This is a genomic window from Streptomyces sp. NBC_01384 (assembly GCF_045040035.1).
Lineage (GTDB): Bacteria > Actinomycetota > Actinomycetes > Streptomycetales > Streptomycetaceae > Streptomyces.
In genome coordinates this window covers 7,855,707-7,971,049 of sequence record NZ_CP109559.1, presented here as the reverse complement: position 1 = coordinate 7,971,049, position 115,343 = coordinate 7,855,707, and the positions used below count along the sequence as shown (strand labels likewise).

Annotated in this window: 94 protein-coding genes and 11 pseudogenes (1 of these 105 only partly in view); 53 read left to right on the top strand and 52 right to left on the bottom strand. The window is 70.4% G+C overall.

Annotated features, from left to right (window positions below):
- Positions 1–54: 54 nt before the first annotated feature.
- On the bottom strand, positions 55–306 hold the full coding sequence (locus tag OG747_RS36185) for a helix-turn-helix domain-containing protein (RefSeq protein WP_405883553.1): 252 nt from the start codon (positions 304–306) through the stop codon (positions 55–57).
- A 234-nt stretch (positions 307–540) separates the two neighbouring features.
- On the opposite strand from OG747_RS36185, the gene OG747_RS36180 reads away from it, so the two are divergent.
- From OG747_RS36180 to OG747_RS36170, 3 genes are all read left to right on the top strand, one after another.
- Positions 541–888, top strand: coding sequence for a helix-turn-helix domain-containing protein (locus tag OG747_RS36180; protein ID WP_405883552.1), 348 nt, complete (start codon positions 541–543; stop codon positions 886–888).
- 167 nt (positions 889–1,055) lie between these two features.
- Positions 1,056–1,319, top strand: coding sequence for a hypothetical protein (locus OG747_RS36175; protein ID WP_405883551.1), 264 nt, complete (start codon positions 1,056–1,058; stop codon positions 1,317–1,319).
- Positions 1,309–2,592, top strand: a complete 1,284-nt coding sequence (locus tag OG747_RS36170) for a tyrosine-type recombinase/integrase (protein ID WP_405883550.1) — start codon at positions 1,309–1,311, stop codon at positions 2,590–2,592. Before OG747_RS36175 ends, OG747_RS36170 begins: the two co-directional genes overlap by 11 nt.
- A 148-nt stretch (positions 2,593–2,740) precedes the next feature.
- Here OG747_RS36170 and OG747_RS36165 read toward each other — a convergent pair whose 3' ends face one another.
- From OG747_RS36165 to OG747_RS36155, 3 genes are read right to left on the bottom strand one after another with little or no spacing between them, the layout of a single operon-like run.
- Positions 2,741–3,106, bottom strand: coding sequence for a helix-turn-helix domain-containing protein (locus tag OG747_RS36165; RefSeq protein ID WP_405883549.1), 366 nt, complete (start codon positions 3,104–3,106; stop codon positions 2,741–2,743).
- Positions 3,103–3,354, bottom strand: a complete 252-nt coding sequence (locus OG747_RS36160; protein ID WP_405883548.1) for a hypothetical protein — start codon at positions 3,352–3,354, stop codon at positions 3,103–3,105. Before OG747_RS36160 ends, OG747_RS36165 begins: the two co-directional genes overlap by 4 nt.
- A gap of 38 nt (positions 3,355–3,392) precedes the next feature.
- Positions 3,393–3,755 (bottom strand): hypothetical protein, encoded by a 363-nt coding sequence (locus OG747_RS36155; protein ID WP_405883547.1) that lies wholly within the window; start codon positions 3,753–3,755, stop codon positions 3,393–3,395.
- Positions 3,756–3,822: 67 nt separating this feature from the next.
- Between OG747_RS36155 and OG747_RS36150 the strand changes: the two genes are divergently transcribed.
- A complete protein-coding gene (locus tag OG747_RS36150; RefSeq protein ID WP_405883546.1) occupies positions 3,823–4,287 on the top strand; it encodes a hypothetical protein in 465 nt (154 codons plus the stop codon).
- A gap of 205 nt (positions 4,288–4,492) precedes the next feature.
- On the opposite strand, the gene OG747_RS36145 is transcribed toward OG747_RS36150, so the two are convergent.
- The 3 genes from OG747_RS36145 to OG747_RS36135 form a co-directional block, all read right to left on the bottom strand.
- On the bottom strand, positions 4,493–4,921 hold the full coding sequence (locus OG747_RS36145) for an ATP-binding protein (protein ID WP_405883545.1): 429 nt from the start codon (positions 4,919–4,921) through the stop codon (positions 4,493–4,495).
- 607 nt (positions 4,922–5,528) lie between these two features.
- The gene (locus OG747_RS36140; RefSeq protein ID WP_405883544.1) at positions 5,529–6,317 is read right to left on the bottom strand and encodes an anti-sigma factor family protein; all 789 of its coding nucleotides are present in this window, start codon (positions 6,315–6,317) and stop codon (positions 5,529–5,531) included.
- Between the two features lie 25 nt (positions 6,318–6,342).
- Positions 6,343–6,945, bottom strand: a complete 603-nt coding sequence (locus tag OG747_RS36135; RefSeq protein ID WP_405883543.1) for a sigma-70 family RNA polymerase sigma factor — start codon at positions 6,943–6,945, stop codon at positions 6,343–6,345.
- 1,044 nt (positions 6,946–7,989) lie between these two features.
- On the opposite strand from OG747_RS36135, the gene OG747_RS36130 reads away from it, so the two are divergent.
- The 6 genes from OG747_RS36130 to OG747_RS36105 all read left to right on the top strand — a co-directional run bounded on the left by OG747_RS36130 (position 7,990) and on the right by OG747_RS36105 (position 15,133).
- Positions 7,990–8,283 carry a cupredoxin domain-containing protein gene (locus OG747_RS36130; protein ID WP_405883542.1) on the top strand — a complete coding sequence of 98 codons (294 nt, stop codon included), beginning with the start codon at positions 7,990–7,992 and terminating at the stop codon, positions 8,281–8,283.
- Entirely contained in the window at positions 8,283–9,272 is a 990-nt protein-coding gene (locus OG747_RS36125) for a metallophosphoesterase family protein (RefSeq protein ID WP_405883541.1), read from the top strand. The genes OG747_RS36130 and OG747_RS36125 overlap by 1 nt, the downstream gene beginning before the upstream one ends.
- Entirely contained in the window at positions 9,269–9,724 is a 456-nt protein-coding gene (locus OG747_RS36120; protein ID WP_405883540.1) for a hypothetical protein, read from the top strand. Before OG747_RS36125 ends, OG747_RS36120 begins: the two co-directional genes overlap by 4 nt.
- A 452-nt stretch (positions 9,725–10,176) precedes the next feature.
- The gene (locus OG747_RS36115; RefSeq protein WP_405885880.1) at positions 10,177–11,175 is read left to right on the top strand and encodes a zinc-dependent alcohol dehydrogenase family protein; all 999 of its coding nucleotides are present in this window, start codon (positions 10,177–10,179) and stop codon (positions 11,173–11,175) included.
- A gap of 238 nt (positions 11,176–11,413) precedes the next feature.
- A complete protein-coding gene (locus tag OG747_RS36110; RefSeq protein WP_405883539.1) occupies positions 11,414–13,696 on the top strand; it encodes a SpoIIE family protein phosphatase in 2,283 nt (760 codons plus the stop codon).
- A 450-nt stretch (positions 13,697–14,146) separates the two neighbouring features.
- Positions 14,147–15,133, top strand: coding sequence for a TDT family transporter (locus OG747_RS36105; RefSeq protein ID WP_405883537.1), 987 nt, complete (start codon positions 14,147–14,149; stop codon positions 15,131–15,133).
- 386 nt (positions 15,134–15,519) lie between these two features.
- Here OG747_RS36105 and OG747_RS36100 read toward each other — a convergent pair whose 3' ends face one another.
- On the bottom strand, positions 15,520–15,654 hold the full coding sequence (locus OG747_RS36100) for a hypothetical protein (protein WP_405883536.1): 135 nt from the start codon (positions 15,652–15,654) through the stop codon (positions 15,520–15,522).
- Between the two features lie 58 nt (positions 15,655–15,712).
- On the opposite strand from OG747_RS36100, the gene OG747_RS36095 reads away from it, so the two are divergent.
- From OG747_RS36095 to OG747_RS36070, 6 genes and pseudogenes are all read left to right on the top strand, one after another.
- Entirely contained in the window at positions 15,713–16,312 is a 600-nt protein-coding gene (locus OG747_RS36095; RefSeq protein WP_405883535.1) for a TetR/AcrR family transcriptional regulator, read from the top strand.
- Between the two features lie 216 nt (positions 16,313–16,528).
- Positions 16,529–17,095, top strand: a complete 567-nt coding sequence (locus OG747_RS36090) for an IS110 family transposase (RefSeq protein ID WP_405883534.1) — start codon at positions 16,529–16,531, stop codon at positions 17,093–17,095.
- A 19-nt stretch (positions 17,096–17,114) separates the two neighbouring features.
- Positions 17,115–17,300 (top strand): hypothetical protein, encoded by a 186-nt coding sequence (locus OG747_RS36085; RefSeq protein ID WP_405883533.1) that lies wholly within the window; start codon positions 17,115–17,117, stop codon positions 17,298–17,300.
- A 195-nt stretch (positions 17,301–17,495) separates the two neighbouring features.
- A complete protein-coding gene (locus tag OG747_RS36080) occupies positions 17,496–18,482 on the top strand; it encodes a zinc-dependent alcohol dehydrogenase family protein (protein ID WP_405883532.1) in 987 nt (328 codons plus the stop codon).
- A gap of 120 nt (positions 18,483–18,602) precedes the next feature.
- Entirely contained in the window at positions 18,603–18,905 is a 303-nt protein-coding gene (locus OG747_RS36075) for a 4-oxalocrotonate tautomerase family protein (RefSeq protein WP_405883531.1), read from the top strand.
- Between the two features lie 160 nt (positions 18,906–19,065).
- Positions 19,066–19,359, top strand: a pseudogene (locus OG747_RS36070) (response regulator transcription factor); the annotation flags it as partial.
- Here the strand turns inward: OG747_RS36070 and OG747_RS36065 are convergent.
- The 5 genes from OG747_RS36065 to OG747_RS36045 form a co-directional block, all read right to left on the bottom strand.
- Positions 19,260–20,162, bottom strand: coding sequence for an LLM class flavin-dependent oxidoreductase (locus OG747_RS36065; RefSeq protein ID WP_405883530.1), 903 nt, complete (start codon positions 20,160–20,162; stop codon positions 19,260–19,262). The pseudogene OG747_RS36070 and the gene OG747_RS36065 sit on opposite strands and share 100 nt — an antisense overlap.
- Before the next feature lie 79 nt (positions 20,163–20,241).
- Positions 20,242–20,922 (bottom strand): hemerythrin domain-containing protein, encoded by a 681-nt coding sequence (locus tag OG747_RS36060; RefSeq protein ID WP_405883529.1) that lies wholly within the window; start codon positions 20,920–20,922, stop codon positions 20,242–20,244.
- 517 nt (positions 20,923–21,439) lie between these two features.
- A complete protein-coding gene (locus tag OG747_RS36055) occupies positions 21,440–21,907 on the bottom strand; it encodes a DUF1348 family protein (protein ID WP_405883528.1) in 468 nt (155 codons plus the stop codon).
- A 160-nt stretch (positions 21,908–22,067) separates the two neighbouring features.
- Positions 22,068–23,051 carry a zinc-dependent alcohol dehydrogenase family protein gene (locus OG747_RS36050; protein WP_405883526.1) on the bottom strand — a complete coding sequence of 328 codons (984 nt, stop codon included), beginning with the start codon at positions 23,049–23,051 and terminating at the stop codon, positions 22,068–22,070.
- Positions 23,052–23,152: 101 nt separating this feature from the next.
- Positions 23,153–23,719, bottom strand: coding sequence for a TetR/AcrR family transcriptional regulator (locus OG747_RS36045; protein WP_405883525.1), 567 nt, complete (start codon positions 23,717–23,719; stop codon positions 23,153–23,155).
- Positions 23,720–24,000: 281 nt separating this feature from the next.
- Between OG747_RS36045 and OG747_RS36040 the strand changes: the two genes are divergently transcribed.
- Together OG747_RS36040 and OG747_RS36035 are read left to right on the top strand one after the other, a co-directional pair.
- Positions 24,001–24,705, top strand: a complete 705-nt coding sequence (locus tag OG747_RS36040) for an alpha/beta fold hydrolase (RefSeq protein WP_405883524.1) — start codon at positions 24,001–24,003, stop codon at positions 24,703–24,705.
- Positions 24,702–25,673 (top strand): aldo/keto reductase, encoded by a 972-nt coding sequence (locus OG747_RS36035; protein WP_405883523.1) that lies wholly within the window; start codon positions 24,702–24,704, stop codon positions 25,671–25,673. Before OG747_RS36040 ends, OG747_RS36035 begins: the two co-directional genes overlap by 4 nt.
- A gap of 311 nt (positions 25,674–25,984) precedes the next feature.
- Here the strand turns inward: OG747_RS36035 and OG747_RS36030 are convergent, their stop codons facing one another.
- Positions 25,985–26,539 carry a TetR/AcrR family transcriptional regulator gene (locus OG747_RS36030; RefSeq protein ID WP_405883522.1) on the bottom strand — a complete coding sequence of 185 codons (555 nt, stop codon included), beginning with the start codon at positions 26,537–26,539 and terminating at the stop codon, positions 25,985–25,987.
- Between the two features lie 102 nt (positions 26,540–26,641).
- Between OG747_RS36030 and OG747_RS36025 the strand changes: the two genes are divergently transcribed.
- From OG747_RS36025 to OG747_RS36000, 6 genes and pseudogenes are all read left to right on the top strand, one after another.
- On the top strand, positions 26,642–27,205 hold the full coding sequence (locus OG747_RS36025) for a carboxymuconolactone decarboxylase family protein (RefSeq protein ID WP_405883521.1): 564 nt from the start codon (positions 26,642–26,644) through the stop codon (positions 27,203–27,205).
- Positions 27,202–27,420, top strand: a complete 219-nt coding sequence (locus OG747_RS36020; protein ID WP_405883520.1) for a hypothetical protein — start codon at positions 27,202–27,204, stop codon at positions 27,418–27,420. Before OG747_RS36025 ends, OG747_RS36020 begins: the two co-directional genes overlap by 4 nt.
- Positions 27,421–27,724: 304 nt before the next feature.
- Positions 27,725–28,534, top strand: coding sequence for an alpha/beta fold hydrolase (locus tag OG747_RS36015; RefSeq protein WP_405883519.1), 810 nt, complete (start codon positions 27,725–27,727; stop codon positions 28,532–28,534).
- Between the two features lie 130 nt (positions 28,535–28,664).
- Positions 28,665–29,621, top strand: coding sequence for an AraC family transcriptional regulator (locus OG747_RS36010; protein ID WP_405883518.1), 957 nt, complete (start codon positions 28,665–28,667; stop codon positions 29,619–29,621).
- A gap of 23 nt (positions 29,622–29,644) precedes the next feature.
- Positions 29,645–29,833, top strand: a pseudogene (locus tag OG747_RS36005) (NAD-binding protein); the annotation flags it as partial.
- A complete protein-coding gene (locus OG747_RS36000) occupies positions 29,810–30,046 on the top strand; it encodes a hypothetical protein (RefSeq protein WP_405885878.1) in 237 nt (78 codons plus the stop codon). The pseudogene OG747_RS36005 and the gene OG747_RS36000, both read left to right, overlap by 24 nt.
- Positions 30,047–30,297: 251 nt before the next feature.
- On the opposite strand, the pseudogene OG747_RS35995 reads toward OG747_RS36000, so the two are convergent.
- A pseudogene (locus OG747_RS35995) lies at positions 30,298–30,579 on the bottom strand (thiamine pyrophosphate-dependent enzyme); the annotation flags it as partial.
- Between the two features lie 289 nt (positions 30,580–30,868).
- Between OG747_RS35995 and OG747_RS35990 the strand changes: the two are divergent.
- Positions 30,869–31,753, top strand: coding sequence for a hypothetical protein (locus tag OG747_RS35990; protein WP_405883517.1), 885 nt, complete (start codon positions 30,869–30,871; stop codon positions 31,751–31,753).
- Between the two features lie 34 nt (positions 31,754–31,787).
- Here OG747_RS35990 and OG747_RS35985 read toward each other — a convergent pair whose 3' ends face one another.
- Complete coding sequence (locus OG747_RS35985; RefSeq protein ID WP_405885876.1) at positions 31,788–33,395, bottom strand: AMP-binding protein; 1,608 nt, start codon at positions 33,393–33,395, stop codon at positions 31,788–31,790.
- A gap of 104 nt (positions 33,396–33,499) precedes the next feature.
- Positions 33,500–35,179 (bottom strand): AMP-binding protein, encoded by a 1,680-nt coding sequence (locus OG747_RS35980; protein WP_405883516.1) that lies wholly within the window; start codon positions 35,177–35,179, stop codon positions 33,500–33,502.
- A gap of 101 nt (positions 35,180–35,280) precedes the next feature.
- Here OG747_RS35980 and OG747_RS35975 point away from each other — a divergent pair, with 101 nt between their 5' ends.
- The 3 genes from OG747_RS35975 to OG747_RS35965 all read left to right on the top strand — a co-directional run bounded on the left by OG747_RS35975 (position 35,281) and on the right by OG747_RS35965 (position 40,395).
- On the top strand, positions 35,281–36,120 hold the full coding sequence (locus OG747_RS35975) for a response regulator transcription factor (protein WP_405883515.1): 840 nt from the start codon (positions 35,281–35,283) through the stop codon (positions 36,118–36,120).
- A 351-nt stretch (positions 36,121–36,471) separates the two neighbouring features.
- On the top strand, positions 36,472–39,291 hold the full coding sequence (locus OG747_RS35970; protein ID WP_405883514.1) for an AAA family ATPase: 2,820 nt from the start codon (positions 36,472–36,474) through the stop codon (positions 39,289–39,291).
- Between the two features lie 312 nt (positions 39,292–39,603).
- Entirely contained in the window at positions 39,604–40,395 is a 792-nt protein-coding gene (locus tag OG747_RS35965; RefSeq protein WP_405883513.1) for a S1 family peptidase, read from the top strand.
- 374 nt (positions 40,396–40,769) lie between these two features.
- On the opposite strand, the gene OG747_RS35960 is transcribed toward OG747_RS35965, so the two are convergent.
- Positions 40,770–42,014 carry a winged helix DNA-binding domain-containing protein gene (locus OG747_RS35960; protein WP_405883512.1) on the bottom strand — a complete coding sequence of 415 codons (1,245 nt, stop codon included), beginning with the start codon at positions 42,012–42,014 and terminating at the stop codon, positions 40,770–40,772.
- Between the two features lie 179 nt (positions 42,015–42,193).
- Here OG747_RS35960 and OG747_RS35955 point away from each other — a divergent pair, with 179 nt between their 5' ends.
- Positions 42,194–43,354, top strand: a complete 1,161-nt coding sequence (locus tag OG747_RS35955) for a magnesium and cobalt transport protein CorA (RefSeq protein WP_405883511.1) — start codon at positions 42,194–42,196, stop codon at positions 43,352–43,354.
- Positions 43,355–43,690: 336 nt separating this feature from the next.
- On the opposite strand, the gene OG747_RS35950 is transcribed toward OG747_RS35955, so the two are convergent.
- From OG747_RS35950 to OG747_RS35920, 7 genes are all read right to left on the bottom strand, one after another.
- Entirely contained in the window at positions 43,691–44,968 is a 1,278-nt protein-coding gene (locus tag OG747_RS35950) for a cation:proton antiporter (RefSeq protein WP_405883510.1), read from the bottom strand.
- Positions 44,969–44,981: 13 nt separating this feature from the next.
- On the bottom strand, positions 44,982–46,382 hold the full coding sequence (locus OG747_RS35945; protein ID WP_405883508.1) for a cytochrome P450: 1,401 nt from the start codon (positions 46,380–46,382) through the stop codon (positions 44,982–44,984).
- On the bottom strand, positions 46,379–47,521 hold the full coding sequence (locus OG747_RS35940; protein WP_405883507.1) for an alpha-hydroxy acid oxidase: 1,143 nt from the start codon (positions 47,519–47,521) through the stop codon (positions 46,379–46,381). The genes OG747_RS35945 and OG747_RS35940 overlap by 4 nt, the downstream gene beginning before the upstream one ends.
- Before the next feature lie 5 nt (positions 47,522–47,526).
- Positions 47,527–49,116 (bottom strand): NAD(P)-binding domain-containing protein, encoded by a 1,590-nt coding sequence (locus tag OG747_RS35935; RefSeq protein ID WP_405883506.1) that lies wholly within the window; start codon positions 49,114–49,116, stop codon positions 47,527–47,529.
- Between the two features lie 493 nt (positions 49,117–49,609).
- Positions 49,610–50,239, bottom strand: a complete 630-nt coding sequence (locus tag OG747_RS35930) for a PhzF family phenazine biosynthesis protein (protein WP_405883505.1) — start codon at positions 50,237–50,239, stop codon at positions 49,610–49,612.
- 14 nt (positions 50,240–50,253) lie between these two features.
- Positions 50,254–50,820, bottom strand: a complete 567-nt coding sequence (locus OG747_RS35925) for a carboxymuconolactone decarboxylase family protein (protein ID WP_405883504.1) — start codon at positions 50,818–50,820, stop codon at positions 50,254–50,256.
- A 70-nt stretch (positions 50,821–50,890) separates the two neighbouring features.
- A complete protein-coding gene (locus OG747_RS35920) occupies positions 50,891–51,187 on the bottom strand; it encodes a winged helix-turn-helix transcriptional regulator (RefSeq protein ID WP_405883503.1) in 297 nt (98 codons plus the stop codon).
- Between the two features lie 253 nt (positions 51,188–51,440).
- On the opposite strand from OG747_RS35920, the gene OG747_RS35915 reads away from it, so the two are divergent.
- Together OG747_RS35915 and OG747_RS35910 are read left to right on the top strand one after the other, a co-directional pair.
- Complete coding sequence (locus tag OG747_RS35915) at positions 51,441–52,589, top strand: HAD-IA family hydrolase (protein ID WP_405885874.1); 1,149 nt, start codon at positions 51,441–51,443, stop codon at positions 52,587–52,589.
- 61 nt (positions 52,590–52,650) lie between these two features.
- Positions 52,651–52,962, top strand: coding sequence for an EthD family reductase (locus OG747_RS35910; protein ID WP_405883502.1), 312 nt, complete (start codon positions 52,651–52,653; stop codon positions 52,960–52,962).
- Here OG747_RS35910 and OG747_RS35905 read toward each other — a convergent pair.
- Positions 52,935–53,678 carry a hypothetical protein gene (locus tag OG747_RS35905; RefSeq protein WP_405883501.1) on the bottom strand — a complete coding sequence of 248 codons (744 nt, stop codon included), beginning with the start codon at positions 53,676–53,678 and terminating at the stop codon, positions 52,935–52,937. The two genes, OG747_RS35910 and OG747_RS35905, sit on opposite strands and share 28 nt — an antisense overlap.
- Before the next feature lie 35 nt (positions 53,679–53,713).
- On the opposite strand from OG747_RS35905, the gene OG747_RS35900 reads away from it, so the two are divergent.
- The gene (locus OG747_RS35900) at positions 53,714–54,199 is read left to right on the top strand and encodes a hypothetical protein (RefSeq protein ID WP_405883500.1); all 486 of its coding nucleotides are present in this window, start codon (positions 53,714–53,716) and stop codon (positions 54,197–54,199) included.
- On the opposite strand, the gene OG747_RS35895 is transcribed toward OG747_RS35900, so the two are convergent.
- The 6 genes and pseudogenes from OG747_RS35895 to OG747_RS35870 all read right to left on the bottom strand — a co-directional run.
- A complete protein-coding gene (locus tag OG747_RS35895; RefSeq protein WP_405883499.1) occupies positions 54,172–55,812 on the bottom strand; it encodes a glycosyl hydrolase family 28 protein in 1,641 nt (546 codons plus the stop codon). The two genes, OG747_RS35900 and OG747_RS35895, sit on opposite strands and share 28 nt — an antisense overlap.
- 53 nt (positions 55,813–55,865) lie before the next feature.
- Positions 55,866–58,493 (bottom strand): glycoside hydrolase family 97 catalytic domain-containing protein, encoded by a 2,628-nt coding sequence (locus OG747_RS35890; RefSeq protein WP_405883498.1) that lies wholly within the window; start codon positions 58,491–58,493, stop codon positions 55,866–55,868.
- 276 nt (positions 58,494–58,769) lie between these two features.
- A pseudogene (locus OG747_RS35885) lies at positions 58,770–59,156 on the bottom strand (RICIN domain-containing protein); the annotation flags it as partial.
- Between the two features lie 9 nt (positions 59,157–59,165).
- Positions 59,166–61,592, bottom strand: a pseudogene (locus tag OG747_RS35880) (ricin-type beta-trefoil lectin domain protein); the annotation flags it as partial.
- A 62-nt stretch (positions 61,593–61,654) separates the two neighbouring features.
- Positions 61,655–62,077, bottom strand: a complete 423-nt coding sequence (locus tag OG747_RS35875) for a hypothetical protein (protein ID WP_405886114.1) — start codon at positions 62,075–62,077, stop codon at positions 61,655–61,657.
- Positions 61,972–62,199: pseudogene (locus OG747_RS35870) on the bottom strand (oxidoreductase); the annotation flags it as partial. The gene OG747_RS35875 and the pseudogene OG747_RS35870, both read right to left, overlap by 106 nt.
- A gap of 37 nt (positions 62,200–62,236) precedes the next feature.
- On the opposite strand from OG747_RS35870, the pseudogene OG747_RS35865 reads away from it, so the two are divergent.
- Positions 62,237–62,350: pseudogene (locus OG747_RS35865) on the top strand (IS630 family transposase); the annotation flags it as partial.
- Between the two features lie 203 nt (positions 62,351–62,553).
- On the opposite strand, the gene OG747_RS35860 reads toward OG747_RS35865, so the two are convergent.
- A complete protein-coding gene (locus OG747_RS35860) occupies positions 62,554–63,144 on the bottom strand; it encodes a TetR/AcrR family transcriptional regulator (RefSeq protein ID WP_405883497.1) in 591 nt (196 codons plus the stop codon).
- A 156-nt stretch (positions 63,145–63,300) separates the two neighbouring features.
- Between OG747_RS35860 and OG747_RS35855 the strand changes: the two genes are divergently transcribed.
- From OG747_RS35855 to OG747_RS35845, 3 genes are all read left to right on the top strand, one after another.
- A complete protein-coding gene (locus OG747_RS35855; RefSeq protein WP_405883496.1) occupies positions 63,301–64,320 on the top strand; it encodes an aldo/keto reductase in 1,020 nt (339 codons plus the stop codon).
- 227 nt (positions 64,321–64,547) lie between these two features.
- On the top strand, positions 64,548–65,855 hold the full coding sequence (locus OG747_RS35850) for an MFS transporter (RefSeq protein WP_405883495.1): 1,308 nt from the start codon (positions 64,548–64,550) through the stop codon (positions 65,853–65,855).
- The gene (locus OG747_RS35845) at positions 65,852–66,037 is read left to right on the top strand and encodes a hypothetical protein (RefSeq protein WP_405883494.1); all 186 of its coding nucleotides are present in this window, start codon (positions 65,852–65,854) and stop codon (positions 66,035–66,037) included. The genes OG747_RS35850 and OG747_RS35845 overlap by 4 nt, the downstream gene beginning before the upstream one ends.
- A gap of 190 nt (positions 66,038–66,227) precedes the next feature.
- Here OG747_RS35845 and OG747_RS35840 read toward each other — a convergent pair.
- Positions 66,228–66,823: pseudogene (locus OG747_RS35840) on the bottom strand (amidohydrolase family protein); the annotation flags it as partial.
- A 352-nt stretch (positions 66,824–67,175) separates the two neighbouring features.
- Here OG747_RS35840 and OG747_RS35835 point away from each other — a divergent pair.
- Together OG747_RS35835 and OG747_RS35830 are read left to right on the top strand one after the other, a co-directional pair.
- On the top strand, positions 67,176–68,147 hold the full coding sequence (locus tag OG747_RS35835; protein WP_405883493.1) for an alpha/beta hydrolase: 972 nt from the start codon (positions 67,176–67,178) through the stop codon (positions 68,145–68,147).
- Between the two features lie 24 nt (positions 68,148–68,171).
- Positions 68,172–68,894, top strand: coding sequence for an alpha/beta fold hydrolase (locus tag OG747_RS35830; RefSeq protein ID WP_405883492.1), 723 nt, complete (start codon positions 68,172–68,174; stop codon positions 68,892–68,894).
- A gap of 134 nt (positions 68,895–69,028) precedes the next feature.
- Here OG747_RS35830 and OG747_RS35825 read toward each other — a convergent pair whose 3' ends face one another.
- On the bottom strand, positions 69,029–69,874 hold the full coding sequence (locus OG747_RS35825; protein WP_405885872.1) for an FAD-dependent oxidoreductase: 846 nt from the start codon (positions 69,872–69,874) through the stop codon (positions 69,029–69,031).
- A gap of 4 nt (positions 69,875–69,878) precedes the next feature.
- On the opposite strand from OG747_RS35825, the pseudogene OG747_RS35820 reads away from it, so the two are divergent.
- Positions 69,879–69,977: pseudogene (locus tag OG747_RS35820) on the top strand (DNA starvation/stationary phase protection protein); the annotation flags it as partial.
- Positions 69,978–69,998: 21 nt separating this feature from the next.
- Here the strand turns inward: OG747_RS35820 and OG747_RS35815 are convergent.
- Positions 69,999–71,462 carry an ATP-binding protein gene (locus OG747_RS35815; RefSeq protein ID WP_405883491.1) on the bottom strand — a complete coding sequence of 488 codons (1,464 nt, stop codon included), beginning with the start codon at positions 71,460–71,462 and terminating at the stop codon, positions 69,999–70,001.
- Complete coding sequence (locus tag OG747_RS35810) at positions 71,459–72,163, bottom strand: response regulator transcription factor (RefSeq protein WP_405883490.1); 705 nt, start codon at positions 72,161–72,163, stop codon at positions 71,459–71,461. The genes OG747_RS35815 and OG747_RS35810 overlap by 4 nt, the downstream gene beginning before the upstream one ends.
- A gap of 380 nt (positions 72,164–72,543) precedes the next feature.
- On the opposite strand from OG747_RS35810, the pseudogene OG747_RS35805 reads away from it, so the two are divergent.
- The 7 genes and pseudogenes from OG747_RS35805 to OG747_RS35775 all read left to right on the top strand — a co-directional run.
- Positions 72,544–72,908, top strand: a pseudogene (locus OG747_RS35805) (glycosylase); the annotation flags it as partial.
- Between the two features lie 479 nt (positions 72,909–73,387).
- Entirely contained in the window at positions 73,388–80,485 is a 7,098-nt protein-coding gene (locus OG747_RS35800; protein ID WP_405883489.1) for an SDR family NAD(P)-dependent oxidoreductase, read from the top strand.
- A gap of 5 nt (positions 80,486–80,490) precedes the next feature.
- Positions 80,491–85,032, top strand: coding sequence for a beta-ketoacyl synthase N-terminal-like domain-containing protein (locus OG747_RS35795; protein WP_405883488.1), 4,542 nt, complete (start codon positions 80,491–80,493; stop codon positions 85,030–85,032).
- Complete coding sequence (locus OG747_RS35790; protein WP_405883487.1) at positions 85,022–85,384, top strand: acyl carrier protein; 363 nt, start codon at positions 85,022–85,024, stop codon at positions 85,382–85,384. The genes OG747_RS35795 and OG747_RS35790 overlap by 11 nt, the downstream gene beginning before the upstream one ends.
- A gap of 2 nt (positions 85,385–85,386) precedes the next feature.
- Entirely contained in the window at positions 85,387–86,193 is an 807-nt protein-coding gene (locus tag OG747_RS35785; protein WP_405883486.1) for an alpha/beta fold hydrolase, read from the top strand.
- Positions 86,194–87,399 carry a glycosyltransferase gene (locus OG747_RS35780; protein WP_405883485.1) on the top strand — a complete coding sequence of 402 codons (1,206 nt, stop codon included), beginning with the start codon at positions 86,194–86,196 and terminating at the stop codon, positions 87,397–87,399.
- Positions 87,396–89,345: an ABC transporter ATP-binding protein gene (locus tag OG747_RS35775; protein WP_405883484.1), complete on the top strand. Its 1,950-nt coding sequence runs from the start codon at positions 87,396–87,398 to the stop codon at positions 89,343–89,345. The genes OG747_RS35780 and OG747_RS35775 overlap by 4 nt, the downstream gene beginning before the upstream one ends.
- 12 nt (positions 89,346–89,357) lie before the next feature.
- On the opposite strand, the gene OG747_RS35770 is transcribed toward OG747_RS35775, so the two are convergent.
- The 3 genes and pseudogenes from OG747_RS35770 to OG747_RS35760 form a co-directional block, all read right to left on the bottom strand.
- Positions 89,358–91,121, bottom strand: a complete 1,764-nt coding sequence (locus OG747_RS35770; protein ID WP_405883483.1) for a hypothetical protein — start codon at positions 91,119–91,121, stop codon at positions 89,358–89,360.
- Positions 91,122–91,557: 436 nt separating this feature from the next.
- Positions 91,558–92,256, bottom strand: a pseudogene (locus OG747_RS35765) (DUF2278 family protein); the annotation flags it as partial.
- 299 nt (positions 92,257–92,555) lie between these two features.
- Positions 92,556–92,930: a DUF2278 family protein gene (locus OG747_RS35760; RefSeq protein WP_405883482.1), complete on the bottom strand. Its 375-nt coding sequence runs from the start codon at positions 92,928–92,930 to the stop codon at positions 92,556–92,558.
- A 124-nt stretch (positions 92,931–93,054) separates the two neighbouring features.
- Here OG747_RS35760 and OG747_RS35755 point away from each other — a divergent pair, with 124 nt between their 5' ends.
- Positions 93,055–93,495 carry an SRPBCC family protein gene (locus tag OG747_RS35755; protein ID WP_405883481.1) on the top strand — a complete coding sequence of 147 codons (441 nt, stop codon included), beginning with the start codon at positions 93,055–93,057 and terminating at the stop codon, positions 93,493–93,495.
- A gap of 644 nt (positions 93,496–94,139) precedes the next feature.
- Here the strand turns inward: OG747_RS35755 and OG747_RS35750 are convergent.
- The 5 genes from OG747_RS35750 to OG747_RS35730 form a co-directional block, all read right to left on the bottom strand.
- Positions 94,140–95,291, bottom strand: coding sequence for an XdhC family protein (locus OG747_RS35750; RefSeq protein ID WP_405883480.1), 1,152 nt, complete (start codon positions 95,289–95,291; stop codon positions 94,140–94,142).
- A 64-nt stretch (positions 95,292–95,355) separates the two neighbouring features.
- On the bottom strand, positions 95,356–96,813 hold the full coding sequence (locus OG747_RS35745; protein ID WP_405883479.1) for an NCS2 family permease: 1,458 nt from the start codon (positions 96,811–96,813) through the stop codon (positions 95,356–95,358).
- Positions 96,814–96,975: 162 nt separating this feature from the next.
- Positions 96,976–99,360 carry a xanthine dehydrogenase family protein molybdopterin-binding subunit gene (locus OG747_RS35740; RefSeq protein ID WP_405883478.1) on the bottom strand — a complete coding sequence of 795 codons (2,385 nt, stop codon included), beginning with the start codon at positions 99,358–99,360 and terminating at the stop codon, positions 96,976–96,978.
- A gap of 1 nt (position 99,361) precedes the next feature.
- Positions 99,362–99,952 (bottom strand): (2Fe-2S)-binding protein, encoded by a 591-nt coding sequence (locus tag OG747_RS35735; RefSeq protein ID WP_405883477.1) that lies wholly within the window; start codon positions 99,950–99,952, stop codon positions 99,362–99,364.
- A complete protein-coding gene (locus OG747_RS35730) occupies positions 99,952–100,842 on the bottom strand; it encodes an FAD binding domain-containing protein (protein ID WP_405883476.1) in 891 nt (296 codons plus the stop codon). Before OG747_RS35730 ends, OG747_RS35735 begins: the two co-directional genes overlap by 1 nt.
- A gap of 362 nt (positions 100,843–101,204) precedes the next feature.
- Here OG747_RS35730 and OG747_RS35725 point away from each other — a divergent pair, with 362 nt between their 5' ends.
- Both OG747_RS35725 and OG747_RS35720 read left to right on the top strand, forming a co-directional pair.
- Complete coding sequence (locus OG747_RS35725) at positions 101,205–102,932, top strand: PucR family transcriptional regulator (RefSeq protein WP_405883474.1); 1,728 nt, start codon at positions 101,205–101,207, stop codon at positions 102,930–102,932.
- 149 nt (positions 102,933–103,081) lie between these two features.
- Positions 103,082–103,855 carry a hypothetical protein gene (locus OG747_RS35720; RefSeq protein WP_405883473.1) on the top strand — a complete coding sequence of 258 codons (774 nt, stop codon included), beginning with the start codon at positions 103,082–103,084 and terminating at the stop codon, positions 103,853–103,855.
- A 16-nt stretch (positions 103,856–103,871) separates the two neighbouring features.
- Here OG747_RS35720 and OG747_RS35715 read toward each other — a convergent pair whose 3' ends face one another.
- Together OG747_RS35715 and OG747_RS35710 are read right to left on the bottom strand one after the other, a co-directional pair.
- A complete protein-coding gene (locus OG747_RS35715; protein WP_405883472.1) occupies positions 103,872–104,264 on the bottom strand; it encodes a hypothetical protein in 393 nt (130 codons plus the stop codon).
- A 38-nt stretch (positions 104,265–104,302) separates the two neighbouring features.
- Positions 104,303–105,145, bottom strand: a complete 843-nt coding sequence (locus OG747_RS35710; RefSeq protein WP_405883471.1) for a GntR family transcriptional regulator — start codon at positions 105,143–105,145, stop codon at positions 104,303–104,305.
- A gap of 156 nt (positions 105,146–105,301) precedes the next feature.
- On the opposite strand from OG747_RS35710, the gene OG747_RS35705 reads away from it, so the two are divergent.
- Both OG747_RS35705 and OG747_RS35700 read left to right on the top strand, forming a co-directional pair.
- The gene (locus OG747_RS35705; protein WP_405883470.1) at positions 105,302–106,189 is read left to right on the top strand and encodes a (2Fe-2S)-binding protein; all 888 of its coding nucleotides are present in this window, start codon (positions 105,302–105,304) and stop codon (positions 106,187–106,189) included.
- A gap of 370 nt (positions 106,190–106,559) precedes the next feature.
- Positions 106,560–107,615 carry a DUF2637 domain-containing protein gene (locus tag OG747_RS35700; RefSeq protein WP_405883469.1) on the top strand — a complete coding sequence of 352 codons (1,056 nt, stop codon included), beginning with the start codon at positions 106,560–106,562 and terminating at the stop codon, positions 107,613–107,615.
- Positions 107,616–107,712: 97 nt separating this feature from the next.
- On the opposite strand, the gene OG747_RS35695 is transcribed toward OG747_RS35700, so the two are convergent.
- From OG747_RS35695 to OG747_RS35680, 4 genes are all read right to left on the bottom strand, one after another.
- Entirely contained in the window at positions 107,713–108,138 is a 426-nt protein-coding gene (locus OG747_RS35695) for an ATP-binding protein (protein ID WP_405885870.1), read from the bottom strand.
- A 490-nt stretch (positions 108,139–108,628) separates the two neighbouring features.
- Positions 108,629–110,371 carry a pyruvate dehydrogenase gene (locus OG747_RS35690; protein ID WP_405883468.1) on the bottom strand — a complete coding sequence of 581 codons (1,743 nt, stop codon included), beginning with the start codon at positions 110,369–110,371 and terminating at the stop codon, positions 108,629–108,631.
- 92 nt (positions 110,372–110,463) lie between these two features.
- Positions 110,464–112,050: a PP2C family serine/threonine-protein phosphatase gene (locus OG747_RS35685; protein ID WP_405883467.1), complete on the bottom strand. Its 1,587-nt coding sequence runs from the start codon at positions 112,048–112,050 to the stop codon at positions 110,464–110,466.
- Between the two features lie 480 nt (positions 112,051–112,530).
- Positions 112,531–113,445, bottom strand: a complete 915-nt coding sequence (locus OG747_RS35680; RefSeq protein WP_405883466.1) for a LysR family transcriptional regulator — start codon at positions 113,443–113,445, stop codon at positions 112,531–112,533.
- A 101-nt stretch (positions 113,446–113,546) separates the two neighbouring features.
- On the opposite strand from OG747_RS35680, the gene OG747_RS35675 reads away from it, so the two are divergent.
- Both OG747_RS35675 and OG747_RS35670 read left to right on the top strand, forming a co-directional pair.
- Positions 113,547–114,551 carry an NADP-dependent oxidoreductase gene (locus tag OG747_RS35675; protein ID WP_405883465.1) on the top strand — a complete coding sequence of 335 codons (1,005 nt, stop codon included), beginning with the start codon at positions 113,547–113,549 and terminating at the stop codon, positions 114,549–114,551.
- A gap of 11 nt (positions 114,552–114,562) precedes the next feature.
- Positions 114,563–114,868 (top strand): hypothetical protein, encoded by a 306-nt coding sequence (locus OG747_RS35670; RefSeq protein ID WP_405883464.1) that lies wholly within the window; start codon positions 114,563–114,565, stop codon positions 114,866–114,868.
- A 218-nt stretch (positions 114,869–115,086) separates the two neighbouring features.
- On the opposite strand, the gene rsgA is transcribed toward OG747_RS35670, so the two are convergent.
- Positions 115,087–115,343 carry the 3' end of a ribosome small subunit-dependent GTPase A gene (rsgA, locus tag OG747_RS35665; protein WP_405883463.1) on the bottom strand. The gene runs 898 nt beyond the window's last position, so only the last 257 of its 1,155 coding nucleotides appear in the window; its start codon lies beyond the right edge, outside the window — the gene reads right to left on this strand; its stop codon occupies positions 115,087–115,089.

Genomic DNA, 115,343 nt, shown 5'->3' with positions numbered 1-115,343 from the left:
CGTCTGTTGCGGAAGATTTTCCAGTGAATGTGGAAACTGCTGGCACGAAAAAGGTCACGTGGGGGTGGGGTCTGCGAACAGTTCCTCGACGGGCTTATCGAGCGCCTTCGCTACCAGGTCGCAGGAGCGTCTCGCGAACGGGTCGCGCCCACTGGGTCCGGTGGCGACCATGTGGCCGATGGCGGAGCGGCTTATGCCGTAGCCGGCCGGGTCGGCTTCTTTGGTCTTCTCGGCGAGGCGCTCGATGGACAGTCCGGCGTCGCGCATCGCGGTGCGGATGGGCTGACCGTTGTCCAGTCGGTGCATGGGTTGCCCCTTCGTGGCCGAGAGTTGATGCCGTGTGACCGAATGTGGAAGTCGGCACTGGCTTCGTTTCCACATTCAAGGTTGGATGTGGATGGATGTCAAGCGAACAAGCAGGGAAAAAAGCCTTGGCCAGCGCTTCCGCATATGCCAGAGCTTCCGCATGTGGAAATCACTACAGGTCAGATGCGTCGTCGTGACTTGTAGTGAATGTGGAAATCCCCGATGCTTCTACATGTGGATGACCTTGCAGCTCTCATCGAGCGCGTGATGGACGATCGGGGCTGGACACTGACCACCCTCGCCCGCCGCTCCGGCGTCTCCACGTCCACGATCCACTCATGGAAGAGCGGCGAGCGCGCAACCGGCAGCCGCGGCCCCTCCCCAGCCCTGCTGCGCAAGTTCGCCGAAGGCGCCGGCCTCACCGTCGCTGAGGTCTTCGAAGCAGCCGGCCGCACCATCCCCGCACCCATGGACGACGAGTCCGAGCGTCGCTTCCTCCACCTGTTCCGCAGCCTCGACGCTGCAGACCGGAAGGTAGTCGAGGCCACCATGCAGGCGATGAGCGCGCGCCAGAAGTCCTGACGTAAAGAATCTTGCGATTCTGTACAACCATTTGCGGACTTCATCTTCTGCTCACTAAACCCGTATAGCCGCTTCACGAACGGTAGTTGTCAGTTGTACCGTCGTAGCTCTGCCGTACCTCCACCTGCGGCCGGGCTACGTCAGCCGTTCCTGCTGTTGGGGGTCGCATGTGCGCAATCGTCGTCGTGGAGGACATCAGCCCGCAGGCGCCGCAGTGGGATCGAGGCAGGGTCGCCATCGTCATCGGTGACGGCCTTGACTACTTTCAGGCGCTGCGTCAGGTACGGGCGCTGCTCGTGTGGCTGGGCGCCCCGCAACACGGGCTGGGTGCGACATGCTGGTGCGGAGAGTTCATAGAGGTGCCCAAGCAAGCCCGCGTCCCCGACCAGCGGCCCGCCAATCGGCGCGAGGAGATCCGGCATGCCCCGTAAGGCGCGCAACAACCCCCGGCAGATCCGTATCAAGTCCTGCGGCTGCAAGGCCTGTACCGCCCAGTTCCGGCCCGGCGAGGATGCGACCCGCAAGTCCTGCACCGGACCGTGGCAGGCCCGCTACCGCGATCCGGCAGGCAAGCAGCGTGCCAGGACGTTCTCCGGCGAGAACGCGAACAAGAAGGCCGTCGCATTCCTCGACAAGACCCGCGACCAGGTCCGCTCCGGGTCCTTCGTCGACCTGGACCGCGGGCAGGTCACCATCGACGACTGGCACGCCAAGTGGCGGCCGACGCGGCGTATCGCCGCCAACACCGACGAGACGGTGGACAGCGTGTGGCTCAACCATGTGCAGCCGCACTTCGGTTCGTGGCCGCTGGTGTCGATCGGGAACCTGGACGTCGAGGAGTGGATCGCCAAACTGACCACCAAGGTGGGGAAGGCGACCATCGACAAGGCGTACCAGATGCTCCACGGGATGATGGCGTCCGCTCTCAAGGACCGCCGGATCACACACAATCCGTGCGATGGCGTGAAGCTGCCGAAAGCACAGCCGAAGCATCCCGACGATCTGATGCCGCCCACCTACGACCAGCTGGCGGAGATCCGCGGCGAGTTCCCCGAGCACTTCCACCCGTTCCTGGTCGTGGCCGAGGAGACGGGGCTCCGCTGGGGCGAGATGGTCGGGCTGCGGCGCTGCTGGGTGAACTTCGACGACGACAGCATCCAGGTCCGGGAGACCGTCATCCAGGTGCGCGGCAGGATGCAGCGGAAGGCGTACCCGAAGTCGGCGGCCGGCTGCCGCACCGTGCCACTGTCGGCGCGTGCCGCACACGCACTGAAGGCGCACCTGGAGAGGAATCCGGCGGCGGCGACCCGGACGGCTCCGGGCAGCGGCATGCATGCGGAGGAGCTGGTGTTCCGTTCGCCCTGGGCGGGCCGGAAGGTGAAGGGCCGTCCTGTCTTCGACGGGGTGATGGACCGGGCGGGCTTCTGGCGGAAGTGGAACCGGGCGACGGACAACACGGGGATCTCGCGCAAGGTGGAGAATCCACAGACGGAGCGGATCGAGCGGTGGCCGCACTTCCATGACGTGCGGCATGCGTTCGCCTCACGGCTGCATGAGCTCGGGATTCCGGAGGCGGACGCGCAGAAGATCCTGGGGCATGAGCGGGGCGCGAAGATCACGTGGTTGTACACGCATGCGAGTTCGAACTCGGTGACGAGTGTGCGGGCGGCGCTGGACGGCGGCGGCCTGCGTCGTGCGGTGTAGCGGGCCGCGAAAAGTCCACAACCCGTCCACGCAACCACATCAACTCACATCTACTTACATCCGAAAGTGGCGGGGCATATACGTGTCCTGACCTGGGGTTTCCCGGCCGTCAAGCCTTCCACCAGTGTGGATGCCCGCTCCACATCCGCTAACCCTTTTCCCGGTTCAGGTAGTTGTAGACGGTGAAGCGGCTCACGCCCAGGGCGCTCGCCACCGTCTCCACTCCGTGCCGCACGGAGAAGGCGCCGCGGGCCTCCAGCACCCGTACGGCCTCCTGTTTGGCCTTGCGGTCGAGGTCGGCCAGGGGCTTGCCCTGCTTGCGCTCCAGGGCGGCCAGGATGTGATCGAGCGAGTCGGCCAGCTGCGGCAGGCGCACGGCGATCACGTCCGTGCCCTCCCAGGAGAGCACGACGTCGTCGGGGCCGGCCTGGTCGGGCGCCACCATCTCGCCCCCCATGGCGTCGACCAGCGGCTTGACCGCGGCAACGAAGGGGTCATCCCCGGCGCCGGTCACTTGTCGCCCTCCCCGACCACGTTCACCTGCAGCGAGACCCTGGTCGCCCCCGCCTCCAGAGCCTTGCGCAGCAGTGCGTCGACCGCGGTGAGCACCGCGTCCGCGCCCCCCTCCGCGGTGTTGCCGAACGGCCCGACGTCCACGGCGTCCAGTTCGGCCGCCTCGATGACCTCACGGGCGACCAGCGCGTGCGGGGGCGCCTCGTCGAGATCGAAGGGCTCGGTCGTGAACTCCACTCTCAATCGCACTGTGCCCCCATGGCATCGGCTCTGGCCTGCGCGTTCTCTCAGTCCTCCGACTGAGAGGGCACATCCGGGGCACATCCCCCCGCCAGGGCACCCAACGCCCGGTCCACCGCCGCCCTGGTCTGTTCCTCCGACTCAGGGAAGAGATGGCTGTAGACGTTCAGGGTCATCGCAGCGTTGGTGTGCCCCAGTCGCTCCGACACGACCTTAACGGACTCTCCCGCGGCGATCAGCATCGCTTCCATGCGGGCATCGCCCGAATCGGCGGCAACCCCACCCTGGCGTCCCTGCTGTCGGTCTTCCGCGCCCGCTCCCGCAAATACCAGGTCTTCACCTTCCCCGAAGGCCCGCAGCTGCGCAGCAAGACCGACGAGGACCGCTGCGTCCTGGCCACGGCCCGTCACCCGGGACGCCACCGTCGAGGTGCGCCCGGCCGCGGAGTGTGCGACAGCCACGGACGAGCAGTGCGCAGTGGACCTGAGCAGGGACATGGCGCACGACGGGACGGCCACCGCGGACGAGCCCGGCCAGGGTGACTTCGACGGATCCGGCTGGAGTTACGACGCCGGCCTGCTGCCGGCCGCCGGTCCTGTCACCTGGGACGGCGTGCGGTACGAGGCACCCGATCCGACCGGGACCGCGGCGAACTTCGTCGAGGCCCGCGGCCAGACGCTGCTGTTGCCCGCCCACAGCCACGGCACCCTGCGCATGGTGGCGGCATCGCACAACGGGCCGGTGACGACCGGGCTGACCGTCCGATACGCCGACGGCAGCAGCACTGAGGTTCCGCTCAAGGTCGGTGACTGGGCCGAAGCGACCCCCGACGGCAGCACCGTCGTCCTCGACATGCCCACCGGATCAAGGCCGGCCAAGGCGTCGACGGGCCGCCGGTTCGGCTGTTCGGCAGTTCCATCGCGTTGGACGACACCAAGGTGATGCGCTCGTTGACGCTGCCGGACGATCCGCGGGTCGAGGTGTACGCGATCACGCTGTCGTAGGCGGCTCCCGGGGGCGGCCGTCGGAAGCCGTCCGGTGAAGCGGGTGTACGCACCGCCGGTGTCCACGGTGACCGGTAGCCGCCGCATCGCTGTGGTGCCGGGCCTGGCAAGGGGCCGCAGCTCGTGCGGAACGCCGGGGCCGATCATGCCGAACACCTCAGGCAGGCGTGGACTTTGCGACCGCTGCGCGTCTGGCGGACCTCGGTCGACTGTGCAAGGTACTGGACGATGCCGGTGCCGCGGCCGTGTTCGTCCGGGGCGATGTCAGGACGACGGCGCTCCACGGCTATTCCGGAATCACTGACCACAATGTGCAAAGTGCCGTGATCGAGGACGAGCAACAGGGTCATGCGCTCGCGGCCGTACTGGGCGGCGTTGGCGGCGAGTTCGTCGACGATGAGAGCGGCGGAGTCCCGCTCGCTTGCGGGAACACCCCAGTTCTCCAGCAGATCGGCCGCGAAGTGACGAGCGGTGGAGACGTGTGCCTCCTGCGCGGGCAAGGTGAGCAGCGCCTGGTGACTCAGGGGCTGGGAGAGCGGTGAGCTTGCGCGGGGGGAATCGGTCACAAACATGGTCTTCTGGCTCTTCTGTGGATGTGCGGAGACCGGAACGTGGGAGGACCGCCAAAACCATCGAGGGGCAGTCGGTATGCCGGATCCTGCATGGGAGCGCTCATTCAGTTCCACGGGCGGCGCACGCCAAACGGTTCGAGTTATTCGCGCCTTTTACCCGACTTCTTGCGAGTCCGGGTCAATGCCCGCGGTGGCTACGGCGACGTCATTCGGGGCCACCGAGGCGTCGCAGACCGGCCTCGATCTGTGAAGACCGCGGCCCGTGAACGCGGGCCGGAGTCCGGAGTTGAGTTGCCGTACTCGGCGGGCCGGGCGCGCAGGTCTGGGCGCTGAGCGTAGTGGAGGCCGGCGCCGGTGAAGCGGGCGTCCTTGCCTGGCCTTGGCATCCACCGCGTGGGGCGTGGCGAAGGACCGCCCGCGGTGCCCCTGGGGCGGGACGCTCCCGCGCGCCGGGCGCGCAGGTCGTCTTCAGCCGGGGGCAGGACCCGACGCGTTCGAAGACCACGGCCAATGCGGCGATGCGGGAGCCGGCGAGGGCGCACCGTGAGGAGTCGGCCGGGTACGCCAGGAGCCCGCTCGACGCGGCGTCGGGCGGGCTCCGCTCGCCTCACGCCCGGATGGTGACCAGTTTCTGACCGTTGCCGGCGAGGATCTCAAAGTGCTCGATGGCTCCCGGAGACATGGCAACCGCCCCTGGGACCGTGGTGCCGGGAGGGTACTCGCCTGCCCGCCAGGTGGCGCCGTCCGCCCTGGCCCCGCCGGGCCCGACCGCCTGCAGCCGGCAGGTGATTCCAGCGGGCGCCCCCCTGGCGGAGACCTGCAGGACACTGCCCCAGACGGAGGGCGAGACCTTCACCGAGGCGGAGACGCCGGTGGTGGGATCGCTTCCGGAGAAGGTGCGCAAGGCAGCCGGCGCGGTCGGCCCAGGCTGCGTCGCCTGACTGCCCACGGATCCGATGGCCGCCAGCCATGTGCCGCCAACCGCTGCCGCGATGAACGTCAAGGAGGCGGCGGCGCCGGCCAGTTGCAGACGCCAGGTCCTGCGGCGCCGGGCCGCGGCCTGCTGGAGCAGCCTCTCCAGCACACCCACCTCGGGCGCCTGCGACACCGCAGGCGCGGCGGGCCGTTCGGGCAGGGAGCCCTGCGCGTTCTCGGCTGCCCGCGCCACCAGCCGGTCGGCCAGGTCCCCGCCGGCCGCCGGCACCGTCTGGCCTGCGGCTTCGGCCGCGGTCACCGTCGCCAGCAGCGCGGGCAGTCCCGCCAGCTGGGCGTGTTCCGCCTGGCACTCGGTGCATACCGTGAGGTGGGCGCGCACCTGCTCCATGTCCGCCGGGGGCAGCGTGCCCAGGACGTATCCTCCCAGCGCCAGCCGGAGGGCCTCGTGGTCCGCGCTCATGGTCGCCACCTCCTCCATGCCACGGTCATGACTCGATGCCCCGTTCCTGCAGCGCCAGCCGCAGGGCGTGCAAGGCGTAGTACGTCCGCGACTTCACGGTGCCCAGCGGGATGCCCAGCACCCGTGCGGCCTCCACCATGGTCCGGCCCCGGTAGTAGGTCTCCAGCAGGACCGCGCGGTGGTCCGGGGACAGTGTCCGGACAGCGTCGGCCACCGCCCAGCTCTGCAGTGCCTGCTCGATCTCGTCCTCACCCGGCGTCTGCTCGGCGGCCCGCTCCAGCACCTCGCCGCCGACCTCGGCCGGCCTGGCCTGCCGGGCCCGGTGGGCGTCGATGACCAGGTGCCGGGCGACCGTACACAGCCATGCCCGGGCCGGGCCGCGTGCGGGCTCGAACGCAGCGGGATGCTGCCACGCTCGCAGCAACGTCTCCTGCACGACATCCTCCGCCCATTGCCAGTCTCCCGAGGTCAGTCGCAGCACGTAGTGGAACAGGGGTCCTGCGTGCTCGGCATACAGAGTGCGAAGCAGTTCCTCATCTGCGGTCGAAAGGGTCCCTTTACCAGAGACACGGTGCGCGGAGCGATCCGGGTCGGCCCTTGGGCCACGGTTTCGGGAACTCCATGACATAAGCCGATCATCGCGCATATGTCCCGCCTTGTCGCGTAGCACAGAGCATGGAACCTCTGCCACTCCGCCGACGGTATGCCCCTGCCGGGCCTCGCGACGCCGCCGGAACCATGCGTACGGAGCACCGGGGACGCCGGCAGATCCGTGGCGATCACAGAGAAGTCTCAGAAAAGGTGCGCATCTGCCGAACCGTGCGGCACCCGCCGCCCGTGGAGCCGGATAAGAGCCGACATACGCGGCATTCCTCATCTATCCCCCACTCGGCAAGGAATGACCAGAGGTGACCGAGATAACCACCACGCGGAGCACGCGCTCATGGCGCCGGCCACGCTCGCCCCAACACCGCACACCGAAGCCTGTACCACCGGCCGGCACCGGCCCGTACCCCGCGCACACCAACGGCGACGGCGCTACCGAGCGCTCGACGCGTACGGTCCAGGGCTCGGCAACCGCCGGCGCAGAACTCCACCTGGCCCAGCGTCCGCATCACCCGCACAGGCACCGCCGCCCTGCGATACGTCACTCGCGGCCCCAGGACGGGGAACTGCCGCATGCCGCCTACGACTTCCCGGCGCAGGCAAGGTCGGATGCGCGGCTTCCCGGCAGGCAAGGGCGGACGCGCGGCGCGGGGCACGTCGATGCGAGCGGGCCGACACGGGGCAGCACGAGCGCTCGTTCGCGGAGGCCGTCAGAGGCACGCGGCCGTGACACAGCATCCACCACCCACCACTCCGATTGCGTGCGCCGGCCAGCACACATTCCCCATCCCTGTCCGATCAGTGAGGAACGAACACCATGTACCTGAACTTTCGCTCACCATGCCGGCGATCACGCCTTGCGGCCGGACTGACCGCCGCCACCGCCGGCGCGTTGGTGCTCCTCAGCGCATGCGGGCAGTCGTCGCATTCCTCGTCCACCGGAGCCGGCGCCATCACACCTGGTCCGGGTCAGCACCAGACGGCCGGGATGCCCGGCGCCGCCGGAACGGGGAGCACGGCGGGCTCCGATCCCGGCGCCTCGGCCACGCCCAGCATGAGCATGCCCATGAGCCCCCCGAGCACGGGCGCGCCGGCCGCGCCGGTGTCCGCGGACGCCGTGGCGATCAAGAACTTCGCATTCTCCCCGGCCACGCTGAAGGTCAAGGTGGGCACGACGGTGACCTGGACGAATCAGGACACCGACGCCCACACCGTCACCAGCGCCGCACTGGGCGGCCCGTTGCATTCGGCCCCCCTCGGCACCCACGCGACCTACAGCCACACGTTCACCAAGCCCGGCACCTACCCCTACGTCTGCACCATCCATCCGTTCATGACCGCCACCGTGGAGGTGACCTGATGACCGAGTACTACGACAGTCACGACGAAGCGCCGGACGGCGATGCCGAGCAGCCCGCCGCAGAGCACGGTATGAGCCGACGCCAACTCCTCCGGCACGCGGGGTGGTTCGGCGGCGTCGTGGTGCTGACCGTGGCCAGTGGAGAGGTGATCAGCCACATCGCCGACTCCCGGGACACCGCCGCCGGGGCCGCCGCAGCGGGAAGCGGCGCACTGCGGTTCGTACAGATCTCCGACAGCCATATCGGGTTCCAGGGCCCGGCGAACACGGACGTGGCCGGCTCATTCACCGAAGCGATCAACCAGGTCAACTCACTCGGATTCAGGCCCGACTTCGTCATGCACAGCGGCGACCTGACCCACCTGTCCACGGCCGGGCAGTTCGACCAGGTCAAGCAGATGATGACCGGTCTGCAGACGGACCGCGTCTTCACCGTACCGGGCGAGCACGACTCCATCGGCGATGCAGGCCGCGCCTACCGGCGGACCTTCGCCATGGGCACGCTCGGCGACGGCTGGTACAGCTTCGACACCCACGGCGTGCACTTCATCGCCCTGGTCAACACCCTGAGCCTGGAGAAACTCGGCCACCTCGGCAACGCCCAGATCGACTTCGTACGCAAGGACCTCGCCGGACTCTCGCCGGACACCCCCATCGTGGTCTTCAGCCACATCCCGCTGTTCGCCATGTACCCGAAGTGGGGCTGGAGCACCGACGACGCCCTCAAGGTCATCGCCCTCCTGCGTCGTTTCTCCTCGGTCACCTGTCTCAACGGGCACGTCCACCAGCTGTTCACCAAGACAGATGGCAACATCACCTTCCATTCCGCCACCACCACCGCCTACCCGCTGCCGAAGCCGGGCCGGGCTCCCGCCCCGACTCCGCAGGTCGTCCCCGCCCGGCAGCTCAAAGACGCACTCGGCATCCGCACCGTCGGCTACCGGCAGGGCGACCGGGAGCTGGCGATCAAGAATGAGAGGCTGGCATGAGCACCGAAAGACTCCTCGCCCCGGCCTTGCGTTCGGCCATCGCCGCCACGCTCGCTGCGAGCGGATACATCCACGCCCAGCTCTACGTCGACGAGTACCGCTTCATCCACATCATCGGCCCCCTGTTCCTGCTCCAGGCCAGCGTCGCCTTCGCCGTCGCCGCCCTGCTGCTGATCGGGACGCCACCCCTGCCACTGAGGGCCGCCGCGGCCGGCGTCGCGCTCGGCGCCCTCGCCGGCTTCTCGGCCTCGCGCACCGTAGGCGTGTTCGGATTCACCGAACACGGCCTGCAGCCCGCCCCACAAGCCGTCCTCAGCCTCCTCGCCGAAACCGGCACACTGCTGCTCCTCGCGATCTACCGGGCGACCGTGACCAGACAACGCCGCAGTGCCCGACGGCCCGCCGGCACACCCACCTGGGACCGGGCCGCCACCCACACACCACCCAACTGACCCACCACCGCGAAGCCGCCCGGGCTGCCGGCGCCTTGGCTCGGGTGCGGCGGGAGCAGCAAAGCCACACGGGTGCTTGACGCCGTCCTCGTTATGATGCCGGTGCTGCGGTCGATCAGCCCCTGGGTGTTGCCGCGCTCCGGCGACCGTTTGAGGGTGCAGTTGATCACCAGGGCACGCAGGTCGTCGTAGCGGGCAGGCGGTGGATCGGCGGCGGGCGACGAAGCAGTCACACGGTCCCCCTGAAACCCTGCCGCCGTGCCGTTCACCACGGCGCAGAGGGTCCATCGTGTGCTGCGAACGACGACCTCGGCCCCAAGGGTGGATCCGAACGGTTCGCACGCTGCCGGAGCGGGCCCGAGATGAAGAACAGTGGTGTGGGGACGACAGTGGAACCCGATACCGCCGGCAGGTTTCCTCCGGCGCACGTCCCGGCGGTCACGACACGGAACCTGGGGGCCATCATGCGCGCTCTTGTCCTGAACCAGTACGACACACCGTTGGAGCTGACGGAGATCGAGACCCCGGCGGCCGGGCCCGGCCAGGTCCTGGTGAAAGTGCGCGCCAGCGGCGTGAACCCGCTGGACATCAAGATCCGGGACGGGAAGGCGGCCCACGCCCAACGCGTTCTGCCCGCCGTGCTGGGTCTCGATCTCGCAGGCGTGGTCGAGGCGGTGGGTGCCGGCGTCAGCGGGTTCGCACCGGGCGACGAGGTGTACGGCCTCACCGGCGGCGTCGGCGACCTCCAGGGCTCCCTGGCCGAGTACGCGGCCGTGGACGCCCGGCTCCTGGCACACAAGCCGGCCGCGCTGACCATGCGCGAGGCCGCGGCCCTGCCCCTGGTCACCATCACCGCCTGGGAGGGGCTGGTGGACCGCGCCGGTGTGAGCGCGGGCGACAAGGTTCTCGTGCACGGCGGTGCGGGCGGCATCGGACACGTGGCGATCCAGATCGCTCGCGCGCGTGGCGCCGAGGTATTCGCTACCGGCTCGCCCGCCAGCCTGGCGACGATCGAGAAGCTGGGAGCCACGCCGATCGACTACACCTCCGCCGACGTGCAGGAGTACACCGCCGCCCACACCGGCGGCGAGGGCTTCGACGTCGTGTTCGACACCGTCGGAGGCGCGACGCTGGACGCGTCCTTCGCCGCGGTCCGCGTCTACTCAGGCCACGTCGTGAGTGCGCTCGGATGGGGCACCCACAGCATCGCGCCCTTGTCGTTCCGCGGCGCCACGTACTCCGGTGTCTTCAGCCTGCTGCCGATGCTGACGGGCAACGGCAGGGAGCACCACGGGGAGATTATGGCGAGTGCGACGGAGCTGGTCGACAAGGGCCTGCTGAAACCGATGGTGGACGCCCGCCGGTTCACCCTGGAGACCATCGCCGATGCCCACAGCCTGGTGGAGACCGGCGCCTCCCAGGGCAAGGTGGTGGTCGACGTCAGCGCGTGATCGGGCGGCCCTCGCCTGGGCCGGCCCACCCCGCGTCATAGGGGGCCGGGCCGGCTCTCCCCGTCCGCTCGGTCCGCACGGCGGGGCGACGCGGGCGGAGGTAGTGTCAGTGGCATGAGGCGCCCGCCCGTCCCACGGCGGTCCGTGCCTGCATCGGGGTAACCGCAGCGGATCACCGCCTGATCCCGGCGGCGCGCCGTCGCGTGGTCACGTCGACAGGGCGGAAGGCATCCGGACCATGAGAAACCTTCCGAACGACCCAGAAAGCCTGCAGGGCGTGCCGGCCGTCATGGAAGGGCTCTGTGACGTGCTGGTGCCGCCGCTGTCGGAGGGCATGGCCATGTCCGGAGCCGTCGCCGGAATCGTCTACCTGGCCGAACCAAAGCAGTCACGGATGAAGGCTGCGGTGATCCAGGGTTCCGTACCTTTCCTGTTCGGCATGCCCGACGCCATGCCCGCCGACGCCGTCTATGCCTCTGCCACGGCGTGGCGGACCGGCGAATTCACGGTCATAGGCGAACCCGCCCCTGAACCCGGGAACGCAGCACCACCCCACCTGATCCCCTTCCCGTACTCCGCCGTCTCCGTGCCGCTGGTGTCCGGCGGTGGCACTCGATACGGAGCAGTGACGCTCATCCACCTCCTCGTACCGGGCGAGAACCGCGCACTCGACCTTCCCCAGCGGGCCATGCTGACAGGTGTCGCGGAGCGAGTGGCTGCGCGGCTGGACGTACTGGCGGCACAGGGAGTGGCCGTGGCGCCCGGCCCGAACGTGGTTTTGGTGGCGAGCCCGGACGACCAGGACGGCGCCGAGATACAGACGTCCGGCTGGGGCGCGCGGGGCGTGCCCGGATCAGCCGGTCTGTCGCTGATGTACCAGGTGCACAACTTGAGCACCTGGCTGACCCAGCTGACGAGCCTGGACGAGATCACACCCGCCGTGATGGCCCGCGTCATGACGCCGTTCGGCGCACGCGGAGTCGTCGTGGGCCAGGTCACGGACGAGCGCCTGTGGATCATCGGCAGCAGTGGTGTGGACACCTCCCTGGTCCGGGAGCTGCACGGAGCGGGACTGGCGGTGGGCACCCCGTGGGCCGACGCGGTCCTGACCCACTTCCCGAAGTTCTTCGACAGCCCCGCGGCGCTCCAACACCACTACCCCGGTGCGTACGACCGCGACGACACCGCCCGCAGCTGGGCGTTTCTGCCGCTTTGCGTGGGATGCCGTCCGGTGGGGGTCTGTTGTCTCACCTTCGCCGACGAGCGCACCCTCAGCACGGAAGAGAAGGCCGCTCTGATGATGCTCGCGGACCTTCTCGCCTCGGCGGTGGAACGCGCCCGGCTCGGAGCGTACGAACACACCCTGGCAGAGAGTCTGCAGCGGACGCTGCTGCCTCGGTCGCTGACCGCGCTGCCGGGCGTGGTCACCACCGCACGCTACGTCCCAGCCCGGACGGAGGCCGGTCTGGGAGGCGACTGGTACGACGTGCTGCGGCTGCCCGACGGACGCATCGGCCTGATCGTCGGTGACGTGGAGGGGCACAGCACCGACAGCGCCATCGTCATGGGCCAGTTGCGGAGCGCGGTGATGGCCTACGTCAAGGAGGGGCACGATCCTGCGGCGGTGCTCAGCAGAGCGGGGCGGCTCCTCTCCGAACTGGACACCGAGCTCATCGCCACCTGTTGCATCGCGTTCCTCAACCTCGAGGACGGAGTCGTCGAAGCCGCACGGGCGGGCCATCCCGCGCCCGTGCTGCGTCATCCCGACGGGCGGCTGGAATACCTGGACCTCGTGGCAGGCGTGCCACTAGGACTCGCCGACGGTTCGGGGACGAACTCCTCCACCGTCGTCCCGCCTGGTGCCACGCTGATGCTGTACACCGACGGCATGCACCGGGCGAGGACCGGAGAGTTCCCGCCGTCCACGCTGGAACTCCTGGCATGCGCCGACACCGACCTGGAGGAGCTTGCGGACCAGCTGGTGGAGACCGCGGCCGATGGCCACGACGACCTGATCCTGCTGCTGGCCCGCTTCGAGGGCGGCATGCCGGGAGCCAGCCGGCAGATCGAGCAGTTGGAGATCCCGCGGCACGACCTGGCCGGCGTATCGGAAGCACGCCGGTTCGTCCGCGACTGCCTGCAGCGGTGGAGCGCGACGGAGATCTGCGACGCGCTGGAGGTGATCACGTCGGAAGCGGTCACCAACGCCCTCATCCATGCCGACAGCGACGTCGATGTTCGTATTCGCGAATACGACGACCGCGTCCGGCTGGAGGTCCGGGACTCCGACGCCCATCCCCCGCTGCCGTCGGCCATGTCCGTATCGGACGAGGCCGAGCAGAGCAGGGCCGAGCACGGCCGCGGTCTGATGATCGTGGACTGTCTGGCCACGACGTGGGGCAGCTCACCCCATGGACGGGGCAAAACGGTCTGGATGGAACTCAAGAAACTAGAGCAAGACATGCGCGAGGAAAGCGACGAAGCTGCGAAATCCCGTGAGGGTGATTCCCCGCCGGTGTGAGGCCGACGGAATGCCGCGGACTCGCCTCAGCCGACTTCCGTGACCCGGAGCACGGCCGGAGTCCGGCCGGAAACGTGGATGACGATGTCCACCAGCAGGTCGCCGGGAGCGTCGGGATGCACGGCCACCGAGTCTCCCTTCCGCACCGGTGCCGACAGCTGTGGTGTCCTGCCGCCGGTCGGCGGCCCGCTGAGCGACTCCACGACCGCCAGTTGTCCCCCACGTTCTTCAGGACGATCTCGCGGGTGGCCGGGCAGCGGCCGATGGTGACAGCCGCACAGTTGTACCGCACGTCGTCGATCCCGCACGAGAATCCGGCAGCCACCGGTCCCCCGCTGCCACCGCTTGCGCCGGGGAGTGCCTGGCAGTCAGATGGAGTGACGTTGCCGGGTCCCGGCGCCCGGTAACGGGAACCAGCAGCCGGGAAGCCCACCGGAGGGGACAGGACCCATGACGACGACAGGGGCTTCCCCGTACCGACTGACGCCCAATCTCTTCGGTATCGGCTTCGGAACTGCCGGCCTGGCCCAGGCCTGGACCGTCGCGGCGGACACAGTGGATGCTCCGCCCTGGCCCTCGTACGTCCTGTGGATCCTCGCTGCGGCGATCTGGCTGGTCACCCTGGCCGCCTACCTCCGCAACGTGGTCGCCCAGGGACGGCTGCGCACTGAGATACCGGACCCGATCATGGGACCGTTCACGGCCCTCATCGTGATCGTGCCCATGCTGCTGGGAATCGCGCTGGCCCCGCACGCCGGGGCCGCAGGCGAGACCGTCTATGCGGTCGGTCTCGTGCTCACCGTGGTCCTCGGCGGGTGGCTGACAAGTCTGTGGATCCGCTCGGACACCCAGCTCGTGCAGTGGCACCCCGGATACTTCCTGCCTACGGTCGCCGGCGGCCTGATCGCGGCGAACTGCAGCGCCACGCTTGGGTGGACGACGTTGTCACACCTGATGTTCGGCTACGGACTGATCTGCTGGTTCGTCCTCGGCTCGATCCTGCTGATGCGGCTGTTCACGCAGCCCATGCTGCCGCCGCCCCTACTGCCGACCATCGCCATCGAAGTCGCGCCGCCGGTCGTCGCGGGCAACGCCTGGTTCGCCATCAACGGCGGCCGGCCCGACCTCGGCGCGGAGCTCCTCGCCGGATACGCGGTTCTGATGGTGCTGGTGCAGATCTGCATGGCGAGCACCTACCGCCGGGCACCCTTCGGCCCAGGCTACTGGGCCTTCGCCTTCTCCTACGCCGCGGCCTTCACCGACGGCGTCCACTGGCTGGACGTCGAGCACGTCCACGGCCAGAAGGCGCTGACCTACCTTCTTCTGGCAATCGCCACCCTGGCGCTCGCGGCTCTGGCAGCCCGCACCGTCCTCGGCCTGAGCCGGCACACCTTCCTCCCCCGGGTGCCCACGCCCGAGCTGGCCCCAGCCCGCTGACGTCGTCCTCCTGCACAGGGCTGCGGCGAACCCCTGACCGGAGGCCGGCGCGTCCCCGCCCCCGGCGCGGGAACAGCCGACGGCAGCGGGTCGGGATCAAGAGCCGATCGACTCCGGCTGCCGTGCCGCCCCCGACCCGCCTGCCCAGCACCGCTGAGTGATGGGCCGCCGCATGTCCGATGCCGGTGAGACTGCCCTCCATCTCGCCCACGCACCATTCGGAATTGCCCTCGATGGCTGACACCAAAGGACCCGGCCATGCCGATGGCGGACCTGGCCGCCGCCGTCGCGCCCATCGATCAGGCCTGCCGCATCCCTCCCCGCAGGAACGCTTCGCCGCCGCGTCCAACCGTCGGACCGCCCACGCCCGGACGTCCCTGACCTGGTCATACCGCGAGGACACACGGTGGTAGACCGGTGACAGTGAGGCCGGCTTCGCAGACCGCCTGGCGGGCGCGGTCGGTGTGGGCGAGGCAGTACAACTGCGCCCACAGTGCCGAGAGCTCCAGCGGACGCTTCACGGATTGGACCGCCTCCCTAAATAGACGTACCATTCTGTACGATTAGGGAGGTGCGGCCATGGCGACGAAGTTCCGCAAAACGAAGTCCGAGGACAGGATTCTCGCTGCTGCGGCGGAGTTGTTCTACGCCCACGGTCTGCGCGGTGTCGGGATCGATCAGGTCATCGAGGTCTCCGGGGTCGCGAAGTCCACGCTGTACGTGCACTTTCGCACCAAGGAACAGCTGGTTGCGGAGTATCTCCGCAGGACCGACGCCTCCTGGATGGCGCAGATGTCGGAAGCCGCCGAGCGGGCGGGGGAAGATCCCCGCGACCAGCTCGTGGGCCTGTTCGACGCCCTGACCGACGCTTTTGATCGCCACGGCTTTTTCGGATGCCCGTTCGTAAGTGCCGCGGTGGAGGCCGAACCCGATTCCGAGGCGCACGCCGTCACCGAACAACACGTCCGGCGGCGGCAAGCCTGGCTGACAGATCTGGGCTCACAAGCGGGCGCCGAGGATGCCGCCGCCCTGGCCCAGCACATCGGCCTTCTCGTTGACGGAGCCCTGACATCGGGGCGGCTCTTGCAGGACCGCGCCGTAGTGGGGCAAGCAAAGGCGGCCGCAAAGCTGCTGGTCGACGCCCACACCAGGGACAACTCCCCCACCGCCGCCCGGTAGGACGGCGGACCACCCCTACCCAGCGGGCTAGTCACCCTCCGCGTACACATGGCGCTCGAACGCCCGGAGGGTCGGATGTGGCTGAACAGGGCTTGCCAGTCGCGGCTCGCCAGGAGTGGCCGACCGGCCTTCCGGGGCGCCCTGGATGCTGATTGAGATCTACGTTTCAGTCGCTGTTTACGGAGCTGACAGCGGGGTGCGGGCCGACGGCATGCTGTGCGGAGCACGGAGGGGCGGGTAGCCAAGCGACACGCCTGCATCTGGGTCGGGATCGACGCGGGCAAGAGCAACCCCTGGGCGGCCGGGGTCGGTGAGACCGGTGCCACCGTGTGGTCGAAGAAGATCGACAACGACGAGTCGGCAATCCTGCCCGCGCTCGGCGAGATCCTGGACCTGGCCGACGAAGTCCGCTGGGCGGTGGACATCTCGGGCACCTCCTCCGCTCCGCTGCCGGCCTTGCTCTCGGCCCACGGCCAGCAGGCCCTCTACGTCCCGGGCCGGACCGTCAACCGGATGGCCGGCGCTTACCCGGGCGAGGCCAAGACCGACGCGCGCGATGCGTACGTCATCGCCGAGACCACTCGCCACCGGCGGGACTTCGCCGCCATCGATGTGCCCGCCCGGCCGGCGGCCGACCTGGCGCTGCTGACCGCGCACCGGATGCAGGTTCGGTCATCGGTGATCCACGAGAAGGCGGTCCCCTCCTCCAATGCGGTGCGTCAACCACCCGCGACGGGCCGGACACCGACTGGAACTTCCAGCACCTCGGGGGCACGGAGGTGACGGCGCACGAGGAGTGGCCGTGACAGCGCTGTGCCGGCGAACGAACCCTGCGCGAACTGCGCTCAGAGCCGGACACCGCACTCGCTTCCCCCACCCCCGCTCCTTCGGCCAGGTGCTCAAGAAGCTGATCGCGCGCGAATGGACGGCCGCCGAGCCCGATATTCCCGTCGGCGATCACGAGCCCCTGACCGCCCTGCGCCGATAGTTCTTCTCGCCCCCTCAGGAGACGACCGCGCTGGTGCTCGCGGCCATCGGTCATATCGAGGAGGACGCGGCGTCCCCGACGTCGGGCAGCATTTGCATCCCTTAATCGAACGAACTAGTCTGTTCGATTAAGGGCCAGGTCCTGCCGGACCCCGGCCGAGACGTAGTGCGACGATGAAAGACCGAAGGTGGCACCGTGCGCGCAGCAGTACTGGAAGAGTTCGGCACTCCGCTGATCCTGGGGGAGATCGAGAAGCCCACAGCCGGCCCTGGTGAGGTGCTGGTGCGGATCGAGGCGAGTGGAGTGAACCCGCTGGATACCAAGATCCGTGCAGGTCAGGCGGCGCACGCGAAGCGCACGCTTCCCGCGGTCCTGGGGATGGACCTGGCGGGCGTAGTGGAGCAGGTGGGCCCGGGGGTGAGCGGATTCGCCCCTGGTGACGAGGTCTACGGAATGACCGGCGGTGTCGGCGACCTGCAAGGTTCCCTCGCCCAGTATGCGGCGGTCGACGCCCGGCTGATAGCGCCCAAGCCGGCGTCCCTGAGCATGCGCCAGGCGGCTGCGCTGCCGCTGGTGACCATCACCGCGTGGGAGGGCCTGGTCGACCGGGCACAGGTCCGCGCCGGGCAGAAAGTGCTCATCCACGGCGGCGCCGGCGGCGTCGGCCACGTGGGCATCCAGATCGCACGGTCGCGCGGCGCCGAAGTCTTCGCCACCGAGGCCCCACACCGCCTGAAGGTCATCGAGGGTTTCGGAGCAACGCCGATCGACCACACCGCGGAGTCGCCGCAGGAGTACGTCGCCCGCCACACCCGCGGCGAGGGCTTCGACATCGTCTATGACACCGTCGGTGGGCCGGTTCTGGACGCTTCCTTCACCTCCGTACGAAGCTACACCGGGCACGTGTTGAGCTCCCTGGGCTGGGGAACCCACAGCATCGCCCCGCTGTCCTTCCGCGGCGCCACCTATTCCGGAGTCTTCACCCTGGCTCCCATGCTGACCGGCCGCGGACGCGAGCACCACGGCGAGATCCTGCGCGAGGTCGCCGCGCTGGTCGACTCGGGAGCCCTCAGGCCACTGCTGGACCCCCGCCACTTCACCCTTGCCGACGTCGCCGACGCGCACGCCACGGTGGAGAACGGGACCGCCGCGGGCAAGGTCGTCGTCAGCATCGACCACTGACAACTGGTGGGCGCGGCCAGCCGGCTGCGCGTCGGCCGCCGCCCCGCCCCGCCCTGGCCGACGCGCAGCCGCCGGCACCCCGGATGGGAACGGTCCGGCTGAGTCGCGCGGAGAAAGTTCATGCGTACGCCGACACTCGTGGAAGGCGTTTTCTCGGAAGAGGAGAAGCATGCGATGGCCAAGGCCCTCACCGACGTGATGGTCCAGTTCGAGGGCTCGGAGGCCTTCCGCGAGGTCGTCCGGGTTCTCATCGAGGAACTCCACACCGACGGCTGGCACATCGGCGGACGTCCGTTCCGTGGACCGGCGTCTTTGATGGAGACCCTGGAGAACTCCAAGGCGGTCGTCGAGACTGTCGACGGGCGCCCCGCCACCCGGCCGCAGTGGGCTGAAGCTGCACCTGTGAAGAAGCCTTCAACCTGAGAAAAAGGATCCAGATACCGGAGGAGGGCCACCCTGCCGAGTGCGGGCGGCCCCCCTCGGGAACAGGTTCCCCTGGGCAGCGCGGGCCGCTGAGGGCTCCGTGCCACCGGCCGGAGTGCATCGCGGGCACACCGGAACCCGCAGGTGAACCCATAACCCACTCACAGCGCGGGAACGCGAGATCGCCACACTCGCCGCGTCCGGTCTGACCAACAAGCAGATCGGTGAGCGGCTCTGCCTCTCCGACCGGACTGTCGACACTCACCTGTGTCAGATCTTCCCGAAGCTCGGCATCACCTCACGAGTCGCGCTTCGCGATGCGCTCGCCTCCTGCCGTCGCAGGAGATCCCTTGATCAGGAGTGTCGCGCTCGCTCGGTTGCGACCATCGCACGCACGGCGGGCGCGACCTCCTCGCCGAACCGACGGATGAAGTCGGCGGAGTCGGCACGGTAAAGGAGATACACACTCATGCCCTGCGTGAGCGTGAGCTCCGTGAGCTGTTCGGCCCACATCTTGGCTGGTCCCTGCAGAAAGCCGGTGCCGGCGGCATCGAACGAGCCGCCGATGTTGTAGATGCGGCGTACCGCTCGCGGGGACCGGCCGGCTTCGGCAGCCGCCTCGTCGATGATCTGGTTGGCTGCCGGGAGATGCTCAGGCGGAAGAAACGGCGAGCTCGGCACCCAGCCGTCGGCGATCCCACCGATCAGTCGCAGCATCCGCGGCTGGTACGCCCCGAGCCAGATGTCGATGTCGTGGGCCGGAACGGGGCCTCGCCTGGCGCCGTCGAGGTGATAGTGCTTGCCTTCGAAGCACAGGTCGTCCCCCGACGTCCACAGGGCGCGGATGATCCGCACGGCCTCTTCCAAGGCTTCGACGGATTCCCCGGCACTGCGCCGAGGGCCGCCTTCTGCGCTGATGAGGTGCCACATCTGCTGCGCGCCGGTTGCCAGACCCAGCTCGAAGCGCCCGTTGCTGACCAGGTCCAGCGTCGCAGCCGTGCGGGCCAGGATCGGCGGCGGACGCAGCGGCAGATTGGCGAGGTTGGTCAGCAACCGCACCCGGGAAGTGCGGGCCGCGATGACTGACAGCAGCGTCATGGTGTCCAACCGCTCCGGCCAGTACGGGTGGTCGGAAAGGCTGACCATGTCCAGACCCACGCGCTCGGTCAGCTCGGCCAGTTCCACGACCCCCAAGGCCCGATCGCCCTCCGGCTCCAGCATGGTGCCGAAGACCAGATCGTGACCGTAGTCAGTCATTCATGCTCCTTACATACGCGGGTGGTGAGTTCCGCGAGAACACAGCAAGTGAGAACACAGCAAGAGGGAAAGGGCGCTGTCACATTTCGGTGCTGCGCGGTGGGGTGGGGGTTCCGTGGATCAGTTGGGCATGAGTCGCGTAGGCCTGCGGTGCGATCCGTCGGATGATCGGCTGAACCTCGGGCGGCATTTTCGCAATGGCGTTCTCCACGACCTCGGCGTCCGCCTCGTACATCAACATGCCGAATGTGAGCGGCATGGTGTCCGGGTCAGCATTCACCGCACCCTTTTGGACAATCTCGTCCCACTCCGCTGCCGGGATGTGCTTCTCCATGAGGGGGACCACATGTTCCTCCTCCGCGTGCAGGTGCTCCTTCAGCACAGGAATCAACCGGTCGAGCGCACCGGCCAGGGCCTCCTGGTCACCGAATGCGAAGCTGCCGCGCCAGGCCGCCAAGGACTCAGCCACCTCGTCCACAAGCGCGGCGACGGCCTCGTGCTGGTTCTCCATCAGATTGACCAGCGGACCGCATTCGTCGGCGCAGCGCTCAAGGAGCAGCGGCCAGACAAACATGTCCTCGCCCACATGGTGATGGTGCAAGTCAGTGCTCACATTGCCGATATGACTGCTGACGACCGCGACACGTTCGTGGTCTCCCTGCGCGACAGCCCGGACCAGGCCCGGCATGAGAGCGAACTCTCTCCGGAACATGTCGTGCAGCATGCTCATCTCGCGTCCGTCGAACATCGCGCCAGTCATCCTGATCCTGCTCTCGGTAATTTCGACAAGGTCGGCAGAGCTGAAACGACGCCGAATACTCCATCGCCTCGTACCGGGCGTCGTCGTTGGCAGGCGCCCGCTCGCCCATCCCCTGACCGTAGGCTCGGCGCCGATGGCGGACAACGCGTCAGCGTCCGAGGAACTTGTGCATGCGTCCAGAACAGAGCGCGTCGCCTGTTCGGCGCCAGCGGCTGTGAGCAGAAACGGGCCGCCCTCAGGGTGAGAATTCACCTGAAGGCGGCCCGGGTACTCTCCAACGACTCACTGCGTGGCCGAATGCCTGAAATCCATCGCGCCCGCCGCCTGTCGTCCTCACCTCTCGATGACGGGCGCGCTCTCGGCCAGTTCCTGACGTGTCGTGGGCCGACCGCTGATGCCCTCGACGGCTCCATGCCACGGCAGGCCGCCTCGTACTGCCGGCGCCACCGAGTGAGGAGGGACCCGACTTTGTCGGGTTTCACGGAGCTCTCCCTGGAGGTCAGGGCGCGGAGGCCGCTCAGAAACCGAAGTCGCTCAGGCCCGGGTGGTCGTCCGGGCGACGCCCCAGGGGCCAGTGGTACTTCCGCTCGGCCTCCCGGATCGGCAGGTCGTTGATGCATGCATGCCTTGCCCGCATCAGGCCCTGCTCGTCGAACTCCCAGTTCTCGTTCCCGTAGGAGCGGAACCAGTTGCCGGTGTCGTCGTGCCACTCGTAGGCGAAGCGGACCGCGATCCGGTTGTCGGTGAAGGCCCACAGCTCCTTGATCAGCCGGTAGTCGAGCTCTCTGGCCCACTTCCGCCGCAGGAACGCCACGATTTCGTCATGTCCCGTCGCGAACTCCGCTCGGTTCCGCCAGCGTGAATCCTTGGAGTAGGCCAGCACCACCTTCTCGGGGTCCCTGGTGTTCCAGCCGTCCTCCGCCAGCCGGACTTTCTCGGTGGCGGTCTCGCGTGTGAACGGGGGCAATGGGGGGCGCGTTGTCATCACATCTCCTCAGTCGAGCGGCTGCGGCTGCTGGACACTTCTCCGGCCTGCGCCGCCTCGGGGGGCCTGCGCTGCGATGTGCAAGCAGCATCAGGCTGTCACTGGCCGGGCCCTCTCGCATCGGTCATACGACGGTGCCGAAGCCGGGACAAAACGGGTGTCAGTCGATGTCGATCACGATCTTTCCTTGGGTGGTGCCGCTCTCCACGGCCGCGTGGGCGTCGGCGACGGTGGCGAGTGTGAAGCGCCGGGGGTCGAGCAGGGGTTTGAGTGCTCCCCCGTCGGCGAGGGCGGCCGCCTCACGCATGATCTCTCCGTGGTGCTCGCGCCCGCGCCCGGTCAGGATGGGCAGCAGGGTGAAGACACCGGAGTAGGTGGCTCCGCGGAAGGAGAGGGGGGCGATGCTGTGGGTACCCCAGCCCAGGGCGCTCAGGACGTGGCCGGTGTAGGTGCGCGCCGCCGCGAAGGACGCGTCCAGCACGGGACCGCCGACGGTGTCGAAGATGACGTCGAAGCCCTCGCCGCCGGTGTGCTCGGCGACGTACTCGTCGGCGGAGGTGGTGGTGTAGTCGATCGGGGTCGCCCCCAGGGTCTTGACGACCTCCAGTTGCGGGGTCGACGCGGTGGCGAAGACCGCGGCGCCGCGGGCACGGGCGATCTGAACGGCCACGTGGCCGATGCCGCCGGCGCCGCCATGGATGAGGACGTTCTGTCCCGCGTGGACCTGCGCCCGGTCGACCAGGCCCTCCCAGGCCGTGATGACGACCAGGGGCAGGGCCGCGGCCTCGCGCATGGTGAGTGAGGTCGGCTTGTGGGCGAGCAGGCGGGCGTCGACGGCCGCGTACTCGGCGAGCGAGCCCTGCAGATCACCGATGCCACCGGTCATGCCGTAGACCTCGTCGCCGGGTGCGAAGCCGGTGACGCCCGCGCCGACCTCCTCGACCACGCCGGCGAGATCCATGCCGAGGACGGCCGGCAGCGTGCGCTTGGCGTGGGCGGCCTTGCCGGCCCGGATCTTCGTGTCCAGGGGGTTGACGCCGCTGGCCTTGACCTTGACCAGCACCTGGCCCGAGCCGGCGGTGGGCTTGTCGATCTCGCTGAGGACCAGCAGAGTGTCGAACTCGTGTAGAACCACTGCGCGCATGCCTGCGCCTCTTTCCTGTCTTGTCATGTGGGTGTGTGGGGGCCGGAAAAGTTGAGGGCGTGTGTGTCGGTTGCAGTGCCCGCGGGTGCGTCCTGGTGCGATCAGGTATGGCTGGTGACGAGCAGGCGCGCTGCGGATTTCGCCTCGTCGACGACGGTGCGGTCCTGAAGCAGGCGCCCGGAGGTCAGGGCGCCGTCGATCAGGAGTCCGAGGTGCCGGGCGAGCGCGGCACCGGCGCCGGCCGTCTCGCTCAGCTCGGTCAGCCATGCCTGACGACGCTGCGTGTGCTGCACGGTGATGGCCCGGGCCTCCGAGTCCAGGTCTGCCTCGACCGCCGCACTGACGAACGGGCATCCGAAGAAGCCGTGCCGGTCGAAGGCGTCCGTCAGCGCGTCGAACAGCCCGACGAGCTGCTCGCGAGGGTCGTCTCCCGTGCGTGCGGCGGCGCCCTGCAGCTGTGCCATCCAGGAGTCGTCGGTCCTGCGCAGGTACGCCGCGACCAGCTCCTCCTTGGTGCGAAAGTGCACGTACAGCGTCGACTTCGCGACGCCCGACGCCGCGATGACCTGATCGATGCCCACTTCGCGCAGCCCGTTCGCATAGAACAGCTCGGCCGCCGCAGCGAGGATCTTCTCCTCGGACTTCGTCTTCCTGATCTGCGTCGCCATGACCACACCTCCTTAATCAAACAGACTAGTATGTTCGATTAAAGCCCGCAAGCTCGCAGCCCAGACCCTGACGCAACGGCGTCCAGGCACGAGGACGCGACCCACCCGCCGGGCACGCCATGTCGCGTGCGCGCACCGAACGCCTGCACGAGGGCGGCTCTGAAATTTCCGGACGATTCTGCATATATTTCGGAGCCTCGCTCATTGCAGACATTTATCGGCATTCTTAGGCTCGCTGGCCTAGACATCGTGCAAACGTCTCTGCTCCGAAGGCCCGACATATGACAATTTCTGAGAACATCAGGTCCACCGTTCTGCTGGTCCACGGCGCCTGGCACGGCGCGTGGTGCTGGGAGAAGTTCGCCCCAGAGCTGGCCGCGCTGGGATGGAACGTCGTGACCGTGGACCTGCCGAGCTCGTCCGCCGACCCGGACAACACGGCGGGGATGTACGACGATGCGCGCGAGATCCGTCGACGGCTTGACGGGATTTCCGGTCCGGTGACGGTGCTGGCCCATTCCTATGGAGGCCTTCCGGCCACCGAAGCCGCCGGTGGCGCCGACAACGTCGAGCGTCTCGTCTACGTGTCGGCATTCCAGCTCGACGAAGGCGAATCTCTCGCCAGTCAGAGTGCAGGGCAGATCCCGGAGGGTGACGTCGGCACCCTTCCGGCGAACGACGATCCACGGAAGTACTTCTACGGGGACGTGCCGCAGGACGACGCCGACCGCGCCGCCGACCGGCTGGTCCTCCAGACGCTCAAGTCGTTCAACGAACCGCTGACGAGGGCTGCCTGGAAGGGCATCCCCTCCACGTACATCGTGTGTGAGCAGGACCTGGCGATTCCTCCGGCCTTCCAGGAAGCGATGGCAGCACGGGCTTCGAGGAACTACCGGATTCCCGCCGGCCATTCCCCCTTCCTTTCGATGCCGGCCGAACTCGCCCGAGTCATCACCTCTGACTCTGTTTCTGAAGGACTCCGATGAAAACCGTCGATCTGGGCAGTCAGGGCCTGGTCGTCTCCGCACAGGGACTCGGTGCCATGGGCATGAGCTCCTGGTACGGACCCCGTGACGAGCAGGAGTCGATCGCCACGCTCAACCGGGCCGTGGATCTCGGTATCACGCACATCGACACCGCGGAGGCGTACGGGCCGTTCGCCAACGAGATGCTCATCGGCAGGGCGCTCGGACGGCGACGGGCGGAGATCAGCCTCGCGACGAAGTTCGCCACGGAGTTCGACGACGACGGGACCGCGCACGGCCACAACGGTTCTCCCGCACACGCGCATCGAGCGGTGGACCGCTCGCTCAGGCATCTGGGCGTCGACGTCATCGACCTCTACTACTTGCACCGGGTCGATCCACAGGTCCCGGTCGAGGAGACCATCGGAGCCATGGGTGAGATGGTCGCTGCGGGGAAGGTCAGATTTCTCGGGATCAGTGAGGCCGATCCCGGCACCATCAGGCGCGCCCACGCCACTCACCCGCTCACCGCACTGCAGTCCGAGTACTCGCTGTTCACCCGCGACGTCGAGCGCAACGGCGTGCTGGACACCGTTCGCGATCTCGGCATCGGATTCGTGGCGTTCTCTCCCCTGGGACGCGGCGTCCTCTCGGGGAAGATCACGCGCCGGGACGACCTGGCGCCGGACGACGCCCGGCGTGGCCTGCCGCGCTTTGCCGAGGAGAACCTGGCGGCAAATCTGGCCGTGGTCGACGAACTCGCGCGGCTGGCACGCCTCAAGGGCGTGACTCCGGCTCAACTGGCCCTGGCGTGGCTGCACCACCAGGGGGTGCTTCCGATCCCCGGCACGAAGCGGCGCACCTATCTGGAGCAGAACGCCTCAGCGACGGATGTACAGCTCAGCGCCGACGAGCTCGCTGCCGTCGACGCCATTGCCCCGCATGGCATCGCCGCAGGTGACCGCGGAGGGGAACGCCCGAAGAGCTGAATTCATGAAGGCGATCGCCGACCGCTTGTGGTTGTCGGATGCGTCCCTGCGATTGCGCAATCACGGGGCGGGGGCCGGCGGGGGCCCGGATCCTGGAGGGACATCATGGCGTCCGAGGAACGTGGCCGTGACGAGCAGCGAATCCTGCACCGGATCAGTTCGATGATCGCTGACGAGTAGGCCTTGCGGGAGCAACTCACGGAAGCGTGTGGCAGTACCAGCGCGACCGCGAGGAATAGGGCGGCTGATGTCCGCGGGGCAGGACGCGGAGTCGCAAGGGCGGTGGTCCTCATCGGAACCGTCGGTCCTGGTCAGGAGGCGAGGAGCGCGGCCGCGATACGGCGGGCGCGGTATGCGGCCTGAGGTGTGCGTTCCCGCAGCGCTGTCACGAGGGCGCCGTCGACCAGGAGGGCGAGCTGGCTCGCCAGTTCATCCGGAGTCGGGTGGCCGGCGTCGGCGAGGAGCCCCTTGAGGTAGCGGATGACGCTGCGCTTGTGTTCGGCGGCCACCTGGAATGCGCTGCTGTCGGGGTCGGCGGCTTCCACCATGGTGTTGATGAAAGCGCAGCCGCGGAAGTCGTCGCGGGCGAAACGCTCGGCCAAGGCGTCGAACACGGCTAGTGGCCGGTCCTGCGCAGGCAGGTTCCGGGCCGTGACGGCGTCCTCCAGCCATTGCCTCCAGCGCGTGTCCCGTCCGCGCAGGACTTCGACGACCAAGTCGTCCTTGCTGCGGAAGTGCCGGTAGAAGGAAGCCCTGCCCACGCCTGACTCGGCGAGGATTCGCTCCACCCCGGAAGCTGCGATGCCGTCGGCGTAGAACAGGGCCTCTGCGGTGTGCAGCAGCCGCTCACGTGCCTGTGTCGCCATAAACACAACGGTACCAGGCGGTTCCATCTTGGCGAAGGCGGAACCATTCAGTACCGTTCTCCAGACGGTACTGAATGGTTCCATTTTCTCGAAGGAGATGCCATGTCCCCCCGTTTGCCTCACGTCACGGCGGAGACCGCCGACGACAAGCAACGCACTCTGCTGGACGACACCAAGCGTCAGCTGGGCCGAGTCCCCAACCTGTATGCCTCCATGGCCAACGGGCCTGCGGCGCTGAAGGGGTACCTGGCGATGCGTGACGCACTCACCAAGGGGGTGCTGACGGCCAAGCTCCGCGAGCAGCTGGCGCTGCTGATCGCCCAGGAGAACGGCTGCCTGTACTGCCTGTCAGCGCACACGATGCGCGGCGGCATGATGGGTTTCTCGGATCAGGAGCTGGCCCGCACCCGCAACGCACAGTCCGGGGACCCGCACACCCATGCCGTGCTGACCATCGCCCGCGAGGTGATGAAGACCGGAGGGAATGTCGACGACGCCGTGCTGACGGACGCGAGGAGCGCGGGGGTCTCGGATGCCGAACTGGCCGAGATCGTGGCGCATATCGCCCTCAACGTTCTGTCGAACTACTTCAATCACCTGGCGCAGCCCGAGCTGGACTTCCCGGCCGTGGACGCATCCCTGCCCGCGATCGAGGTGACCGCATGACCCCGACATGGCGCGACGCGGAGTCGGTCGAACTGCGCGTGGGCTACGCGATCGAGGATGCCGCGGGCGCTCTCGTCCGGCAGGTGGACGACGTGAGGGTGGCGATCGAAGGAGGGTTCGCCCTGATCAGCGTGCCTGGCTTGAAGACGGTCCAGGTGGTGTCCGCGCCGGCGGTCCACCGGATCGTCTACCGCCCCCAGGACGACGCAGCGTAGACGCGCCACAACGTCTTCCCGCTCGGCGCCGACGGCACGACCCGCGCCCGCGTCACCAGCCCCGACGGGCTCGACGGGTGTACGTGCGCCGGCCGGCCCATGGGCAGCGGGTCGAGACGGGAGGGCCCCACCGGCCAGATGCCCGAGCATCCATCGCGGACGACAACGCATGTCGGGACACCCGCCGCAAACCTAGGCTGAAGAAGATCGCGGCTGCCACACAACTTTCAGCGGGCTGCGACGGCGTCAGGAATTGACGCACAGTCACGGCACGAAAGGAATCCGTGGACGCATGTTCATCCGAGTGAACGATATCGATCTCAGGGTCGAGGACACCGGCGCTGGACCGGCGGTGCTCCTGTTGCACGGCTTTCCGGACACGAGTGAGGTCTGGCGGAACCAGGTGCCGGTCCTTCGTGACGCGGGCTACCGGGTGATCACCATGGACCTGCGAGGATTCGGCGCCTCGGACAGACCCACCGATCCGGAGAGCTATCAGGCCGCGACGATCACGAAGGACATCACAGGAGTTCTCGACGGACTCGGGACGGACCGCGTCCACTTGGTCGGCCATGACTGGGGCTCGGTCATCTCCTGGGTCTTCGCCGCCTCGGCGCAGGACCGCGTGGCCACGCTGACGTGCCTCTCGACGGGACATCCGGCCTCGTACCGCAAGGCGGGCTGGGAGCAACGGGAGAAGGGCTGGTACACCCTGCTGTTCCAGTTCGACATCGCGCAGGAATGGCTGCTCAAGGACGGGGCGGCCAATCTTCGGGAATTCCTCAGCACCCATCCCGGCAGGGAATCCGTCGTCGAGCAGCTCAGCCGGCCAGGCGCGATGGAGAGCGCCCTCGGCCTCTACCGGGCTTGGGCTCCGCCTCGGTCGCTCGTCTCCGCACCCGTTTCACCACGCCCGGTTTCCGCTCCCGTGCTGGGAGTCTGGGGCAGCGCTGACAGATTCCTCGGCGAGCCGCAGATGACGGGGTCCTCCGCCGTGGTGGAAGGAGACTGGCAGTACGAGCGCATCGAGGGCGCAGGGCACTGGCTCCCGCTCGAGGTGCCCGCTGTCGTCAATCGGCTCCTCCTGGAGTTCTTTGCCAAGCACCCTGGCTGACGCTCCGATCAGGGTGGTGTCCCGGTCCGACCGACATCACAGCTCCAAGCTCAGTAGCAATATCGAATGAGTTCGTCGAGGGCGGCCGAGGTGGAATCGGCGCCACAGTTTTCTGGTACCGAGGTGGCAGATGGATCCGCTGGCCGATGTGTTCGGGCTCCTTGACGTCCAGAGCGCGAAATTCGCCCGCCTTGAAGCCAGTGCCCCCTGGGGCGTCAGTTTCAGCGGATACCAGCACGTGAAGCTCGGAGCAGTGCTGCAGGGGGCATGCACCATCAGCGTGGACGGAGTCCCCGGTACTCGGGATCTGATGGCAGGGGACTGCTACTTGCTCGGAAACGGACGCCCCTACCGCCTTGCGAGCAGCGCAGAAGTGCGCCCGACGCCGAGCGCGGAGATCTTCTCCCGGTTCGTCGAGGGTGGCACGGTCCGCATCGGGGCAGGCGCCGATACAGTCATCGTGGGCTGCGGCTTCCAGTTCGATACGGCCAACGCCGCCGTGCTCGCGGACGTCCTGCCGCCCATCGTGCACGTCCCTACCGATTCCGAGCACGCGGGAGCCATCCGGGCGGCCTTGGATCTGCTGCGCTACGAGACCGCCTCCCCCGGGCTGGCGACGTCGCTGGTGACGGAGCGGCTGGCGCACATCCTGCTCGTCCAGGTGCTCCGCGCCCACATCGCCGCTCAGAAACCCGCGGGGGGCGTATGGCTCACCGCGCTCGCGGATCCTCTGATCGGCAACGCGCTCACGCTGGTCCACGAAAGTCCTGCGCACCGCTGGACCGTGGCGGAACTGGCAGCCAAGGTCGGCATGTCCCGCTCCCACTTCGCCGCGCGATTCGCAGAGCTTGTGGGTACGCCGCCGCTCGAGTACGTCGCCCAGTGGAGGATACGATCCGCCGCTCATGATCTCCGACGCGGGAAGAAGACCGTCGCATCCATCGCGTCGGCATGGGGCTACGGCTCGGAGAGCGCCTTCAGCCATGCTTTCAAACGGGCCATGGGTGTTTCGCCCGGACGATATCGAGCGGCATCCCGCGAAACCGCGCCCCCAGCAGCCGGAGACGAGGCGCTTCGTTCGCTCTGAACCTCCACAAGCTCGCTGACAAGCGCGACTTCAAGCCCGGCTTCCGTATCGATCTGCACCACAAGGACATGGGCATCGTCACGGACGCCGCCCGCACCGTCGGCGCGGCCCTCCCGGTCGGCGCGGTCGTCGCCCAGCTCGTCGCCTCGCCGCGTACGCAGGGCGACAGCAGCCTGGCCCACTCGGCCCTGCTGCGGGCCGTGGACCGCCTCCACGCCCCGGCGCTGGACGGATCGCGGCGCGTGACCGAGGGGGACGAGACGCTCGGTATCGCCTATCACCTCGACGACGTCGTCGAGATCCTGCGGCGGGCCGAGGTCGACCTGGACGAGATCGAGGTCGAGGAGAGCGACATCATCGACTGGCAGGGCGGCGGTCCCGACGACTGGCCGGGGTTGTCGGAGCACGAGCCCCTGGCCGAGTGAGAACGCGCCGCGTGCGCCCCGGCGTACTCCACCGGACGTACGCCGTCTACGCAACCCTCAAATCAAGCTCTGAACACTGCCTCAGGGGCTTCAATTCACCCCGGGTGTGGGCACATTCTCGGCACATGAGGCCCGCCGGCACGGGGGCGGCGGGCCTCGTAACGGGGGTACGGGGGATGTCGACGGGGGACATCACGGGGGCGGCTCACCCTTTGGGTGAGCCGCCCCCTGGTACGTGACACGTACGTACGTCAGACTTTCAGTGTCTTGATCGACGTGGGCGCGTGGCCCGGCTCGGTCGCGATCTCCTCGAACTCGACGACGTTGCCGATGTCGTTCGTCGTGGACATCGCGATGTTGGTGATCCGCTCCAGGATCACCTCGACGACGACCGGCACCCGGTACTCGGCGGCAAGCTTCCTGGCCTGCTCGAAGGCGGCACCCAACTCCGCCGGATCGGTGACGCGGATCGCCTTGCAGCCGAGGCCCTCGACGACCTTGACGTGGTCGACGCCGTAGACGCCCGGTGACGGCCATCTTGGTCCCCGGCCCCGCGATCGAGGCGATGTCGACGGCCTGGAAGTCCTCCTTGTGGATCACGGCGGTCGGCGCCTGGCCGGTGATGCAGAGGATCGGGATCGAGTCGCCGATGCTTGATTCCGTATTGCGGAAATTAACTTCTACTATCTGGAAGCAATGTAGGTGGCGTGCCGAGGGGCGTCAAGGGTGGGCACGGAGCGCGATCCCCAGCGGGAGGGAAGAGGGGAAGGGTGCGGGGATGTCCGGGCGTTTCGCTGTCGCGAGCCCCCTGCCTGGAGGACGATGGACGCGCTGTCCCGACGTGACGTCCTGGAGTGGGCCATGGCCGAGAGCGTGCCGGTGCGGTGTCCGGTCTGCCGTCGCGAGCATCTCTTTGCCGCGCCGTCGTATCCGTGCGCGTGCGGCGCCCCCGTCACGCCCCCGCTCGACCGCCTCGCGGACCCCGCGCCCGTCACCCACCGCACCTGGGACGAGGACTGGGTCACGGTTCCCTGCGGCACCTGCGGCCGCGCGGACCAGTGGCCCCAGCCGGAACTGGGCTGCCCCTGTGGGACCGTGCTGCGGATTCCGGTACGAGGGGTACGAGGTGTACGGCGTCCCCTGCGCGCGCAGATCACCCCGGGCACCGCCGCCCCGGCGGACCCCGAGCCGGACGCGGCCCCGCACGGCCCGCCGCACACCGCCGAGCCATCGGCCCCCCGCGTCGGCGAGGCGTCGCCCGCGCCCGCCGCCGAAACCCGCCTCGTCCCCGATCACATCCCGCTGCCGCGCACCGCCCCGACGCCCCGTCCGGCGTTCCAGCCGGTCACCATCCGCACCGCCCGGGACGCCGTGACGGCGGCCACGCTGTACCTGCGGTGGCTCGGCTACCGCGACATCCGCAGGGCGGACCAGCGGCCCCCGTCCGGCATCGGCCTCGCGGCCCGGGGCGTCCTGGCCCAGGTGGACCCGACCGTCCGCCCGGCCTCGCTGCGCGACGTGGAGTGTCTGTGGCTGACGGCCATGACGGAGTCCACGGGGTGCGTCTACTTCTCCCTCGCCGGTTACGCGGACGACGCCCGCCGTCGCGCCGACACCCTCGGCGTCCCCCTCTTCGTCCTCGACCTCACGGGCACCCCACAGCCGGTGAACAACCACGCCGACGAACTCGTCGCCACCGGAGCCTGACCCCCGACGCGGGCCGGGGAGTGGGCCGCACCACCTACTCGGCGTACGTCTCCCGCAGTTCGATCTTCCGTACCTTCCCCGACACCGTCATCGGGAAGGACTCCAGGACCTGAAGCCGGCTGGGGATCTTGTAGCCGGCCAGCCGGTCCTCGCAGAAGGCGCGCAGTTCCTCCAGCGTCAGGGGGTCGGCCGGGTCGCGCGGGATGACGCAGGCGAGCACCTCCTCGCCGTAGCGCTCATGGGGTACCCCGACCACCTGGACGTCGGCGATCTTCGGGTGGGCGTAGAGGAACTCCTCGATCTCGCGCGGGTAGATGTTCTCGCCACCCCGGATGATCACGTCCTTGATGCGGCCGACGATCTCGACATAACCGTCCTCGCGCATCACGGCGAGGTCGCCGGTGTGCATCCAGCGGCCCGCGTCGATGGCCTCGGCGGTCTTCTCGGGCTCGTTCCAGTAGCCGAGCATCACGCTGTAGCCGCGGGTGCACAGCTCTCCTGAGGTGCCGCGCGGCCGGGTCACGCCGTCCACCGGGTCGACGACCTTCACCTCGAGGTGCGGGAGGACCCGGCCGACGGTGCCGGTGCGGTGCTCCAGGTCGTCGTCCATACGGGTCTGCAGGGACACGGGGGAGGTCTCGGTCATGCCGTAGCAGATGGAGACCTCCGCCATGTGCATCTCGGCGACCACCCGCTTCATCACCTCGACCGGGCAGGGCGAGCCCGCCATGATCCCGGTGCGCAGCGAGGACAGGTCGTACGTCGCGAAGTCGGGGAGGGCCAACTCCGCGATGAACATGGTCGGTACGCCGTACAGCGAGGTGCAGTGCTCGTCCTGGACCGCGCGGAGCGTGGCCGCCGGGTCGAAGGACGGTGCGGGGATGACCAGGCACGCGCCGTGCGAGGTCGCCGCGAGGTTGCCCATCACCATGCCGAAGCAGTGATAGAAGGGCACGGGGACGCAGATCCGGTCCCGCTCGGTGTAGGCGATCGACTCGCCCACGAAATAGCCGTTGTTGAGGATGTTGTGGTGGGAGAGGGTGGCCCCTTTCGGGAAGCCCGTCGTCCCCGAGGTGTACTGGATGTTGATCGGGTCGTCGCAGGACAACTCGCTCCCTCGCGACCGGAGTTCCTCCTCCAGGTCGGAGGTCCCGCGCCGGAGCAGCGCGTCCCAGCTCGGGTCGCCGATGTAGGCGGTCTCCCGCAGCTGCGGGCAGTTGCCCCGCACTCGCTCGACCATCGCCCGGTAGTCGCTCGCCTTGTGGCTGAGGGAGGCGAAGAGCAGCGAGATACCGGCCTGCCTGAGGACGTACTCGACCTCGTGGGTGCGGTAGGCCGGGTTGATGTTCACCATGATCGCGCCGATCCGCGCGGTGGCGTACTGGACGAGCACCCACTCGGGACAGTTGACCGCCCAGATGCCCACCCGGTCCCCCTTGGCGACCCCACTGGCGAGCAGCGCGTACGCCAACCGGTCGACGTCGGAGGCGAATTGGGCGTACGTCCAGCGCCGCCCGGACGGTACGTCGACGAGTGCCTCCCGGTCCGGCCAGGCCGCGACCGCCCGGTCCAGGTTGGCCCCGATGGTGTCCCCGAGCAGGGTCGTCGCACTCGTCCCATGGGTGTACGACGGCTCGCTCACCGCCTTGTTCACCGCCTTGTTCACCGCCTTGTTCACCGCCTTGTTCACCGCCTTGTTCACCGCCTTGTTCACCGCCTTGTTCACCGACTCGCTCGCGAGCTCGCTCACCGGAAGTCCTCCTCGCGGTACTCGGCGTCCGAGCCCGCGGCCGTGGCCTCGCGCAGCTCGATCCGGCGGATCTTGCCGGACACGGTCTTGGGGAGCGCGCCGAACTCCAGGCGGCGGATGCGCTTGTAGGGCGCGAGAACCGTGCGGGAGTGCTCGAAGAGCGCCTTCGCGAGGTCGGGGCCCGGCTCGTAACCCGCCGCGAGGACGACGTACGCCTTCGGGACGGCCAGCCGCAGTTCGTCGGGGGCCGGGACGACGGCCGCCTCGGCCACCGCCTCGTGCTCCAGCAGCGCGCTCTCCAGCTCGAAGGGCGAGATCTTGTAGTCGGAGGCCTTGAAGACGTCGTCGGCGCGGCCGACATAGGTGATGTACCCGTCCGCGTCCCGTGCGCCGATGTCGCCGGTGCGGTAGTAACCGCCTGCCATCGCCTCCGCCGTGCGGTCGGCGTCGCCGTGATAGCCGGTCATCAGGCCCACCGGCTTCGTCGACAGATCGAGCGCGATCTCCCCCTCCACCGCGCCCGGCGCACCCGACACCGGATCGAGGAGTTCGACGCGGAAGCCGGGGCTGGGCCGGCCCATGGAGCCCGTCTTGAGCTCCTGCCCCGGACTGTTGGAGACCTGGACGGCCGTCTCGGTCTGCCCGAAGCCGTCCCGGATGGTGACGCCCCAGGCGCGCCGCACCTGCTCGATGACCTCGGGGTTCAGGGGCTCCCCGGCGGCGACGGCCTCGCGCGGCGGGGTCCGCAGCTGCGTCAGATCGGCCTGGATGAGCATCCGCCACACGGTGGGCGGGGCACAGAAGGTGGTGACCCCCGCCCGGTCCATCTCCGCCATCAGCCGGCCCGCGTCGAAACGTGTGTAGTTGTGGATGAAGACGGTGGCCTCCGCGTTCCAGGGCGCGAAGAGGTTGGACCAGGCGTGCTTGGCCCAGCCGGGCGAGGAGATGTTCAGGTGCACATCGCCGGGCTTGAGCCCGATCCAGTACATCGTCGCCAGATGCCCGATCGGGTAGGAGCTGTGGGTGTGCTCGACGAGCTTGGGGCGGGCGGTGGTGCCGGAGGTGAAGTAGAGCATCAGTGGGTCGTCCGCGTGGGTGACACCGTCGGGCTCGAAGGTCGCGTCGGCGGCGTACGCGTCCTCGTACGACTGCCAGCCGGGCCGCGAGCCGCCGACCGTGACCCGGGTGTAGCGGCCGGGTACCTCGTCGAGCTTCTCCACGTCCTCGGCGCGCACGATCACGTGCCGGACGCGTCCGCGCTCGACGCGGTCGCGCAGGTCGGCGGGGCCGAGGAGGGTGGTCGCGGGGATGACGACGGCGCGCAGCTTCATCGCCGCGAGGGCCGTCTCCCACAGTTCGACCTGGTTGCCGAGCATGACGAGGATGCGGTCCTCGGCGCGGACACCCCGCGCGCGCAGCCAGTTGGCCACCCGGTCGGAGCGCTCGGACAGGGCGGCGAAGGAGAACTCGGCGCGCGTGCCGTCCTCCTCGACGATGTGCAGGGCGGTGCGGTCGTTACCCCGTGCGATGACGTCGAACCAGTCGAGTGCCCAGTTGAAGGACTCCGGCCGGGGCCAGCCGAAACCCTCGTACGCCGTGACGTAGTCCTCGCGGTGCTCCAGCAGGAAGTCCCGCGCGGCGCGGAACTCGTCCGTCGCTCCGTTCGTCACCGTCATGTGTCCTCCTCGTTGCCGCACAGCCGCATACCATCCTGTATTCCGTGATGGAGGCCTCACCACCCCCGAACGGGGGTACGCCGCGACGAAGGGGCGATCAGGTGGCAGCAGACGCAGCCGAGGCGCTGGAGATGCGTGGTGCGCTGGTTCGGCTGCGGCGCGCCACGGGGCTGCCGGTCGCCTTCGGCGGACTGGTCGAGCCGGGGCGCGCGCAGATACGCATCAGCGAACTCAGCGGTACGGCGACGCCCGCGCTCAGCGCCCTCGCCGTGTCGTCCGGCAACGGCCTCGGCGGCAAGGCGGTGGCCCTCGCCCGGCCCTGCGCGGTGACGGACTACTCGACCTCGCGGCAGATCAGCCACGAGTACGACACGGCGGTCGCGACGGAAGGGCTGTGCTCGGTACTCGCGGTCCCCGTTGTCGTACGCCGTCGGGTGCGCGGGGTGTTGTACGGCGCCCTGCGGACGGCCCAGCCGCTGGGTGACCGCACGCTCGGCGCGGCCGTGTCGGCGGCCCGGGACGTGGAGCAGGCGCTGGTCGTCCGGGACGAGGCGCAGGGGCTGCTGGCCGTCGCGCGGGAGCCCGAACCGGCCGTCGGGGGGCCCGCGTGGGAGGAGGTGCGCGAGGCGCACGGGGCGCTACGGGCGCTGGCGCCGCGGATCGTCGACCCGGCACTCAGGGCCGAACTCCTTGATGTGTGCGGGCGGCTGGCCGGCGCGGCGGCGTCCGACGCCCGGGCGCCACACGTCGGCCTCGCCCCGCGCGAGGTCGACGTCCTCGCGTGTGTCGCGGCCGGGGCGACCAATGGGGGCGCCGCCGAGCGATTGGGGCTTCGCCCGGAGACCGTCAAGGGGTACCTGCGCTCGGCGATGCGCAAGCTGGGTGCGCGTACGCGGTGGGAGGCGGTGGTCGCTGCGAGGCGGGCCGGGTTGTTGCCGTAGGGCTGGACGGGGTTGTTGCCGTAGGGCTGGACGAGGTTGTTGCCGTAGCGGCGGACGGGGTCGTGCCGTAAGGGCGGGCAGGCTTTCGGCGCTCCTCGTCCCGGCTCTGCCCGCTCCGCGGCCTTTTCGCCGTCGCCCCGCGACGGTTTACCACCCGACCGTCCCTTTTGAGCGCTTCGCACTCCCGAGCGCCGGCCACTCCCCGGCCTCTCCTGGCAACTCCCATTCAATCAAGCCTGCCCTGAAATACCTTATGCAATCCCCTCTGTTATTTCCCTCACCACCCCGAGACTCCGAAATTCAAAGCACCATTGCCTAATATTGGCCCGGACACGCCATGCGAGGGGAGCGGTGACCGTGCGAGGGGACTTCAAGGAGCCTGCGAGACCCCGCCCCGACCTGGTCATCGGCCGGGAGGAGCTCTTCGCGGGCGCGCGCGACCAGCTCTCCGACGGCGGCAGTGTGCTGGTGCACGGCCCCGCGGGAATAGGAAAGTCCACCGTCCTGCGTGCTTTGGCCGCGGAATGCGCCGAATCGGCACGCACCGTGTTGCGCTGCTCCGCGACCGAGTCCGAATCCCATCTGCCCTTCCTCGCGCTGGCCGACCTCCTCGGCCTGGCGGTGGACGAGGTCTCCGACCGACTGCCCGCCCCGCAGCGCACCGCCCTCGAATCGGCGCTCACCGGCCGCGGAGAATCGACTCTGCAACGGGACGGCCTCGCCCTGCGCCTCGCGGTCCTGTCCGTAGTGCGCGCGCTGGCCGCGCAGGGCCCCGTCCTGATCGTCGCCGACGACCTCCAGTGGCTGGATCCGGCCAGCACCGAACTGCTCGGTTTCGCCGCGCGCCGGCTCGGCGAGATGCCCGTACGGATGCTGTGCGCGGTCCGCACCGACACTGAGCCGCAGGACCAACAGCACGACCGCTATCTCCGCGTGTCCCCGCCGAACACCCTGGCTGTGCGCCTCAACCCGCTCCCCCGCGCGCAGGTCGCCGAACTCCTCGGCCACCGCGGCTACACCGGACTGCCGCGCACGACCGTCCGCGACATCCACCGCACCAGCGGCGGCAATCCGCTCTTCGCGCTGGAACTGGGCCGCGCGCTCGCCGAGAACCCGGTCCGGCCGAGCCCCGGCGAACCACTGCCCGTGCCGACCTCGCTGCGTGCGCTCGTCCTCAGCCGCCTGGAGGCGCTGTCCCCCGAGGCCCGTCGCACCCTGCTCGTCGCCAGTGCCGGGGCCCGCCCCACGCTGGCGCTGCTGCGCGCCGCCGGGCGCGAGAACGCCGAGGCGGAGACCGCGCACGCGGCCTCGCTCGGGCTGCTGGCGACGGAGCGCGAGACGCCGGGCATCCGGTTCGCGCATCCGCTGATCTCGGCCGCCCTGTACGCGGAGGCGAGCGCCCAGGAGCGGCGCGCCGCCCACGCCGCGCTCTCCACCGCGGCCTCCGACCCCATCGAGCGGGCCCGGCACCTCGCCCTGGCCACCACCGGTACCGATCCGCAGGTCGCCGCCCGGCTCGGGGAGGCTGCGGCCGCCGCCCGGGACCGCGGCGCACCCTCGGTCGCCGCCGGGCTCGGGCTGCTGGCAGCCCGGCACACGCCCCCGGACACCGTGCCGGGCCCGGACGAGCGGCGGTTGCAGGCGGCCGAGGACGCACTGACCGCCGGGGAGTCCGACCTCGCCCGGGACATCGCACGCGAGGTGCTCCGCCGGGTCACCGCGCCGGCGGACCGGGTACGGGCCTGGATGGTCGTCATCGACGCCGCGGGCAACTCCATGGCCGAGGTCGACGCCGTGTTCCCGCAGGCACTCGCGGACGCGGGCGACGACCCCCGCCTGCTCGCCCTGGTCCGCTACCAACTCGCCTGGCGGGCCCTGCTGATCGACGGCGAGATGGCCAAGGCCCGTGAGGAGGCCGCCAGCGCGGCCCAGCTCGCCGCCCGGGCCGGGGACCGGCCCAACGAACTCCTCTCGCTGGGCTTCCAGGCCCAGATGGAGACCCTGATGGGGCACCCGGACGCCCCGGCGACCATCCAGCGGGCGATGCGCGAGCCGCAGGACCCCCGCGTGGCGTGCGACCACAACGGAGCCGGTGCCGCCCGCTTCCGCTGGCTGATCATGGGCGACCAGCTCGCCGAGGCACGCACCACGATCACCGCGCTGCTGCGCGAGGTGCGGCGGCGCGGGATGGTCGAGAGCGAGGTGCACTTCCTGCGTGGGCTCGCCGAGACCGAGCTGCGCTCCGGGCACTGCGGGCGGGCGCTCGACCTGGCCCGCGAGAGCCTGCGGCTGGCCCGCGACACCGGGATCGGCGAGGCGGCCACCGCCATGTTCACCTCGCTCGCCGAGGCCGCCGGCGGCGACGTCGACCGGGCGCTGGCACTGGCCCGGGAGGCCGTGGACCGCGCCGAGGAGGACGGCGACCTGGTCTACCTCTCGCGCGCCCTGGGCGCCCTCGGGCACGCCCAGCTGGTGTCCGGGGACTCACCGGCGGTGGTTCAGTCGTTGCGGCGGGTACGGGAGTTGGAAGAGCGGCTCGGGGTCACCGATCCCGCCCGCGGACGCTGGCACGGCGACCTCGCCGAGGCGCTGGTGCGGATCGGCGAGCCGGTCGAGGCGCAGGACGTCATCGACGCCACGCGGGCACGGGCGCTGCGGCTCGGGCGCGAGAGCGTGCTCGCCGTGCTCGACCGGGCGGAGGCGCTGGTACGGGCCGCACGCGGTGAACAGGAGCCCGCGGTACGTCAGCTGACGGCCGCTCAGGACCGGCTCGGCAAGCTGGGATACGGCCTGGAGGAGGCCCGGGCCGCGTACGCCCTCGCCGGGCTGCGCACCCACCGGCCCGGGCCGACCTCGTACGACGAGGCGACCCGGCTGTTCCGGCGGTGCCGTGCGCTGCCCTGGCTGCGGCAGGTGGAGTCGGCGGCCGCGACCGGTCCGACCGCCTCGGCCACGGCGGCGCCGGCACCCGCCGCGCTCGACACCCTCGCCGCGACGGAGCGTCAGGTCGCCGCGCTCGTCATGGAGGGCGCCACCAATCGGGAGATCGCCGCGCGCCTGTTCATCAGCGTGAAGACGGTGGAGGCGACGCTGACGCGGGTGTACCGGAAGTTGGGGATACGGTCGCGGGTGGACATCGTGCGGTTGGCGGCGGGGCGTCGGAACGGGTGAATTCTGAGGGCTCCGCCCCCAGACCCCGAAAGATCGCGCAGTTCCCCGCGCCCCTTTCAGGAACGCGGGGAACTGCGCGAGCAACCCCCACCCACCCACGGTCGAAGGATCCCCGGACTAAACCCCAGGTCCCACAGACAAGGGTTTTCCCTCCCGCAACTCCCCTAGGGGGTTCCCCTCTTGGATGCGGAACGTTGCGCCTTCTAGCGTGAGCGACGTGCCGCTCGCTCGGGCACACGGCGTCAACCCACGGACGCCGTGCTCACCCCCCACACCCGCGCGTCCCCCCACCGGCAACCTCTGAGGAGACCCATGTTCGGGCTCACCCGCGCCAAGAAGGCCGCCGCTCTCGGTGTCGCGACCACCGCCGCCGCCGCGACCGCTCTCCTGGGCGCACCGAGCGCCGTCGCCGCCCCCCAGCCGATCGTCGGCGGCACGACGACCACCACGACCGCGTACCCGTTCATGATGCAGATCACGGACGCCTCGCAGAACCAGTTCTGCGGTGGCACCCTGGTCGCGGCCAACAAGGTCGTCACCGCCGCCCACTGTATGGTCGGCGAGACCACGAGCAGCGTCCGCGTCGTCGGCGGCCGTACCTACCTCAACGGTACGAACGGCACCGTCAGCAAGGTCAGCAAGATCTGGATCAACCCCGACTACACCGACGCCACCAACGGCGACGACGTGGCCGTACTGACCCTGTCGACGTCGATGTCGTACACCCCCGCGTCGTACGTCGCCTCCACGGACACCAGCGTGTACGCGACCGGCGCCACCGCCCGCATCGTCGGCTGGGGCACCACCTCGGAGAGCGGCAGCTCCTCCAACCAGCTGCGCACCGCGACCGTCCCGATCGTGTCCAACTCCAGCTGCGCCAGCTCCTACGGCTCCGAGTTCGTGGCCTCCGACATGGTCTGCGCCGGTTACACCAGCGGCGGCACCGACACCTGTCAGGGCGACAGCGGCGGCCCGCTGCTCATCGGCGGCGTCCTCGCAGGCATCACCTCCTGGGGCAACGGCTGCGCCGAGGCCGGCTACCCGGGCGTCTACACCCGCCTGACGACCTTCTCGAACCTGGTGACGACGCAGATCAACTCGTAGTCACCAGTCGTCGGTCACCGGTCACCGTTCCTCAGTCACCGGCGTCGAAAGGCTCCCCAGTCTCCTGAGTACCCCTCAGGTAAAAGCCAGGGGGCGTTGCGGGCCTCCACGAGCGGCCCGCAACGCCCCCTATCCACTGCTCCCCCATCCTCCTCCCCCACTCTCGGCCTCGCTCGAAGTGCAGCTCCTCGGCGACCGTCCGGGACTGTGGGACCCCTGCTTGAATGGTGGCCGTTGGAGGTGATGGGCATGGTGTCCACCGACACGCGGGCGGCTGCACCCTGATCGGGCTCGGGGTGGCGGTGACGGGTCGCGCGGACTGAGTCCCCCGGACGGACGCACGGGCGCTACGCGGCTCGAGTGACGTACGTGGCCTACGCGGCCACGGCCCCGAAGCGGATGTCGTACGACGCCGACGCGCCGGACAGCGTCCGGAGCAGCCTCTCGGCCTCCACCACCACCTCGTCCCGCTGGGCCTTCGTGAGCCGGCCGAACGGCTCGATGGTGAGGACGTCCCCCTCCTGTCGCCACAGACCTGCCAGGAAACCGTCGACGAGCAGCGTGCGGTACGCCTGGTTGCCCGCCCAGGTGCGCCCTTTGAGGTCGGCGGGCACCACCCGGGAGCGGTCGGCGTGCGAGAGGAGCAGGTTGTCGAATTCGGGCAGGAAGCGGGGCGGGGCCGGGGTGTCGGCGTCGGGGCGGGGCGCGTCGGGGAGGTCGAAGAGTTCGACGCCGTTCTCGTCACGGAAGGTGAGCAGCTGCGGGCGGAGGCGTTCGAAGACCTCGCGCAAGCGGGTCAGCCCCGCCCAGGTCTGCATGTCCTTGACGGAGGCGGGCCCGAACGCGGCGAGGTAGCGCAGCACGGCCGCGTCGGGGGCCGGGGACGGCTCGGTGGGGCGGCCCAGCCAGTGTTCGGCGGTGGTCAGCGCGACCTGGCCGCTGCGGCCCCACAGTCCGCGCGGGGTGACCTGGACGAGCGGCAGCCGGCAGCGGGCGGCGACCGAGAGCGCGAACGGGTCGGCGTCCGGCCAGTGGACGAGCAGCTCCTCGCGCAGCTGTTTCATCGTGCGCGGCTCGGCCTCCACCAGGTCACGGCTGATCGCGGCGAGCCGGTCCAGATCAACGCCCACGAGCCCCTTGCGGAAGTTGTTCAGCTCCCGGTCGCGGGCCCCCTGCACGAGCGGCCGCAGGGTGAGGACGTCGTCGGCGGTGTGGGTGTGGATGGTGGAGCGCAGGGTCACGATGCGGACGACGGCGCGGTCCTCCATGGCCGTCGACAGCTCCTCGGGCCGGAACCCTTCCAGCCGGGCGGCGAGGGCGTAGTACGGGGGCTTCACGTTCTGCGCCTGAAGGCCTACGAGGTGCCGGACGGCGTCCGTGGCGGTGCGACCGGCGGACCGGCACAGGAGGAGCTGGCGGGCGAGGGTCGCACGGTTGAGGGCGCGGGTGTCGAGCACGGGTGCGGACGCGGATGCGAGCACGGGTGCGGACGCGGGTTCGGGTGCGGACGCGGGTGCGACGAGGTGGGTGCCGACGCCACGCGCCTCACTCTCGCCGCCGCGCGCCTTGCTCCCGCCGCTGACCGTCTTCCCGTCCCTGCCGCTCGTCTTCGTCGTCATGCTGTGCACGCTAACGAGACTTGCGGACACCTTCTGTCCGCAATCCTTGGGGACCTCCGCGGGGCCCTCCACGGGAACGCCCGCCCGGACGGCAGCCCCCCTTCCCGTCCGCGACATTTGACCCGTATATCCTTCTCCGAGATCACAGCGACGTACCTGCGACATGGGAGGCAGCCGCAATGTCCGAGCGACGCCCCCGTCCGGCCGCCAAGAACGGCAGGAAGTCCGTCTGGCGGCGCGCCCTGAACGCACCGGCCGCGACCGGCCTGACGCCCCCGGTGCCTCGCGCCGACCCGCCGGAGCCGGAACCCGTCGAATCCGGCAGCGTCGTACAGGCGGCCCTGTACCGCGACGGCGTACGGGTCTCGACCCCCGCCTCCCTCGCCGACACCTTCCGAGAGCTGCGCGACCAGCCGTCCGGCATGGCGTGGATCGGCCTGTCCCGCCCCACGGAGGCCGAACTCCTCTCCCTGGCCGCCGAGTTCGACCTGCACCCGCTCGCCGTCGAGGACGCGATGGAGGCACACCAGCGTCCGAAGCTGGAGCGCTACGGCGACACCCTCTTCGTCGTCCTGCGCGCCGCGCGCTATCTGGACGCGCCGGAGGAGGTCGACTTCGGCGAGCTGCACGTGTTCGTGGGACCCGACTTCGTGATCACCGTCCGGCACGGCGCGGCACCGGACCTGTCGGCGGTGCGCCGCCGTATGGAGGACTCCCCGGAACTGCTGAAACTCGGCCCCGAAGCCGTCCTCTACGCGATCCTCGACTCCGTGGTCGACGGCTACGTCCCCGTCGTCACCGGTGTCCAGAACGACATCGACGAGATCGAGACCGAGGTCTTCCGCGGCGAACCCGAGGTGTCCCGCCGCATCTACGAACTCTCCCGCGAAATGGTCGAGTTCCAGCGCGCCACCCGCCCCCTGGTCGGCATGCTGCACGGCCTGATGGCGGGTTTCGCCAAGTACGGCACCGACGAGGAACTCCAGCGCTACCTCCGCGACGTCGCCGACCACGTCACCCACACCAGCGAACGCGTCGACGGCTTCCGCCAGGCCCTGACGGAAATCCTGACGGTGAACGCCACTCTGGTCACCCAGCAACAGAACGCGGAGATGCGGGCGCTGGCGGAGGCGGGCTTCGAGCAGAACGAGGAGATCAAGAAGATCTCGTCGTGGGCGGCGATCCTGTTCGCTCCGACGCTGGTCGGGACGATCTACGGGATGAACTTCGAGCGTATGCCGGAGTTGCATTGGGTGCTCGGGTATCCCTTCGCGATCGCCCTGATGGCGATTGTTTGCACTAGTTTGTACGTCATCTTCAAGCGGAAGGACTGGCTCTGAGTAATCGGCGTGCGAGGCGCTTCCGCGAGGGAGTGCAGCCCGGATCGGAGGCATCGAGGCCGCGTTCGAGGCCGCTGGGGAGAATCTGGGGAGAATGAGCGGCGCTCCGATCCGGGCGGGCTCCTGCGATCGCGGGCGTTAACCTGCGGGACCTTCGCCTGGTGTGCCTGCTCATACGCGACTCCTCGGGCCTTCGCCACGACCACCAGTCGGTGGAGGGCGGGACCAGAGTTGCCCATGAGGTGAGTGCGGCAGTAGGGATTCGACTGACACGTCAGCTTCCCGTAACAACTGCACTCACCGCAGGGAAGAACGCCGGGAAATCCTGCCGCCCCCTCAGTTCAATGTCGCCACCGGCGCCTCAGCCTCGTGTGCCTCCTCGGCCAACCGCGACCTGGCGTCGCGGCGGTCCAGCAGGCTCAGCAGTGGAACGGTCATGACCGTGGTGACCAGAGCCACGAGCACCAGCGCGGCGAACAGTTCCTCGCTGACGATGCCGGCCGCCAGTCCGATGTTGAGCGCGATCAGCTGCATGAGGCCCCGGGCGTTCATGAGGGCGCCGACCCGGACGGCCACCGAGGCGGGTTCGCCGCGCAGCCGGGCGGCGGCCCAGCAGCCGCCGAACTTTCCGACCACTGCCAGGACGACCGCGGCGGCCCCGAACGCCGTCACGGACGGGTCGGCGAACACGTCGAATCGGGTGTTCAGGCCGGAGTAGGTGAAGAACATCGGTACGAACACGACCTGGGTCACGGACTGGATGATCCGCACCAGCCGTTCGGACGCCTCGCCCCGAGGCATCGACATCCCGATACAGAACGCCCCGAACACGGCGTACAGGCCGATGATGTCGGTGAACCAGGCAGCGCAGAACAGCATGGCGACGGTGAACAGGATCCTGGTGTCGGCGCCCAGACCCGGCCGGGTCACGATCCAGGCCAGCAGGCGGCGTCCCAGCAGGAACAGTACGGCCACGAACAGCACGGAGCCGCCGACGGCCTTCAGAACGGGCTCCACCTTGCCGGAGGCCACGCTCAGCACCCCGGCGAGCATGATCCAGGCGACGGCGTCGTCGGTGGCCCCTGACGCCAGAGCGAGCGAGCCGAACCGGGAACCGGTCAGCCCCCGTTCGGTGATGATCCGGGCCAGCATAGGGAAGGCGGTGATCGACAGGGCGACACCGACGAACGCGGCCGTCACCCAGACCGAGACCCCGTCGACGAAGATGCCGACATGGCCGTGGGCCACGAGGGTCAACCCCGCGCCGAGCACCAGCGGGATCCCCACGCCGGCCGAGGAGACCGCGACGGCGGTGCCCGCCAGGCCGCGCCCTGCGTGGGCCCTGAACTCGTATCCGGCGGCGAACATCAGGGTCACCAGGCCGATCTGGCCTGCCACGTACAACACCGGCTTCAGCTCGGGTGGGAAGACGTGGGCGGAGATCCCGGGGGCGATCAGTCCGAACAGCGAGGGGCCCAGCATCACTCCGGCGATCATCTCGCCGACCACGGGTGGCTGGCCGAAGCGGCCCGCCACCAGGACGACCAGACGGCACGTCAGCAGAATGATGACGACGGCCAGGAAGAAGGCGGGAGCGAGCTCCACAGGAGTCATGGTCTCGTTCCTCTCAACGTCCGACGGTGACGGAGGTGGCAGAGCCGCCGGAGGAGGCGGCGAAGTAGTTCCGGCACAGGCCCTGGCGCCGCGCATCCCACACCATGTAGCTGCCGAGGACGAGCTGGGTAACGCTGCGTGGGACCGCGGCCCAGCGATCGGCAAGGCGCATCGCCGCCAGCCGGGTCCCTCTGCGGGCCGGCCTCCCGGGCGCCGCACCGGTGCGCGGGACGAGCAGGCAGGGACCGCGACTTGGAAGCGAACGAGTGTGTTCCACGGAGGACTCCAGCCGGAAGCCGCGCAGCACCTCTTCGGCCGCGACCCGCATGGTGAGGACGGCGAAACCACGCGCCGGACAGGGCCGGTTGGCGGTCACCCCGAACGGGATGAAGGCGGACGGCCTGGTGTCGGGCTTCAGCCAACGGTCCGGGTCGAACGGATCACCTCCGGACCCCTGATACTCGGGGTAGTTGAACAACAAGACGGAGCCGGCCGGGATGGGGTCCTGCCCGTCCCGGGGAATCTCCCCGGAGGTGATCCGGTGGGCCACTCCGAACAGCGGGAAGTGCTGCAGCGTCTCGTTGATGACCCGGTCCAGGAAGTCCGGGCCCTCCTCGTCGGCCAACAGGCGGTCCTGGACCGGCCGGTGCGTGGCGAGAGCGAGCAGCAGATGGGCCATCGCCTCCGACATCTGCACCACGGCGGTATTGAAGAACGTGCCCTGCAGGTAGTACGCCTGCTCCCGCGCGGTGAGCGAGGACGGCAGCGGCACGGGCGGGTGGTCGTTCGCCAGCCGGGTCCGCAGGTACTCCGTGAGCCGGGCCCGCCGGTCCATGTGCCTGAGGCTGGTGCACTTCAGGGCGCTCACCACGTCGTCCGCGTTGCCGGTGATCAGGTCCCGGACGTGGCGCGGGCACGGTTCCCGGAAGACCGCCTCGTAGTAGACCTCGGCCCAGACGGGCATCATCAGGTCGCGCAGCCTGACCCCGTGCACACCGCGGGCCGAGCGTGTGTCGAGCTCGTCGAGCACCCGCCGGGTGCAGCGGCCGACCAGCTCCGTCCACTGCTCCCTGGACAGCCCGGCGAGGATCTGCCGCGTGGTCCGGGCCACGTCGTCGTAGCGCGGGCCGGGCTCCAGGTGCTCCTGGTGCACCTCCGGACCCGGCGACAGCCAGTACCAGAACAGGTCGGACAGCGCGGCCCCCCGGCTGCGGCCGTTCGCCGCCGGATGCCCGTACACCCTCTTGAACTCCTCGGCGGGCACCTCCCGGCCCGGAGCCCGGACCCCCTCCTCGCCGCCCACCCAGGTGAAGATCCGCACCCGCAGCGCAATCACGATCCTGGGCAGCCAGTACGGCAGACCGGCGACCAGAGTCGCGGCCACGCCGATGAACAGCCATCCGGTGGGATTCACGCGACCACCCCGCCGAATCGGGTGTCCGCTCCCGGAGCCACGTGGGGGCCCGGCGCGGGCCCCCACGTGGGCACGCGGACCAGATCGGGCGTCAGGTCGGCGAGTCCGGACGCCCCGCACAGGGCCAGCGTGTCGTCGAGTTCGTCGCGCAGCAGCTCCAGCAGCCGCCGCACCCCCTTCTCGCCGCCCTCGGCCAGCGCCCACATCACGGGCCGGCCGATGCCCACGGCGGATGCGCCGAGCGCCAGCGCCTTGACGGCATCGGTGCCGCGCCGGACTCCGCCGTCCAGCACGATCGGGATGCGCCCGGCCACCGCGGCGACAATCTCCGGCAGCAGCTCCAACGTGGCCGGCACGGTGTCGAGTTGACGACCACCGTGGTTGGACAGCAGCAGCCCGTCGACGCCGTGCCCGACCGCGAGCCGGGCATCCTCGGGATGCAGCACACCCTTGAGCAGGATCGGCAGCGAGGTGGTCCGGCGCAGCCAGTCGACGTGCTCCCAGTTCAGCTCCGGGGACATGGCGATCTGGCGTACGTGGCCGCGCTCGCCGTCGCGCAGGTCCACCAGGTTCTCGCAGCGCAGGCCGGGCGGCAGATCGTGGAAGCCGTTGCGCCGGTTGCGTTCGCCCGCGCCCAGCACCGGGGAGTCCACGGTCACCACCAGCGCGGTGCACCCCGCGTCGGTGGCCCGCCCTATCAGTGCCTCGGTGATCTCCAGGTCGGGCTGGATGTAGAGCTGGAACCACAGCGGCGGTGTCCTGCCGCCCTCGACGGCGGCCCGGGCCGCGTCGGCGATCTCGCCCACGGACACCGTGGACGCCATGGAGACGATCATGATGGCCCCGGCTGCAGCCGCGGCCCGAGCCGTCGCCAACTCCCCCTCCGGATCGACCAGTTTGTGGAAGGCGGTCGGGGACAGCAGGACCGGCAGGCTCGCCCGGCTGCCGAGCAGGCTGATGTCCAGCTCCCGTACGGCACTGCCCCGCAGCACCCGGGGCAGCAACTGCAGGCGTCCGAACGCCGCCTCATTGGCCCGTACGGTGATCTCGTCGCGGGCCCCACCCGCGATGAAGTCGGCGTACACGGGGTCGAGTTCGGCGCGCGCGGCGCTTTCGAAGTCGTGGACGGTGTACTGCACGCCGCTCACCGCCCGGCCGGAGCCGGGCGACGGCCCAGCTCACGGGCGAAGAACTCGGCCAACGGGGCGCGATGGGCCTCCGGGTGGTCCCAGTGGTTCTCCAGGCTCTCGGCCATGTGGTGGGTGCCGAGGAGTTCGCCGCCGCCGTGGTGGCGGATCACCGGGTGGAGGTACGCCGCGTCGAAGGCGTCGTCGACCGAGTTCTGGGCGGTGCGGCGCACGGTGATGTCGAAGGGGTCGACCTTGTCGTGGTCGGGGCCGTACTCCAGCGTGACGGTGAAGTAGTCGCTGCTCGCGGTGAGTTGGCTTTCGGGGGCATACACGACCGGCACCTCCTCGTGGTAGCGGACCGGATCGCCGGGTGCCGTCACGATCACGTCGCCAAGGACACCGAACTGTTGCCACAGTGCCGAGCTGCGGTTGACCCGGTCCACCACGGCATCCGCCAGAGCGGCTGGGCTACTCTCCAAATGCCGCTGCGGCCAAGGCCGTTCGTGATGACGTTCATCGAGGATGTGGCTCAGGGCGCGTACGGCGTACCGGAAACCGTGGATGAAACCACCGGTGGACTTCTTGAAGTCACGCTGCTGCATGAGCGTTCCGGCGAAGTAGAGGCCGGGCACGTTCACCGACTCGTACGCCGGGGAGAGCGCGGCGAAGCGGTCGTCGATGACCAGGGCGGGACGGCACTCCGGGTCGAACACCGAGGCGTCGAAGCGGAATCCGGTGCAGACGATCACCCGGTCGTAGCGCAGCTCCTTCACGACCTCGTCGGCCCGGGAGAAGCTGAAGCGGACCCGGTACATGCCGTCGGGGTCCTTCTCGACGGAGAGTACGTTGCCGTCCAACAGAGCGTTCTGCGACTTGAGTTGGTAGGTGTCGAGGAAGTTGTTGTTGACCGCGCGGAGATGGCCGACATAGTGGCTGTTCCAGGCCATGCGGACGGAGTGCGGGCCGGCGACATGGATGACTGCGGCGGTCTCGACAAGGTTGTCAGCGGTCTCCAGGGCGGAGTTGCCCTTCCCGATGATCAGGACGCGCCGGTCGATGAAGTCCTCGGGGTCCACGGAGACGACGGAGTAGTCGTCGGCGGTCTCGATGCCGGGAATGTCGGGGGTGTTGGGCCGGGTGAGCCCGGTGGCCATCACCAGGCGTCGGGCATGATGCTCCTGCCCGTGCTGGTCGGTGACGGTGAAGCCGTCGTCGTGACGCTGGATCCGCTCCGCCCGGGTGTCGTAGGCGATGTCCAGCTTGAACGCCTCGGCGAAGTCGGCGAGGTAACGCACCAGATCGTCGGCGTGCGGGAAGTAACGCTTGCTGTAGCGGGTGAACAGCATCCGGTCGTCCGGGGACAGCAGGGAGTTCCAGTCCATCCGGAGATTCAGCTCGGGATCGTCGGTGCCGTTGTGCACCTTGTTGATGGAGATCAGCTTGCGGTGACGGGGGAACGTACGGAAGAAGGTGCCTGGCGCTCGGCCACTCTCCAGGATCCGGTATCCGTGTCCGGCCGCCTGGAGTAACTGCCCGAGCTGGAGGCCCGCAGGGCCGCCGCCGACCACGAGGTAGTCGAAAGGCTCACTGTCCGTGGAGTTCATGGATATCTCTTTCCGCTCCGGGCGAGGACGCGCCTGAAGACTGGTGGGGGGTGAGAACTAGCAAGGTCCGGTCGAGTGGCGGCTCGTGACGGCCGGGCGCAGTCCCCGTATGGGTCACGTCGCGGGCCGAAGTGCGATGGCAGTGGGCACCCGAGTGGGCTGCGGCCTGGAAGGTCCGGTCAATGCCGTGGTGCGCGACGCGGCGACAAGCCCGGTCGAATGGGGCTGAGCTGCGGGAAAGGCGGGGACCGTACCTTCGAGCGGCATTAACCGAGGCGAGGTCGGCCGGAGCGGGCCTGCTCAGCGACCAGGTGGAGCGGTTCGGGAAGCAGTCGCAGCCGGAAACGGTGCAGCGTGGCGCTCTGGCAGGGGCATGACAGACCCTTCCATCGGTTTTTGTGAAAACTCAATGAGCACCGTAGTGACGATCGGCAGGAACGGGCAACAGCCGCATGAGGGATGACAGGGTTTCGACAGGTGCCCTAGGTGTCCGTCATGGACCGAGCGGCCTTGGACAACGGCTTCGCCGTCCGGTCGGCGAGAGTGCGTAGGTGAAGCAGCCGAGATACCCGAGTCGGCGACACTCGGTTGCCAGCCGATCGAAGTCGGGCTGCATGGACAGCAGTGTCGGGTGATCCCGGACGGGGACGAGAAGTCGTGGCGTGCCGGGCGAAGCGCCCCGTACGCCGGCGGCGATGTCCGCTCGTTGCAGGCCGAGGGCCGCGATGATGCCACCGCCGGTGGCGTCGGCGTGGTCCGCCAGGGCGATGACGCCTTGGTCAAACCAGACTTCGACGCCGTCGCGACGGCGGATGGCGGTCGTGGCGAAGGTGCGGCCTGCGGTGCGCTGGCGCCCGTGGTGCTCGGTGGCGCCGCTGCGGTGCAGCAGGACGGCTTGCGCGGCGATGGTGCCATGGCCGCAGTTCGTGAGTTCTCCGGCGCTGGCGAAGAAGCGCACCGTGGGCGTGTCCGCTGTGCTGGTGTCGATGAACGCGGTGTGGGAGGTGCCGGTCCTGCGGGCGGTGGCGTGCCGGTCGTCGTCGGTGAGCGTGGCGTCGTCGATCATGACCGCGGTGGGGCTGCCGCCCTGCCCATCGCGGGTACAGGCGTTTACCACTGCCATCGGTGGGCCGGCCATCAGGCGGCCGTGATGTCGGCGAAGCGGGGAGCGCCGGGCTCGAGGTCGACGCGAGCGGTGCGCGCGGCGAAGCAGATCGCGTGGTACCACCCGCACAGCAGTAGCACGTCGAGCAGTTGCCGCTCGTCGAGCAACTCCTGTGCGGATCGCCATAGTTCGTCGTCGACGTCGCACGAGTCGTGCAGGGCGTCCACCATCCGGATGAGCATGGCTTCGCGGCCGGCCGTCCAGCAGGGATCGTCAGGGGAGCCGCAGGTGAGTGAGGTGACCTCGGCCGGCGAGAGTTCGGCACGCTCAGCGAAGACCATCACGTGGACGCCCCACTCGTATTCGCAGCCGCAGCGCGTGCAGGTGCGCAGGATGACGACCTCCCGCTCGCGGAGTGTCAGGGTCAGGTCGCGGCCGAGTTCGTACCTGCCCCAGTTGCTCATCGCGACGGTCATCGGCAAGTTCTTGGCGAACGTCCGGAACAGGCCGATAGGAGGCATTCCGGCGGGCATCATCGTGGCGAGTTGCGCCTCCACGTCCGGCGTGAACGGTGGTTCGAGCGCCGGGATGCGAGCCATGGCCCCTCCAGGTGATTCGGATTCAGAAGCACGGTAGCGATTCGGATTCAGAAGCGCCAGAGGTGGTGCTTCACGGGATCGGTTTTTCGCCGTCCTCACCCAGGGCCGAGGCCCACACGTCGGACCAACGGGCGAGCGGGCGCAATGCCTGGTAGGCGCCGCGGCCCAGATCGGTGAGCGTGTAGGCCGCATCCGGCTGCTGGGCGACGAGGTGGGCGTCAAGAAGCTCGGTCAGCCGTTGCCGCAGGACGCTGGAGGACATGTTGTCGCAGCGCTGCTGCAACGCGCGGAACCCGACCGGCCCGTGCTGCAGCTCCCAGACGATGCGCAGGTTCCAGCGGCGGCCGAACAGGTCGAGGGCGGCCATGAGGGGTCGCCCGGTACTCGATCCGCGTACCGGCCGGCCCGGCCTGGGCATCGTCATCGCCTGCGCCACCCCTCTTGATGCTTCGATCTTCGATACAGTACCGTCCCGCGTATTGGTTCTATTTCCGAAGCGACAGGGATGGCATCGTGAGGCGTTTACGCACTGCGCTGTACGCCAAAATGGGCATTGATCTGTCGATCGGGCCGGCACCGGCCGTCCACGCGGCCGGCCGACTGCAGAGCCTGGCGGTGTGATGGCCCTCCCGCCCTTGCCGGAAGAGGGCCACCACTGTGAATCGTGTGGTCTGCGATACGGCGACCTGACCCCGTCGGCGGCCCTCGGGCTGATCCGCAGCCATCCCGCGCGGTACCGGCGCCGGCTGCTGCACCTGCCGATCGACGTCCTGCGCCGGCGGCCGGCGCCCGGAGTATGGTCGGCGCTGGAGTACGCCTGCCATGTCCGCGACGTCTACGACGTCTACGGCACCCGAGTCCGCCGCACGCTGACCGAGCACGAGCCCACCCTCGAACCGATGCGCAACGACGAGCGCGCCGAGCAGGGCGCCTACAACCAGCAAACGCTGACCGCCGTACTGCTGGATCTCGAACGCAACGCTGACCGGTTCGCCGCCCTCGCGAGCGAGATCAGCGCACTGCAGTGGAGCCGCTCAGCCGTCCTGCTCCCTCGCGAACGCCGCACCGTCCTGTGGATGGTTCGGCAGGCCGCGCACGAGGGGCTCCATCACCTCCACGACATCGGCGCGAGCCCTACCGACAGGGCAGTGTTGTTCGACGTCGACGGCGTGCTCGTCGATTCGTACCCCGCATACCGCCGGATCTGGAGCCGATGGGCAACCCACCGCAACCTCGATCCAGACCTGGTCTGGTCACACACCCATGGCCGCCGGCCCGTCGACACAATCCAGGTAGTGGCGCCACAACTCGACGCCGCCGCTGAATACCGGCTGATCAAGGAATTCATGGCCCACGAAGGCGACAGCTTTCCCGTGTACCCCGACGCCGCCGCGGTGCTGCGCCTGTTGCAGGACCGGCGGTGGGGCGTCGTCACCTCAGGCCGAACACCCACGGTCCTGCAGCGCCTCCGCGCAGGCGGGCTACCCGATCCTCCGATCCTGGTCGACAGCAGCCAGGTCCGACGCGGCAAACCCGATCCGGAGGGCTACCTACGCGCGGCCCAGCTCCTCAACGTGCCGGCGCCCGACTGCCTGGTGATCGAGGACGCGCCCGCCGGCGTAGAAGCGGCCCGGGCCGCAGGCATGACGGTGATCGCAGTCCGCACCACCCACCCTGACGAAGAACTCGCCGGCGCACACCACCGCGCCGACACCCTCAGAGACGCCCTCCCCCTCATCGCCGACTGGCTGGACAGGACGCACCGATGACGGCCGCGCCAGAGGCGTCTCCGGAGTGCTTTGCTCGCCCGCTGCTCAACGGAGGTCTGTCATGCACAAGCTGGTGGTCCTGTACCCCGAACCCGCCGACTCCGACCACTTCCGCGACTACTACGTGACCAACCACCTCCCGCTGGTCACCCGCCTGCCCGGCCTGCTCGCGTGGCGCTACAGCTTCGACGTGGCAGCGACACAGGGACAGACGCCGTACTTCGCGGTCTTCGAAGCCGAGTTCGCTGACGCTGCGGCAATGACCGCGGCAAGAGCGTCGCCGCAGGGCCGCCAGGTGGCCGCCGATGTCGCCAACTACGCCACCGGCGGTGCGGTCGTCATCCACTATCCGGTGCAATACGGCACCGGCTGAGCCCGCTGGGCGAGGGTTCCCGGGCGGATCGCGTGATCGCCGAAGCGGGCCCGTGCCTGGTCGGCGGCGCGCTCGATACGGCGCCGCTTGCCGTCCGCCGGGTCCAGGAGCAGCTGCTGGACGGCGCCTTGGGCATCGATGAGATCTGCGCGAAGGGTGATCGTGCGAACGCGGGCACGCTGGAGCCCGAGCCGGGCGTACAGGTCGTAGGCGGCAGCTCTGAGCGCCCGGGTTTGCGCGGTGTACTCCTGCAGCGTGCATGAGCGCTGGGTCGTGGCGCCGTCGGCGTAGGAGACGCTCAGTGCGAGCCGTGCGGCGACCTGGTGGGTGGTGCGCAGCCGCAGTCTGAGACGGTCGCTGATGTCGAGCAGGGCCCGGCGGTGCGCGGCGGGTTCGAGCTCGTCGTGGGCGAACTCATAGGTGATACCGGTGGATTTGGGTGCCGCGTCTGTCGTGACGGGCCGCAGGTCCAGGCCGCGGGGCCGCTCCGACAGCGTCACGGCAGCGGCTTTGCCGAGGATGCGCTGCAGCGTTCCCGGCGGAACGTCGAGGAGGTCACCGATGCGGTGGATGCCGTACTCCCCGAGGGTGCGGGCGGTGGCCGGGCCGACACCGAACAGGGCCCCGACGGGCTTGGAGTGAAGGAACGCGGCGATGGCCGCGGGGGTGGCGCCGACAACGGTGACGTGGCCGGGGGCGGTCGCGGCCACCGCCATCGCGGCGAGCAGTGGGATCAGGGCTGGAGGTGGACGTGGAGTACAACCGCTGGCATCCAGACGGCCTGGAGGAACTGAGGCAGAAGTTCCTCCCGGACTTCGAGACCCGGGAAAACGAGCGGCTGGTCCACCCAGACCTGATCGTCCATCACCCCGGCCATGACGGCCCCAACCACAACCTCCTTGTCCTGGAGGCCAAGAAGGGCGACGTCAGCCCTCGGGCCCGGGAGCGGGACTACCGCAAGCTGACGGGGTTCCTCTCGGTGTTCCAGTACAGGCAGGCCGTCTTCCTGGAATTCGACGGCCGCGGCGGCGGGACAGCTCGTCGAGCCTTCCTAGCACGGTCATACACAAGTGATTTGCCTGCCACATCCCAGGCGGCGGTCCGGGACCCCGCGGGGTGCCCGCGGAGGACGCCGAACACCGCCGCCGCCGGCCCCAGCACTCCTGCGACCGGTGGCGAGCGGGAGATCAGCGCTCGAAAGGTAGGTGCCTACGGCGTGATCGTGACGGGGCCGTAGTCCGAGAGGTTGGTGAGGTTCATCTGGGCGAGCGTGGTCGCGGCGGTGGTGCTCGCCGGCATCACGATGTTGCTCAGGGTGACCCCGGTGATGGGGGCACCGGGCCGGCCGTTGATGCGCGCGGCCGTGGTGCCGGCGTTGCGGACCTTGACGTTGGAGATCGTGACGCCCGTGACCGGGCCGACGCCCTGGGTGTTGCCGGTCATCAGGGCCAGCCATGTCCTGTTGTCGTCGTTGGTGAAGTCCAGCCGCTCGATGTCGATGTCGTCGAAGCGGATGTGCGTGGCGCCCGACGCTCCGTACTTGTGATGGACGCCGATGCCCACGGCGGCGTCGTAGACGACGACGTGCCGGAACGTGACGCCGTCCTGCGACTGGATGACGCCCTGGCCCACCTTGACCCCGTAGCAGTAGGTCCAGGAGACCAGGTCGTCGAAGGTGACGTTCTTCAACGGGCGTGCGGTACCGGGGACGGACTTGTAGATGTCGGCGACATCGCCCCAGGTCTTCGTGCTGAACGGGTCGTCGAGCGCGATGCCGATCGCGTGGGTGACGGTGACGTTCGTGGACTCGGTGACGTCGATCCCGTCGTTCTCGCCCATGTCGAACCTGTTGAAGAGCTTGATGTCGCGGAACGTCAGGTTCGAGGACCGCAACGGGATGACCGCCCAGCTGCTCGACTCCCGGAACGTGATGCCGTCGACCGTGAATCCGTCGGTGTAGATGGGCATGAGGAGGTTCACGCCCAGGTTGCCGGGCTTGAGCGAGGCCGCCCCGTTGCCGTCGATGATCCCCCGGCCGTAGATCTTGATGTTCGACGACGAGTAGCGGGTGGAGATGAACCAGGTGAGGTCGCGCCCCTGGGAGTCCTTGTGCCCGTCCACCACGTAGTGGTCGGCCTCCCCGGTGTAGCGGAGCACCGCACCGGGGGCGAGGTAGAGGGCGAGATTGCTCCGCAGGTACAGGTTGCCCAGCGTGTAGACACCGGCGGGCACGTAGACGACGCCCTGCCCGCCGTTGGCGGAGCCCCACGCGGCGGCGTCGTCCAGTGCGGTCTGGAAGGCCGTCGTGGTGTAGGCGCCGGTGTTCGGCTGCACGTTGTACGGGGCGCTCTGCACGTTGAAGACGCCGGTGCCGGAGGACGACGGGCGGTCGGACTCCTGCGGGTCGGCCGCGATCACCAGGTTGGGGCGGCCGTCCAGTTTCACGATCAGGTAGTCGTCGTGCTGCACGGTGAAGGTCAGGGTCGGGCCGCTGACCGACCCGCTGATGTTCAGCTTCTGCGGACTGATGCTGTACGAGCCGATGTCGGTGTTGTTGGTCTTGGTCACCGCCATGGTGGCGGTGCCGGTGCCGAGGGCGAACTGGGCGATGTCGTACCCCGGGTACTTGGTGACGGGGACGGACGTTCCGTTGACGGTGAGCGTGTAGTCCGTCGACGCCGGGTAGATCGACGCGACCGGGTACACCGCCACGCCCGCCGACGCGGCCTGGGCGGGACGGGGAAGTCCCACCAGGGCCGCGACGGCCAGCAGAAGAGCGGTCAGTCCGAGAGCCAGGCCGCGTGCGGCACGGCGCTCGGCTGCGCCGGCCGCCGTGAACGGTGATCTCATACGGATTCCTTCGGGCTGGTGGCGTGCTGGGGAGGGTGAAGGTGCACGGGCTGTCAGCTCCTGGTCCACACCTGGTTGGTACCGCCGTTACAGGTCCACAGCTGCAGTTGGGTGCCGTTGGCGGTGCCGCCGTCGATCGCGTCCAGGCAGGTGCCGGAGGCGAGGTTGACGATCGTGCCGTCGGAGCGGACCTGCCACTTCTGGCCGTAGGTGCCGTCGCAGTCGTGGATCTGTACGGCGGTGCCGTTGGCGGTGGCTCCTCCGGCCGCCTCCAGGCAGCGGTTGGCGAAGACGGTCAGTTCACCGCTCACCGTGGAGAACCAGGTCTGGTTGGTGCCGCTGTTGCAGTCCCACAGCGCCGGACGGGTGCCGTTGGCCTGGTTGCCGCCGGGCAGGTCCAGGCATCGGCCGGACTGCTTCTCCTGGTAGGCGGCGGTGGTGTTGGCGCGGTACCAGGTCTGGTTGGTGCCGCCGTTGCAGGTCCAGATCTGCAGCAGGGTGCCGGTGGTGGTGCCGCCCCCGGCGGCGTCCAGGCACTTGCCCGAGTTGGGATTGACCACCGTACCGTCGCTGTTGACGGTCCACTGCTGGGCCGCCGAGCTGTTGCAGTCGTAGATCTGCACCGCCGTGCCGTCGGTCGTGGCGCCACCCTTGACGTCCAGGCACTTCGCCCCGCCGTAGACCGTCAACTGCCCGGTCGGGGAGGCGGTCCAGGTCTGGTTGGCCTGGCCGTGGCAGTCCCACAGCGCGACCTGGGTGCCGTTGGTCTGGCTCGCCCCCGGCACGTCCGCGCACAGGCCGGACTGGCTGCCCTTCAGCGCGCCGGCCTGGCCCCGGGTGGAGCAGGTCGACATGCCGGACGTGTAGGGGCACAGTGCCGTCACGAAGCCGCCGTTGGTGGCCTCCGGTACCGACAGGATGTCGGAGCCGGTGACGACGCGGGTCTCGTGGGTCAGGCCGCCGGAGCCGTCGCGGACCGTCTCGGCCAGCCACTGTCCGGCGCCGAGGAAGGACAACGGGGTCTGGAAGGTCTTGGCGGACAGGGCCGAGATGCCGCCGACGAACCAGCGCCCGCCGGCGCGACGGGCCAGGTACGTCTCCTTTCCGGGGCTGCCGCCGAGCAGGCGTGTCTCGTCCCAGGCGGTGGGGAGCTGGTCGAGGATGCGGAGCGCCTCGGGGTGTGCCTCGTAGCTCTCGGGGCTGTCGGCGAAGTGCTGCCAGCCGGACTCGAACACGACGGAGGTGGCCAGTTCGTAGGCGTCGGTGGTGTCACGGCCGGTCATGCTGAACACCACGGGAGTGAAGTCCATGCTGGAGATCACGTTCCGGGTGTAGGGCAGGATGGTGTCGAAGACGGCGCGGTTGTGGAACTGTTCCGAGCCGTACACCGCCTCGGCAGCGACCACTTGGGGCCAGGTGCGCTGCATGCCGCGCGGCATGGCGGTGCCGTGGAAGTTGACCATCAGCTGCAGGTCCGCGGTCTGCGCGAGGACGGCGTCGTACCACTGCAGGGTCGCCTGGCTGTACTCGTCGACGAAGTCGATCTTCACCCCGGCCACTCCCCAGTTCTTGACCTGCGGCAGCCACTGGGCGCGCTGTGCCGCGGTGCGCAGATCGGAGGAGTTGAACCAGAGGATGACCTGGACGCCTCTGGCCTTGGCGTAGGACACGACGTCCGGTACCCAGGAGGACGACCAGCCCTCGTCGATGAGGACATAGCTCCAGCCGTGGCGCTGGGCGAAGTCGATGTACTGCTTCTGCCGGTCCTCGCTGGACGGGCTGCTGTGTTCGCTCAGCCAGGACCAGGCGACGGCGCCGGGCTTGATCCAGGAGGTGTCGGTGACCTTGGAGGGCGTGGCCAGGTCGTCGACGATCGTGGACTGGGTGACACTCGCCAGGTCACCGATGGCCGCCGTGCGCCACGGCGTCGACAGGGGCAGCGTGGTGGTGATCCCGCTCGCCAGCTGGGCGGTGTAGGTGGCGGAGCCGGACGTGTGGGTCAGGTAGGAGGCGGCGTACCGGCCGTCGAGGTCCGTCTCGGCCACCAGCGCGTAGGCGTCGCCGACCTGGAAGAGCGCGGGCAGGTGGTACGTGTTGGTGGGGGCGCCGCCGGCTGTGGTGGCGAACCACTGGCCCTGGTCCTCGCTGTCGGGCGGCACGAGCCATGCGTTGGAGGAGGCCGGGACCGTCCACGACGACGCCTCGCCGGTCACGGTCACCGATCCGCTGCCCGGCAGCACGTAACGGTAGGCCACACCGGTGTCCGAGGCGCGGACCACGACGTCGAGCCGGGCGCCGCCGGTACCCGAGAAGGACAGGGTCGTCTCGGTGTAGGCGGTCTGCCGGTTGCGCTGCTTGCCCGTGGTCATCGTGTACGACTCGGTGACCGTCCGGTCGCTGCGCTGCAGGAACGTCAGGTCTTTCGTCAGGTCGGCGGCGCTGGTGCGGATGCCTATCGGGGACGGTGACAGCACGGTCTGGCCGTGGCTGGAGGCGGCGAAGGTGAGGGTGCCGTTGTCCAGCGTGACCTGTGCGGCGGTCGGGGAGCCCGCGGAAGGGCCGGTGACGGTCCAGCCGGTGGCCGCGGCCGCGGCGTGCGCCGGCACGACCAGGAGTGCCAGGGGCAACAGCAGTGCCGTCAGGCAGCTTTGCAGCAGGCGTCTGAGCGGGGTGGTGGGCATGGGCCTCCTTCATCGAGGTGAGTGGTGGTGAAGACGGGTGGTGACGACGGGTGGTGACAACAGCCGGCGACGCGATCGTCGGATGACGGGGATCCGGGTTACGCGCGGACTGCGATGTGTCGTGCGGCCAAGCAGCGTGCAACGCGCGTCGTCGGCGCCGGGCCGTACGGTGCCGCCGAAGTGCCAAGCAGGCGACGCCGGGAGGAGGCCCGCCGGGCCGTGAGCACAAGTGGGGCGGCTACGGCCCGGCGGGGGCAGGGGAGGCTAGGACAGCCGCCAGATCTGGTTGGCGCCGCCGTTACAGGTCCAGATCTCCAGCGCCGTGCTGTTGGCCGTACCGTGGCCGACCGCGTCCAGGCACTTGCCGGAGCCGACGTTGAGCACGCTGCCGTCGGACCGCACCCGCCACTGCTGGTTGGCACCCCCGTCGCAGTCCCAGATCTCCACCGGGCTGCCGTCGGCGGTGGCACCGCCGGTGACCTCCAGGCACTTGGAGTCGTAGACGGTCAGCTGGTTGGTGGTGGAGGAGGTCCAGGTCTGGTTGGTGCCGCCGTTGCAGTCCCACAGGGCAGGCTTGGCGCCGTTGGTCTGGCTGAAGCCGGGGACATCGACGCAGCGGCCCGACTCCTGACCCTTGACGGCCCCCGAGACCGCGCCGCGGATCCAGTTCTGGTTCGTACCGCCGGTGCAGGTCCAGATCTCCAGCGGGGTGCCAGGGGTTCTGCCGCCCGCGGTGGCGTCCAGGCATTTGCCCGAGGTGGGGTTGACCACCGTGCCGTCGCTGTTGACGGTCCACTTCTGGGCCGCCGAGCTGTCGCAGTCGGAGATCTGCGCCGGGGTGCCGTCGGCCGTGGCGCCGCCCTTGACGCCCACGCACTTCGCGCCGCCGTAGACCGTGAGTTGGCCGGCGGGCGTCAGGGTGAAGGACTGGTTGGTGGCGCCGGTGCAGTCCCAGAGCGCGAGTTGGGTTCCGTTGGTCTGGCTCGCCCCGGGCACGTCCGCGCACAGGCCGGACTGGCGGCCCTTGAGGATGCCGCCGTGGTTGCCCGGCGGGTTGGCGGTGACGGACAGGTTGTCGAACTGGTCGGTCTGGTAGCCGACCACACCGATGCCGATCTGTCCCGCCGAGTAGGAACTGTCGTTGGTGGTACCGAGGTTGGCGCCGTCGGCGGTGGCGGCGATCTGGTCACCGGAGAAGCCGAGCGCGAGGGTGTGCCACGCGTGCGTGCCCAGCGCCGCCCGGGTGCCGGAGGCCAGCGTGGTCAGGGTGCCGGCCGCCGAACTCTTCACGATGGACCAGGCACCGGTGTCACTCACCCGCAGCAGATAGGCGGCCTGGTGGCTCTGCGGACGGTTCTGGGTGTTGGCCCGGCCCAACAGCTCGACGGTACCGGCCTGTTGCAGGTTGACGTCCGCCTTGACGGTGTAGTCGGTCCACGTCGGATCGCCGAGCAGCGAGAAGGCGTCGGAGTCGTCCTGCCACTCGATCGGTTTGACCGGGGTCACCTGCTGCACACACTGTCCCGTACGGCCGTCGGCGCACGGACGTGCCTCGAACGCGCCCTGCATGTCGGACAGATAGCCGGCCTCGGTGCCGGTGGCATCGTTGTCGAACGTGTCGCTGTAGGGCAGCGCGAGGGCGTGGGCGGCGGGCGCGGTGGCGGTGCCCATGCCCTGCCCGGTGGTCGTGGTGACCGTGTAGATCCAACCTGGTTGCAGCGTCAGGGAGTACGCGCCTCCGGTCGGGGTGATGTCCTGTGTGTGCACGAAGTCGGTGGCCGGGCTGGGGCTGTTCACCCGGGTCGCCCACACATGCACCGCGCCGGTGGACAGGCCACCCTTCACCTGCACGTCGACCGTCTGCGCGGCGGTGGCGGTGGTGGTCTCCAAGACCGTGGAGTAGTCGGACCCGTTGGCCGACTTCAGCGTCGTGTAGGTGCCGTTGGACTCGGTGCCGCCGAGGTAGCCGGACGCGGAGTCGATGAACTTCCAGCCCGGCTGGGCGAATTGGGTGACCTGCGCGGTCGCCCAGGTCTCCTCGCCGATCGCGTAGTGCCCGGACCACGGAGAGTTGGCGGTGGACAGGCCGACCGTGCCGAACGGCAGGTTGGGGTAGACCGCCGCGACCAGCGGCCAGTTGAGGTACGCGGTCATCCGCGCGTCGACATAGCCGCGCACGATCGAGCGGATCAGCGCCGGCGCTCCGGCGTCCATGTCCAGCGAGCCGTTCTCCGACGCCCACAGCGGCTTGCCGTTGTTCTGCGCGGTGGTGGTGCTGGAGCAGGTGTTGGCGTTGCCGCCGTCACCGCCCTGGCAGGGGTAGTGTGCGCCGATGACCGACACGGCGTTGTTGAACGAGGTGTTGCCCGCCATGTCGTCCGCGACGCTCCAGCCGGAGTCGTCGGCGACGATCTGCAGGCTGCCGTATCCGGCGTTGTCCAGCGCGGACCGCAACTGGACGTACCAGTCGGCGTCGTGGCCCCGCTCGTTCCAGCCGCCGAGGTAACTGATGGTCAGACCGTGCTGCTTGGCACAACCCAGCCAGGAGATCAGGTAGTTGATCGTGTCGGTGGACCAGAACCCGCCGTTGATCCAGCCCGGGGCGGCCCAGGCCAGACCGTAGAGTTTGATGTTCGGGTTGCGGGCCTTGGCCTGCTCGGCGAGCCAGAACTCGTAGCCGGCGTCGCAGTTGATCTGGCCCTTGGTGTGCTCGATGGACGGCTCGGCGCCGTCGGTGGAGTTGGCGTCCCCGCCGATCTCCAGTTTCAGCAGTTGCAGGTTCGCGCCGTACCCGGGCTTGAACAGGTAGTCCAGGATCTGCGACTGCTGGGCGGCCGGATAGTCCCGCAGCAGCCGGGAGTTGCCCCCGCCGCCGCTGATCGCGCCGATCCCGTCGAACGTCCGGCCGCCTTGACCGCCGTCCACCGTGATCGTCGTGGCCGTCGCCGCGCGGGCCGGCGGCACACCGGCCACGAGAAGGGCGGCCACAAGAGCCGTGAGCCACAGGGGCAGGAGGCATTTCAGGGTTCGCTGCACAGCGTCGTCCTTCTCCAGTGGGGGGTGAGGACTGCTCCGGAGAGCGCTCTCAAACGGGCGCATTGTCGAATCTTGCGTGGAGGTTTGGGCGCCAGTGTGGAGTCCTGTTGATTTACCGTCAAGGTCTATACCAAAGAACCTGTTTGAATCAGATAGAAAGCGTTGAGCGGGCCGGGCCACAAGCGGTCGACGCCGAACACCTCTGAGCGGTGGGCGGTCGCGCGCAGCGCCTCGGACGCCTCCGGGCCGTGCTTGACCGAGTACATCAGGTCGAGCAGCGCGGCGTTGGCCGTGGCGAAACCCACGTAGGCGCGGGCCACGGCACTCAGCCGCTCGGCGAACGACTCGCCGACGCCTTCCCCGGAGGCCGCGATGGCCTCGGCGAGCCGCTCGAAGCCGGTCAGCGCCAGCGCGTCCAGCAGGGCCTGCTCGGTCTTGAAGTGGCCCCCGCCAGCCGCGGAGCGGCCACCCCATGCGCACGCTGCTCGTTGGCCCCCAGCAACAGCCCCGCCACCACGCCGGCCCGCACCGAACGTTCCGGCCCCCACTCACCGCCCCCAGCCGGATCGTCGTCCTCGGATGCTCCTGTACGCAGATCGACCCAACGTCCTTCAGGGAAGGCGTCCCACACCCGGCGTTCCGGGGACGTCAGTTCGTCGTAGCGCAGCATCCGAGCAGAGCAACGATCAACTGCCACCAGATGGTCCTCCCCGACCAACGCCGCCTGGGCCAAACCAATCGAGGCGCACTTTGGGCCGCTGCGGCTGTTCACCCTCGTGGATTCCGACCACCCCAACCACACGGTCCAGACCTGCGGCCTTTGCCGGTCACCGGTTGGCACATCCCCTCTTCGCCTCGTTGCCGCCAGTGGCGCCTGGTCTTCCGCGGCGCACTCGTCCTGCGAGCCATCCTGCTCTGGCTACGCACCACTTGAGAGACCGGCCGTAGCGGGGCTGCCGAGGGTCCGCGCTGCGCGCCGATCGTGGCCCAGGTGGCCGGCCTGCGTCAGCTGCCCGGCCGATGGTCAGTGCGGTCGGCGGAGTCCTGTGATGAGGAGCTCGACGAGTCGGCGCGCGTCGTAGTGGGGATCGCTGTCCGCGCCGATGCAGAGGTTCCCGACGCCGCGCATGAGCTCGTAGGCCTCCAGGTCGGATCGAATCTCGCCGGAAGCGGCTGCGGCGTCGAGCAGTTGGGTGCACACGGGCACGAGGCGGTCGAGGAAATAGGCGTGCAGCGTGTCGAAGCCGGCGTTGTCGGACTGCAGCACGGCAGCGAGTCCGTGTTTGGTGACCAGGAAATCAACGAAGAGGTTGATCCATTGCCCTAGTGCGGCGTGCGGAGTCGCGCTGGTCGCCAGCAGGGCTGGACCGGCCTCGGCGCAGGCCTCGATCTGGTGCCGGTAGACGGCGATAATGAGATCCGCTCGCGTCGGGAAGTGGCGGTAGATCGTGCCCAGCCCGACGCCGGCCTTGGCCGCGATGTCGCGCACCGGCGCTTCCACGCCTGACGCGACGAAGACCGCGGCGGCCGCGTCGAGCAGGGTCTCCTTGTTGCGCCGGGCGTCCGCCCGCTTGGACTGGGCCGCGCGCCCTGCGCCGTCGTCGTTGTCGCTCACCGCGCCGCTCCCTCCGCCACCGAGGCTTGCCAAACGGAACAGCGTTCCGTATCGTTCCGGAACGAGGTTCCGCTTGCTCCATCATGCCAGAGCACGGGCCCGACAACCAAGCCACGCATTGCCACCACGCTTCATCCGCATTGGAGGAACACGGTCATGCAGTACCGCACCTTGGGCCGCACCGGTGTACAGGTCAGCTCGCTCGCGCTCGGCGCGATGAACTTCGGCAAGATCGGGCGCACCACCCAGGACGATGCCACCGCCATCGTCGACGCCGCTCTCGAGGGCGGAATCAACGTCATCGACACCGCCGACAGGTACAGCGACGGCGAGTCGGAAGAGATGGTCGGCAAAGCCATCGCCGGCCGCCGCGACGACATCGTGCTGGCCACGAAGGCGAGCATGCCCATGGGCGACGAGCGCAACCACCAGGGCGGTTCGCGCCGTTGGCTGGTCACCGAGCTGGACAACAGCCTGCGCCGTCTCCGTGTCGACCACGTTGACCTCTACCAGATCCACCGGTGGGACCCGAGCACCAGCGACGAGGAGACGCTGTCGGCTCTGACCGACCTCCAGCGCGCGGGAAAGATCCGTTACTTCGGCTCCTCGACCTTCCCTGCGTACCGCATCGTGCAAGCCCAGTGGGCCGCCCGCGACAACAACCTGAGCCGTTACGTCACCGAACAGCCCAGCTACTCGATCCTGCAGCGTGGGATCGAGGCACACGTCCTGCCCGTGACCGAGGAGTACGGGCTCGGTGTGCTGGCGTGGAGCCCGTTGGCCTCGGGCTGGCTGTCGGGCGCGATCCGCGAGGGCCAGGAAATCACCACCAGCCGCTCAACGGTCATGCCGCAACGCTTCGACACCACCATCCCCTCCAACCGGGCCAGGCTCGACGCCGTCGAGCAGCTGGCCAAGGTCGCCGACGAGGCCGGTCTCACGATGATCCAGCTCGCGCTCGGATTCGTGACCGCGCATCCCGCCGTGACCAGCGCGCTCATCGGCCCCCGCACACTGGACCACCTGCACTCGCAGCTCGCCGCCGCTGACACCGTGCTCTCCGCCGACGTACTCGACGCGATCGACGCGATCGTCGCCCCCGGTGTCGACCTCGCCGCACACGAAAAGTTCGACACTCCGCCCGCGCTGCTCGACCCGTCACTGCGGCGCCGCTGATCGCCCGAGGGCCAGTCTCCCTATTGTCTCCCGCAGTTCCCGAGTCCGCGGGAATCGCGCAGGTGCCGCCCGCTGCCGCCGGCGTTCCGCTGCTCGCGTGCCATGTGGTCGAGTATGCAGCCCGGTGGGGGTGGACCTGTGGGCTGCGTGTGGGTACACCTCAGTGGTCGCCGTGGTTCGCCGGCAGGCCGTGGCCGGCAAGACGCGGTCGTCCAGCGGCGGGCTCCATGATGAGAGGGGGAACTGTGCCTTCAGGGGAACTGTCCGAGAATCAGGCACGAGCAGCGGATTCGAGGGATGATCCCCCTTCTTTATGGGGTAACTCCGCCTACCGGATTTTTCTGGCCGTCCAGACCCTGTCCTCGCTCGGTGACTCCTTCTCCTACGTGGCGCTGCCGCTGCTGATACTGCACAGCACGGGTTCGGTCCTCCAGATGGGCTTCGTCACCGGCCTCACCGGCGTCGCCTCCATCCTCACCGGTCTGTTCGCCGGCGTCGTCGCCGACCGCTTCGACCGCAGACGGCTCCTCATGCTCACCGACGGAGCGCGCTGCCTGCTCTACCTCGCGATCCCGCTGGCGTGGAGCTTCTCGACGCCCGTGTGGCTGATTTACATCGTCGTCCCCGTCGCAGGCGTCTTCTCGATGCTCTTCCAGGTCACCTATGTGACCGTCGTGCCGGCCATCGTCGGACCGGACCGGATCACCAAGGCCAACGGCCACATGTTCGCGACGTACGCGGTCGCCGGTGTCGCCGGACCCGCGCTCGCGGGCTTCGTGGCCTCCTCCGCCGGGCCGGCCGCCGCGCTCGGCATCGACGCCGCGACCTTCGCGGTCTCCGCGCTCGGCATCCTGTTCGTCAAGTTCGACGGCAAGCCCCGCCCGTCCACTGCCGCCGCCGAACACGGCACCGCACGCCAGGAGTTCCTGGCCGGCGCCCGCTTCCTGTGGGCGCACCCCGTGCTGCGTCCGCTGACGGTGCTGCTGTCGCTGCTGACCTTCCTCACGTACGGTCTGACGGACCTCGTCGTCTACCTGCTCAAGAACGAGCTGGACCACTCGGACACCACGGTCGGCTATGTGCTGGCCGTCGGCACCGTCGGTACGTTCATCGCCTCCTCCGTGGTCGCCCGGGTCCGCAAGCGCCTCGGGTTCGGCGTGAGCTGGATCAGTGCCTCCTCGCTCGCGGGCATCGCCGTCGCCTGCATGGGCCTGTCCCGGAGCGTGCCGGTGATCGCCGTACTGATGACGGTCAACCTGATGTGCACAGGCATCGCCGGCATCTGCTCGATGTCGCTGCGTCAGGAGGTGACCCCCGGTCATCTGCTGGGCCGGGTCACCTCCTCGTTCTGGACCATCCACTCGGCGCTGGGGCCGCTCGGCGCGGCCGCCACCACCGCGGCCGCCGCCGGTCTCGGCGTCACCACGGTCTGCCTCGTCATCGGCGTCGCCGTGCCGGCCATCGCACTGACCGGGGCGCTGACCGGCATCGCGCAGCCCCACGCCGCCGAACGCCCGGCAGGAGAGGCCGCATGAACTCCCTCACCCGGCACCACAACCCCGTCCGGGCACGCATCGTCCGGGACGGACCCGCACCGAGCGCGCTGCGGGACGACCCCGACAAGGCCGCCGCCGACACCCTGATCGGCCCCTTCCTCAACATCCTCGCCCTGCGCACCGACGTGTCCGGGCCTCGAAGCGCACATACGGTTCGATGACGAACTCGGTGTCCGCTGCGCGCAGTCGGTCGGCGAGTGCGCGGAACTCCGGGACCGTCAGGATCAGGCCGAAGTGCGGCACCGGCGCGAACTCGTCGTCGCCTGCGCGCCCGTGACGCCGCGACAGCCCTCGGCCTCGCCTGAGCACGCGGTCCACCGCACCTGTCGATCTCGCATATCGATCTCGCATGTCATAGGTGGCGTGGAGTCTGAATCCCCACCCGTTCTCCATCAGCAGGCGTACCGCCTTCTCGAACTCCACCTCGTAGGCGGAGGCGAGTACAGGGCGGGGCTGGGCGAAGTTCTCGAAATCCGCCGCCGCCCAGGTGAGATTCTCGCCCGCGCCGTTGAGGCGCAGCCATTCGTCCCCGTCCTCGGGGCGCGCCATTTCGATCCAGCGGGCGAGGTCGTCTATTTCCTGGCCGGACGTCTGCGGAAAGAGATGATAGGCGATCCGCAGGGACAACTGACCGGCTTTGGCGAGTTCGACGACGGTGCTGTAGTTCTCCGGGAAGTTCTGGAATCCGCCGGCCGCGTCGATCGCCGACGTCAGTCCGAATCGACGGTCCGGCGGCCCAGGGCGTCGACCACCTTGGTGTCCGCACCCACATGGGGGGCCACGTCATTGTCGTCACCGACGACCGTGATGACACCGTCCCGGACCGCGACCGCCTCGGCCTGCGGGCGGGCCGGATCCCCGGTGTGGATCTTCGCGTTGCGGACGATCAGGTCCGCGGCGCCCTCGGCGGCACGGGGCACCAGCCCGCCTACCGGCATGGTCGACACGTTGTCTCAACCTCCTGTCAGGACGGACGACTTGGATGTCCGGCTGGTCCTGCGGCGGCCGGCGGAAAGCACGTTAACGCCGCCCGCGGCGTTGTCCTGGTCTGTCAGCGCACTGCGTTCTTCCTCTCAACGCACTCACTGGTTCGCCTCGTCGTACAAGGTCCACAAGGTGCGTTCCGTGCGCTGTGAGAACAACGGTTGTGCGCTGAGGGACCATTCGGACCCGCATCGGACCTCTAGCGTGAGGGACGACTCCGGGGGTAATGGCCCGTGATCCGGAGTCATTTCGCCGGAAGAACCGGTGTACCCGAGAACCCCAAGAACCCCAAGAACAAAGCATCAGGAGATTCCCATGTCCGACGCCGTAGAGCCGGTCAAGCCTGTACTGGAGCCGGCGGCCGCCGCTTTCGCGGAAGCCACCGCCAATCCGCCGTACCTGTTCGACCTCGCCCCGGCGGAGGGCCGCAAGGCCGTCGACGAGGTGCAGTCCGGCGAGATCGAGATGCCGAGCATCGACGAGGAGTGGATCACCGTCTCCGGCGGTCCGACCGGCAGTGTCCGGGCCCGCATCGTCAAGCCCGCCGGCGCCGAGGGAACCCTGCCGGTGATCCTCTACATCCACGGCGCGGGCTGGGTGTTCGGCAACGCCCACACCCACGACCGTCTCGTGCGTGAGCTCGCCGTCGGCGCGGGTGCCGCGGTCGTCTTCCCGGAGTACGACCTGTCGCCCGAGGCCCGCTACCCGGTCGCCATCGAGCAGAACTACGCGGTCGCCCAGTGGGTCGTCCAGCAGGGCGCGACCAAGGGCCTGGACGGTACACGGCTGGCCGTGGCCGGTGACTCCGTCGGCGGCAACATGACCGCCGCGCTCACCCTGATGGCCAAGGAGCGCGGCGATGTCCCGCTGGTCCAGCAGGTGCTGTTCTACCCGGTCACCGATGCGAACTTCGACACCGGCTCCTACCACCAGTTCGCCACCGGCTACTTCCTGCGCCGCGACGGCATGCAGTGGTTCTGGGACCAGTACACGACCGACGAGGCCCAGCGCGCCCAGATCACCGCCTCCCCGCTGCGCGCCACCACCGACCAGCTCACCGGCCTGCCCCCGGCGCTCGTCATCACCGGCGAGGCCGACGTCCTGCGCGACGAGGGCGAGGCCTACGCCAACAAGCTCCGCGAGGCCGGCGTACCCGTCACCGCCGTGCGCTTCCAGGCGATCATCCACGACTTCGTGATGCTCAACGCCCTGCGCGGCACGTATGCCGCCGAGGCCGCCCTCACCATGGCCACCGGCACGCTGCGCGCAGCGCTGCACGCCAACTGACCAGACCGACAAAGAGGAACAGTCATGTCCGGGACCACCACTCCCACCGCCCTGCTCGTCCACGGCGCGTTCGCCGACGCCGCCAGCTGGTCCGGGGTCATCGCGGAACTGCAGAGCCACGGTATCCCCGTCGTGGCGCCGCCCAACCCGCTGCGCGGCCTCGCGTCCGACGCCGCGTACATCGCCTCGGTGGCCGCGCAGATCGACGGCCCCGTCGTGCTCGTCGGCCACTCCTACGGCGGCGCGATCATCACCGTCGCCGGCATCACGGAGAACGTGGTCGGCCTGGTCTTCGTCGCGGCGTACGTCCTCGAGGAGGGCGAGAGCCTCGGCGAGCTGCAGGGTCGCTTCCCCGACTCGCCGCTGGGCAGCAGCCTGAAGCAGACGACGTACCCCGTCGAGGGCGGTGACCCCGCCGTCGAGGTCACCATCGTCCCCGAGGCGTTCCCGTCCGTCTTCGCCGCGGACGTCCCCGCTGACGTCACCAAGGTGCTGGCCGTCGCCCAACGTCCGCTCGCCGCGGGGGCGTTCACGGAGACGGCGTCCGCCGCCGCGTGGAAGACCAAGCCCTCCTGGGCGCTGGTGGCCGCCGCGGACCAGGCCATCAACCCCGAGGTCGAGCGCTTCGGCGCGAAGCGTGCGGGAGCGACGATCGTGGAGGTCGAGGGCGCCTCGCACGCCGTCGCGGTGTCCCAGCCGAAGGTGGTCGCCGAGCTGATCCGCGACGCGGTCCGCGCGACCGGCTGACCGGGCGGACGGCCCCGGACAGCCGTGTGGACGCACTCTCCCCGTAGTGCGTCCACACGGCCTTTCCCGTTGCGCCTGGGCCCAGGCGCCAGGGCCCAGGTGCCAGGTGCCAGGTGCTCAGCGATGCCAGGTGCTCAGCGAAGGGCCGCCAGGGCGGCTTCCACCGCCCGGTGGAAGGTGGGATAGGTGTAGATCATGTGCCGCAGCCGCTCGACCGGAACCTCGGCGTGGACGGCGACGTTCAGCCCGTACAGCACCTCACCGCCCGCCGGTCCGGCCGAGGTCGCGCCGACCAGGACACCGCGGTCCGCGTCCTCGACGAGCTTGATGAACCCCTCGTTGCCCGCCCCGTGGATCCAGCCGCGGGTGGAGGAGTCGATCGGCAGCGGGGCGGTCCGCACCCGCAGGCCCCGCTCCCGGGCCTGCCGCTCGGTGAGTCCCACGGCCGCGATCTCCGGGTCGGTGAAGGTGACGCGGGGCAGCGCCCGGTAGTCGGCGTCGGGACCGGGCTGCCCGAGGATGTCCCGGACGGCGATCTGGGCCTGGTACATCGACATATGGGTGAAGGCGCCGTGTCCGGTGATGTCGCCGACCGCCCACAGCCCCTCCCCGGCCCGCAGCTGCCCGTCCGTGGGCACGGCCCCCGCCGCCGGGTCGAGGCCCACCGTGTCGACGCCCAGCGTGCTGAGGTCGGCCCGCCGCCCGGTGGCGACGAGCAGCCGTTCGGCGCGCAGCGGCTCGTCCGCGCCCTCCAGGTGGACGGCGAATCCGTTGCCGTCATGGTCGATCCGGCGGGCCCGGGTCGCGGTGCGCACGGTGACGCCGTCGGCGCGCAGGACCTGCCGGGCCAGGTCCCCGGCCTCCGGTTCCTCCTGCGACAGCAGCCGTTCCTGTCCCTCGACCACGGTGACCGCGCATTTGAAGCGGGCGAAGACCTGGGCGAGTTCGACGCCGATGGCGCCGCCGCCGAGGACGAGCAGCGACACCAACGACCTGCTGGTCTCCCAGGTGATCAGGACCGGCGAACTGCAGGCCTGGTTCCTGGCCGAGCACCTGGTCGACACCCCGCTGGTCCGCGCCTGAGCCCTGCCGGGCGTGCGTCCCTCAGGGGATCGCGGGCGGGAGTGGGAGCCGGATCGTGAACGCCGTCGAGCCCGGGCGGCTGGTCAGTTCGATGGTGCCGCCGTGCGCCCGGACCAGTGAGCGGGCGACCGCGAGGCCCAGCCCGCTGCCGCCGCGGTCACGGCTGCGGGCCTTGTCGACGCGGTAGAAACGGTCGAAGACCCGCTCCTGGTCGGCGGCCGGTATCCCGGGCCCGGAGTCGGAGACCCGCACCACCGCTGTCCCGGACGAGGCGGACACCTCCAGGCACACCTTCGTCCCCGCTGCGGTGTGCGTGGCGGCGTTGGTGAGCAGGTTGTCGAGGACCTGCCGGATGCGCAGGGGGTCCAGGCGCAGGCGCACCGGGCCAGGACCCGCCGTCACGGACAGCGCGTGCTCCGGCCGGCCCGCGCGGAAGGCGTCCGCCGCCTCCCGCGCCAGCTCCACCAGGTCCGCGTCCTCCAGCCGCAGCGGTGTCTCCACCTCGGCGGCGTCGAGGCGGGCGAGCAGGAGCAGGTCGTCGACGAGTACGCCCATCCTGGCGGCCTCGGCGCGCAGCCGGGCCAGGTGTTTCTCGCGTTCCTCGGGCTCGTTGGCGGCCGCGTACTGGAAGAGGTCCGCGTAGCCGCGTACCGACATCAGGGGCGTACGCAGCTCGTGCGAGGCGTCGGCGACGAACCGGCGCAGCCGCTGTTCGGCCTCGGTGCGGACGGCGAGCGCGTCGTCGATGTGTTCCAGCATGGTGTTGAACGCGGTGCGCAGCTCCTCGACCTCGGGTCCGCCGCGCCCTCCCCCGGCCCGCACCTCAAGGCGCGCCGAGCCGGTGAGATTGTGCGAGGTGATGCCGCGGGCGGTGTGGGCCATGTCGCTGAACGGCTTGAGGCCGCGCCGCAGTACCGTCCGGCCGATCACGACGAGCCCGAGCAGGGCGAGTGCGAAGGTGACGACCTGGACCGTGATCAGCTGCCGCATGGTGGCCCGCATGTCCCGCATGGGCGCGGCGGTGACCAGGACGACCCCGGGTTGGACCTCGCAGGCGCGCAGCTTGTACGTGCCCTCCCCCGCGATGTGTGCGGTGCGCAGGAGGTGCGCGTCGCCGCCGTCCGGCAACGCCTGGGCGGCGGCGGTGAGTTCGGCGGTGTCGGCGGGCACGTCGGCGGGCTTGCGCAGGACCGCCGTGCCGCCCGAGACGTCGTACACGGCGGTGAACCAGCCGTAGTACGGCCGCCGCTGGACGGTGCCGTGCGCCTGGGCGTCCTTGGACTGGGTGACCTGGACGAGCTTCATCTGCTCGCCGAGCTGGCGTTCCAGGTACTCCTTCATGTACGTCGTCAGGGCCGTGCCGACGACGGCGAACACGACGAGGGACAGCACGCCGATCCCCAGGGCCAGCCGGGTGCCCAGGCGCGTCCGGCGGTAGGCGCCCCGCAGGCGGCCGAGCGCGCCGCCGGTCCCGGGGCCGCTCACCCGGCGACCTGCCGCACCACGTATCCGACGCCCCGCACGGTGTGGATGAGCGACTCGCCGCTGTCGGACTCGCCGGGGCCGTCGAGCTTGCGGCGCAGCCGGCTGACGACCAGTTCCACCACGTTGGAGCGGCCGCCGAAGCCGTACTCCCAGACGTGGTCGAGGATCTGGGCCTTGGTCAGCACGGTCGGTGACTTGCGCATGAGGTAGCGCAGGACCTCGTACTCGGTCGGGGTGAGCGTGAGCAGCCGGTCGGCGCGCCGCACCTCGTGCGTGTCCTCGTCCATGGTCAGGTCGGCGACCTGGAGCACGGAGCGCGGGAAGCCGGGGCCCGCGGCGCGGCGCAGCACGGTCCGCAGCCGTGCCATGAGTTCCTCCACCGCGAACGGTTTGACGAGGTAGTCGTCGCCGCCCCGGGTGAGGCCCGCGACCCGGTCGGCGACGCCGTCGCGGGCGGTGAGGAACACGACGGGCACCATCGTCCCGGACCGCCGCAGCCGGTCGAGGACGGCGAAGCCGTCCAGGCCGGGCAGCATCAGGTCGAGCACCACGATGTCGGGGTGGAATTCGGCGGCCCGGCGCAGCGCGTCCTCGCCGGAGTACGCGGTCATCGCCTCCCAGCCCTCGTAGCGGGCGACCGTCGCGACGAGGTCGGCGATGGGAGGGTCGTCGTCCACGACCAGGAGGCGCACTTTTTCCACCCGCTCATAGTGCGTGACATGGCCACCTGCGCCATAGTCGGCCGGCAGCGCCTGATCCACATCGATAACCACTTGAAAGTTGACCGACAGGAAAACGACAGCTCCCACCGGGCAGGGTTCGTCGTGAGCGGCATGAGGTGGGAGTGGCTCGACTCGGGCAGTACGTCCGGCCGGATGCGGCGGTCCGTTGGCGGCGGCGCGGACAGCCCCGTACAGGGCGCGTATGCCGAATACATGGAGCGCGCCACTTCGTGCAGCGCCTGCGGGTACGGGGAGACGCGATGCCCGCAAGCGGATGAGCTGTGGGCTGCGTGGCGCAACGCGAAGTTGTAGACCTACGCCCCGCCGCCGGCACTCCGCCGTTGAGCCGGTCGCGGGATGCCACGAGCTACCTGCCGTTCGGGCTGTACCGCAACGCGGCACTCTCCGGCGATCTGCTACCCACCCTGGCCCCGATGACCGGAAAACCCCTCCACTTCACGCTTGACGGCACCGAGTTCGCGCCGTTCTTCGAGGGGACCGAGGATCCGACGCACTCCTGCTTCCGGCGGTCCGAGCCCAAGGTCGTCTTCGGCACCACCGACTCGAGGGGGCCGATCCGGCCAAGTCGGACGGGATCACGCTCCTCGACGAGATCTGGGCCGGGACTCCGTTCAGCGGCAAGGCCGCGCTGGTCTCACGGGTGCGCGGCACGGTCAACATCGGTCACGGCCCGGCCGCCCGCGCGGCCGGGCCGTGCTGTTGAAACGAGCCAACTTACCGGCCAGTACGAATCGCGGCTATTCACACCCAAGTGCCGAATCCCACCCTTTTGCCCAACGTGAATTTTGATTATGGGAAGCGGAACTAATGAAAGTTTCAATTTACAGCGAGGGAAACAGTTCGTTTCCCCATGATCGAGGCGACGCCGCGTTCGACATGGCGTCAGTAAGCATTGCCGCAGGCCGAGTCAGGGGCGCGGAGCAACCCGACCAGCGGCTGTTTCGTCTCCCAACTCCCCTAGTTGCAGCCCTTGTTGCCTGCACGTGCACGTCTCCGCGGCTGCCGTGTCGGCCGTGTTACGTCCAGTAATGGCCACCTCCTTGAGAGTTTGACTTTCACGGAGATGCGCAATAAGCATGAGCGTGCTTCGCATCGGCTGTCGGCTTGTTGTGAAGCGCAAGCGCTCTCCGCTCTCCGCTCTCCCCCACCATTCCTCACTCTCGTGCGATTTGGAGCGTTCGCGTGCCTGTGTCGATTTTCGATACTTCCGGCCTGTTTGCTGTAGAGGACATCGTCATCGCCCTCGCCCCGTTCGCCGTCCCCTCGGCACGGGTCACCGCGGCCGCCGTGCGGGCCGGCGGTCTCGGGGTGCTCGACCTCACCGCGGGTGGGCGCCGGGCGGCGGCGGAACTCGCGCTGGCCGAGGAATGGTCGGCCGCCGGCTTCGGTGTACGGCTTTCCGGCAACGATGTCTTTCCCGCGGGGGACCTCCCCGCCTGTGTGCACACCGTCCTGCTGACCACCGATGCCGTCTGCACTCCCGCCGACTTCCCCAGCCACCGCGTGCTCGTCGAGGTGACCGGCCGCGAGCAGGCCTTACGGGCCGCCGCGGCCGGGGCCCACGGACTGATCGCCCGGGGCCACGAGGCGGGCGGCCCCGTGGGTGAACTGAGCACGTTCATACTGGTCCAACAGCTGCTCACCGACGCGCAGTTGGACCTTCCGGTCTGGGCCTGCGGCGGCGCGGGCCCGCACACCGCGGCGGCCGTCGTCGCAGGCGGCGGCGCCGGTGTCGTCCTGGACACCCAGCTCGCCCTGCTCGCCGAGGCCGAGGCCGAACTGCCCGCCGGGACCTCCGCGCTGCTCACCGGGCTCGACGGCTCCGAGACCACCGTGGAGAACGGCCGCCGCGTCGTACGGCGCCGGGGTGCCCCGCAGGACGCCCCCGCGCCCGAGGTCGGCCAGGACGGCTTCCTCGCCGCCCGATTCCAGGAGCGCTGGGGCACCGTCCACGCGGCGGTACGGGGCGTACGGGACGCCGTCCTCGACGCGCTGAACAACGCGGGTAGCGCGGGGGCCGCCCTCGGAACCGACGGCACGGGCAGCAGCGCCTTCGGGAGCGAACTGCCGGTCGCCCAGGGGCCGATGACCCGGGTGAGCGACCAGGCCGCGTTCGCCGCCGAGGTGAGCACCCACGGCGGACTGCCCTTCATCGCCCTCGCGCTCTCCGGCGCCGAGCAGACCCGCACCGTCCTGGAGCAGACCAGGGACGCCCTCGGGGACGCGCCCTGGGGCGTCGGCGTCCTCGGCTTCGCCGCCGAGGAGATCAAGGCCGCCCAGCTGGAGGTCGTACGGGAGATCCGCCCGTCCCACGCGATCATCGCGGGCGGCCGTCCCGCGCAGGCCGCCGCGCTGGAGGAGGTGGGCATCTCCACCTTCCTGCACGTGCCGTCGCCGGGGCTGCTCAAGCAGTTCCTGGAGGCGGGCGCGCGCAAGTTCGTCTTCGAGGGCGCCGAGTGCGGCGGCCATGTCGGCCCGCGGGGCAGCTTCCCGCTGTGGGAGGCGCAGCTCGGCGTGCTCGACGACTTCCTGGCGGGCGCGAAGAACGGCACGGCCGCCGAGCTTCAGCTGTTCTTCGCGGGCGGGGTGCACGACGAACGTTCCGCGGCCATGGTCACCGCCCTCGCCGCGCCGCTGAGCGCCCGGGGTACCGCCGTGGGCGTGCTGATGGGCACGGCCTACCTGTTCACCGAGGAGGCCGTGAGCGCGGGCGCGGTGCTGCCCCTGTTCCAGCGGCAGGTGATCGCCGCCGAGCGCACCGACCTCCTGGAGACCGCTCCCGGGCACGCCACCCGCTGCGTGAACAGCCCGTTCACCGACGAGTTCGCCGCCGTCAAGGAAGACCTGGCCGCCCGTGGGATACCCGGCCGCGAGGCCTGGGAACAGCTGGAGCAGCTCAACGTCGGGCGGCTGCGGCTGGCCAGCAAGGGCATCGAGCGGGTCGACGGCGAGCTGAGCGAGGTCGGCGAGGACAGACAGCTCGCCGAGGGCATGTTCATGGCCGGTGAGGTCACCGTGCTGCGCTCCGCCACCACCACCGTCGCCGAGCTGCACGCCTCCGTCACCACCGGCGCGGCCGACTTCCTGGCGGCGCGGCGGGAGGCCCTCGGCATCGGGGAACCGGCCGCCGAACCCTCCCCCGAACCGCTGGACATCGCCATCGTCGGCATGGCCTGCATGTTCCCCGGCGCCCCCGACCTCGCCACCTTCTGGGCGAACGTCCTGGCGGGCGCGAACGCCGTCACCGAGGTGCCCGCGACCCGCTGGGACGCCGACCTCTACCACGCCCCGGACGGCGCCGGGGAGAAGACCCCGTCCCGCTGGGGCGGTTTCCTCCCCGAGATCCCCTTCGAGCCGCTCCGGTACGGGATTCCGCCCGCCTCGCTCCCCGCCATCGAGCCGGTGCAGCTGCTGGCCCTGGAGGCCGCGCGGCGCGCCCTGGAGGACTCCGGCTACGGCAGCCGGTCCTTCGACCGGGCCCGCGCGTCGGTCGTGTTCGGCGCGGAAGCGGGCAGCGACCTGTCCAACGCCATGACCCTGCGCTCCGTCCTGCCCGCCTACCTGGGCGGCCTGCCGCCCGCGCTGGACGAGCAGTTGCCGCGGCTCACCGAGGACTCCTTCCCCGGCATCCTGGCCAACGTCATCGCGGGCCGGATCGCCAACCGCCTCGACCTCGGCGGCGCCAACTACACCGTGGACGCCGCCTGTGCCTCCTCCCTCACCGCGGTCGACGTGGCGTGCAAGGAACTGGCGAGCGGTACGAGTGACCTGGTGCTGTGCGGCGGCGCCGATATGCACAACGGCATCAACGACTTCCTGCTCTTCGCCTCCGCGCACGCCCTGTCGCCCTCCGGCCGCTCGGCGCCCTTCGACAGCTCCGCCGACGGCATCGCGCTCGGCGAGGGCGTCGGCTGTGTGGTCCTCAAGCGGCTCGCGGACGCCGAGCGGGACGGCGACCGGGTGTACGCGGTCATCAAGGGCGTCGGCAGCGCCAGCGACGGCCGGGCGCTGGGCCTGACCGCGCCCCGGCCCGAGGGCCAGTACAACGCGCTGACCCGGGCCTACCGCAACGCGGGCGTCTCGCCCGCCGAGGTCGGCCTCGTCGAGGCGCACGGCACCGGCACCGTCGTCGGCGACCGCACCGAACTCGGCTCCCTCACCCGGGTGTTCGAGGAGGCCGGGGCCGCACCCGGCGCGTGCGTGCTCGGCTCCGTCAAGTCGCAGATCGGGCACACCAAGTGCGCCGCCGGACTGGCCGGACTGATCAAGGCCTCGCTCGCCCTGCACACCGGCGTGAAGCCGCCGACCCTGCACCTCACCGAGCCGAACCCGGCCTGGGACACGCAGAGCAGCCCCTTCGCCTTCCACACCGAGGCCCGCCCCTGGCCGGCCGCCCCGGCCGAACGCGTTGCCGGGGTCAGCGCCTTCGGCTTCGGCGGCACCAACTTCCACGTCGTCCTGCGGGCCTACGAGGACGGGCCGCCGCCGGTCACCTCAGCCCAGCAGTGGCCCGCCGAGCTGTTCACCTTCCGGGGCGCGGACCGGGCGGCGGCGGTGCGGGCCGCCACCGAGCTGCTCTCGCTCGTCGAGGCGGACCCCGGCCCGTACGAGCCCTGGCGGCTGCGGGACTTCGCGCTCGGCGCGTCCCGGCGGGCCGAGACCGCCGCCACCCGGGGCGCCCGGGCCTGGATCGCCCTGGTGGCCGGATCGACCGAGGAACTGACCGCGCTGCTGCGCCGGGCCGTCGCGGGGGAACACGCCCCGGACGAAGGCCTGTTCACCGCCGACGACGGGGAGACGGGCGAGGTCGCCCTGCTCTTCCCCGGGCAGGGCAGCCAGCGGCCCGGAATGTTCGCCGAGCTGTTCGTGGCCTTCCCCGAACTCCAGCGCCAACTACGGCTCGACGAGACGACGGCCCGGGTCCTCTTCCCGCCGACCGCCTTCGACGAGAGCGGCCGCAAGGAGCAGCGGGAGCGGATCACCGACACCACCGTGGCACAGCCCGCGCTCGGCCTGACCGGACTCGCCGCCTTCCAGCTCCTCGCCAGGGCCGGGATACGCCCCGCGATGGCCGCGGGGCACAGCTACGGCGAACTGGCCGCGCTGGCAGCCGCGGGCGCCCTCACCCCCGGCGCCCTGCTGCGCACCAGCCGCGAGCGCGCCGCCGCCATCCTGGCCGCCACCGGCGACGGCGATCCCGGCACCATGGCCGCCGTCTCCGCGGGCGAACCGGAGGTCGCGGCGGCCCTCGCGGCAGCGGGCCTCGCCGGCTCGGTGGTGACGGCGAACCGCAACTCGCCCGGCCAGACGGTGATCTCGGGCCCCACGGACGACGTCCTGACCGCCGTGGAGCGGCTGCGCGCCCAGGGCCTGAGCGCCCAGCGCATCCCGGTCGCCTGCGCGTTCCACAGCCCGCTGGTCGCGGCGGCGGGCGAGGCCTTCGCCGAGGTGCTCGCCGACGTCCCGTTCTCCGCACCCGACTTCCCGGTCTGGTCGAACCGTACGGCCGACCGCTACCCGGAGGGTCCCGACGCGATCCGGGCCGAACTCGCCGCCCAGATCGGGGCGCCGGTCCGGTTCGCCGACCAGATCGAGGCGATGTACGAGGCGGGGGCCCGGGTCTTCGTCGAGGCCGGCCCGGGTTCGGTGCTGACCCGGCTGGTGGCCGCGGTCCTCCACGACCGGCCGCACCGCACGGTGGCCCTGGAGGACACGCGGCACACCGGACGCACCGGCCGCACCGGTCGCACCGGGCTCGTCGGGTTCCTCGCCGCGCTCGCCCAACTGGCCGTCACCGGCGCCGACATCAGAACCTCCTGGCTCTTCCAGGGCCGCGACGCGGTCCCCGCCGACGCCCGCGCCCCGCGTCCCAAGCGCGCCGCCTGGACCGTCGACGGCCATCTGATCCGTACGGCGGACGGCGCGATCCCCGCCGCCGCACTCCACCCCGCCGAGCGCGTCCCGGAGGCCCTCGTGACCCACAGCACCTCAAGCGGACCGACGGCCGCGACCACCGGCTCCGAGGCCCTGATCAGCGAGTTCCTGCGGACGAGCCGGGAGATGATCGCGGCGCAGCGGGATGTGATGCTGGGGTACCTGGGCGCGGATCCGGGGGTACGGCCCGCGGCCCCCGCCCCCCTCACCTACACCGACGCGCCCGTCACGGTGACCACCCTGCCCGCCGCCCCCGCTCCGATCGCGGCTCCCGCGCCCGTCGGCGGCTCGGTGCTGTCCGTCGTGCTCGATGTCATCGGTGAGCGCACGGGCTACCCCGTGGACATGATCGAACCGGACCTCGACCTGGAAGCCGACCTCAGCGTCGACTCCATCAAGAGAGCCGAGATCGCGGGCGAGTTGGCGACCCGACTCGGCCTGACCGCGACCGGCGACACCGACATCGAAGAGCTGACGAAGGCCCGTACCGCCGCCGCGATCACCGCTCTGGTCGAGCGGGTCACCGGGCCGGGGACCGCTCCGGGAGCAGTTGCCACCCCGGCTCCCGCCGCCGTGGGTGCCGCCCCGACCGCCGAGTCCGTCCTCGCGCTCGTGCTCGACGTGATCGGCGAGCGCACGGGCTATCCGGTCGACATGATCGAACCCGACCTCGACCTGGAAGCCGACCTCAGCGTCGACTCCATCAAGAGAGCCGAGATCGCCGGTGAGTTGGCGACCCGACTCGGCCTGACCGCGACCGGCGACATCGGCATCTCCATCGACATCGAGGAGCTGGCCAAGGCGCGTACGGCCGCGAGCATCGCCGCGCTGGTGGCGGGTGTCCGAGGTGAGGCGGCCGAGGCCAAGGCCCCGGCGACCGAGCCGGCCGGCCCCGAGCCCGTCGTCGTGGCGCCCACGCGTCTCGTGATGCGGGAGTTCGACCTCGCCCCCGCCGAGCCCGCGCCCGGCGCCGACCAGCTGATCGGCCGCAGCTTCCTGTTGCTCGGTACCGGACCGGTCGCCGAGGCCCTGACCGCCCGCCTCACCGTGCACGGCGCCCACGCGCTGGTCGCCGAGGAGCCCCCGGCCGAGGGGAGGTTCGACGGTCTCATCCACCTCGTCGCGCCGGACGCCCCACTCGTCCTGCCGGACCTCTTCCCCGCGTACCAGCGGGTCCTGGCGGACCACCCGGGCTGGGTGCTGGCCGCGGGTGCCTCCGCCGGGCTGCGCGGCTTCTTCCGCTCCCTCGCCCGGGAGTACCCCGACACGGTCGCCCGGGTCGTCGAGCACGCGCCCGGTGCCGCGCCCGAGGACATCGCCGCCGAGGTGGTCGCCGAACTCACCGCGCCCGACCGCGAGCCGGTCGTGCTGCGCTCCCCCGGCACCCGCCGCGGGCTGCGCATGGCCGAGGAGGGGCTGGGCCTGCTCGGCAGTACGGGCGCGGGTCCGGCCGGGGACGGTGCCGCCGAGGCCGCCGCGCTCGGCCTCGACACCGAGTCGGTCGTCCTGCTGGTGGGCGGCGCCCGGGGGATCACCGCCCGGTTCGCCGCGACCCTGGCCGCCGCGAGCCGCTGCCGGATCGAGCTGTTCGGCCGGACCGCCCTGCCCGAGGGCGAGGAGGACCCCGCCCTGGCCGCCGCGCACACGACCGGCGAACTGCGCAGTGCGCTCATCGCGGGTGGTCTGCGCGTCCCCGCCGAGATCGAGCGGGCGATCGGCCGGATCCAGGCCGAACGCGAGGTGCGCTCCACCTTGCGCAAACTCGCCGCACTCGGCTCCGAGGTGCGCTACCGAGCCGTGGACGCACTGGACGGCGACGCCGTACGCCGGACGGTGAAGGAGATCCACGCCGAGCACGGCAGACTCGACGGGGTCGTGTACGCGGCGGGTGTGATCGAGGACAAGCTGATCGCGGAGAAGAGCCCCCGGTCGTACGACCGGGTCTTCCGTACGAAGGTCGACGGCGCCCGTGAACTGCTGGACGCGCTCGGCGAGTTGCCTGACGGGGACGGCCCACGGTTCGCCGTGCTGTTCGGCAGCATCGCGGCGACCCTCGGCAACCGCGGCCAGTCCGACTACGCCGCCGCCAACGACGCCCTGGAGACCCTGGGCGCCCGCTGGGCGGACGCCGGTACGGGCCGCCGGGGGCTGACGGTCCACTGGGGTCCGTGGGCGCCGACGGGCGACGGCAACCATGGCATGGTCACCCCCGAGCTGATGCGGCACTACGCGGGCCGCGGCATCCAGCTCATCGACCCCGACGAGGGCACCATGAGCCTGTTGCGCGAGCTGGCCTGGGGGCCCGAGGGCGACACCGCCGTCGTCTACACGGCGTCGGGCTGGTGACCGGCATGACCGGCGCGCGCGCCGAACCCATCGCCATCGTCGGCATGTCGGTGCTCTTCCCCGGCGCCCCCGACCTCGCCACGTACTGGCACAACCTGGTCTCCGGTGTCGACGCCATCACCGACGTGCCGCCGGGCCGCTGGGACGCCGACGAGTACTACGCGCCCGGTGCGAAGCCACGCGCCGACCGGGTCTACTGCCGGCGCGGCGGTTTCGTGGACGAGCTGGCCGAGGTGGACGTCACCGAGTTCGGGATCATGCCTGCCGCGGTCCCGGCCACCGAGCCCGACCAGCTGATCGCGCTCCGGGTGGCCGCGGGGGCCCTCGCCGACGCGGGCGGCCCGGACCGGCTGCCCGCCGACCGGCACCGGGTCGGGGTCGTGCTCGGGCGCGGCGGCTATCTCACCCCGGGCCTGGTCCGGCTCGACCAGCGGGTACGGACCGCGAGTCAGCTCGTGCGGACGCTCGGCGAGCTGCTGCCCGACCTCGACGCCGACCAACTGGACTCCGTGCGTCAGGCGTTCACCGACCGGCTCGGGCCCGAGGCTCCGGAGTCGTCGATCGGGCTGGTGCCCAACCTCGCCGCGTCCCGGCTGGCGGGGCGGCTCGACCTGCGCGGGCCCGCCTACACCGTGGACGCCGCCTGTGCCTCCTCGCTCATCGCCGTCGACCACGCGGTGCGCGAGCTGAGCAGCGGGCGCTGTGACGTGATGTTCGCGGGCGGGGTGCACCACTGCCACGACATCACCTTCTGGAGCGTGTTCAGCCAGCTCGGCGCGCTCTCGCCGAGCGAGCGCATCCGGCCCTTCGACAAGGGCGCGGACGGGGTGCTGATCGGCGAGGGCACGGGCGTCGTCGTCCTCAAGCGGCTCGCCGACGCCGAGCGGGACGGCGACCGGATCTACGCCGCGATCACCGGTACCGGCGTCGCCTCCGACGGACGTACGACGAGTCTGATGGCGCCCGATTCGGGCGGCCAGGTCCGTGCGGTCCGCCAGGCCTGGGAGGCCGCGGGGCTCGATCCGGCCGCCCCCGGCTCGATCGGACTCCTGGAGGCACACGGCACCGCCACCCCGGCGGGCGACGGCACCGAACTCGCCACGCTAGCCGAGGTGTTCGGACCGCCACCGCAGGATGCGACCGCCGACGCACCGGCCGCCGTGATCGGCTCGGTGAAGTCCATGATCGGCCACACCATGCCCGCCGCGGGCGTCGCCGGGCTCGTCAAGGCCGCGCTCGCCGTCCACCATGGGGTGCTGCCGCCGACCCTGCACTGCGACGACCCGCACCCGGCGCTCGCCCGCACCCGGTTCGCCCCCATCGACACCGCCCGCCCCTGGCGGACCGACGAGCGCCAGCCCGTCCGCCGGGCCGCCGTGAACGCCTTCGGATTCGGCGGCATCAACGCGCACGTGGTACTCGAAGAGGTCGCGGTCAGGCGGCGAGCGACCGAGGTGGCCGAGGTGTACGAGCCGGAGCGGGTGCTGCGGCTGACGGCGCCGACGCTGGAGGCGATGGCCGCGCTGGTGGACCGCTCCGACTCCGCGCTCCTCGCCGCCGGGCTCGACGAACGCGCGCCCGCCGCCGACCCGGTGCGGCTCGCCGTCGTCGGGCCCACGGCCAAGCGGCTGGCGCTGGCCCGCAAGGCGGTCGCCAAGGGCAAGGGATGGCGGGGCCGGGGCGACGTGTGGTTCGTACCGCGTCCCCTGCTGGGACCCGGCGGCGGCAAGCTCGCGTTCGTCTTCCCCGGTCTGGAGGCCGAGTTCGCGCCCGACTGCGAGGACATCGCCCGGCACTTCGGGCTGCCCTGGTCGCGCGCCGTCACGGACGCCACCGTGGGTGACGTGGGCCGGCAGGGCACCGGCGTCTTCGAGCTCGGGCGGCTCCTCGACTCCGCGCTGCGCCGGCTCGGTGTCGTCCCTGACGCGCTGGCCGGGCACAGCCTCGGCGAGTGGACCGCGATGGCCGCCGCCGGAATCCACGCGCCGGAGGAGGTCGACGCCTTCCTCGCCGGCTTCGACCCCGACGCACTGAGCGTCCCCGGGCTGGCCTTCGCGGCGATCGGCGCACCCGCCGAGGTGGTGCTGACGGAGCTGGGCGGCCGCGGGGACGTGGTCCTCTCCCACGACAACGCGCCCAACCAGTCGATGATCTGCGGCCCGGAGCCCGCCGTGGCCGAACTCGTCGGCGTGTTCCGGTCCCGGGCGGTGATCTCGCAGATCCTGCCGTTCCGCTCCGGCTTCCACACCCCGATGCTGGAGCCCTACCTCGACCCGATCAGAAAGGCCGCCGAGACCTACACCCTGCACCCGGCCGCGCTGCCGCTGTGGTCCGCGACGACCGTCGCCCCGTACCCGGGCGAACCAGCGGCCGTGCGCGAGCTGTTCGTCCGCCATCTGCTGGAACCGGTCCGCTTCCGGCCGCTGGTGGACACGATGTACGCGGCGGGCTTCCGTGCGTTCGTGCAGCTCGGCGCGGGGCAGCTCGGCTCGCTCATCGACGACACCCTGCACGGCCGCGACCACCTCGTGGTCCCCGCGCACTCCCCGCACCGCTCGGGCCTGCCCCAACTGCACCGCGTGGCGAGCGCGTTGTGGGCGGACGGGGCGGCGCCGGACCTGGCCTCGCTGCTGGGCAAGACGTCGACCGCAACCCCCACCCGTACGGGACGCCGTCCGATCCGGCTGGACCTCGGCGGCGCGAACGTCTCGCTGGACGCGGAGACCCGCGAGCGGGTGGGCGCCGCGCTGACCCGGCCGCGGCACACCTCGGCCGCGACGCCCCAGGATCTCGGTGCCCTCGGCTCCCTCGGCCCCCTCGGTCAACAAGGCTTGCTGGGCGCGGAGTTGTCCGCGCTGCTGCGGGACGCGACGGCGCTCGCCTCGGACGTGGTGACGGCGGGCCGACGCGGCCCCGGGTCCACCCACGCCGGTGCCGCGCCCGGCCCTCGTACGGCCAAGTCCTCCGCCGCCAAGCCCCCCGTCCCCGAACCCGCCCCCCTCGAAACCACCCTCCACGTCTCCGTCGACACCATGCCGTACCTCCTGGATCACTGCTTCTTCAAGCAGCCTGCCCAGGCCGACCCCGCCGACAGCTGGCCCGTGGTGCCCGGCACCACCGTGATCGCCCACCTCATGGACTTCGCCGAGCGGGCCGCGCCCGGCCGCCGCGCCGTGGCCGTCCACCACGTACGGCTGCACCAGTGGATCACGGCCACCCCGGCGATCGACATCCCCGTACGGATCGTCCCCGAGGGCCCGGACCGGGTCACCGCCTCGCTCGGTTCCTACGCCCGTGCGGTGGTCGAACTCGCCCCGGAGGAAGGAACGTTCGCGACTCCCGCGCCTTGGACCTTCCCGGCCGAACAGGAGGAGAAGCCCGAGCTGACCGCGGCGGAGCTGTACACCCGTCGCTGGATGTTCCACGGCCCGCGCTTCCAGGGCCTGAGCGAGCTGACCGCGGTCGGCGACCGGCATGTCCGCGGGGTGCTCGTCACCCCGCCCGCGCCGGGCGCTCTGCTCGACAACGTGGGACAGCTCCTCGGTTACTGGATCATGTCCAGGCTGCCGGTGCGCACCACGGTGTTCCCGGTCGGCATGAAGGAGATCCGCTTCCACGGCCCGCACCCCGCTCCCGGCGAACGGCTGGAGTGCCTGATCCGGATCACCTCCGTCACCGACGCCACGCTCGAAGCCGATATGCAGCTGGTCCGTCAGGGCCGGGTGTGGGCGGAGTTCAGCGGGTGGCAGGACCGCCGTTTCGACAGCAATCCGCGCATCCGCAAGGTGGACCGGGAGCCCGAGCGCCACACCCTGTCGCGAATGCAGCCCGGCGGCTGGGCGCTGGTGCACGAGGAGTGGCCCGATCTGGCCACCCGCGAGCTGATCATGCGGAACATCCTGGCGGGCGAGGAGCGCGAGCGGTACGCGACGCACGCCCCGCGCGGCCGACGGCAGTGGCTGCTCGGCCGGATCGCCGCCAAGGACGCCGTACGGCAGCTGATGTGGGACGGCGGCGCGGGTCCCGTCTTCCCCGCCGAGGTGCGGGTCGGCAACGACCCGACGGGCCGCCCCTTCGTCACCGGCGGCTACGGCAGGACCCTGCCCGCGCTGCATGTCTCGATCGCCCACCGCGGCGCGACGGCCGTGGCGATGGCCAGGGCCGACGGCCCCTGCGGCATCGACATCGAGGAAGTCGCCGACCGTCCCGAGGGCACCCTCGACGTCGCCCTCACCGCACCCGAGCGCGAGCTGCTCCACACACTCACCCAGGGACCGGAACGAGGCCCCGAGCGTCTCTGGTTCACCCGTTTCTGGGCCGCCAAGGAAGCCGTGGCGAAGGCGCGCGGCACCGGACTCGGCGGCGAGCCCCACCGGTTCCGGATCACCGCGGCGGACGACGACCGACTGACCGTCCGTATCGCGGGCGAGGAGTACCGCGTGCGGCACTGCGCGCTGACCACCCCCCAGCCGTCCGGCCGGCCCGGCACCGAGTACGTCGTCGCCTGGACGGCCGTCAACGATCAGGAGAATCACGATGACCACTGAACTCGACCGCCCCATAAGCCAGTTGGACGATGAACGGACCTCGGCGCCCGACCCGGCGACCGCGCTCGCGGACATCTCGACGATCCTGCGCACCGTGCTGGAGGAGTACGGGCTCGACGACTCCGAGATCACCCTGGAGACGTCCTTCCACGACGACCTGGAGCTGGAGAGCATCGACCTCGTCACGCTCTCCGCCCAACTGCGCGAGTTCTACGGCGAACGCGTCAACTTCGCCGCGTTCATAGCCGACCGCGGGCTGGAGGAGATCATCGCGCTGACCGTCGGCGATCTCGTCGGCTATGTCGTGGACTCACTCGGCACCGACTCGCTCACCATCACGGAGGTGGGCTGACCATGGCGACGATGCGGGTGAACGGCATCGACGTACACGTCCAGCGACTGGGGCACGAGAGCGGCTCCGACCGCCCCGTCGTGGTCCTCGTCCACGGCCTGCTCATCGACTCTCTCGCCAGCTACTACTTCAGCCTCGCGCCGCGGCTCGCCGAGGAGGGCCTCGACGTCGTCATGTACGACCTGCGCGGGCACGGCAAGACCTCGCGGCCGCCGACCGGCTACCGGATGGAGGACTTCGTCGGCGACCTCGACGGGCTGCTCGACGCGCTGGCGATCGACCGCCCGGTGCACCTGGTCGGCAACTCCTTCGGCGGCGCCGTCGCCTACGCCATGGCCGCCGCCCGCCCCGAGCGGGTCGCCAGTGTCGTCGCCATCGAGGCCGAGCCGCCCGCCCGGACCTGGGCGGAGAACATGTACGAGGGCCTGGTCGGCGAGCAGGGCGGACTCGTGGTCCAGGAGGTCACTCAGTGGCTGCGGGAGAACCCGGGCGAGCGCAACGCCCGGCCGTTCCGGGCGGCGGGCCGGGTGCTCGACGAGACCGCGCTGGCCGAGGAGATCCCGCTCAGCGGCCTCCTCGACGAGGACCTGTCCGCGATCCGCTGCCCGGTCTTCGCCATCTTCGGCGGCGCGTCCAAGCTCTCCGAGCAGACCACGATGCTGGAGGCGTCGCTCGCCGACTGCCGTACGGTCGTCCTGCCCGACCTCGGCCATTCCGTGCTGGTGGAGGCCACCAAGGAGACGTACGCCCTCGTACGCGACTGGCTGCTGCTCGGCCAGGAGGCGCACGCGCTGCGGGAGGCCCTCTAGATGGGCAGGTTCCTGTTCGTGGTGCCGCCGCTGGTCGGGCACGTCAACCCGGCCGTGGGCACCGCGGCGGTACTCGCGGCCCGCGGGCACGACATCGCCTGGGCGGGCCATCCGGAACTCGTCCGTGGGCTCGCGGGGACCGACGCCGTCGTCTTCCCCTGCGCGCTCCCGGAGGAAGGGCTGTCCCGGCCCGCCGACCTGAAGGGACCGGCGGCCTTCCAGTTCCTCTGGGAGAGCTTCCTCGTCCCGCTGGCGGACGCGATGGCGCCCGGCGTGCGGGCGGCGATCGAGACGTACGACCCCGATGTCGTCGTCTGCGACCAGCAGGCGGTGGCGGGCGCGCTGGTCGCCGAGTCGCTCGGGCGGATCTGGGTGACCTCGGCCACCACCTCCGCCGAACTGGTCGACCCGCTGGCCGGTATGCCCAAGGTCGCGGCGTGGCTGGACGGACTGCTGGCGGAATTACGCGACCGGATCGCCGACGGTTCCGGCTCCGCGGACCCCCGTTTCTCACCCCACGGCGTCCTCGCCTACACCACCCGTGCGCTGCTCGGCCCGGTCGAACTCCCCGACCGGGTCTGGCTGGTGGGCCCGTCCGTCGCCGCCCGCCCCGTGAGCGGCGACGACTTTCCGTGGGCCTGGCTGGACGCCTCCGCCCTGCCCACCGCCCTGCCCACCGTCCTGGTCAGCCTCGGCACGGCCAACAACGACGCGGGCGCCCGTTTCCTCAACGCGGCGGCACTGGCGCTGGGCGGCATGGCGGACCGGCTGCGGGCCGTACTCGTCGACCCCGACGGTCTCGTCGAGGGCCCGGTCCCCGAGCACATCCTCGTGCGCCCGCACGTGCCCCAACTCGCCCTCCTGGAACGGCTCGACGCGGTCGTCTGCCACGCCGGGCACAACACCGTGTGCGAGGCGCTGTGGCACGGTGTCCCGCTCGTCGTCGCGCCGATCCGGGACGACCAGCCGATCGTGGCCGGACAGGTCGTGGACGCGGGCGCCGGGGTACGGCTGCGGTTCGGCCGCGCCGACGCGGCGAGGATCCGCGCGGCGGTCGAGGCCGTCCTCGACCCGGCGGAGGGCCACCGCACAGCGGCCGAGGCCATCGGGGAGTCCTTCCGCGCCGCGGGCGGCAGCGCCGGCGCCGCGGACCGTCTCGAAACACTGCTGGCCGAGTCGGCCATGACCGGAGTACGAGGCGCATGACCGAGAACAGCACGGCCGAGAACAGCACGGCCGAGAACCTGACGGCGCCCGAGGGCCCCCGTCCCGACGCCGCCCGTGGCCCGGAAGGCTTCCCCGCCGTCCCCTCACCAACACCCGCGCCGGCCGACCCGGCCCCGCCGAACGGCCTCCCCGCGAACGGCCTCCCGGCGACGGCCGAAGCCGCCGCAGAAGAACACCCCGGCTCCCCCACCGGCTCCTTGGCTTCCCTCATCGCCTACGCCAAACCCCACTGGCGCGTCCTGTTCCTCTCCCTCGTCCTCACCCTCCTGGCCAGCGTGTCGGGGCTGGCGCAACCGAAGTTCGCGCAGGCGATCCTGGACCGGCTGGACGAGGGTGGCAACGTGGTCGCGCCGGTCGTGCTGCTCGCCGTGTTCCTGGTCGCGGGCGCCCTGCTCACCGGCCTCAACGCCTGGCTCCAGCAACGGACTTCCGAGCGGGTGGTCCGGGAGGTGCGGCGTGGTCTTGTGCACCGCCTGATCCGGCTGCGGGTCGCCGAACTGGACCGGCGGGCCCCCGGCGACCTCATCGCCCGCGTCACCTCCGACAGCACGCTGCTCAAGAGCGCCGCCACCGAGGGCCTGATCATGACGGTCAACGGCGCCCTGACCTTCGCCGGGGCACTGTTCATGATGGCGACGCTCGACGCCCGCCTGCTCGGCGTCACCCTGCTGGTGCTGACCCTGGTCGGCGTCGTGATCACGGTCATCCTGCCTCGGATCAAGGCCGCCGTGGCCCGTTCCCAGGCCTCCGTCGGCGCGGTCGGCGCCGTACTCGACCGCACCCTCGGCGCGGCCCGCACGGTCAAGGCCAACGGCGCCGAGGGCCGCGAGACGCGCACCGCCGAGGACGCGGTCGACGAGGCGTACGCGGCCGGGCTGGTCGGCGCCCGCTACAGCGCCCTCGTCACCATGGTCGGCGGGGCCGCCATCCAGACCGCGTTCCTGGTGGTGCTCGGCGTGGGCGGCACGTTCGTCGCGAACCACACGATGTCCGTCTCCGAGCTGATCGCCTTCCTCCTGTACGTGTTCTTCCTGGCGAGCCCGGTGTCGCAGCTGGTCGGCGGCGCCGCCCAGCTCCAGCAGGGCCTGGGCGCGGTGGGCCGGATCCAGGAGGCGGGCGGACTGCCGGTCGAGGACGACATCGACGCTCCCGCGCCCGCGCACGCCCCCGCCCACGCCGCGCCACCGGCCATCGAGCTGACCGGGGTCGAGTTCGCCTACCCGGGCCGCGCCCCGGCCCTGCGCGGTGTGAGCTTCACCGTCCCCGGCGGCACCCGGACCGCGCTCGTCGGCCTGTCGGGCGCGGGCAAGACCACCCTTTTCTCGCTCCTCCAGCGCTTCTACGAGCCGACCGCGGGCACGATCAGGATCGGCGGCCAGGACATCTCCGCCCTGCCGCGCGCCGAGGTCCGCCGCCGGATCGCGTACGTCGAGCAGGACTCTCCCGTGATGGCCGGCACCCTCCGCGAGAACCTGCTGTACGCGGCGCCCTCCGCCACTGCGGAGGAGCTGGCCGAGGCCCTGGCCGTCACCCGCCTCGACGGCCTCCTCGCCCGCCTTCCCCAGGGCCTGGACACCCCCGTCGGTCCGCGCGGGGTCACCCTGTCCGGCGGCGAACGCCAGCGCCTCGCCATCGCCCGTGCCCTGCTGCGCCGCCCCCAGGTACTGCTCCTCGACGAGGCGACGGCCCAGCTCGACGCCCGCAACGAACAGGCGCTCGGCGAACTCGTCGCGCGTGCCGGGGGCCGCTGCACGGTCCTCCTGATCGCCCACCGCCTGTCCACGGTCACCGACGCCGACCAGATCGTGGTCCTGGAACACGGCGACGTCCGCGCCGTGGGCACCCACCACTCCCTGGTCGACGACGACGACCTCTACCGCGAACTGGCCGCGACCCAGCTCCTGGCAGCCGAACCCCCGGCGTGACCACGCGATCGGTCAGCGCAGTGTCAGCCGGTACGTCAGTGGCGAGCGGCCCGTGATCAGCACCCGCACCCCGTCCGGTGTCAGGGAGCCGCGCATCCAGGCGTAGCGCTCCCCCGGGTCCACCACCGCCGGCTGCCGGCCGCCCTTGCCGTTGCCGGGGCCGAAGGTGATGTGGTCGGCGCCGACGGTGTAGGTGGCCTCGCCGGAGACGAGTTGGTGGGTGTCCGGGGAGCCGGGGACGGGTTCGAGTCCGTCTCCGGTGAGGGTGCCGCCGGGGCGGAAGCAGAGTTCCAGGGCGAGCGGGCTCGCGCAGCCTTCGCCGGAGAGGTCGAAGGAGATGTCCCAGGCTCCGGCGCCGACCTCCCGGACCAGGACTTCGGTACGGAGCGTGCGGTACTCCTTCGGCCGGTGCGGGAAGTCCATCGCGGACCAGAAGCGGCTGTCGTCGCTGAGGGCGTAGTCGCCGGCGGGGCGTCGGTGCTCGGGCGGCAGCGGGAGGTGAAAGGCACCGCGGACCTCGGCGTGCAGCCGCCAGCCGTCGTCCGTGCGCTCCAGTCCCTCCGCCCGGAAGTGGCCCAGCGCGAAGAACTGCGGGGCCAGCCGCAGCGAGTCCAGGATCGCCGCGCCCTTGCGCATCTTGAAGAAAGTCGGGTTGGTGGACAGGCCCGACGAGATGGCGTGCAGCTCCGGGAAGTCCGTACCGCCGAAGACGCTCGCCGTGTGCGCGCCGCGCCGGACCCGGACGAGGCGGCAACTGTCGTCGTGGTGCTCGAAGTCGTCCGGCAGCTCGGCCACTTCGGGCAGCCGGGCGGCCAGCTCCGGCTGGTCCAGCACCTGGGCCAGCCGGTCCCCGAGCGGGGTCTCGCCGAAGGTCTGGTCGGTGCCGCGCTCCTGGAGCAGCGCGGCCACCGCCGCGAACCGTCCGTCGCCGTCGCGCAGCGCCATCTCCCGGTACTGGAGCCAGAACTCGGGCAGATGACGGATGCGGGTCTGGTCCTGGCGGCGCGAATGGACCGTTTCCACCTCGCCATCGGGCTCGATGACGTACAGGCTTGCCGCGAGGTTGTCGCGTACGTTCGCGTAGAAGTCCGTACGTCCGTAATGGCGGGCCAGCACGAGCAGCGCCGGATTGGTCACCGCCGCCGAGTAGTTGGGGCTGCGCTCGCTGTACTCGCCGCCGGGCAGCTGGTCGATGCCCTCGGCGAGCCAGGTGTCGATGCGCTCGGGACAGGCGGGGTCGGGCCAGCGGGCGTGGATGCGGGCGAGGGCCGCGCACACCAGCCAACGATGGTTCGCGGTGTGCACGCCACCGGTCGCGAGGGAGGGGCCCGCCAGGCGCAGGATCCGCTCGATCGTCGCCCGCAGCCCGGTGGTCGGTTCGTGGGCGTCCTCGTCCAGCAGGTGGTAGGTCAGGTTCAGGTCGACGATCGAGAAGGCGGTGTCCGCCGGGTTGCCGTCCGCCCCGTGCTCCCACAGTCCGTTGTCGTACTGCTCCTCGGCGAGCGCGTCCACGAGGTCGGCGAGCGGGCCGAGCAGCGCGGCGGAGTGGTGGTACGCCGAGCCCTCGTACACGTACACCGACACGAGCGTACGCAGCGAACGGGCCGCGGCGCGGGCCTCGCCGCCCTCGCGGAGTTCGACGAGATCGGCGGCGTACCCGTCGAGGACCGCCTTGGCACGGGTCTCGGCGGTCGCGGTGAGCAACTCGACGAAGTCGGTGTCGAGGACGGCACCGGTGCCGGGGAGAGCGGCGAGGAAGGTCTTGCGGGCTGTCACTGGGGCTCCTGAGAGGGGTCGCGCAGTTCTTCCACGTCGCTGTGGTCGAGGTGTTGGGTGTCTTTTACGTGGGTGTGGTCTCGTACGTCGATCGCGGTGAGCGCCATCGTCGGCACCCCTCCCATTCAGAAAGCGCTTGCATCTGGAGCGACCCTAGATAATGTGCGGATGTCACTACAAGACCCGTACACCGATCCACAGAACGCACCAGGAGCCGGAGAGGTCGGCCCTCCACCGATGACCTCCGACTCCGCACACCGTCGCCGCTGCGCCGTGGTGAGCCTCCGCGCCCAGTTCTACACCGAGGCGCCGACCGGCCCCGCGCCGACCATGAGATCTGGCGGGTGACGACGCATGCGCTCCAGCAGCGCCACGATCCCGCCGCGTGGGACATGGCCGCCGCCTTGCGGAACCGGCCGGACCCGCTGGAGCGGTATCAGAACACGACGGTCCAGCCCTCGCGTCGGGCCTGTTCGGCGGTGTACGACACACCGTGCACCTTGAGGCCGTTCGCGTCGAGGAGGGTGAGCTGGCCGCCGTTGTTGCCGAGTTCGAGGCCGTTGGTGACGGGAACCGTCAGCCAGGTGCCGGGGGCCAGTGGGCCGGGCGGTACCGGGCATCCGTTGTCGAGACGGTCGGCGACGCGCCGGCCGGTGAGGTCGACCGGGTCGGGCGAGGCGTTGACGAGGGTCACGGTCTCGACCTCCGGGGCCGGGCCCCGGGGGTTGGCCAGAGCCGCCACGATGCGCACCGGCTGACTGCCGGGCCCGGGGCGGGAGCCGTCCGTGGGGAGAGTGTGCCCGGTGGTGTCGTCCGTGTGCCACGACTGGCTCTGGAAGGCGAGGAAGATGCCGACCCAGCGGGACTGGGCCGGGCAGTGGATCAGCAGCCCGCCGTCCTGCCACACACCGTCGTCGCGCTGGAAGTTGCGACTGTTGCCCTGGTTCATGTGGACGTCGTGCACGCCGTTTCCGGGCAGGAAGCCGAAGACCTTGTCCTTGATCTTCGGCTCGGGCCCGAAGCGCTGCCCGAAGACGTACATCCGGGCTGTCGGATCGGCCGCCGCGCGCTGCACATAGTGGTCGAGCAGGTCGGCCAGGTCGTTGTCCGGGCCTTGCACGTCCGGTGGGAGCGTCTCTGGAACTCTTAAGGATCCTGGGTTATCGCGTGGCCCCGAGGGGTGGAAGCGGTAACGAGCGCGGACGAGTCCGGGCCGATCCTTGGGTAGAGCCCGTGTGCGGCGTCACTGGCGGTGACGCAGTGCCAGCGTCTGGACTGTGCCCGGCTCTTTCGAGTCGGGCACACCCTGGGATCGCTGCCCCGCCGGACGCTGAACCGATCACCGCAGGTGAAGCACGATGCCACTGGCGGGGACCGCGCGCATTTCAAGCACGCGGCGTGTATGTCAGGTAGAACGAGAGGCAGTCCATATGGTTACGCCGAGCCGGAATCAGCTTTCCGCGGCTTCACCAAGCCAATCGCCGCACCGTTGGAGACCCTGCGCAGGTCGGCCGGGTCGAAGAGGTTCCCGCGCACGAAGTCGAGGTTCGGGCCGCCCGGTCCCGGGGGCAGCTTGTTCCAGCCGGAGCCCAGGCCCTCCAGGTGCGCCGTGACCGGGTGCCGGAAGTCGTCGGCGACCAGATAGAGCAGCTCGGACGGGGTTTCCTGCGACTGCACGTTGACGGCGGCCCGGTAGTGAGTGCCCTGGTCGTCCGTCAGATGGATCTGGTAGTGCGGAGTGTCGGTGGAACCCTCGCGACGGGTGTCGACCGCGCGTGCGATCAGTACGCCGTAGCCCTTCAGTGGCATGTCATCAGCTCCCCGTGGGTGGCGTCTTCCATTCGCCCAGCGAGGGAACAGTAGGACGAACATGTCCCATTTCAGATGATTGAGTGAGAATTTCACGCGCCGTTCAGCCGCCTACGATCAGCCCGTGGTCCTCTTCGTGCTGGAACGCGTATCCCCCTGCCCCGTCGACCAGAGCTGGCGGCGCCTCACCGACTGGCCCCGGCACGCCGACGTCGTCCCGCTGACCCGCGTCACCGTCCGCACCCCGCCGCCGACACGCGAGGGAACCGTGTTCGTCGCGCGGACGGGGGTGGGGCCCGTGGCGTTCGACGACCCGATGGAGGTCGTCACCTGGCAGCCGCCCCGGGACGGGGAGCCGGGAAGGTGCCGGTTGGTCAAGCACGGCGCGTTCGTCACGGGGTGGGCCGAGATCGAGGTGCGTGCGGGGGGAGGCGGGGGCTCGCGTGTGATCTGGCGGGAGGAGTTGAGCGTGCGATGGCTGCCGCGGCTCTTCGACCGGCCGCTGGCGTGGGCGGGGCGGTGGATGTTCGGGCGGGCGGTGGAGGGGTTGCTGCGGGGGGAATGAGCTGGAGGGCCGCGGGCGGGGGACGCGAGGGCCAAGCCCGCGACCCGAGGCAGCGAGGCAGCGAGGCAGCGAGGCAGCGAGGCCAGGCCCCGCCGCCCGAGGATGCTGTTGGCGAATCCCGTCGACGGCGTGGGCGACCGGCCTTCGGCACGAGGTCCCCTGTATGTGGCCGCGGGAATGTGACACTTGCCGTGCGAGTGTCACATTCCCGCGGCCGGCACCCCACCCGCGGCGGATTCGGGCGCCCCAAGGCCCGGGACCTGGAGGCCGCAGAGCCAGGCCCCCGAAGGCCGATAAGCCACACCTGGGGCCCCTGGAGCTTGAGCCCGGAGCCCGGGGGCCGGAGACCCGGGGGCCGGAGACCCGGGGCCCGAGGACCAGAGACCGAGGCCGGAGACCGAGGTCCGAACCCGGGCCGAGGACCGGAGACCGAGGCCAAAGACCGGGGCCGGAGACCCGGGGCCCGAGACTGAGGTCCGAGCCCGGGGCCGAGGACCGGAGACCGGGGGCCGAGCCCGGGGGCCGAGCCCGGGGGCCGAGCCCGGGGCCGGAGACCCGGGGCCGAGGACCGGAGACAGAGGCCGGAGACCGGGGGCCGAGCGCGGGGTCGGAGACCGGGGGCCGGAGACTCGTACGGCCGCCGGTCAGGCCACCGACCCGATCCGCCGCGCCGGCAGCGATGTCGCGTCGTGATGGATCGGCGTGTGCGCCCCCGTCAGCGACACCCCGCTCCCTCCACGCCGGTTGGCCACGATCTCCGAGGCGATGGACAGGGCCGTCTCCTCGGGGGTGCGGGCGCCCAGGTCGAGGCCGATGGGAGACCTGAGCCTCGCCAACTCCAGCTCGGTGACGCCGACTTCGCGCAGGCGGTCGTTGCGGTCGAGATGGGTGCGGCGAGAGCCCATCGCGCCGACGTACGCGACCGGGAGACGGAGCGCGAGGCGCAGCAGCGGTACGTCGAACTTGACGTCGTGGGTGAGGACGCACAGGACGGTCCGGGCGTCCACCTCCGTGCGCTCCAGGTATGTGTGCGGCCACTCGACGACGATCTCGTCGGCGTCGGGGAAGCGGGTGGCGGTCGCGAAGACCGGGCGGGCGTCGCACACCGTGACGCGATAGCCCAGGAACTTGCCGATGCGGACCAGCGCCGAGGCGAAGTCGATCGCGCCGAAGACGATCATGCGCGGGGGCGGCACGGACGACTCGACCAGAACCGTGAGCGGTGCTCCGCAACGAGAGCCCTGCTCTCCGATCTCCAGGATGCCGGTGCGGCCCGCGTCCAGGAAGGCGCCCGCCTCGCCGACCACCGTGCGGTCCAGCTCGGGGTGGGCGCCGAAGCCACCCTCGTACGAACCGTCCGGGCGGACCAGGAGCGCGCGGCCTCGCAGCTCGGCGGGACCGCTCACGATCCGCGCGACCGCCGCCGCCTCCCCTGTCGCGGCGGCGGTCAGCGCGGAACTGAGCACCGGCAGGGCGGGGTCCCCCGCCCGGACCGGCGTGACGAGGATGTCGATGACGCCGCCGCAGGTCAGACCCACGGCGAAGGCGTCCTCGTCGCTGTATCCGAAGCGCTCCAGGACGGTCTCGCCGTCCTCCAGCGCCTGTCGGCACAGTTCGTAGACCGCGCCCTCCACGCAACCGCCGGAGACCGAGCCGATCGCTGTGCCGTCGGCGTCGACGGCGAGTGCGGCGCCGGGCTGGCGGGGCGCGCTGCCGCCGACGGCCACCACGGTGGCCACGGCGAAGTCGCGTCCCTGCTCGACCCACCGGTGCAGCTCTTCGGCGATGTCCAGCATGTCTCGGTCTCCTTGGACGACGTAACAGCGGTTGCGTGGAGGGGCTTTGACGGGCGGGCGTGTGTCAGTGCACGCCCATCCAGCTCTCGATCGGGTTCAGGGCGAAGAAGACGAGGAAGATCGCCGTCAGGCCCCACATGAACGCCCCGATCTCCCGGGCCCTGCCCTGGGCGATCTTGATGGCGACGTACGACAGGACTCCGGCCGCGACGCCCGCGGTGATGGAGTACGTGAACGGCATGGTGACGACGGTGAGGAAGACCGGGATCGCGGTGGCGCGGTCGGCCCAGTCGACGTGGCGGGCGTTCGTCATCATCATGGCGCCGATGACGACCAGCGCCGCCGCCGCGACCTCGCCGGGGACGATCGACGTCAGCGGGGTGAAGAACAGGCAGGCCGCGAAGAACAGGCCCGTCACGACGGAGGATAGGCCCGTGCGGGCGCCCTCGCCGACACCCGTCGCGGACTCCACGAAGACCGTCTGGCCCGACGCTCCCGCCACGCCGCCGACCGCACCGCCCGCGCCGTCGATGAACAGCGCCTTGGACAGGCCCGGCATCCGGCCCTGCGCGTCGGCCAGCTTGGCCTCCGTGCCCACGCCGATGATGGTGGCCATCGCGTCGAAGAACCCGGCGAGGACGAGCGTGAAGACGATCATGCCGACCGTCATCACGCCGACATCGCCCCAGCCGCCGAACTCGACCTTGCCGAAGAGTGAGAAGTCCGGCATCGAGACCGCGCTGCCGTGCAGTTCGGGGGCGCCGCTCGCCCACTGTTCGGGGGCGATGACGCCGAGGGCGTTGAGGATCACGGCCAGTACGGTGCCGCCGACGATGCCGATCAGGATCGCGCCGGGGATGCCGCGCGCCTGGAGCATGAAGATGGCGAGGAGGGTGGCTGCGAAGAGCAGGACCGGCCAGCCGGCGAGTTCACCGGCCGGGCCGAGGGTGACCGGGGTGGACTTGCCCTGGTGCACGAAACCGGCCTTGTAGAAGCCGATCAGTGCGACGAACAGGCCGATGCCCATGGTGATCGCGTGCTTCAGCGCCAGCGGGATCGCGTTCATGATCATCTCGCGGAGCCCGGTGACGACCAGGAGCATGATGACCGCTCCGTACATCACGCACATGCCCATGGCCTGCGGCCAGGTCATCTGCGGGGCCACCTGCGAGGAAAGCACTCCGGAGACGGAGAGTCCGGCGGCGAGGGCCAGTGGCACCTTGCCGAAGAATCCCATCAGGAGGGTGCTGAAGGCCGCCGCGAACGCGGTCGCGGTGATCAGCGCGTTCTGGCCGAGGGTGTGCCCCGCCGCGTCCTTGCCGGACAGGATCAGCGGGTTGAGCAGGAGGATGTACGCCATCGCCATGAAGGTCGTGACGCCCCCGCGCACCTCGCGCGCGACGGTGGATCCCCGCTGGGATATGTGGAAGTAACGGTCGAGCCAGGACCGCCCGGCCGGGACGCGGGTTCCCGCACCCGCGTCGTCGGCGACGGTCCTGGGCTCCGCTGACTGCTGGGTCATGGTGCCATCTCCCAAGGGTCACAGGGGCACCCGCGTCGGCAACCACCGTGGCCGCCGCGGGATTTGGGAAGGTGCACGACCCGGGGGACGGCCCGAGACGAACAAGGGGGGTTTGGGGGGCGAAGCCCCCAGGAACACTCTTTTTCTCCAACCCCCGGAGGGTTACGTACCCGTCAGGTGCTCGGGGCGTACCGGTGTCCGGTTGAGCTCCAGACCCGTCGCGTTCCGGATCGCCGCGAGGACGGCCGGAGTCGACGACAGGGTCGGGGCCTCGCCGACTCCACGGAGCCCGTACGGGGCGTGGTCGTCGGCGAGTTCGAGCACGTCGACCGGGATGGTCGGCGTGTCGAGAATCGTGGGAATCAGATAGTCCGTGAAGGACGGGTTCTTCACCTTCGCGGTCCTGGGATCGACGATGATCTCCTCCATGACCGCGATGCCCAGGCCCTGGGTGGTACCGCCCTGGATCTGGCCGACGACGGACAGCGGGTTGAGCGCCTTGCCGACGTCCTGGGCGCAGGCCAGCTCGATGACCTTGACCAGGCCGAGCTCGGTGTCGACCTCGACCACGGCGCGATGCGCGGCGAAGGAGTACTGGACGTGGCCGAAGCCCTGTCCCGTACGCAGGTCGAAGGCCTCCGTCGGGCGGTGTCGCCATTCGGCCTCGACCTCGACGGACTCGTCACCGAGCACGTCCACCAGGTCGGCCAGCACCTCGCCGCCGTCGGTGACGACCTTGCCGCCTTCGAGCAGCAGCTCCGCCGTCGCCCAGGCCGGGTGGTACGTACCGAACGTGCGGCGGCCCAGTTCCAGGACCTTCTCGCGGACGAGCTCGCAGGAGTTCCTGACGGCGCCACCGGTGACGTAGGTCTGCCGTGACGCGGACGTCGAACCGGCGCTGCCCACCTGGGTGTCGGCCGGCTGGATGGTCACCTGGGTGACGCCCAGCTCGGTGCGGGCGATCTGCGCGTGGACGGTGACACCGCCCTGGCCGACCTCCGCCATCGCGGTGTGCACGGTCGCGACCGGCTCCCCGCCCACGACTTCCATGCGGACGCGGGCGGTCGAGTAGTCGTCGAAGCCCTCCGAGAAGCCGACGTTCTTGATCCCGACCGCGTAGCCGACCCCGCGGACGACGCCCTCGCCGTGCGTGGTGTTGGAGAGGCCGCCCGGCAGCTGCCGTACATCGGCCTCCTCCCCGGCCGTGAGCCACTGCCGCTCCGGCGGCAGCGGCATCGCCTTGACCCGGCGCAGGAGTTCGGCGACCGGCGCCGGCGAGTCGACCGCCTGTCCGGTGGGCAGCAGCGTCCCCTGCTCCATGGCGTTGAGCTGACGGAAGGCGACCCGGTCCATGCCCACCTCGTCGGCGAGCTTGTCCATCTGGGCCTCGTACGCGAAGCAGGCCTGGACCGCGCCGAAGCCGCGCATGGCGCCACAGGGCGGGTTGTTGGTGTAGAGGGCGATGGCCTCGATGTCGACGTTGTCGATGACGTACGGGCCCGCGCCCAGCGAGGCGGCGTTGCCGACCACGGCAGGGGAGGCGGAGGCGTACGCGCCGCCGTCCAGGACGATCCGGGCCTTCAGGTGGGTGAGCTTGCCGTCCTTGGTCGCCCCGTGCTCGTAGAAGAGCTTCGCGGGGTGGCGGTGGACGTGCCCGAAGAAGGACTCGAAGCGGTTGTAGACGATCTTCACGGGCTTGCCGGTGCGCAGGGCGAGCAGACACGCGTGGATCTGCATCGACAGGTCCTCGCGGCCGCCGAACGCGCCGCCGACTCCCGAGAGGGTCATCCGGACCTTGTCCTCGGGCAGGCCCAGGACCGGGGCGATCTGGCGCAGGTCGGAGTGCAGCCACTGGGTGGCGATGTAGAGGTCGACGCCGCCGTCCTCGGCAGGCACCGCGAGGCCGGACTCCGGGCCGAGGAAGGCCTGGTCCTGCATGCCGAAGGTGTACTCGCCCTTGACGATGAAGTCGGCCTTCTTCGCGGCCTCTTCGACATTGCCCCGGATGATCGGCTGGCGGTGCACGATGTTCGGGTGCGAGACATGGCCGATGTGGTGGTCGGTGCGGCCCTCGTGGACCAGGACCGCGTCCGGCGCGGTCGCGGACGCCTCGTCCGTGATGACCGGCAGTTCGCGGTACTCCACCTTGATCTTGGCGGCGGCGCGGCGGGCCGTCTCCGGGTGGTCGGCGGCGACGATCGCGACCGGCTCGCCGTGGTGGCGGACCTTGCCGTGGGCGAGGACCGGGGTGTCCTGGATCTCCAGGCCGTAGTTCCGCACGTCGGTCGGCAGGTCGTCGTACGTCATGACGGCGTAGACGCCGGGCTGCGCGAGGGCCTCGCTCGTGTCGATGGACACGATCTCGGCGTGCGCGACGGTGGAGCGCAGGATCTGGCCCCAGAGCATGTCCTCGTGCCACATGTCGGACGAGTAGGCGAACTCGCCGGTGACCTTGAGGGTGCCGTCCGGGCGGAGCGTCGACTCGCCGATGCCGCCCTTGGTCCGGGAGCCCTGCGTGATTTTGGTGGGAGCGCCATTGGTGGGCATGTCAGACCGCCTCGGACTGCCGGGCGGCCGCGAGGCGGACCGCGTCCATGATCTTCTCGTAGCCGGTGCAACGGCACAGGTTGCCCGACAGCGCCTCGCGGATGTCCGCGTCGGTCGGCGTCGGGTTGCGCTCCAGCATCTCGTCGGCGGCGACCAGCAGTCCCGGGGTGCAGAAACCGCACTGGACGGCGCCGGCGTCGATGAACGCCTGCTGGATCGGGGAGAGCTCGGTGCCCTCGCCGGTCTGGGAGTCACTCGGCTTGGCCTCCCACCGCTTGGCCTCATCGAAGGAGGTGACACATGACGCCGAAGTGTCACATTCCTGGGAGCCGCAGGCCCGCTGCCTGGCGTACTCCGCCAGCCCCTCGACCGTGACGACCTCGCGGCCCTCGACCTGACCGGCCGCGACCAGACACGAACACACCGGTACGCCGTCCAGGCGGACCGTGCAGGAGCCGCATTCGCCCTGCTCGCAGGCGTTCTTGGAGCCGGGCAGGCCCAGGCGCTCGCGCAGGACGTACAGCAGGGACTCGCCCTCCCACACGTCGTCGGCTTCCTGCGGACGGCCGTTGACCGTGAAACTGACGCGCATTACGCGACTCCCTCCGTGTGAGCGGCGGTGCCGCGGTACGACTCCCAGGTCCAGGTCAGGGTGCGGCGGGCCATGATGCCGACCGCGTGGCGGCGGTAGCTCGCCGTACCCCGGACGTCGTCGATCGGGTTGCAGGCTGCGGAGCAGAGGTCGGCGAACTGCTTGGCGACCGACGGGGTGATGATCTTGCCGTTGTCCCAGAAGCCGCCCTCTTCGAGCGCCGCGTTCAGGAACTCCTCGGCGGTCTTGGCGCGCACCGGGGTGGGCGCGGCCGAGCCGATGCCCGTGCGGACCGTTCGGGTCCCTGGGTGCAGGGCCAGGCCGAAGGCGCAGACCGCGATGACCATCGCGTTGCGGGTGCCGACCTTGGAGTACTGCTGGGGGCCGTCGGCCTTCTTGATGTGGACGGCGCGGATCAGCTCGTCAGGCGCGAGCGCGTTGCGCTTCACGCCGGTGTAGAACTCGTCGATCGGGATCAGACGCGTTCCCCGTACGGACTCGGCCTCGACCTCGGCGCCCGCCGCGAGGAGGGCGGGGTGGGCGTCACCGGCAGGGGAGGCGGTGCCGAGGTTGCCGCCGACACCGCCGCGGTTGCGGATCTGCGGGGAGGCCACGGTGTGGGAGGCCAGGGCCAGACCGGGAAGCTCGCCGCGCAGGTTCTCCATGATCTGGGTGTACGGAACGGAGGCGCCCAGGCGCACGCTCTCCTCGCCGACCTCCCACTCGCCGAGCTCGCCGATGCGGTTCAGATCGAGGAGGTACTCGGGCCGGCGGTGGTCGAAGTTGATCTCGACCATCACATCGGTGCCACCCGCAATCGGCACAGCGGTGGGGTGCTCGGCCTTCGCGGCGAGCGCCTCCTCCCAGCTGGCGGGGCGAAGGAAGTCCATGAGTGGCTCTCTTCTTCGTATCGTGGGTCGTTCTGATCAAGCGATCAAGCCAGATCGTGTGCGGCGGGCCCGGCTCGTTCATAGGTTGTTCACGCGGATGGGGGCCAGTACACAGCGCCGTCCTCCACCGGGGTCAGTCACCGAAACCATGAAGGAGTTGGCTGGCCAGGGCACTCATCTTGTAGATTCGTATGAACGGAGGCCATCAGTAACCTCCTCGTTTTTCTTTGGAAACGCCAGGAAACATCCAGCACACGCTGGGACCAGGGAGTACGGCTCGCGAACCCGCTCGCCCACTGCTCACCTTCCGATCCATCTTCAGATCCATCGTAGATTTCGAGACAAGAACGGCGGCGACGAGAATGCGGCTGCGCGCACTGCTGGACACCGACGCGCTGGGCCTGCGGCTGCTCGGCGGCGAGAACGAACTGGACCGCACCGTACGCGGTGTGATGACCACGGACCTCAAGGACCCCAGCCGCTATCTCTCCGGCGGCGAACTGGTCCTCACCGGCCTCGCCTGGCGGCACGGCCCCGCGGACTCCGAGCCCTTCGTGCGCATCCTCGCGGGCGCCGGCGTCGCGGCCCTCGCCGCCGGTGAGGCGGAGCTCGGCGATGTACCGGAGGACCTGATCCTGGCCTGTGTCCGGCATCGGCTCCCGCTGTTCGCCGTGCACGAGTCGGTGGCGTTCGCGACGATCACCGAGCATGTCGTGCGACAGGTCTCGGGCGAGCGCGCCGGGGATCTCGCGGCCGTGGTGGACCGGCACCGGCGGATGATGACCTCGGGCCCGGCGGGCGGCGGACCCGACGTGGTCCTGGACCTGCTCGGCACCGACCTGGACCTGCGGGCCTGGGTGCTCTCCCCCACCGGGCGCCCGATCGCGGGCTCGAAGCTCCCGGGGGCCGGGCTGCCCGCCGACGTCTGCGCCAAGCTGGCCGCCGAACACCTCGCGGCGACGCGCACCGGGCGGCGCGGGCCGCACCGGGTGACGGTGGGCACGACGACGTACTCCCTCTTCCCGATCCGCTCCTCCGGGCGCTCCACGGGCGCCTCCCGCGACGTACGCGAGACGGTGCTCTCCGACTGGCTGCTCGCGGTCGAGGCGGACGCCGGTGACTGGCCCGCGGAGCGGCTCGACCTGCTCCAGGGCGTCACCCAGCTGATCGCGGTCGAGCGGGACCGGCGGGACGCGGCGCGCACGGTACGGCGCCGGCTCGCGCAGGAAGTCCTTGAACTCGTGCAGACGGGCGCCGCGCCCGCCGAGATCGCCGCCCGGCTGCGGGTCGCCGCCCCGGTGCTGCTGCCCGGGCTCGGGGCCGCCCCGCACTGGCAGGTCGTGGTGGCCCGCGTCGAGTGGGACGAAGTAGGGGGCGGGCCCGCAGGGCCCTCGGTTGAGGGTGGTGGCGGGCGACGGGTGGGAGAGATCGAGGGCGGCCCGGTCGCGCAGTCGCTCCTGGAGGAGATCCTCGTCGACCCGCTGATCACCGGCCCCGAGCACTCCGACCGGATCGCCGTCGCCCATACGGGGGACGAGGCGATCGCGCTCGTACCGCTCCCGGCGGTGTCCTCCGAGCACGACGGCTCCGAGTCCGGGGTCCTCGCGGACACGCTCCTGGAGGCCGTACGCGACCCGCTGTCGGCCGGCCTGGACGACGACGGGCGGCTCACGCTCGGCGTCAGCGCCGCCGTGCACTCGGCGGAGGGACTGCGCGGCGCCCTGGAGGAGGCCCGGCACGCGCGCCGGGTCGCCGCCGCCCGCCCCGGCCCGGTCTCCGCGGCCGGACACCAGGAGCTGGCCTCGCACGTGCTCCTGCTCCCCTTCGTGCCGGACGACGTACGCCGCGCCTTCACCGCCCGCCTCCTGGACCCGCTCCGGGACTACGACCGCCGCCACCGCGCCGAGCTGATCCCCACCCTGGAGGCGTTCCTCGACTGCGACGGCTCCTGGACGCGCTGCGCCACCCGGCTCCACCTGCACGTCAACACACTGCGCTACCGGGTGGGCCGTATCGAGCAGTTGACGAGTCGGGACCTCTCCCGCCTGGAGGACAAGCTCGACTTCTTCCTGGCGTTGCGCATGAGCTGAGGTCACGGGTCCCCGAGACGTACGTCATCAACTGCCGCAACAGTCCCACGACTTTGTGAAATCCTTCACCCACCCCCTTGGCCGGGTGCCGCGATCCGTGCTGAGATGCCAGCACTCAACAGCTCGATGGCGTGCTCGGGGAGGGCAACGTGGCGCATACCGCCATGTCTGGTTCCGGAACGAACGCAGGAGACGATCCACTCCAGACCGCGGTATGGCGGCTGCGTTCGCGCGCCTGCTGGGTCGACGCGGCGGCGCTGCTCCAGCCCCGAACGGCGGACGCGGCGTTGCAGAGAGCCTCGCTCCTCGTCGAGCGGTGCCTGTACACCGAGCAGGGCTGGGCCGAGGCGGAGGACGCGCTGCGGACGGCGGAGGCGGTGGCCCAGAGCGACGACGAGCGTGGTGCGGCGGCCTGTGAGCGCGGGCAACTCGCGTACGCGGCCACGCTGCTCGGCGTGCGCGACCGGGCCGACGAGGCGCGGGCCGCGCTCGGCCGGGCCGCCGCGCTGATCGCGCCCGGCGCGCCGGGGCGGGCACTGCTCGACTTCCGGCGCGGGCTGCTCGCCGAGAACCTCGCACACTCGCCGCAGGCCGCGCGCGCCGCGTACCGGCGTGCCCATGCCGGCGCGGTCGCCCAGGGCGACCCGCTGCTGCTCTCCTTCACCTGGCGTCACCTTGCGGGGCTCGCGTTGCGGGACGGCGAGGTGGCCGAGGCGCGGCACGGGTTCGGTGAATCCCTGCGGATTCGGGAGGAGTTGGGGTACCTGGTGGGGACGGCTCCGGCTCTGGCGTCCCTCGCGGATGCCGAAGCCGAGCCGGAGGCGTCCCGGTTGCGGGCCGAGGCGGGGCGATTGTTTCGGTTGCTCGGGGGTGTGCCGACGTGGTTGGCACGGCAGTTGGCTCCGCCCGCGGCGACGGCCTGAGGTGGTTCCCCTCGGGTCAGCTGCTCTGGACGTGTGCCAAAAGGTTGCGGGCGAACGTCGCCACGCTCGTACGGAGTTCGGGGTCGTGGGCCACGTAGACCACGACCCCCACAACGACGATCAGGGCCAGGAGGCCGCGTAGACCGCCGCCCCGGACGACGGAGTGCGGCATGGGGCGGTGCATGTGTGGTGCGCCGGTGTGGCGGGCGTGGGCCCGCGCCATGTCGTGCATCTCGCGGTGATGGCGTACGTGGTTCTGGTGGATCTGCTGGGCCTGCTGGGCTTGTTGCATCGCCTGCCAGGACGGGTCGGGCATCGTCTTCTCCCCCGGTTTGCCGCTCGTACCGCGGGACACGCGGGCGGGAACCGTGCGGGTTCCCGGCGGCGCGTACTGTTGCTCGGCGCGCACGGAGCCGTGACGTCCATCGGGGGAAGGGCGCATACCGGCTACGCGCCGGCGAAGTGCTCCCGTACGAGGGTCCCCACGACCGGGAGGTCCTGGGCGATCAGGGCGTCCAGGAGGGCGGTGTGCTCGGCGGCGTCGGCGACGAGGTCGGCGCGGCCACGGGAGACGGGGCCGCCGACCAGCGGCCACTGGGCGCGGCGGTGCAGGTCCTCCGCGATCCGCACGAGCTGGTCGTTGCCGGCGAGGGCGAGGACCGCGCGGTGGAAGGCACGGTCGGACTCGGCGTAGGTGGCGCGGCAACCGGCGGACGCGGCGCGCACCGTCGCCTCGGCGAGCGGGCGCAGTTCGGCCCAGCGCGCGGCGGGCACCGCGCGGGCGAGGCGCAGCATCACCGGGACCTCGATCAGGGCGCGGATCTCGGCGAGTTCGGCCAGCTCGCGCGTGCCGCGCCGGACGACCCGGAAGCCCCGGTTCGGTACGACCTCGACGGCGCCTTCGAGGGCGAGCTGCTGCATCGCCTCCCGTACGGGCGTCGCGGAGACCCCGAACCGTTCGCCGAGCACGGGCGCCGAGTACACCTCTCCGGGGGCGAGCTCGCCCGCGACGAGGGCGGTGCGCAGGGCGTCGAGGATCTGGCCACGGACCGAGGCCCGCTGGACCACGGGGCGCGTGTTCTGCGCGTGAGGGCTCGGTATGGGCGGCTCACTGTGCGTGTGCTCGCCGCGTGCTCCGGAGGCGGACCGGGAATCGTCCGATGCGACGCCCCGCTCCCGCTCCACAGCCGCCGCGCGGGGCTGCGCGGGCACTCGAACGGTCGCCGTACGCGTGTCCGGGACCCCCGACACGGCACAGCCGTGCGCGCCCGACGAAACGGCCTGCTCCACGGGTCCTCCTCCGGGCTTGGTGGTACTTGGGGGTCATTGCGGCGGTTGTTACCCGTCCGTCAAGCACCATAGGCGCACATGGCCCCAGTTCAAACATCCGGAATTCCGGGTAAGGTAAGCCTAACCTTTCAACGATCGTGAAGCGGTGGTCCCCGAATGTCCGCTCCCGCCCTGACCCCAGGCGCCTCGGGCCGTGCCGACGTCCGCCCCGCCCACCCCGCCCGTTCGGCCGTCGCGGACGCGTACACCCGGCTGACCGAGGCCTTTCCCGGGCTGAGCGTCAGAGAACTGGGGCCCGGGGAACCGGCTCCAGAGGGCGGCGGCTGGGTCGGCGCCGCCGGGCTCGCGGCGGGCGGGGCCGACCTCGAGGCGTTCCTCACCTGGGACGAGGCGCAGGTCGCGCGGGACTACGGACAGCGGGCGCGCCCGGACGTCATGGCGAGCTTCGGACTGCACCGGTACGCCTGGCCGGCCTGTCTGCTGATCACCGTCCCGTGGTTTCTGCTGCGCCGGGTCCCCCGCCTGCCTGTGGAGCGCGTCACATTCCATCGCACCCTGGGCCGGATGGCGGTGCGGGTCGAGGAGTTCGCCTGTCTGCCGGACGACCCGGCGGCCGCGCTGCCCGGCGCCCGCGTCGTCCCGGACGAGGAGGCGCTGCGGGCCGAGGTGCGGGCCACGGCGGCCGAACACCTGGGACCGGTCCTCGGCGGCTTCGGCCCTCGTATGCGACGGCGCGGCCGGGCCCTGTGGGGCATGGCGACCGACGAGGTCGTCGAGGGCCTCTGGTACGTCGCCCATCTGCTCGGCGAGGAGCGGCGCGCGCTGCGCGAGCTGGAGCTGCTGCTGCCGGGGGCCACCCAGCCGTACGTCGGCTCCGCGGCCTTCCGTGTACTGACCGGCCCGAACGGGGAGTCCCTGCCCACCCGCGACCGGGCGAGCTGCTGCCTCTTCTACACGCTGCGCCCCGAGGACACCTGCGTCACCTGCCCGCGCACCTGCGACACGGACCGCATCGCCAAGCTGACGGCCGCCCCGGCCGGCTGAGGCGGCCCCGGCCCATCATCCGGGCGCCCCCGGTCGGTTACGGGGCGCCCCGCCGTACGGGCGGGTTCCCGGGTGCCCTAAGATCAATTCCGACTGAGACACCCGACGGACACCCGACGGACGCCCCGACAGATAACAGGCGCTTCACAACTTCCTCACTTGTCGCAGGAACTTTCCGTAGAACCATCCGTACGGGTAATCTTATTCGCACTCAGCTCCCGTCCCTCGCGCGGCAGTTCGAGCAGAATGTCGCCCTGCGCATCCCCTTGCACTCCAATTGGCGGCCTCTTGCCCCGAAACCCCCTGAGGGGCGTCGGGCTTGGGCCAATATGGCGGGCGTTACGCCCTATCCCAATGCAAGGGACCCCAGATGAGATTGACCGACATATCGCTGAACTGGCTGCTTCCGGGCGCCGTTTTGCTCCTGGGACTGCTGGCGGCGGTGGCGGTGCTCGCGCGCAGCAAGCGGTCCGGGGAGAGCACGAGCAGCGGCAACGACGACTCGTGGGAGCGCAGCGAGGAGCGTCGCAGGCGTAAGGAAGCCGTCTACGGCACGGCCTCCTATGTGCTGCTGTTCTGCTGCGCCGCGGTCGCCGCGGCGCTGTCCTTCCACGGCCTCGTCGGCTTCGGCCAGCAGAACCTCGGACTCACCGGCGGCTGGGAGTACCTCGTCCCGTTCGGTCTGGACGGCGCGGCCATGTTCTGCTCCGTCCTCGCCGTCCGCGAGGCCAGCCACGGTGACGCGGCGCTCGGCTCCCGGATACTCGTGTGGACCTTCGCCGGTGCCGCCGCCTGGTTCAACTGGGTGCACGCGCCCCGGGGCGTGGACCACTCGGGCGCTCCCCAGTTCTTCGCGGGCATGTCCCTGTCGGCCGCCGTGCTGTTCGACCGGGCGCTGAAGCAGACCCGCCGTGCGGCGCTGCGCGAGCAGGGCCTGGTCCCGCGTCCGCTGCCGCAGATCCGTATCGTCCGCTGGCTGCGTGCGCCCCGTGAGACGTACAGCGCCTGGTCGCTGATGCTCCTGGAGAACGTCCGCACGCTGGACGAGGCCGTGGACGAGGTGCGTGAGGACAAGCGCCAGAAGGAGCAGACCCGACTGCGCCGCCGGAACGAGGAGCGGGTCGAGCGCGCGCACCTCAAGGCGCTCAGCCGCGGTCACCGGGGCCTGCCCGGCCGTGGCGGTGGCGGCGGTGGCCGGCAGCAGCTGGAGACGACCGTGGAGCGTGCTCCCGCGCAGGCCACCTCGGAGCCTGCCCTATCGGCGCCGGAACAGCTGCCCGTACGCTCGCGGCCCTCCCTTCAGCCCGTCCGCAAGAGCGGTGACCCGATCACCGTCGACCTCACCGCGGAGGACGACACCATGGCCCTGCCGCGGCTCGACTCCCTGGAGCGCAAGCTCAAGGACCTTGAGCAGCAGTTCGGCTGATTCTCCGAGCTTTGAGACTCGGGTGTGAGGATGTGAGCCCGGGTGGTCCGGCCGTGGAACGGCCGGACCCCGGACAGGAATTACGGCGGCGCGGTGACTACACCGCGCCGCCGTCCAGTTCGAACCAGACCGACTTGCCCACGCCGTGGGCGCGTACACCCCACGCGTCCGCGAGGGACTGTACGAGGACAAGGCCTCTGCCGTGCGTACCGTCGTCGGCGTCCGGTACCCGCAGTCTGGGCCTGCGTCCCACGAAGTCCCGTACTTCCACGCGGAGTCCGCGGGGACCGACGGTGGCCGTCAGGACCGCGTCATGGTCGGTGTGGATGAGTGCGTTGGTGACGAGTTCACTGGTCAGTAACTCGGCTATCTCGGACTTCCCCGGCTTCCCCCAGTGCCGTAAGAGGTCCCTCAGTGCTCTGCGGGCCTCTGGCACCGCCCGCAGATCCGCCCTGGCCAGTCGCCGACTGAGTTGCGCGGCAGTCGGCTGGTCCGTCGGGCTGTCGGTCGCTTCTTCCTCCATTGCCTGTGGCGAGGAGGCCCCGATGGCCACGGGACCGCCCCCTCGTGCCTGCCTCTTCATGACCCCCGCCTGCACGCCGATGTCGGTTCCCCTCTGATCGAACATGTTCACGGGAATCCATGCCCCGTCGAGCACGCGACAGTCATGTCGAATCGTCAACCACCGTCCGTACGTGACTAAACGCGCGGCATCGCGCCAGAGCGGTGGCCCGTGGGGCCCCGCATTCCGAAGTCCGGAACCTTCCCCGCGCACGAACAGCACCCCCCTCTCGGGGAGGGGAGGTGAGCCGGTGTGCGGCAGCGCACCCGGCCACCTCCTGCTCATCATCGCGGGCCGTCCTATGGGCGGCTTTTCGGCTTACCTCGGCGATACCCGCCCCGAGGCGACGTGCTGACCGCGGGCCCTCGGTCCATCTGCCGACTCTCGGCTACGGACATGGCCGACCAGCGGGCCCCCTCACCGGCCCAGTACGATCCGGCTGAGGCCCCGGCTAAGGACGCGGCACGTTGCGCAGATTGGAGCGGGCCATCTGCACCATCCGGCCGACGCCCCCGTCCAGGACCATCTTCGACGCCGACAGGGCGAACCCGGTCACCATCTCCGCGCTGATCTTCGGCGGGATGGACAGGGCGTTCGGGTCGGTGACGATGTCGACGAGGGCCGGGCCCTTGTGCTTGAAGGCGGCCTTCAGTGCGCCGGTGAGGTCCTTGGGCTTCTCGACGCGCACGCCGTACGCCCCGCACGCACGGGCGACGGCGGCGAAGTCGGGGTTCTTGTTCGTGGTCCCGTACGAGGGCAGCCCGGCGACCAGCATCTCCAACTCGACCATACTCAGGGCGGAGTTGTTGAAGAGGACGACCTTCACCGGCAGGTCGTACTGGACGAGGGTGAGGAAGTCACCCATCAGCATGGCGAACCCGCCGTCGCCGGACATCGACACGATCTGCCGGCCCCGGTCGGTGAACTGGGCGCCGATCGCCATCGGCAGCGCGTTCGCCATCGAACCGTGCGAGAACGAACCGATCACCCGGCGGCGGCCGTTGGGCGAGATGTAGCGGGCCGCCCACACATTGCACATCCCGGTGTCGACCGTGAACACGGCGTCCTCGTCGGCGAGTTCGTCGAGGACGGAGGCCACGTACTCGGGGTGGATCGGAACGTGCTTCTCGACCTTGCGCGTGTACGCCTTGACGACACCCTCGAGCGCGTCCGCGTGCTTCTTCAGCATCTTGTCGAGGAAGCGGCGGTTCGCCTTGGGCTTCACCCGGGGCGTCAGACAGCGCAGGGTCTCCTTCACATCGCCCCACACCGCCAGATCCAGCTTGGAGCGGCGGCCCAGGCGCTCCGGCCGGACGTCGACCTGGGCGATCTTGACGTCGTCCGGGAGGAAGGCGTTGTACGGGAAGTCGGTGCCGAGCAGGATCAGCAGGTCGCACTCGTGGGTGGCCTCGTAGGCGGCGCCGTAGCCGAGCAGACCGCTCATGCCGACGTCGTACGGATTGTCGTACTGGATCCACTCCTTGCCCCGCAGCGCGTGTCCGACCGGGGACTTGATCTTCTCCGCGAACTCCATGACCTCGGCGTGCGCGCCCGCCGTACCGCTGCCGCAGAAGAGGGTGATCTTGTCGGCCTCGTCGATCATCGCGACGAGCTTGTCGATCTCGGTGTCGCCGGGGCGGACCGTCGGCCGGGAGGTGACGAGGGCGGTCTCGAGGGCCTTGTCCGGGGCGAGCTCGGAGGCGATGTCGCCGGGGAGAGTGACGACGCTGACACCCGACTGGCCGACCGCGTGCTGGATGGCGGTCTGCAGCAGCCTCGGCATCTGCTTCGGGTTGGAGATCATCTCGTTGTAGTGACTGCACTCGCGGAAGAGCTGCTCGGGATGGGTCTCCTGGAAGTAGCCGAGGCCGATCTCGCTGGAGGGGATGTGCGAGGCGAGGGCGAGGACCGGGGCCATGGAGCGGTGGGCGTCGTACAGACCGTTGATGAGGTGGAGGTTGCCGGGGCCGCAGGAACCGGCGCAGGCGGCGAGCTTGCCGGTGATCTGGGCCTCCGCGCCGGCGGCGAAGGCGGCGGTCTCCTCGTGCCGGACGTGGATCCAGTCGATCGCGGAATTGCGCCGGATCGCGTCCACGACCGGGTTGAGGCTGTCGCCGACGACGCCGTACAGGCGCTTGACGCCCGCGCGGACGAGGATGTCGACGAACTGCTCCGCGACATTCTGCTTGGCCATGCTGCACGCACTCCTTTGTGATCCTTGGATCCCCCGGGTTCCCTGGGTCCCTTGGTTCATCCCTTGGGTCCATGAATTCACAAGGAGCGCCGTTACGCCTCCCAAACGGCCGCGGCGGTCCGATCGTCGGCGTATCCCTTGACCCGCACCTGGGTGTCGGCGAGGAACGCGGCGAGGCCGGGCGGTTCGCCCCCCGACCACCGGTCCGTCAGGTGCTCGCAGAACTGCGGCTCGCCGCGCAGCGGCTCCGCGAGGCCGCCGGTGCACAGCAGCAGCGTGTCACCCGGTCGGGCGACGGAGGCACGGAAACGGAAGGGCTCACGGGGCGGTTCCGGGGCCGGTTCGTACGGGCTCGGAGGCGTCGTGATGCCCAGGTCCATGGTGAGCCGGTCGCCCTCGGGGGTCTCGTGCGGCAGCGATCCGAAGCCGACCACGGCCTCGCCGGCGGTCTCGGCGACCCGTGGCTCGATGTCCTGCCACTCCCCGTCCCGCAGCCGGAACAACCCGCCGGCGCCGACCCCGAAGAAGACGCGCGTACGGCACTCGGGGTCCGCGGTGAACAGCAGGCAGCGCAGGCCGGCGGTGTACTCCTCGGGCTCGATGCCCTGCTCGGCGGCGCTCGCGCGCAGCTTGCCGAGACTGCGGTCCGTGAGCCGGTGCAGCCCCGACTTCAGGTCGCCTCGGCGGGCCGCCCTTACGTCCTCGGCCAGCCGCGCGTGGCTTCGGCCCACGGCGCGCCCGATCCACTGGCATGCCTCGGCGGCGGCCCGGTGCGCGCCGGGGGTCGCCCGGGCACCGGTCGCCATCGCCACCAGCACCAGCGCGTGCGCGCCCACCCCGAAGCGGGCGGTGAGCAGGGAGTCCCGGCGCGGCTCGCCCCGGTAGCGCGCCGAGTCCCCGCGCACGGAGACCGCCCGCAGCGTGCTGGTCCCGTAGCGCGCCCCGTCCAGCACGGTGTCGGCGACCAGATCGTCGAGGTCGTCCGGGTCGGCGGGCGGGAGGGCGGTGGGTTCGGCGTCGTAGGTGGGCGGGCCCGAGCCGACGTAGTCGACGGGGGGCGGCTGGTGAGGAACGGTGAGGACGGGTTCGGGGGGCGGCTGGTGAGGAACGGCAAGGACGGGTTCGGGGGGAGGGAGGACGGGAAGGCCGGGGCGGGCGTCCGCCGGGGGTGTCGGAGGCGTCGGCGGGAGCGGCGGAGGCGTCGGCGGGGGCGGCGATTCCCAGGGGGTGGGCTGCTGCTCGGGGCCGCCGTGCCGCGGGGCTTCCGGGGAACCGGGTGTCTCCCGGAGTCCTGGGGCATCCGAAAGGCCGGGGCGTTGATCCGGTGACTCCTCACCCCGTGCCGCGAGCTCGGCGTGGTCCCACGGGGCGAGGCGCCGCCCCGGGGCCTCCCCGCGCGGTGTCGCGCCCGGCCAGGGCCCCAAAGCCCCGCCGCGCCCGGAACCGCCGGCCCGCTGCTCCGGCACCACAGGAGGCTCTCCCGGCTCAGGCGGCACAACGCGCTCGGGTGTCTCCGCCCGGGGATCAGGCCCCAGGCCCACCGTCCCCGCGGCCGACGCGAACCGGTCATCGAGGGAATCGGCCGCGGCCGCCGGCCCGGTGTCCTCGGTGGAGTCGTCGTACAACTGCCCCCACCAGTCGTCCTCGTGACCGGTGGACCTCTCCCCCTGCTGGCTCATGCCCCTAATTGTCCACCGCGAGAGCCGGATGAAAACGGGGCATCCGGAAAAACCGGCCAGAGGACTGACAGTCGAACGGCATATCGGATGACACGTCGAACGGCGGTACGAATGAGGGAGATTGACGAAGGGGTTGGTGACGGCGGAAGCCGACCCAAAGCCGCCGGGCGATCCGACCCCCCACGGGAGAACCGCCCGGCGACACCCTGAGCGTGACCTGCCTCCCTGAGAATCGGCTGTGATGCAGCCCCTCGGTGGCGCCGTCGGAAGGCGTCGGCGTGCAGGCCGGTCCGGCCCTAGTAGGGCATTATGGGCGTTAGTTGTTACTGCGGTGACGCGATCTTGGCAGAGTTACGGGCGCTGCGGCGATGATGTGCCGAGGCGGGTTTGCGCCGTGGCCGACGGTCTCGTCCTCAACCAGGTGTCAACCTATGTGACACCAAACTGCACTCGCTGCTCCGCTCATACTCGACCCCGGCTTCACTGGCGGGCCGCTCTGAGCTCGCGGATCAGGGCGCGGACGGAGACGCTGGAGGCCAGCTCCGGGGTGGTGATGTAGCCCACGGAACGGGTCGGGCGCTCGGGTCCGAGATCGGTGATCTCGATGCCGTCCGGTGCTTCGTTCAGCGAGAGCGCGGGCATGATCGCCATGCCGAGACCTCTGCTCACCATTGAGAGCACCGCTCCGTCGTCCTCGGTCAGGACGGTCGCCTTCGGAATCCAGTCCTGCCCGGCCCACCACTGGCGGGTGTAGGAGCCGCAGTTCTCGTGCCAGTCCACCAGCGGCAGGGAGCGCGGGGCGGGGTGGCCGGCCGGGTGCACCAGCGAGTAGGGCTCCTCGATGAGTACGTCGCCGATGAGCCCAGCGGGCACGGGAGAGGTGGCGCCGATCGTTGCGATGCCCACGTCCGCGCGCCCCTCGGCGACCTCGCCGGCGGTGCCCGCGCCCAGCTCGCGGACGACATGCACCTCCGGTTCGATGCCGGGGTGGCGGGCAGTGAGGCGCTCCAGGACGGGCGGCAGCAGGTAGAGGGCGGCGCTACGAAAGGCGGCGATGCGCAGCGGGCCGGCGACCGTGCCCCGCTCGGCGCCGCGGGCCTCTGCGGCCAGGGTGTCCAGGAGCCGCAGGACCCGGCGGGCGTGGGCGGCAGCGGCGGCACCGGCCGCGGTGGGCGTCGCGCCCTTGCGGCCCCGCTCGAAGAGGACCGCTCCGACCTTGCGTTCCGTCCCGCGTATGGAGTGCGAGACTGCGGACTGGGTCAGTCCGAGGACCTTGGCGGCTGCCGAGAACCCTCGCTCGCGGTCGACGGCCACGAGGATGCGGAGCTCGTGCGGGGCGAGGTCGGTGGCGGCAGCCGCAGTGGGTGCGGGGGCTATGGGGGCTGCGGCTGTCATAGGGGGTCCCACCTGCTTCTATGAGGGCCCTTCATGGATCGGGCCGTTCCATGAGCGCAACTCTCTCCCCAGCCTCCGCATTCCTCCGTACGGTCACCGTCATGACCGAGACAGCGCTCACCGTGCACCAGGCCGCCCGCCCCCATGGCTTCCCCACCCCCGACCACTTCGCCTTCGTCGAGTCCGTGATGCCGGAACCCGGCCCGGGAACGGCGCTGGTGGAGAACCTGTACTGGTCGGTGGACCCCTACCACCGCGAAATGATGGACGGGGACTTCGCGCTGAACGCTCCCCTGGAGGGCCGCACTATCGGCCGGGTCGTGGACTCCCGCGATCCGGCGCTCCGCGAGGGCGAGATCGTCTTCCACCGGCAGGGCTGGCGCACCCACACTGTCGTCACCCCCGAAGAGGCGCGTGCTGTCCCCCGCTTCGACGGCGTACCGCTCTCCGCGCACCTGAGCATCCTCGGCGGCACCGGCCTGACCGCCTACGTCGGTCTCACCCGCATCGCCGAACTCCGCGAGGGGCAGGACGTGTTCGTTTCGGCGGCGGCCGGCGGTGTGGGCACGGCCACCGGGCGGCTCGCCCGGCTGATGGGTGCGGGACGGCTGGTCGGCAGCGCGGGCAGGGCGGCGAAGGCCGCCTACCTGACCGAACACGTCGGCTACGACGAGGTCTTCGACTACCACTCGGGCCCGGCGGCCGACCTGCTCGCCAAGGCGGCGCCCGACGGGATCGACCTCTACATGGACAATGTCGGCGGCGAGCACCTCGAAGCGGCGATCTCCTCGCTGCGTGAGTACGGACGGATCGTGCGGATCGGCACGATCGCCCAGTACAACAGCACCGGCACGCCTTACGCCCTGCGCAACCTTCCCGACATTGTCGAGAAGAGCCTGCGCATGGAGGGCTTCTTGGTCCGCAACTACCGTGACGTGCAGGAGGAGTTGTACGAGTTCGTCGTGCCGCACCTGCAGAGTGGACGCGTCACGCTCGATGAGACCGTGGTCGACGGCTTCGGCGGCATCGTGGACGGGTTCCTGGGGATGCTGCGGGGCGAGAACCAGGGCAAGATCATCGTGCGGGCGGCCGGGGCGGACGTCTGACGGACCGGGGCGTGCCCGGCGCCCCAGAGGAGCGGGGCGACCAGGCGGCCCGGCAGCTGGTCACAGCGCTGAACTCCGGAAACACCGGGGTGGCGCAGGACGTCGTGCACAACACCTCCGCACTCCAGACGCTGCCCCATTCCGTCTCCTACCCGCTCAGGCAGGCGTTCGCCGAATCGATGAGCACGGTCTTCCTCGTCGCGGCGGGTCTCGCCGTCGTCGGCCTCGTCGTCCTGGCCTTCTGGAAGCCGGTGACGCTGCGCGCGAAGGCCGGCACCCAGGAGGCCGCGAAGGAACGAGCGGCAGCCAAGGGTTAGGACCTGTCCGGCGGATCAGGTCGGAGGAAAGCAGCGGCGCCTCATCGGCACAGGTGAGCGGGGTCTGGTGCGTGCAGCTGCAAGGCGGAGGAGGGCGTCGACGCGACGGGGGTCCCCCGCTCGAGCGAAGTCGAGAGTGGGGGATTTGACAACCGACGACAACGCCGCAGATGTGCGCACCAGACCCCGCGTCTCCGGCATGATCCGCCGGACAGGCCCTAGTGCCAACGCCCCCGCTTCGCCTGCATGGCCGCCCGGCCCTCCGCCCCCTTCCGCTTCCAGTCCCGCCGGATCTCCGCCCGCACCCGCGCGTCCGTCTTGGCGACGATCCGCTGGTTCTCGCGCAGGAGCTTGCGGTAGCTGTCGAGGCGGCGTTCGGGGAGGGCGCCGGAGTTGACGGCGGCGAGGACGGCGCAGCCGGGCTCCGCGACATGGGCGCAGTCGTGGAAACGGCAGTCGGTGGCGAACTCCTCGA

Excerpts from the sequence above, each read along its gene's own strand:
- OG747_RS36185 (WP_405883553.1), bottom strand. The coding sequence starts at position 306 with ATGCACCGACTGGACAACGGTCAGCCCATCCGCACCGCGATGCGCGAC.
- OG747_RS36175 (WP_405883551.1), top strand. The coding sequence starts at position 1,056 with ATGTGCGCAATCGTCGTCGTGGAGGACATCAGCCCGCAGGCGCCGCAG.
- OG747_RS36170 (WP_405883550.1), top strand. The coding sequence starts at position 1,309 with ATGCCCCGTAAGGCGCGCAACAACCCCCGGCAGATCCGTATCAAGTCC.
- OG747_RS36145 (WP_405883545.1), bottom strand. The coding sequence starts at position 4,921 with ATGTTTGTGACCGATTCCCCCCGCGCAAGCTCACCGCTCTCCCAGCCC.
- OG747_RS36140 (WP_405883544.1), bottom strand. The coding sequence starts at position 6,317 with ATGAGCGCGGACCACGAGGCCCTCCGGCTGGCGCTGGGAGGATACGTC.
- OG747_RS36135 (WP_405883543.1), bottom strand. The coding sequence starts at position 6,945 with ATGTCATGGAGTTCCCGAAACCGTGGCCCAAGGGCCGACCCGGATCGC.
- OG747_RS36130 (WP_405883542.1), top strand. The coding sequence starts at position 7,990 with ATGAGCCCCCCGAGCACGGGCGCGCCGGCCGCGCCGGTGTCCGCGGAC.
- OG747_RS36125 (WP_405883541.1), top strand. The coding sequence starts at position 8,283 with ATGACCGAGTACTACGACAGTCACGACGAAGCGCCGGACGGCGATGCC.
- OG747_RS36120 (WP_405883540.1), top strand. The coding sequence starts at position 9,269 with ATGAGCACCGAAAGACTCCTCGCCCCGGCCTTGCGTTCGGCCATCGCC.
- OG747_RS36110 (WP_405883539.1), top strand. The coding sequence starts at position 11,414 with ATGAGAAACCTTCCGAACGACCCAGAAAGCCTGCAGGGCGTGCCGGCC.
- OG747_RS36105 (WP_405883537.1), top strand. The coding sequence starts at position 14,147 with ATGACGACGACAGGGGCTTCCCCGTACCGACTGACGCCCAATCTCTTC.
- OG747_RS36095 (WP_405883535.1), top strand. The coding sequence starts at position 15,713 with ATGGCGACGAAGTTCCGCAAAACGAAGTCCGAGGACAGGATTCTCGCT.
- OG747_RS36075 (WP_405883531.1), top strand. The coding sequence starts at position 18,603 with ATGCGTACGCCGACACTCGTGGAAGGCGTTTTCTCGGAAGAGGAGAAG.
- OG747_RS36065 (WP_405883530.1), bottom strand. The coding sequence starts at position 20,162 with ATGACTGACTACGGTCACGATCTGGTCTTCGGCACCATGCTGGAGCCG.
- OG747_RS36060 (WP_405883529.1), bottom strand. The coding sequence starts at position 20,922 with ATGACTGGCGCGATGTTCGACGGACGCGAGATGAGCATGCTGCACGAC.
- OG747_RS36055 (WP_405883528.1), bottom strand. The coding sequence starts at position 21,907 with ATGACAACGCGCCCCCCATTGCCCCCGTTCACACGCGAGACCGCCACC.
- OG747_RS36050 (WP_405883526.1), bottom strand. The coding sequence starts at position 23,051 with ATGCGCGCAGTGGTTCTACACGAGTTCGACACTCTGCTGGTCCTCAGC.
- OG747_RS36045 (WP_405883525.1), bottom strand. The coding sequence starts at position 23,719 with ATGGCGACGCAGATCAGGAAGACGAAGTCCGAGGAGAAGATCCTCGCT.
- OG747_RS36040 (WP_405883524.1), top strand. The coding sequence starts at position 24,001 with ATGACAATTTCTGAGAACATCAGGTCCACCGTTCTGCTGGTCCACGGC.
- OG747_RS36035 (WP_405883523.1), top strand. The coding sequence starts at position 24,702 with ATGAAAACCGTCGATCTGGGCAGTCAGGGCCTGGTCGTCTCCGCACAG.
- OG747_RS36030 (WP_405883522.1), bottom strand. The coding sequence starts at position 26,539 with ATGGCGACACAGGCACGTGAGCGGCTGCTGCACACCGCAGAGGCCCTG.
- OG747_RS36025 (WP_405883521.1), top strand. The coding sequence starts at position 26,642 with ATGTCCCCCCGTTTGCCTCACGTCACGGCGGAGACCGCCGACGACAAG.
- OG747_RS36020 (WP_405883520.1), top strand. The coding sequence starts at position 27,202 with ATGACCCCGACATGGCGCGACGCGGAGTCGGTCGAACTGCGCGTGGGC.
- OG747_RS36010 (WP_405883518.1), top strand. The coding sequence starts at position 28,665 with ATGGATCCGCTGGCCGATGTGTTCGGGCTCCTTGACGTCCAGAGCGCG.
- OG747_RS35990 (WP_405883517.1), top strand. The coding sequence starts at position 30,869 with ATGGACGCGCTGTCCCGACGTGACGTCCTGGAGTGGGCCATGGCCGAG.
- OG747_RS35980 (WP_405883516.1), bottom strand. The coding sequence starts at position 35,179 with ATGACGGTGACGAACGGAGCGACGGACGAGTTCCGCGCCGCGCGGGAC.
- OG747_RS35965 (WP_405883513.1), top strand. The coding sequence starts at position 39,604 with ATGTTCGGGCTCACCCGCGCCAAGAAGGCCGCCGCTCTCGGTGTCGCG.
- OG747_RS35960 (WP_405883512.1), bottom strand. The coding sequence starts at position 42,014 with ATGACGACGAAGACGAGCGGCAGGGACGGGAAGACGGTCAGCGGCGGG.
- OG747_RS35955 (WP_405883511.1), top strand. The coding sequence starts at position 42,194 with ATGTCCGAGCGACGCCCCCGTCCGGCCGCCAAGAACGGCAGGAAGTCC.
- OG747_RS35950 (WP_405883510.1), bottom strand. The coding sequence starts at position 44,968 with ATGACTCCTGTGGAGCTCGCTCCCGCCTTCTTCCTGGCCGTCGTCATC.
- OG747_RS35935 (WP_405883506.1), bottom strand. The coding sequence starts at position 49,116 with ATGAACTCCACGGACAGTGAGCCTTTCGACTACCTCGTGGTCGGCGGC.
- OG747_RS35930 (WP_405883505.1), bottom strand. The coding sequence starts at position 50,239 with ATGGCAGTGGTAAACGCCTGTACCCGCGATGGGCAGGGCGGCAGCCCC.
- OG747_RS35925 (WP_405883504.1), bottom strand. The coding sequence starts at position 50,820 with ATGGCTCGCATCCCGGCGCTCGAACCACCGTTCACGCCGGACGTGGAG.
- OG747_RS35920 (WP_405883503.1), bottom strand. The coding sequence starts at position 51,187 with ATGGCCGCCCTCGACCTGTTCGGCCGCCGCTGGAACCTGCGCATCGTC.
- OG747_RS35915 (WP_405885874.1), top strand. The coding sequence starts at position 51,441 with ATGGCCCTCCCGCCCTTGCCGGAAGAGGGCCACCACTGTGAATCGTGT.
- OG747_RS35910 (WP_405883502.1), top strand. The coding sequence starts at position 52,651 with ATGCACAAGCTGGTGGTCCTGTACCCCGAACCCGCCGACTCCGACCAC.
- OG747_RS35905 (WP_405883501.1), bottom strand. The coding sequence starts at position 53,678 with ATGGCGGTGGCCGCGACCGCCCCCGGCCACGTCACCGTTGTCGGCGCC.
- OG747_RS35895 (WP_405883499.1), bottom strand. The coding sequence starts at position 55,812 with ATGAGATCACCGTTCACGGCGGCCGGCGCAGCCGAGCGCCGTGCCGCA.
- OG747_RS35890 (WP_405883498.1), bottom strand. The coding sequence starts at position 58,493 with ATGCCCACCACCCCGCTCAGACGCCTGCTGCAAAGCTGCCTGACGGCA.
- OG747_RS35855 (WP_405883496.1), top strand. The coding sequence starts at position 63,301 with ATGCAGTACCGCACCTTGGGCCGCACCGGTGTACAGGTCAGCTCGCTC.
- OG747_RS35850 (WP_405883495.1), top strand. The coding sequence starts at position 64,548 with ATGATGAGAGGGGGAACTGTGCCTTCAGGGGAACTGTCCGAGAATCAG.
- OG747_RS35845 (WP_405883494.1), top strand. The coding sequence starts at position 65,852 with ATGAACTCCCTCACCCGGCACCACAACCCCGTCCGGGCACGCATCGTC.
- OG747_RS35835 (WP_405883493.1), top strand. The coding sequence starts at position 67,176 with ATGTCCGACGCCGTAGAGCCGGTCAAGCCTGTACTGGAGCCGGCGGCC.
- OG747_RS35830 (WP_405883492.1), top strand. The coding sequence starts at position 68,172 with ATGTCCGGGACCACCACTCCCACCGCCCTGCTCGTCCACGGCGCGTTC.
- OG747_RS35795 (WP_405883488.1), top strand. The coding sequence starts at position 80,491 with ATGACCGGCGCGCGCGCCGAACCCATCGCCATCGTCGGCATGTCGGTG.
- OG747_RS35790 (WP_405883487.1), top strand. The coding sequence starts at position 85,022 with ATGACCACTGAACTCGACCGCCCCATAAGCCAGTTGGACGATGAACGG.
- OG747_RS35785 (WP_405883486.1), top strand. The coding sequence starts at position 85,387 with ATGGCGACGATGCGGGTGAACGGCATCGACGTACACGTCCAGCGACTG.
- OG747_RS35780 (WP_405883485.1), top strand. The coding sequence starts at position 86,194 with ATGGGCAGGTTCCTGTTCGTGGTGCCGCCGCTGGTCGGGCACGTCAAC.
- OG747_RS35775 (WP_405883484.1), top strand. The coding sequence starts at position 87,396 with ATGACCGAGAACAGCACGGCCGAGAACAGCACGGCCGAGAACCTGACG.
- OG747_RS35760 (WP_405883482.1), bottom strand. The coding sequence starts at position 92,930 with ATGCCACTGAAGGGCTACGGCGTACTGATCGCACGCGCGGTCGACACC.
- OG747_RS35750 (WP_405883480.1), bottom strand. The coding sequence starts at position 95,291 with ATGCTGGACATCGCCGAAGAGCTGCACCGGTGGGTCGAGCAGGGACGC.
- OG747_RS35745 (WP_405883479.1), bottom strand. The coding sequence starts at position 96,813 with ATGACCCAGCAGTCAGCGGAGCCCAGGACCGTCGCCGACGACGCGGGT.
- OG747_RS35740 (WP_405883478.1), bottom strand. The coding sequence starts at position 99,360 with ATGCCCACCAATGGCGCTCCCACCAAAATCACGCAGGGCTCCCGGACC.
- OG747_RS35735 (WP_405883477.1), bottom strand. The coding sequence starts at position 99,952 with ATGCGCGTCAGTTTCACGGTCAACGGCCGTCCGCAGGAAGCCGACGAC.
- OG747_RS35730 (WP_405883476.1), bottom strand. The coding sequence starts at position 100,842 with ATGGACTTCCTTCGCCCCGCCAGCTGGGAGGAGGCGCTCGCCGCGAAG.
- OG747_RS35725 (WP_405883474.1), top strand. The coding sequence starts at position 101,205 with ATGCGGCTGCGCGCACTGCTGGACACCGACGCGCTGGGCCTGCGGCTG.
- OG747_RS35705 (WP_405883470.1), top strand. The coding sequence starts at position 105,302 with ATGTCCGCTCCCGCCCTGACCCCAGGCGCCTCGGGCCGTGCCGACGTC.
- OG747_RS35700 (WP_405883469.1), top strand. The coding sequence starts at position 106,560 with ATGAGATTGACCGACATATCGCTGAACTGGCTGCTTCCGGGCGCCGTT.
- OG747_RS35695 (WP_405885870.1), bottom strand. The coding sequence starts at position 108,138 with ATGGAGGAAGAAGCGACCGACAGCCCGACGGACCAGCCGACTGCCGCG.
- OG747_RS35690 (WP_405883468.1), bottom strand. The coding sequence starts at position 110,371 with ATGGCCAAGCAGAATGTCGCGGAGCAGTTCGTCGACATCCTCGTCCGC.
- OG747_RS35685 (WP_405883467.1), bottom strand. The coding sequence starts at position 112,050 with ATGAGCCAGCAGGGGGAGAGGTCCACCGGTCACGAGGACGACTGGTGG.
- OG747_RS35680 (WP_405883466.1), bottom strand. The coding sequence starts at position 113,445 with ATGACAGCCGCAGCCCCCATAGCCCCCGCACCCACTGCGGCTGCCGCC.
- OG747_RS35675 (WP_405883465.1), top strand. The coding sequence starts at position 113,547 with ATGACCGAGACAGCGCTCACCGTGCACCAGGCCGCCCGCCCCCATGGC.